The 115343-nt window shown below is 70.6% G+C and carries 111 protein-coding genes, 4 tRNA genes and 2 pseudogenes (1 of these 117 running past the window's edge); 66 read left to right on the forward strand and 51 right to left on the reverse strand.

What is annotated here, in order from left to right; translation table 11 throughout:
- The 3 genes and pseudogenes from Van01_RS08305 to Van01_RS08315 all read right to left on the reverse strand — a co-directional run.
- Positions 1-550: pseudogene (locus Van01_RS08305) on the reverse strand (hypothetical protein); the annotation flags it as partial.
- A 550-nt stretch (positions 551-1100) separates the two neighbouring features.
- Positions 1101-1310, reverse strand: coding sequence for a DUF397 domain-containing protein (locus Van01_RS08310; protein WP_204003224.1), 210 nt, complete (start codon positions 1308-1310; stop codon positions 1101-1103).
- Complete coding sequence (locus tag Van01_RS08315; protein ID WP_204003225.1) at positions 1307-2197, reverse strand: helix-turn-helix domain-containing protein; 891 nt, start codon at positions 2195-2197, stop codon at positions 1307-1309. The genes Van01_RS08310 and Van01_RS08315 overlap by 4 nt, the downstream gene beginning before the upstream one ends.
- Before the next feature lie 1525 nt (positions 2198-3722).
- Here Van01_RS08315 and Van01_RS08320 point away from each other — a divergent pair.
- The 11 genes from Van01_RS08320 to Van01_RS08370 all read left to right on the forward strand — a co-directional run bounded on the left by Van01_RS08320 (position 3723) and on the right by Van01_RS08370 (position 14408).
- Positions 3723-5174: an APC family permease gene (locus Van01_RS08320; protein ID WP_239098948.1), complete on the forward strand. Its 1452-nt coding sequence runs from the start codon at positions 3723-3725 to the stop codon at positions 5172-5174.
- A 326-nt stretch (positions 5175-5500) separates the two neighbouring features.
- Positions 5501-6214 carry a hypothetical protein gene (locus tag Van01_RS08325; protein WP_239098949.1) on the forward strand — a complete coding sequence of 238 codons (714 nt, stop codon included), beginning with the start codon at positions 5501-5503 and terminating at the stop codon, positions 6212-6214.
- Complete coding sequence (locus Van01_RS08330; RefSeq protein WP_204003227.1) at positions 6211-7428, forward strand: histidine decarboxylase; 1218 nt, start codon at positions 6211-6213, stop codon at positions 7426-7428. Before Van01_RS08325 ends, Van01_RS08330 begins: the two co-directional genes overlap by 4 nt.
- Positions 7429-7462: 34 nt before the next feature.
- Positions 7463-8590 (forward strand): histone deacetylase-like amidohydrolase, encoded by a 1128-nt coding sequence (locus tag Van01_RS08335; RefSeq protein WP_204003229.1) that lies wholly within the window; start codon positions 7463-7465, stop codon positions 8588-8590.
- A gap of 25 nt (positions 8591-8615) precedes the next feature.
- Positions 8616-9383, forward strand: coding sequence for a class I SAM-dependent methyltransferase (locus Van01_RS08340; RefSeq protein WP_239098950.1), 768 nt, complete (start codon positions 8616-8618; stop codon positions 9381-9383).
- A gap of 536 nt (positions 9384-9919) precedes the next feature.
- On the forward strand, positions 9920-10273 hold the full coding sequence (locus Van01_RS08345; RefSeq protein WP_204003233.1) for a hypothetical protein: 354 nt from the start codon (positions 9920-9922) through the stop codon (positions 10271-10273).
- Positions 10274-10753: 480 nt separating this feature from the next.
- The gene (locus Van01_RS08350) at positions 10754-11554 is read left to right on the forward strand and encodes an endonuclease/exonuclease/phosphatase family protein (protein ID WP_204003235.1); all 801 of its coding nucleotides are present in this window, start codon (positions 10754-10756) and stop codon (positions 11552-11554) included.
- Positions 11551-11883, forward strand: a complete 333-nt coding sequence (locus Van01_RS08355; protein WP_204003241.1) for a hypothetical protein — start codon at positions 11551-11553, stop codon at positions 11881-11883. The genes Van01_RS08350 and Van01_RS08355 overlap by 4 nt, the downstream gene beginning before the upstream one ends.
- Positions 11867-12598, forward strand: a complete 732-nt coding sequence (locus Van01_RS08360; protein WP_204003255.1) for an ABC transporter ATP-binding protein — start codon at positions 11867-11869, stop codon at positions 12596-12598. The genes Van01_RS08355 and Van01_RS08360 overlap by 17 nt, the downstream gene beginning before the upstream one ends.
- Positions 12595-13593, forward strand: a complete 999-nt coding sequence (locus tag Van01_RS08365; protein ID WP_204003259.1) for a hypothetical protein — start codon at positions 12595-12597, stop codon at positions 13591-13593. Before Van01_RS08360 ends, Van01_RS08365 begins: the two co-directional genes overlap by 4 nt.
- 194 nt (positions 13594-13787) lie before the next feature.
- Positions 13788-14408: a hypothetical protein gene (locus tag Van01_RS08370; RefSeq protein ID WP_204003262.1), complete on the forward strand. Its 621-nt coding sequence runs from the start codon at positions 13788-13790 to the stop codon at positions 14406-14408.
- 262 nt (positions 14409-14670) lie between these two features.
- Here Van01_RS08370 and Van01_RS08375 read toward each other — a convergent pair whose 3' ends face one another.
- A complete protein-coding gene (locus Van01_RS08375; RefSeq protein ID WP_204003265.1) occupies positions 14671-16230 on the reverse strand; it encodes a hypothetical protein in 1560 nt (519 codons plus the stop codon).
- Between the two features lie 348 nt (positions 16231-16578).
- Between Van01_RS08375 and Van01_RS08380 the strand changes: the two genes are divergently transcribed.
- The 4 genes from Van01_RS08380 (at position 16579) to Van01_RS08395 (ending at position 21011) form a co-directional block, all read left to right on the forward strand.
- Complete coding sequence (locus Van01_RS08380; protein WP_239098951.1) at positions 16579-17940, forward strand: DUF4297 domain-containing protein; 1362 nt, start codon at positions 16579-16581, stop codon at positions 17938-17940.
- Positions 17937-18548, forward strand: a complete 612-nt coding sequence (locus tag Van01_RS08385) for a hypothetical protein (RefSeq protein WP_204003268.1) — start codon at positions 17937-17939, stop codon at positions 18546-18548. The genes Van01_RS08380 and Van01_RS08385 overlap by 4 nt, the downstream gene beginning before the upstream one ends.
- Complete coding sequence (locus Van01_RS08390; protein WP_239098952.1) at positions 18545-20509, forward strand: hypothetical protein; 1965 nt, start codon at positions 18545-18547, stop codon at positions 20507-20509. The genes Van01_RS08385 and Van01_RS08390 overlap by 4 nt, the downstream gene beginning before the upstream one ends.
- Positions 20510-20939: 430 nt before the next feature.
- Positions 20940-21011 (forward strand) — tRNA-Lys (locus Van01_RS08395).
- Positions 21012-21207: 196 nt separating this feature from the next.
- On the opposite strand, the gene Van01_RS08400 is transcribed toward Van01_RS08395, so the two are convergent.
- From Van01_RS08400 to Van01_RS08430, 7 genes and pseudogenes are all read right to left on the reverse strand, one after another.
- Complete coding sequence (locus Van01_RS08400; protein ID WP_204003271.1) at positions 21208-21462, reverse strand: Txe/YoeB family addiction module toxin; 255 nt, start codon at positions 21460-21462, stop codon at positions 21208-21210.
- Positions 21459-21743 carry a type II toxin-antitoxin system Phd/YefM family antitoxin gene (locus Van01_RS08405; RefSeq protein ID WP_204003273.1) on the reverse strand — a complete coding sequence of 95 codons (285 nt, stop codon included), beginning with the start codon at positions 21741-21743 and terminating at the stop codon, positions 21459-21461. Before Van01_RS08405 ends, Van01_RS08400 begins: the two co-directional genes overlap by 4 nt.
- Before the next feature lie 130 nt (positions 21744-21873).
- Complete coding sequence (locus Van01_RS08410) at positions 21874-22398, reverse strand: SMI1/KNR4 family protein (RefSeq protein ID WP_204003275.1); 525 nt, start codon at positions 22396-22398, stop codon at positions 21874-21876.
- Positions 22399-22523: 125 nt separating this feature from the next.
- The gene (locus Van01_RS08415) at positions 22524-22904 is read right to left on the reverse strand and encodes a VOC family protein (protein ID WP_204003277.1); all 381 of its coding nucleotides are present in this window, start codon (positions 22902-22904) and stop codon (positions 22524-22526) included.
- A 73-nt stretch (positions 22905-22977) separates the two neighbouring features.
- Positions 22978-23351, reverse strand: a pseudogene (locus Van01_RS08420) (type II toxin-antitoxin system VapC family toxin).
- The gene (locus Van01_RS08425; protein WP_204004428.1) at positions 23348-23602 is read right to left on the reverse strand and encodes a type II toxin-antitoxin system Phd/YefM family antitoxin; all 255 of its coding nucleotides are present in this window, start codon (positions 23600-23602) and stop codon (positions 23348-23350) included. Before Van01_RS08425 ends, Van01_RS08420 begins: the two are co-directional and overlap by 4 nt.
- 54 nt (positions 23603-23656) lie before the next feature.
- A complete protein-coding gene (locus Van01_RS08430; protein WP_204003278.1) occupies positions 23657-24517 on the reverse strand; it encodes an SDR family oxidoreductase in 861 nt (286 codons plus the stop codon).
- 121 nt (positions 24518-24638) lie between these two features.
- Between Van01_RS08430 and Van01_RS08435 the strand changes: the two genes are divergently transcribed.
- Positions 24639-25259: a TetR/AcrR family transcriptional regulator gene (locus tag Van01_RS08435; RefSeq protein ID WP_204003281.1), complete on the forward strand. Its 621-nt coding sequence runs from the start codon at positions 24639-24641 to the stop codon at positions 25257-25259.
- Between the two features lie 19 nt (positions 25260-25278).
- On the opposite strand, the gene Van01_RS08440 is transcribed toward Van01_RS08435, so the two are convergent.
- Positions 25279-27057, reverse strand: coding sequence for an ABC transporter ATP-binding protein (locus tag Van01_RS08440; protein WP_204004431.1), 1779 nt, complete (start codon positions 27055-27057; stop codon positions 25279-25281).
- Positions 27058-27167: 110 nt separating this feature from the next.
- Between Van01_RS08440 and Van01_RS08445 the strand changes: the two genes are divergently transcribed.
- A complete protein-coding gene (locus tag Van01_RS08445) occupies positions 27168-27599 on the forward strand; it encodes a MarR family winged helix-turn-helix transcriptional regulator (protein ID WP_204003287.1) in 432 nt (143 codons plus the stop codon).
- 234 nt (positions 27600-27833) lie between these two features.
- Positions 27834-28415, forward strand: coding sequence for a DUF1349 domain-containing protein (locus tag Van01_RS08450; protein WP_204003290.1), 582 nt, complete (start codon positions 27834-27836; stop codon positions 28413-28415).
- Positions 28416-28494: 79 nt separating this feature from the next.
- On the opposite strand, the gene Van01_RS08455 is transcribed toward Van01_RS08450, so the two are convergent.
- Both Van01_RS08455 and Van01_RS08460 read right to left on the reverse strand, forming a co-directional pair.
- Positions 28495-29547 (reverse strand): DUF2332 domain-containing protein, encoded by a 1053-nt coding sequence (locus Van01_RS08455; protein WP_204003293.1) that lies wholly within the window; start codon positions 29545-29547, stop codon positions 28495-28497.
- 45 nt (positions 29548-29592) lie between these two features.
- Positions 29593-30321 (reverse strand): TetR/AcrR family transcriptional regulator C-terminal domain-containing protein, encoded by a 729-nt coding sequence (locus Van01_RS08460; RefSeq protein WP_204003296.1) that lies wholly within the window; start codon positions 30319-30321, stop codon positions 29593-29595.
- 95 nt (positions 30322-30416) lie between these two features.
- Between Van01_RS08460 and Van01_RS08465 the strand changes: the two genes are divergently transcribed.
- Positions 30417-31133: a DUF4386 domain-containing protein gene (locus tag Van01_RS08465; protein WP_204003299.1), complete on the forward strand. Its 717-nt coding sequence runs from the start codon at positions 30417-30419 to the stop codon at positions 31131-31133.
- A gap of 141 nt (positions 31134-31274) precedes the next feature.
- The gene (locus tag Van01_RS08470) at positions 31275-31760 is read left to right on the forward strand and encodes a DUF8243 domain-containing protein (RefSeq protein ID WP_204003302.1); all 486 of its coding nucleotides are present in this window, start codon (positions 31275-31277) and stop codon (positions 31758-31760) included.
- 10 nt (positions 31761-31770) lie between these two features.
- Here Van01_RS08470 and Van01_RS08475 read toward each other — a convergent pair whose 3' ends face one another.
- Entirely contained in the window at positions 31771-34149 is a 2379-nt protein-coding gene (locus Van01_RS08475; protein WP_204003305.1) for a glycoside hydrolase family 65 protein, read from the reverse strand.
- A 70-nt stretch (positions 34150-34219) separates the two neighbouring features.
- Complete coding sequence (locus Van01_RS08480) at positions 34220-34951, reverse strand: prepilin peptidase (protein WP_204004434.1); 732 nt, start codon at positions 34949-34951, stop codon at positions 34220-34222.
- Positions 34952-35569: 618 nt separating this feature from the next.
- Here Van01_RS08480 and Van01_RS08485 point away from each other — a divergent pair.
- Genes Van01_RS08485 through Van01_RS08540 form a run of 12 tightly spaced genes read left to right on the forward strand, consistent with a single transcriptional unit; the run spans position 35570 to position 44650 of the window.
- The gene (locus tag Van01_RS08485; protein WP_373306225.1) at positions 35570-36175 is read left to right on the forward strand and encodes a hypothetical protein; all 606 of its coding nucleotides are present in this window, start codon (positions 35570-35572) and stop codon (positions 36173-36175) included.
- Entirely contained in the window at positions 36169-37095 is a 927-nt protein-coding gene (locus Van01_RS08490) for a hypothetical protein (protein WP_204003311.1), read from the forward strand. The genes Van01_RS08485 and Van01_RS08490 overlap by 7 nt, the downstream gene beginning before the upstream one ends.
- A 49-nt stretch (positions 37096-37144) precedes the next feature.
- Positions 37145-37807 carry an SAF domain-containing protein gene (locus tag Van01_RS08495; RefSeq protein ID WP_204003314.1) on the forward strand — a complete coding sequence of 221 codons (663 nt, stop codon included), beginning with the start codon at positions 37145-37147 and terminating at the stop codon, positions 37805-37807.
- 2 nt (positions 37808-37809) lie between these two features.
- Positions 37810-38610 carry a CpaE/TadZ family protein gene (locus tag Van01_RS08500; protein ID WP_204003316.1) on the forward strand — a complete coding sequence of 267 codons (801 nt, stop codon included), beginning with the start codon at positions 37810-37812 and terminating at the stop codon, positions 38608-38610.
- Positions 38600-40135 (forward strand): TadA family conjugal transfer-associated ATPase, encoded by a 1536-nt coding sequence (locus Van01_RS08505; RefSeq protein WP_204003318.1) that lies wholly within the window; start codon positions 38600-38602, stop codon positions 40133-40135. Before Van01_RS08500 ends, Van01_RS08505 begins: the two co-directional genes overlap by 11 nt.
- Before the next feature lie 4 nt (positions 40136-40139).
- Positions 40140-41042 carry a type II secretion system F family protein gene (locus Van01_RS08510; RefSeq protein ID WP_204003335.1) on the forward strand — a complete coding sequence of 301 codons (903 nt, stop codon included), beginning with the start codon at positions 40140-40142 and terminating at the stop codon, positions 41040-41042.
- Positions 41039-41902, forward strand: coding sequence for a type II secretion system F family protein (locus Van01_RS08515; protein WP_204003338.1), 864 nt, complete (start codon positions 41039-41041; stop codon positions 41900-41902). Before Van01_RS08510 ends, Van01_RS08515 begins: the two co-directional genes overlap by 4 nt.
- Before the next feature lie 26 nt (positions 41903-41928).
- Positions 41929-42132: a hypothetical protein gene (locus Van01_RS08520; RefSeq protein ID WP_204003341.1), complete on the forward strand. Its 204-nt coding sequence runs from the start codon at positions 41929-41931 to the stop codon at positions 42130-42132.
- A 3-nt stretch (positions 42133-42135) separates the two neighbouring features.
- Entirely contained in the window at positions 42136-42582 is a 447-nt protein-coding gene (locus tag Van01_RS08525; RefSeq protein ID WP_204003343.1) for a TadE/TadG family type IV pilus assembly protein, read from the forward strand.
- On the forward strand, positions 42564-43031 hold the full coding sequence (locus Van01_RS08530; protein ID WP_204003345.1) for a TadE/TadG family type IV pilus assembly protein: 468 nt from the start codon (positions 42564-42566) through the stop codon (positions 43029-43031). The genes Van01_RS08525 and Van01_RS08530 overlap by 19 nt, the downstream gene beginning before the upstream one ends.
- Entirely contained in the window at positions 43028-43453 is a 426-nt protein-coding gene (locus tag Van01_RS08535) for a pilus assembly protein TadG-related protein (protein ID WP_204003349.1), read from the forward strand. The genes Van01_RS08530 and Van01_RS08535 overlap by 4 nt, the downstream gene beginning before the upstream one ends.
- Before the next feature lie 15 nt (positions 43454-43468).
- Positions 43469-44650 (forward strand): LysM peptidoglycan-binding domain-containing protein, encoded by a 1182-nt coding sequence (locus Van01_RS08540; protein ID WP_204003362.1) that lies wholly within the window; start codon positions 43469-43471, stop codon positions 44648-44650.
- An 88-nt stretch (positions 44651-44738) separates the two neighbouring features.
- Here the strand turns inward: Van01_RS08540 and Van01_RS08545 are convergent, their stop codons facing one another.
- Positions 44739-45590 (reverse strand): Rieske (2Fe-2S) protein, encoded by an 852-nt coding sequence (locus Van01_RS08545; protein WP_204003364.1) that lies wholly within the window; start codon positions 45588-45590, stop codon positions 44739-44741.
- Between the two features lie 86 nt (positions 45591-45676).
- Here Van01_RS08545 and Van01_RS08550 point away from each other — a divergent pair, with 86 nt between their 5' ends.
- Positions 45677-46435 carry a crotonase/enoyl-CoA hydratase family protein gene (locus tag Van01_RS08550; protein ID WP_204003367.1) on the forward strand — a complete coding sequence of 253 codons (759 nt, stop codon included), beginning with the start codon at positions 45677-45679 and terminating at the stop codon, positions 46433-46435.
- A 69-nt stretch (positions 46436-46504) separates the two neighbouring features.
- On the opposite strand, the gene Van01_RS08555 is transcribed toward Van01_RS08550, so the two are convergent.
- From Van01_RS08555 to Van01_RS08590, 8 genes are all read right to left on the reverse strand, one after another.
- The gene (locus tag Van01_RS08555) at positions 46505-48214 is read right to left on the reverse strand and encodes a glycoside hydrolase family 13 protein (protein WP_204003369.1); all 1710 of its coding nucleotides are present in this window, start codon (positions 48212-48214) and stop codon (positions 46505-46507) included.
- Entirely contained in the window at positions 48211-49098 is an 888-nt protein-coding gene (locus Van01_RS08560; RefSeq protein WP_204003371.1) for a carbohydrate ABC transporter permease, read from the reverse strand. Before Van01_RS08560 ends, Van01_RS08555 begins: the two co-directional genes overlap by 4 nt.
- Positions 49099-49111: 13 nt before the next feature.
- Positions 49112-50068 carry a carbohydrate ABC transporter permease gene (locus Van01_RS08565; RefSeq protein ID WP_204003373.1) on the reverse strand — a complete coding sequence of 319 codons (957 nt, stop codon included), beginning with the start codon at positions 50066-50068 and terminating at the stop codon, positions 49112-49114.
- 77 nt (positions 50069-50145) lie between these two features.
- Positions 50146-51525 (reverse strand): ABC transporter substrate-binding protein, encoded by a 1380-nt coding sequence (locus Van01_RS08570; protein WP_204003382.1) that lies wholly within the window; start codon positions 51523-51525, stop codon positions 50146-50148.
- A gap of 420 nt (positions 51526-51945) precedes the next feature.
- Positions 51946-52947, reverse strand: a complete 1002-nt coding sequence (locus Van01_RS08575) for a LacI family DNA-binding transcriptional regulator (protein ID WP_204023934.1) — start codon at positions 52945-52947, stop codon at positions 51946-51948.
- A 72-nt stretch (positions 52948-53019) separates the two neighbouring features.
- Complete coding sequence (locus Van01_RS08580) at positions 53020-54498, reverse strand: dihydrolipoyl dehydrogenase family protein (protein ID WP_204004439.1); 1479 nt, start codon at positions 54496-54498, stop codon at positions 53020-53022.
- Positions 54499-54551: 53 nt separating this feature from the next.
- Entirely contained in the window at positions 54552-55874 is a 1323-nt protein-coding gene (locus tag Van01_RS08585; protein WP_204003384.1) for a cryptochrome/photolyase family protein, read from the reverse strand.
- On the reverse strand, positions 55871-56782 hold the full coding sequence (locus Van01_RS08590; protein ID WP_204003393.1) for a phytoene/squalene synthase family protein: 912 nt from the start codon (positions 56780-56782) through the stop codon (positions 55871-55873). Before Van01_RS08590 ends, Van01_RS08585 begins: the two co-directional genes overlap by 4 nt.
- 65 nt (positions 56783-56847) lie before the next feature.
- On the opposite strand from Van01_RS08590, the gene Van01_RS08595 reads away from it, so the two are divergent.
- The 8 genes from Van01_RS08595 to Van01_RS08630 all read left to right on the forward strand — a co-directional run bounded on the left by Van01_RS08595 (position 56848) and on the right by Van01_RS08630 (position 62503).
- Complete coding sequence (locus tag Van01_RS08595) at positions 56848-58002, forward strand: polyprenyl synthetase family protein (protein WP_204003396.1); 1155 nt, start codon at positions 56848-56850, stop codon at positions 58000-58002.
- Positions 58003-58070: 68 nt separating this feature from the next.
- Complete coding sequence (gene crtI, locus Van01_RS08600; RefSeq protein ID WP_204003400.1) at positions 58071-59552, forward strand: phytoene desaturase family protein; 1482 nt, start codon at positions 58071-58073, stop codon at positions 59550-59552.
- A gap of 55 nt (positions 59553-59607) precedes the next feature.
- A complete protein-coding gene (idi, locus tag Van01_RS08605) occupies positions 59608-60198 on the forward strand; it encodes an isopentenyl-diphosphate Delta-isomerase (RefSeq protein WP_204003403.1) in 591 nt (196 codons plus the stop codon).
- A complete protein-coding gene (locus Van01_RS08610; RefSeq protein WP_204003406.1) occupies positions 60188-61129 on the forward strand; it encodes a MerR family transcriptional regulator in 942 nt (313 codons plus the stop codon). The genes idi and Van01_RS08610 overlap by 11 nt, the downstream gene beginning before the upstream one ends.
- An 80-nt stretch (positions 61130-61209) precedes the next feature.
- Positions 61210-61992 carry a polysaccharide deacetylase family protein gene (locus tag Van01_RS08615; RefSeq protein ID WP_204003409.1) on the forward strand — a complete coding sequence of 261 codons (783 nt, stop codon included), beginning with the start codon at positions 61210-61212 and terminating at the stop codon, positions 61990-61992.
- A gap of 154 nt (positions 61993-62146) precedes the next feature.
- A tRNA-Glu gene (locus Van01_RS08620) sits at positions 62147-62219 on the forward strand.
- 33 nt (positions 62220-62252) lie between these two features.
- Positions 62253-62326 (forward strand) — tRNA-Asp (locus Van01_RS08625).
- Between the two features lie 103 nt (positions 62327-62429).
- Positions 62430-62503, forward strand: a tRNA-Phe gene (locus Van01_RS08630).
- A 66-nt stretch (positions 62504-62569) separates the two neighbouring features.
- Here the strand turns inward: Van01_RS08630 and Van01_RS08635 are convergent.
- Entirely contained in the window at positions 62570-62896 is a 327-nt protein-coding gene (locus Van01_RS08635; RefSeq protein WP_204003412.1) for a hypothetical protein, read from the reverse strand.
- 80 nt (positions 62897-62976) lie between these two features.
- Here Van01_RS08635 and Van01_RS08640 point away from each other — a divergent pair, with 80 nt between their 5' ends.
- From Van01_RS08640 to Van01_RS08650, 3 genes are all read left to right on the forward strand, one after another.
- Positions 62977-63342, forward strand: a complete 366-nt coding sequence (locus Van01_RS08640; RefSeq protein WP_204003415.1) for a hypothetical protein — start codon at positions 62977-62979, stop codon at positions 63340-63342.
- Complete coding sequence (locus tag Van01_RS08645; RefSeq protein ID WP_204003418.1) at positions 63339-63785, forward strand: MerR family transcriptional regulator; 447 nt, start codon at positions 63339-63341, stop codon at positions 63783-63785. The genes Van01_RS08640 and Van01_RS08645 overlap by 4 nt, the downstream gene beginning before the upstream one ends.
- A gap of 343 nt (positions 63786-64128) precedes the next feature.
- Positions 64129-64641, forward strand: coding sequence for an SRPBCC family protein (locus tag Van01_RS08650; protein WP_204003423.1), 513 nt, complete (start codon positions 64129-64131; stop codon positions 64639-64641).
- Positions 64642-64671: 30 nt separating this feature from the next.
- On the opposite strand, the gene Van01_RS08655 is transcribed toward Van01_RS08650, so the two are convergent.
- A complete protein-coding gene (locus Van01_RS08655) occupies positions 64672-65061 on the reverse strand; it encodes a hypothetical protein (protein ID WP_204003425.1) in 390 nt (129 codons plus the stop codon).
- 154 nt (positions 65062-65215) lie between these two features.
- Here Van01_RS08655 and Van01_RS08660 point away from each other — a divergent pair, with 154 nt between their 5' ends.
- Positions 65216-66574 carry an ABC transporter substrate-binding protein gene (locus Van01_RS08660; RefSeq protein ID WP_204003428.1) on the forward strand — a complete coding sequence of 453 codons (1359 nt, stop codon included), beginning with the start codon at positions 65216-65218 and terminating at the stop codon, positions 66572-66574.
- 58 nt (positions 66575-66632) lie between these two features.
- On the opposite strand, the gene Van01_RS08665 is transcribed toward Van01_RS08660, so the two are convergent.
- Together Van01_RS08665 and Van01_RS08670 are read right to left on the reverse strand one after the other, a co-directional pair.
- A complete protein-coding gene (locus tag Van01_RS08665) occupies positions 66633-67376 on the reverse strand; it encodes an enoyl-CoA hydratase/isomerase family protein (protein ID WP_204003431.1) in 744 nt (247 codons plus the stop codon).
- The gene (locus Van01_RS08670) at positions 67373-68314 is read right to left on the reverse strand and encodes a 3-hydroxyacyl-CoA dehydrogenase family protein (protein ID WP_204003434.1); all 942 of its coding nucleotides are present in this window, start codon (positions 68312-68314) and stop codon (positions 67373-67375) included. Before Van01_RS08670 ends, Van01_RS08665 begins: the two co-directional genes overlap by 4 nt.
- Before the next feature lie 194 nt (positions 68315-68508).
- Here Van01_RS08670 and Van01_RS08675 point away from each other — a divergent pair, with 194 nt between their 5' ends.
- A complete protein-coding gene (locus Van01_RS08675; RefSeq protein ID WP_099852498.1) occupies positions 68509-68805 on the forward strand; it encodes a hypothetical protein in 297 nt (98 codons plus the stop codon).
- 100 nt (positions 68806-68905) lie between these two features.
- On the opposite strand, the gene Van01_RS08680 is transcribed toward Van01_RS08675, so the two are convergent.
- On the reverse strand, positions 68906-69688 hold the full coding sequence (locus Van01_RS08680; protein WP_204003438.1) for a class I SAM-dependent methyltransferase: 783 nt from the start codon (positions 69686-69688) through the stop codon (positions 68906-68908).
- Between the two features lie 54 nt (positions 69689-69742).
- Here Van01_RS08680 and Van01_RS08685 point away from each other — a divergent pair, with 54 nt between their 5' ends.
- Positions 69743-70123, forward strand: coding sequence for a PPOX class F420-dependent oxidoreductase (locus tag Van01_RS08685; RefSeq protein WP_204003442.1), 381 nt, complete (start codon positions 69743-69745; stop codon positions 70121-70123).
- Between the two features lie 95 nt (positions 70124-70218).
- Here Van01_RS08685 and Van01_RS08690 read toward each other — a convergent pair whose 3' ends face one another.
- Positions 70219-70428, reverse strand: a complete 210-nt coding sequence (locus Van01_RS08690) for a BldC family transcriptional regulator (RefSeq protein ID WP_007073996.1) — start codon at positions 70426-70428, stop codon at positions 70219-70221.
- 252 nt (positions 70429-70680) lie between these two features.
- Entirely contained in the window at positions 70681-71520 is an 840-nt protein-coding gene (locus Van01_RS08695; protein ID WP_204003444.1) for a DUF8083 family protein, read from the reverse strand.
- Between the two features lie 261 nt (positions 71521-71781).
- On the opposite strand from Van01_RS08695, the gene Van01_RS08700 reads away from it, so the two are divergent.
- Positions 71782-72864, forward strand: a complete 1083-nt coding sequence (locus Van01_RS08700; RefSeq protein ID WP_204003445.1) for a Glu/Leu/Phe/Val family dehydrogenase — start codon at positions 71782-71784, stop codon at positions 72862-72864.
- 295 nt (positions 72865-73159) lie between these two features.
- On the forward strand, positions 73160-73372 hold the full coding sequence (locus Van01_RS08705) for a DUF3073 domain-containing protein (protein ID WP_093403828.1): 213 nt from the start codon (positions 73160-73162) through the stop codon (positions 73370-73372).
- Positions 73373-73518: 146 nt separating this feature from the next.
- Here the strand turns inward: Van01_RS08705 and amcA are convergent, their stop codons facing one another.
- The 5 genes from amcA to Van01_RS08730 form a co-directional block, all read right to left on the reverse strand.
- The gene (amcA, locus tag Van01_RS08710; RefSeq protein ID WP_099848103.1) at positions 73519-73755 is read right to left on the reverse strand and encodes a multiple cyclophane-containing RiPP AmcA; all 237 of its coding nucleotides are present in this window, start codon (positions 73753-73755) and stop codon (positions 73519-73521) included.
- Positions 73724-74827 (reverse strand): cyclophane-forming radical SAM peptide maturase AmcB, encoded by a 1104-nt coding sequence (gene amcB / locus Van01_RS08715; protein WP_308442371.1) that lies wholly within the window; start codon positions 74825-74827, stop codon positions 73724-73726. Before amcB ends, amcA begins: the two co-directional genes overlap by 32 nt.
- Before the next feature lie 176 nt (positions 74828-75003).
- Positions 75004-76158, reverse strand: a complete 1155-nt coding sequence (gene purM / locus Van01_RS08720; protein WP_204003456.1) for a phosphoribosylformylglycinamidine cyclo-ligase — start codon at positions 76156-76158, stop codon at positions 75004-75006.
- Positions 76159-76222: 64 nt separating this feature from the next.
- On the reverse strand, positions 76223-77785 hold the full coding sequence (gene purF, locus Van01_RS08725) for an amidophosphoribosyltransferase (protein WP_204003460.1): 1563 nt from the start codon (positions 77783-77785) through the stop codon (positions 76223-76225).
- Positions 77786-77947: 162 nt separating this feature from the next.
- Entirely contained in the window at positions 77948-78310 is a 363-nt protein-coding gene (locus tag Van01_RS08730) for a sterol carrier family protein (protein WP_204003463.1), read from the reverse strand.
- 159 nt (positions 78311-78469) lie between these two features.
- Here Van01_RS08730 and Van01_RS08735 point away from each other — a divergent pair, with 159 nt between their 5' ends.
- Positions 78470-80683, forward strand: coding sequence for a carboxypeptidase-like regulatory domain-containing protein (locus tag Van01_RS08735; RefSeq protein WP_308442370.1), 2214 nt, complete (start codon positions 78470-78472; stop codon positions 80681-80683).
- Positions 80684-80834: 151 nt separating this feature from the next.
- On the opposite strand, the gene Van01_RS08740 is transcribed toward Van01_RS08735, so the two are convergent.
- From Van01_RS08740 to purS, 4 genes are all read right to left on the reverse strand, one after another.
- A complete protein-coding gene (locus Van01_RS08740) occupies positions 80835-81590 on the reverse strand; it encodes a 2-phosphosulfolactate phosphatase (RefSeq protein WP_204004442.1) in 756 nt (251 codons plus the stop codon).
- A 4-nt stretch (positions 81591-81594) separates the two neighbouring features.
- Positions 81595-84435, reverse strand: coding sequence for a phosphoribosylformylglycinamidine synthase subunit PurL (gene purL / locus Van01_RS08745; protein ID WP_204003468.1), 2841 nt, complete (start codon positions 84433-84435; stop codon positions 81595-81597).
- A 67-nt stretch (positions 84436-84502) separates the two neighbouring features.
- Positions 84503-85186, reverse strand: coding sequence for a phosphoribosylformylglycinamidine synthase subunit PurQ (gene purQ / locus Van01_RS08750; RefSeq protein ID WP_204003471.1), 684 nt, complete (start codon positions 85184-85186; stop codon positions 84503-84505).
- On the reverse strand, positions 85183-85446 hold the full coding sequence (gene purS, locus Van01_RS08755) for a phosphoribosylformylglycinamidine synthase subunit PurS (RefSeq protein WP_204003482.1): 264 nt from the start codon (positions 85444-85446) through the stop codon (positions 85183-85185). The genes purQ and purS overlap by 4 nt, the downstream gene beginning before the upstream one ends.
- A gap of 454 nt (positions 85447-85900) precedes the next feature.
- Between purS and Van01_RS08760 the strand changes: the two genes are divergently transcribed.
- Positions 85901-86581, forward strand: a complete 681-nt coding sequence (locus tag Van01_RS08760) for a S1 family peptidase (RefSeq protein ID WP_099848117.1) — start codon at positions 85901-85903, stop codon at positions 86579-86581.
- Positions 86582-86605: 24 nt separating this feature from the next.
- Positions 86606-87169 carry a YbjQ family protein gene (locus tag Van01_RS08765; RefSeq protein WP_204003485.1) on the forward strand — a complete coding sequence of 188 codons (564 nt, stop codon included), beginning with the start codon at positions 86606-86608 and terminating at the stop codon, positions 87167-87169.
- 130 nt (positions 87170-87299) lie between these two features.
- Here the strand turns inward: Van01_RS08765 and purB are convergent, their stop codons facing one another.
- Positions 87300-88724 (reverse strand): adenylosuccinate lyase, encoded by a 1425-nt coding sequence (gene purB / locus Van01_RS08770; RefSeq protein ID WP_204003504.1) that lies wholly within the window; start codon positions 88722-88724, stop codon positions 87300-87302.
- Positions 88725-88814: 90 nt separating this feature from the next.
- Here purB and Van01_RS08775 point away from each other — a divergent pair, with 90 nt between their 5' ends.
- Together Van01_RS08775 and Van01_RS08780 are read left to right on the forward strand one after the other, a co-directional pair.
- Positions 88815-89024, forward strand: a complete 210-nt coding sequence (locus Van01_RS08775; protein WP_204003527.1) for a type II toxin-antitoxin system VapB family antitoxin — start codon at positions 88815-88817, stop codon at positions 89022-89024.
- Positions 89021-89446 (forward strand): PIN domain nuclease, encoded by a 426-nt coding sequence (locus Van01_RS08780; RefSeq protein WP_204003530.1) that lies wholly within the window; start codon positions 89021-89023, stop codon positions 89444-89446. Before Van01_RS08775 ends, Van01_RS08780 begins: the two co-directional genes overlap by 4 nt.
- Before the next feature lie 18 nt (positions 89447-89464).
- On the opposite strand, the gene Van01_RS08785 is transcribed toward Van01_RS08780, so the two are convergent.
- Positions 89465-90757 (reverse strand): acetyl-CoA C-acetyltransferase, encoded by a 1293-nt coding sequence (locus tag Van01_RS08785; RefSeq protein WP_204003533.1) that lies wholly within the window; start codon positions 90755-90757, stop codon positions 89465-89467.
- 111 nt (positions 90758-90868) lie between these two features.
- On the opposite strand from Van01_RS08785, the gene Van01_RS08790 reads away from it, so the two are divergent.
- From Van01_RS08790 to Van01_RS08820, 7 genes are all read left to right on the forward strand, one after another.
- Positions 90869-92242, forward strand: coding sequence for a 3-oxoacyl-ACP reductase (locus tag Van01_RS08790; protein ID WP_204003536.1), 1374 nt, complete (start codon positions 90869-90871; stop codon positions 92240-92242).
- A gap of 281 nt (positions 92243-92523) precedes the next feature.
- Positions 92524-93369, forward strand: a complete 846-nt coding sequence (locus tag Van01_RS08795) for a MaoC/PaaZ C-terminal domain-containing protein (RefSeq protein ID WP_373306229.1) — start codon at positions 92524-92526, stop codon at positions 93367-93369.
- Positions 93370-93447: 78 nt separating this feature from the next.
- The gene (locus Van01_RS08800; protein WP_204003542.1) at positions 93448-94206 is read left to right on the forward strand and encodes an NUDIX hydrolase; all 759 of its coding nucleotides are present in this window, start codon (positions 93448-93450) and stop codon (positions 94204-94206) included.
- Complete coding sequence (locus Van01_RS08805; RefSeq protein ID WP_204003545.1) at positions 94203-95177, forward strand: protein kinase family protein; 975 nt, start codon at positions 94203-94205, stop codon at positions 95175-95177. The genes Van01_RS08800 and Van01_RS08805 overlap by 4 nt, the downstream gene beginning before the upstream one ends.
- A gap of 10 nt (positions 95178-95187) precedes the next feature.
- Entirely contained in the window at positions 95188-96147 is a 960-nt protein-coding gene (locus Van01_RS08810; protein WP_204003547.1) for a hypothetical protein, read from the forward strand.
- Between the two features lie 77 nt (positions 96148-96224).
- A complete protein-coding gene (locus Van01_RS08815) occupies positions 96225-97505 on the forward strand; it encodes an adenylosuccinate synthetase (RefSeq protein ID WP_204003550.1) in 1281 nt (426 codons plus the stop codon).
- A 66-nt stretch (positions 97506-97571) separates the two neighbouring features.
- Positions 97572-98186, forward strand: a complete 615-nt coding sequence (locus Van01_RS08820; protein WP_204003553.1) for a DedA family protein — start codon at positions 97572-97574, stop codon at positions 98184-98186.
- A 15-nt stretch (positions 98187-98201) separates the two neighbouring features.
- On the opposite strand, the gene Van01_RS08825 is transcribed toward Van01_RS08820, so the two are convergent.
- Positions 98202-98843, reverse strand: a complete 642-nt coding sequence (locus tag Van01_RS08825; protein WP_099848142.1) for a response regulator — start codon at positions 98841-98843, stop codon at positions 98202-98204.
- Complete coding sequence (locus Van01_RS08830; protein WP_204003555.1) at positions 98840-99985, reverse strand: sensor histidine kinase; 1146 nt, start codon at positions 99983-99985, stop codon at positions 98840-98842. The genes Van01_RS08825 and Van01_RS08830 overlap by 4 nt, the downstream gene beginning before the upstream one ends.
- Positions 99986-100178: 193 nt before the next feature.
- Here Van01_RS08830 and Van01_RS08835 point away from each other — a divergent pair, with 193 nt between their 5' ends.
- Positions 100179-100883 (forward strand): DedA family protein, encoded by a 705-nt coding sequence (locus tag Van01_RS08835; RefSeq protein WP_204004445.1) that lies wholly within the window; start codon positions 100179-100181, stop codon positions 100881-100883.
- Here Van01_RS08835 and Van01_RS08840 read toward each other — a convergent pair.
- Positions 100858-101496, reverse strand: a complete 639-nt coding sequence (locus Van01_RS08840) for a TetR/AcrR family transcriptional regulator (protein ID WP_204003557.1) — start codon at positions 101494-101496, stop codon at positions 100858-100860. The two genes, Van01_RS08835 and Van01_RS08840, sit on opposite strands and share 26 nt — an antisense overlap.
- Positions 101497-101563: 67 nt before the next feature.
- On the opposite strand from Van01_RS08840, the gene Van01_RS08845 reads away from it, so the two are divergent.
- From Van01_RS08845 to Van01_RS08855, 3 genes are read left to right on the forward strand one after another with little or no spacing between them, the layout of a single operon-like run.
- Positions 101564-102016, forward strand: a complete 453-nt coding sequence (locus Van01_RS08845) for an SCP2 sterol-binding domain-containing protein (protein ID WP_204003559.1) — start codon at positions 101564-101566, stop codon at positions 102014-102016.
- 1 nt (position 102017) lies between these two features.
- A complete protein-coding gene (locus tag Van01_RS08850; protein ID WP_204003564.1) occupies positions 102018-103232 on the forward strand; it encodes an acyl-CoA dehydrogenase family protein in 1215 nt (404 codons plus the stop codon).
- A 20-nt stretch (positions 103233-103252) separates the two neighbouring features.
- Positions 103253-104815 (forward strand): AMP-binding protein, encoded by a 1563-nt coding sequence (locus tag Van01_RS08855; RefSeq protein WP_204003580.1) that lies wholly within the window; start codon positions 103253-103255, stop codon positions 104813-104815.
- 14 nt (positions 104816-104829) lie between these two features.
- Here Van01_RS08855 and Van01_RS08860 read toward each other — a convergent pair whose 3' ends face one another.
- Positions 104830-105654 (reverse strand): hypothetical protein, encoded by an 825-nt coding sequence (locus Van01_RS08860; protein ID WP_204003583.1) that lies wholly within the window; start codon positions 105652-105654, stop codon positions 104830-104832.
- Positions 105647-106174: a SigE family RNA polymerase sigma factor gene (locus Van01_RS08865; RefSeq protein WP_373306226.1), complete on the reverse strand. Its 528-nt coding sequence runs from the start codon at positions 106172-106174 to the stop codon at positions 105647-105649. Before Van01_RS08865 ends, Van01_RS08860 begins: the two co-directional genes overlap by 8 nt.
- Positions 106175-106353: 179 nt before the next feature.
- Here Van01_RS08865 and Van01_RS08870 point away from each other — a divergent pair, with 179 nt between their 5' ends.
- Positions 106354-107499, forward strand: coding sequence for a serine hydrolase domain-containing protein (locus tag Van01_RS08870; RefSeq protein WP_204003586.1), 1146 nt, complete (start codon positions 106354-106356; stop codon positions 107497-107499).
- Positions 107500-107577: 78 nt separating this feature from the next.
- Here the strand turns inward: Van01_RS08870 and Van01_RS08875 are convergent, their stop codons facing one another.
- From Van01_RS08875 to Van01_RS08885, 3 genes are all read right to left on the reverse strand, one after another.
- Positions 107578-112668: a DNA repair ATPase gene (locus tag Van01_RS08875; RefSeq protein ID WP_239098953.1), complete on the reverse strand. Its 5091-nt coding sequence runs from the start codon at positions 112666-112668 to the stop codon at positions 107578-107580.
- Positions 112661-114682 carry a flotillin family protein gene (locus Van01_RS08880; RefSeq protein ID WP_204003589.1) on the reverse strand — a complete coding sequence of 674 codons (2022 nt, stop codon included), beginning with the start codon at positions 114680-114682 and terminating at the stop codon, positions 112661-112663. The genes Van01_RS08875 and Van01_RS08880 overlap by 8 nt, the downstream gene beginning before the upstream one ends.
- Positions 114683-114823: 141 nt before the next feature.
- Positions 114824-115343, reverse strand: partial view of a hypothetical protein gene (locus Van01_RS08885; RefSeq protein ID WP_204003591.1) — the 3' portion only. 113 nt of this gene lie beyond the right edge of the window; only the last 520 of its 633 coding nucleotides appear in the window; its start codon lies beyond the right edge, outside the window; its stop codon occupies positions 114824-114826.

A 115343-nucleotide genomic window follows, 5' to 3' on the forward strand; every position in this document is an offset into this window, starting at 1 on the left:
CCTCACCGACAGTGCTCGCGTCTGAGCCGCGCAGTTCGCGGTGGGCGGCAGTGATTGCGGTGCGTGCCTCGTCGCTGCCGGCGGCAGCCAGTGCTTCGGCCATACGTGTAAAGCACAGGGCACGAGTTCGGGTGGGTACCGAACTGGGTTCCAGCGAGCGGCGTGAGAAAGCAATCGCCGCCCGAATGTCGACGTTGTCGAGGGCGCGTTGGCTCTGCCGCATGAGGGTGTAGGCGGTGAGTGCATTGTCGTCAGCCTCGATCGCGCGGCGGTGCGATCGGTCAAGCCATGACCCGCCATCGGGCGGGGCGGTGTTGTCGGCGATCCAGCTCATGAACTCCGACCAGAGGGCGTCGACGCGTGCGAGGTGTGGTCGAACGTGGTTGCCCTGGAGTTGGTCGAGGACGTCGAGATGCTCCTGCACATGGCTCTTGAGTCGGGGCCACATCCGGGTGGGCCGAGCTATGAGTGCGTCGAGATCGCGTAGCCATGCCTCCGGATCGCGGTCGAGAAGCTCGTCATTGACGCGGATGCGGACCAACCGGTGCATAGCTGGCTGGCATACCGGACCTGTTCGGACGGCGCCTGGAGTACGTCGAGGGCTGTAGAGACCCAGGTCGGTGTCTGTGGTGACACCGAGCACTTGGCGTAGCGCGACTCGGCGTTCGCGGCTGGGCCAGCGGTGTTCTCCGCGTTCGAGTTTGCCGACCCAACGGCGGTCGACGTAGTGCGCGGTGAGGTCGCGGTCTGGGTAGAGCTGAGCCAGGGCGGTGTTGACGGCGTCGGCCAGCTCGGTCCGGGACATGCGCTGTCCGGGTCGCCGCGGTGACGGCAAGCCCGCCCGTCTTTCGGCGAGCTGCGCGTTCGGCGTGATCAGCGTGTCCGGATGATGAGGCACCGATACCCTCCCGTGGACCCAACCGGACTCAATCAAACGTGCGAACTCGCCGGGCGTCCTCAGTCGAGGCCGTAGGCATCGCTCGGCTGGCTGCTGTCAGCGTGGCATCAGGATCACCAGAGTCAAGGCGGGCCTTGAGTGGCGTCGCCGAGACCGGAAGGCCGGCCTCGGCTGCGCGGGATGCAGTGTCGCGAGTGCTCAGCTACTGCATTGGAGACGAGAAGCCGCGATCACGGACGGCCTGCGTGAAGGTATGCCATTGCTCGGGGGCGAATCGAAGTACCGGTCCGGTACTGTTCTTCGAATCGCGTACCAGGATCGGTTCGTCAGTGTCGGCGACTTCGACGCAGTTGCCATCGTCGCTGTGACTGGACTTGCGCCAGGTGAGCTGGGTACTGGGCCGGATAGTCATATCGAGGCTCCTTCGGTGGGTGCCAGACTCTCCGCCACGGCGCGGAGGAGACGGATACTTGAGTCGGGAGGCAGGGCCGCGGCCTTGAGTCGGCTGTGCAGGCCCACATAGGGGTCCAGCTCATCTGGATCGGTGTGAATCATATCGCGGGTCAGGGTGTCGACCGCGACAGCCCGTGACCCCTGCGGGTCGCGATAGCGGTAGATCGAGTACGCCGAACGGGGCGCGCTGTGACCTGTGATCGACGTGTCGGACGGCAGCACCTGGACGACCACGGATGACGGGTGATTCGTACAAACGGCGATGACGTGTCGAAGCTGCTCCGCGACGGCGGCGGGGTCAGCTGCGCGTCGCCGAATCGCGCTCTCGTCGATGACGGCTTCGTAGCGCGGCCCGCCAGCGGCGAGCACTAGGCTCTGACGGCGAGCGCGGGCGGCAACCGCGGCGGCGGGGTCGAACCCGTCGCCGTGGCGGGCCGGTTCGCTGCGGAGCCGCGCAGCGGCGTAGGCGGGAGTCTGGAGTAGGCCGGGGATCAGTGAAATGGCGAATTCGGTGATCGTCTTGGTGCCGCTTTCCAGATCCGCGTAGACGGCTTGCCGGCTCCCCATCCGTTTCGCGTCGGCTATCCACCATCCACGCGCCCAACCGTCGGCGGCGGCGTCCATAATCGCGGCCCTCCGATTCACGCCTACCGTGAGGTAGTCACAGATTCCGCTGACCAGATCGATGTCCGGGCCGAGATGGCCGTTCTCCAGCGCGCTAATCTGTTGCCTCGGAAATCCCAGCGCACGGGCGACCGACTCGCTCGTGATGTCATGCTCCTCCCGCAGTCGGCGGATTTCACGTCCGAGCCACTGTCGACGGACATAGGGACTGGGGCGGGTCAACGGCAGCCTCCAAGATCGGTCCCGAGTCCGGCCAGGCGCTCAGGGTCGGCCGGGCATTCAATGTAACCCGGGTTGAGGTAAAGATGATCTCCATGTTGTTGCTCGACCCGCATGAACACGCAGCTCAATGCCCCGTCGGACCGAAGGTCGGTACGCAAGGTCGGACCGAAGGTAGGTATTCCCAGCCGCGCCCGATTCGGTGATCGTTTATTCGCAAAGAGCTATGCCCACGTCGGGATAGGTCTGTTGCCGAAAATCCCGCAGGTGGCACGACCGATGCGGCGGCTCTTGGCGCTTGCGATGCGTGCGTGAGCCTCCGGTAGCGACCGCCCAACCACGATGTCCAGCAAGGTTGACCACCAGGAGAAGCAGAAGCACCCCGTCGAGTGCTGTTGAGGCTTAGGAGCCGCCGTGATGCCGACAACGATGCAGTCCAAGGATATGGCGATGGTCAGCGCGGTTGGTGCGGATGTGCCCTGGCTTGCTGTGTCGTTGGCCAAGGCGCTGTCGGCCCGATCAGTTGGGGCGTGGCTTGTGCCTGACGCGAGGGCTCGTGTGGGCGTTCTACTTCGGTACGCCGAGTTTGTGTTGGAGCATGCGGTGCGGTACGGCCAGGTCGACATGGCCGTAGATCGGGCGTCGTTGGCAATTTGGTTCTCCCACTCGCGGCGTCCGCCGTTGTCTGGCCAGTGGGTGTATGACCTGCGGCGACTGCTCGGAGCTAGCGCCAGCCGGTTCGCCGTGTTCCACGCTCATGTCAGTGCGGCTCAGCCGAACGTTCCGCATCACTATCTGGCGCACGTTGTGCAGGGCCACGGAGTGCGAGGCGATGTCCTCGCGGGGCGGCTGCGTGTTCTCGATGCCGCTGGGCTGCCGTCGTTTGCGGAGTTGGTCGGTGACCGGCCGCGGGAGAGCCTGCTTGCTCGGTGTGGGTACCAGCCTCGCTCGCCGGTTCTGTTGGCGCCGGGTGGTCCGGTGCTGTGGCGGATGTGGCGGTCCGTGCCTTGCGCTGCTGGAGCCGACGGAGCGGCCGTGGACGATTTGCCGCGCCGGGTCCGCCTTCACCGTCCCAGGGCTCGGCGATTACTGGCGGTGTCGGGTTCTTCCTAGCTACGTGTGCTCGCCCTGGCCCAGGGGCTTGACGCTCTTGATGTCGCCCCGGAGCCATGTGAGGACGCAGTCTTCCCAAGGAGTTATCCCTCGTGAACATGACAGAACGAATCTCGAGCGCGTTGTTGCCCGCAGAACCTTCCGGTATCGCCGTCGCGGAGTCGCGGGAGTTTGTGTGGGGTTACGCGATCCGTCGTGAGCGGCCCAACGGTGACCGCGATCTGTTCGGATTCACGCCCGACCGGGACGGTGCCAAGCGGGCGGTCGCCCGTGAGGAGAGGTATTGGTGTCGCGCTCCGGTGCGGCCGGTGGCGGTGCACGTGGTACCGACCAACGCGACCGGCATGAACCGACATCCGGTCGATGGCTGCCGTGCTGGGGCGTGCCCCATCTCGCTGGAGCGGGGGGTGGCGTGGTGAGTGCGGGGTTGCAGGTGGCGTTGGCGCGTCGGACGTTGACGCCTGCGGGGTTGTTTGTTTTTGGTGCGGCGGCGTCGGCGCCGTTGGTGGTGCTCGTCGGCGGTATTCCGGCGATTTATGCGACCACGGGCGTGGTGGCGTTGCCGCTGACGTATCTGTTAGTGGCGGCCGGGGTGGCGTTGCTGGCGGTCGGGTACACGGCGATGGCACGTCAGGTGGGTCATCCGGCGGCTTATTACGGCATCCTGGCTCGCGGTGTCGGTCCTGGTTGGGGTGTGGCGGCCGGGATGGTCGCGCTGGTTGCCTATGGCGCGATTCAGACGAGTTTGTATGGCCTGCTCGGCGGGATCCTGGCCGCGACGTTCGGTGGCTCCTGGTGGGTGTGGGCCGCTATGGCCGTCGCCCTGGTCGGGACGCTGGGGGTCAGGGCGATCGTGCTGTCCACCCGGGTGCTGGGGACGGTGTTGGCGGCCTCGCTGCTGATTGTTGTGGTGTTCGTGGTGGCCGGGGTGAGTCAGCCAGTGGCCGGTGCCGTGTCTTGGGAGGGCTTCGAGGTCTCCGGGCTGGCGGTCACCGGGATCGGTGGGGCGGTCGGGTTCATCGTGGCCTCGTTGATGGGTGTCGACGCCGCGGGCAGCTTCGCCGAGGAGGTGATCGACAAGACGGCGATCAGCCGGGCCACGATCGGCGCGGCGCTGCTGCTCGGCGGGGTGTACGCGCTGGAGGCGTGGGCGATGGGCGTGGCGAGCGGCCCGAACACCGTCGCCGAGCAGGCCGCCGATCCGGGGCTGCCGTTCGCGGTGCTGGAGCGTGCTGGCGGCTGGTGGGCCGGTGCGGCGAGTGTGCTGCTGATCTTCGCGATCCTCACCTCGATGCTGGCATTCCACAACGTCTTCGCCCGGTACGTGTTCGCGATGGCTCGTGAGCAGGTGTTGTCCGCCGGGCTGGCTCGCACCGGCAGCGGGAGGCGGGTCAGCGCGCCGCGCGGCGGGTCGGTGGCGCAGACGGTTGTAGCCGGGGTGGTGGTGGCTGGCTTCGCGGTGGCCGGCCTTGACCCGGTCGAGCAGATGTTCACCTGGTTGTCGAGCCTGGGGGCGATGGGTTTGCTGGGCCTGCTGCTGGCCGCGTCGGTGGCGGCGCTGGTCGCTCCGGCTCGGGTGCGCGGCCCGGGGGCCGGGATGTGGCAGTGGCGGTTGGCGCCGGTGCTGGGCGTCCTCGCGGGGTGTGTGCTGCTGACGCTGATGGTCGGTAACGCGGGGTCGCTACTCGGTGCCGCACCCGGGTCGCCGTACCCCTACCTGCTGCCGGCGCTACTGCTCGGCGTCGCCGTGCTAGGCGGGATGTGGGCTGGGCATCTACGGCACGCCCGGCCGGATGTCTACGCGGGCATCGGTCGCGGTACTCCATCGACACACCAAGTGCCCGACGACATCCGCATCTCGATCTGACAGGGGCGTCGATGATGACCCACGCGGCGACACCCGCCGGACACTACGGCGCCGGCCCTCAGCATCGCGGCTACGACCCGCAGCATCCCGGTCACGGCCGTGACCCGCTGCATCCCGGTCGGCGGCCGGAGCACGCGCCGCCGGTGCCGCCCGGCGGCTACGGGTCTCCTGTCCAGTACGGGCCGCGGTCCGGCTACGACTCGCCCTCCGCCGGTCACAAGCGGGTGCCGGACACTCACGGTCCTGCCTCAGCGCCGATGCCTGCACCCGTGGCCGTGCCTACACACGGCCCCGACGAGGAGGCACCGGATCCTGATCCTGCCAAATTGTGGGCGCATCTGCGCCGTCAGGTGGGCTGGCGGGCGACGCGGGCGAACCAGAGCCATATGGTCGAGGCCGACCAAGCGTATGGGACATCTAGGGCTCTCGGCCCACACGGCATTCTGTGGTTCTTCGTTTCCAAGGCGGCGGCTGAGCCGTTCGGCCTTCGGCTCCACATGGCCCACAGGCTGTGGTACAGCTCGCCCGACGCGGACAATCTCCCGACGCTGCTCGCCGAACTGGCCAAGGTCGCCGAACGCAATATCGCCAACGCGGACGCGGCCGGGCAGCGGTGGCACCCGCTGGGTCCGGATGCGGCGATGGCCAACGGCGGAGAGGTGACCCTCCCATCGAGCGCAAGCTACCTGGGTGTGGGCGTGACCACGCTCGATACCGCTGACGGCCGCTGGTACAGGCTCGCGGCCGGCTTGCGCATGCCGTCGCCTACCGGTTACAGATCGGTCTATGACCTCAAGGGCCACTGCTATGTCCTGCTGACCGACGGCACCGCTCTGCGGATCGATCGTGACCCCCACCGCCGCCTCGGCGACGACGGCATCCGCAGTAGTAAGCCCCTCGATGCCGACCGTGCCCATTGGCACAACCCCTACGCGGACTTGACCGAGCAGGGCGAGTACGGCACCCGTGAGGTGTGGCGGCGCCTGGCTGGCCTGCATTACATCCTGGCCTCACACCTGGGCGAGGGGCAGGCGCCGTGACCGACACCCAGGCCCTCGACTTGGCCGCCGCCGCTGATCTGAGCGTCAGCCCGTCGATCGACGTTACTGCGGTCCTAGACCATCTCGTCAACGACGCCGACGCCGCCGCGTTCACCGCCATCGGCTACCCGGGGGCCGTGGATGTCGACTACCGCGAGGTCATCGCGCGCCTCGGTGGCCGGCTGTGGAACAACATCGGCGATCCGTTCCTGGACGCGGGCGGGGTAGCCCATACGCGGGTGCTGGAACGGGCCGTGATCGCCTGGGTTGCCGATCTGCTGGGCATGCCCGCCGATGACCGCTGGGGCTACGTCAGCGCAGGCGGCACTGAGGGGAACCTGTCCGCCCTGCACGCCGCCTATCGCCGCTACCCGACGGCCCGGATCTACCACTCCACGGCAGCCCACTACTCCATCCCCAAAATCGTACGGCTCATCCGTGCACGCAGTGTGGCCGTCGACACTGACCCGCACGGCGAGATGGACTACGAGCACCTGGCCGCGCAGCTCCGAATCAAAGGACGACGGCGCTCGCCGGCGATCGTGATCGCCACCGCCGGCACCACCTTCCACGAAGCCGTGGATGACACCAGCCGGATCCGCACTGTCCTCGACGAGCACGGCGTCGCGGGACACGTGCACGTCGACGCCGCCCTGTCCGGTATCCCTCTCGCCCTCGACGGCCGACTACGGCTCGACGACGCCAGCGACCTCGGCAGCGTCGCGATCTCCGGGCACAAGTTCTTCGGCACGCCACGGCCGTGCGGGGTCGTCCTCATGCGCGACAGCCTCCGTACTCACGGCAGCCGCATCGCGTACACCAACACTCACGACACCACCATCGGTGGCTCTCGCTGCGGTCTGGCCGCCGCCCTGCTGTGGCACGCCATCGCCGGCTACGGCGCCGAAGGCCACCGGTGGCGCGTGAGTGAGGCCCGCAGCCTCGCCGCCTACGCCGTCGAGCAGATCAACGCCACTGGCTGGTCCGCCCGGCGTCACCCCCACGCCTTCACCGTCGTCATGCCCACCCCACCCGAGCAGGTACGTCGAAAGTGGCTCCTTGCCACCGAGCCCCCGTACAGCCGCCTCATCTGTATGCCCGGTGTCCGGAAAAACCAGATCGACGCGTTCGTCGCCGACCTTGCTGCCGCCATCACGGTGCCGATCCCGCGTCCCCGCACACCGCAGCCACCTGAGGCAGCCACCGCCTGCTGAACCTCTGCCCCGCATCGAATCATGGAGGCGACAGATGCCCACCGGCTACGTCCACCATCCGCTGTTCTACTGGCATGACACCGGTACCAGCGCCGGCGTGGTGCCGGCGGATCCGTCAGCGGGCATCCAACCGTTCACGCACGTGGAGAGCGCCGACGCCAAACGGCGAAGCCACGAGCTGATCCACACCTCGGGCCTCCTCGCAACGGTGAAAGTCATCGACCCGCGCGAGGCCACCATGGACGAGCTTCTGCGCGTGCACACCAGCGACCACATCCAGCACCTTCAGGAGCAGAGCGAGCTGCCAGGAGGAGGCGACGCTGGAGACGGCTTCTCCCCAGTGGGCCGCGGCAGCTACCGCATCGCCCGCCTCGCCGCCGGCAGCCTGGTCGAACTCGTCACCGCGGTCACGGAAGGCACGGTCAGCAACGGCTACGCGCTGCTGCGCCCACCCGGGCACCACGCCACCGCCGACCAAGGGATGGGTTTCTGTTTGATCAACAACGTGGCCATCGCCGCTCGACACGCCCAGGAGGTCCTTGGCCTGGCCAGGGTCGCGGTGGTGGACCTCGACGTACACCACGGCAACGGCACCCAGTCGATCTTCTACGGCGATCCCAGTGTGCTTACCATCTCGATTCACCAGGCCAACTGCTTCCCACCGGACTCCGGAGGGCTCGGGGACAACGGTCTTGGTGACGGCGTCGGGTACGCGCTCAACATCCCGTTGCCTGCGGGCACCGGCCACGCCGGCTACCTGCACACCATGCGCGAGGTCGTCCTTCCCGCGCTCGACCGGTTCGACCCCGACCTGATCCTGCTCTCGGCCGGCTTCGACGCCAACGTCTTCGAGCCGATGGCGAGGCAGATGCTCATCGCCGACACCTACCGGGAAATGACCCGCCTCCTGGTCGACGCCGCCGAACGGCTCTGCCACGGCCGCCTCGTCAGCGCCCATGAAGGCGGCTACAACCCGTGGTACGTGCCGTTCTGCGTCCTTGCCCACGTCGAGCAGCTGTCCGGGCACCGCACACCCGTCGTCGATCCCTACGTCGGCGTCGTCGCCGCCGATCACCTCCTGCCGCACCAACGTGAGGTCATCGAGGCCGCCGCGCAACTCGTCGCGGGAATCAAACCGGCCCCTACCAATTCCGCCGCCTGACCCAGCGCCAACCCTCGGAGTGACCATGACAACAACGACACGGCCCGCCCCACCTGGGCCGTTGCACCGGGTGCTCGACCGGGGCATCGAGAATCACCTGAGCCGGATCAACATCAACACCAACCACAAAGTGCTGGAGATCGGTGCGGGCGTCGGCACGGTCACCGCCCGCCTGGCCGGCATCGTCGGTCGCTACGGGTCGGTCAGCGCCGTGGACCGCGACGTCGAACACCTCACCCCGACCAGCATCATCGACATCCACCGGCGTGATCTGGACCGCGAACTGCTGCCCGGTACCGCAGGCTGTTACGACGTCGTCGTCGCCCGCTGGCCGAACGGCCCACTACGCGACCCGGCCGACGTACTGGAGCAGATGATCGTCCGGCTACGGCCCGGCGGCTGGCTCGTCCTGGCCGACGTCGCCGCGTCGACCCCTCCCCTGGTGTACCGGGCCCCGAACGAGGAGGCCGCCACCCTGATCTACACCGTCCTGCGGCAGGTCCACGGCATCATCGCCGGCCGCGACGGCGAGACCTGGACCGCCGACGCCGAGGCCCTGCTGCTCGACAACGGCGTGACGCGGCAGTGCGTCCACACCACCGCCGAGACCTGGACCGGGGGCGGCCCCGGATGTCACCTGCTCGCGGACATCGTCACCCATCTGCGACCGACCCTCGGCGGGTTCACCGACGCCGACGCCGACCGATTCGCCACCCTGATGGCTGACCCCCGTGTGCTCCTGCGCTCCTGGGAGACCCGCCTCATCCACGCCGAGCAGGGCGAACTGACATGACGCACCTGACGACCCTCCGCCGCCTGCTGGCCGCGCCTCTGGGCGCCCTGGTCCTCACGGCGTGCCAGCACACCAAGGCAGCCGACCAGAGATCGGACACCACGAGCACACCGGCCACCACGGGACCGGCCGGAACACCCGCAGCGGCCACTGCCACCGGACTTACCGCACAACAGCACCTGCTGCTGCTCGCCCGACACCATCGGCGCGACACCTTCCGACCCCCCCGCGCGGCCTGCCCTACAGCTACCTACACATCCAGACATGGACCCGTTCGACCAACCGCATCTCCGCAAAGACCTGCGGCGATGGCGGCACAACACGGATGGCTCCGGCCGGGAGATCACCCGCCGGGCATTGGACCTGCGGGGCGCGGATCATCATCCCGCGGCTGAGGAACGAGACCTGTTCCGCGATGCCGCACCGACCTCAATTGGACACGCCGCTTGGCGGCTACCGGCCGACCTCGACGAACCGCAGCGGGCTCGTGGCAGAGGTGACGGTCCGGATTGCCTCGGCGGCGCCGGACGAGGGTCGTGGACGCTACTGTCACCGGCGGCGGCGTGACCGCCAGGTCGTGGTGCAGCTGGGGTTTCCCGTGCGTCGGTGGGACACACGACCAGCGCCTCACCCGCGTCCGGCGCCTCATCTACCACACCCTGCTGGCTGACCCGCGACGCCACTGGACCGTGCGTGGGCTCGCAGACGCCCTCCCCGTCACCGCACACGCCCTGCGCGACAACCTCAACCTGCTAGTAGCGGAGGACATCGTGGCCCAAGTCCGGCACCAGCGCGCACTCACCGCCGTTTTCACCGAGGACGGCAAGCGGACATTCACCGCGATCGTGCGCGTGGCGGCGGAGGCAACAGAAGACCGCGCGGTGGCGTGATGTGATGCCGCCGCTGTATCCGGACCGTCACGTGGCAGGCCGCGTCATCGCAAAGCGGCGCCATGGGCAGCGGGTATTCCGCTCGCGGCCGACCTGGAGGACAAGCGGGAGGCCGACCCGGGAACAGCCAGTGGGTACCGGATTCCACAAACAAGCAAGCTTCCAGCCTCCCGGAATCGGGAGGTAGGAGGGCCAGGCCCTGCCATCGGGAGGTCTCGGCTGGGCAAGCCTGGCCAGTCCGGCCTCGGCTCGCCGACGGCACGCCTCCGCTCGGCAGGGCACGCCAAGGAAGTCCGGGACGCGACGCGAACACGCGTCGCGTCCCGGCAACCACCTCCACCCAACGGGAAGGGGACAGCCGTGGCACGGCTACCAGTAGCTCTCTTCAACTTCGAGAACGGCGGCCTCAACGGCTCCGAGTACGACTTCACGCCCATGCAACAGGCTTTCGCCGATGTCGACGAACCACCCGCCCTGATCTTGTTCTGCGAGGCGAAGAACTACCGCGACCGTGCCGGCGAGCCCAAGTACGCGGCGGCGGAAGCGCTATCGGACGCACTGGGCGTGCCGTACGTCGTCGAGCTCGGTTCGATGCGCCGCGGGCCACTACCTCCCGCAATCTTCTACGACCCGACGAAGCTGCTTCTGCGACGGTGGTGGCAGGCCGACGACCCAGGCGTCTTCGACGACCAACGCAACGTCGCGAGGTTCGCGATCCGCGACAGCGGCCCGCTCGCGACCGACCGCACAGAGTTCCTGGCATTCGTCGACCACTGGCAGCCGCTGTCCGGCGACACACGTCTCGAAGAGGCACGACGACTCAACCGGTACGGCGACCGGCAGCCGCTGCCCGTGATCGGCGGCGGTGACCTCAACGCCACCGCATCGGGCACCCACCTACCTCAACGCGACTGGATGGCCGCCCCCTTCAGCGACCGCTCACACAAAGGCATACCCGGCCCCGACGGTACGTGGGGGCCAGACACCCGCGCCCTGGACTACCTCATCGGCACCTGGGACGAACAGATCCAGACCCGGCAGGACGGATGCGGCCTCCACTCCCTCGCCGAAATGGCTTGGTGTGCCGCCCCGAGCAAACCCATCCTGCCGACGGTCAACACCGGCATCGAAACCGGCGGCGGACTCCTCATCGACTGGCTCCTGGTCAACGACGCGATGCGCGCACACGTCGTCCCAGGCAGCTACCGCGTCCACATACCTCCCGACGACCGCCCTCACCCCTCCGACCACCGCCTCGTCACCGCCACGCTCGACCTGTGACGGCGCCGTACCTGCTCATCACCGCGATGGGCCCTGGTGCTGTTCATCCGCCGCAATTCCCTGCCCGGTCAGGTGACGTGATGAGCGCGTTCGTCCGGACCGTCGCGATCTATCGGATCCGCCCGCTGTCCATGGTGCCTGCGGCTCTGGCAGTTCTTGTGATCATCGCCGTGGCGGTGTCACCGGATCCGTACCTTCATGTCACCGTCGCTCGCCGGCATCACCCGAATCCACGGACGTCGCCACACACCGACGCCGTGCGCGCCGCCCCCGGCGTCGCAGCCCTCTACCTCGGCACCAACGGGGGTGACGATGCTGCACATCCGTAACCTGACCGTCGCCTACCCGGGCGGGGCTCCGGTCCTACATGCTGTCACCCTCGACCTGCGCAGCCCTGGCGTGCACGCGCTGGTAGGCGCCAACGGGGCCGGAAAGACCACCCTGCTACACACCCTCGCCGGCCACCTCTCACCCGCCACCGGCACCGTTGTCGTCGACGACCGGGAGGTGACCGGCTGGCATCCCACCGCCGCCGCGCGAGCTGGTGTCGCACTGGTTCCCCAGGGCCGTCAGCTGTGGCCGTCGCTGACCGTCGCCGAGCACTTCGCCGCCACAAGGCCCGCCAGAGACCGCGACGAGAGGTGGACCGTCGAGGAACTCCTCGGCCTGTTCCCGCCGCTGGCCGCCCGCATGGGACACCGCGCGTACCAGCTCTCCGGCGGAGAGCAGCAGATGCTCACCATAGCCCGCGCCCTGCGCACCGCCCCCCGCCTGCTACTGGCCGACGAACCCACCGAAGGACTCGCCCCCATCGTCGCCAACCAGATCATCACGGTGCTTCGGGACCTGCCCGCCCGAGGAGTGAGCGTCCTCGCCGCGCTCCCGCACGCAGGTGTGGCCGCGATGATCGCCGACACCATGCACGTCCTCGCCTCCGGGCAACTCCTCGGCTACACCCGAACCGCCGCCACGGTCAGCGATGTGCAGCGCCAGCACCTCACCCTCACCCACCCCGGCGACGAGCGTCCGGAGCCCCAACAATGACCTCCAACCCTGCCGCACTACCAGAGCCGGACCGCCGCATCGCCATGCGAGGCCCAGCGGCGGTGGCCACCCTGCTGCTGGCCACCGCCACCAGCCTGGCGGTTATGCCTGTTTGGTCGGCACCCGTCACCACCCCGGAAGGCTGCTCGGTCCCCGCGGCACCGCAGCTTGACCTGGCCACCTCCGCCGCACGCCATGACCGGTCACCGGCCACCCCCGTGGCCTACCCGCAGCCCGCTCGCAACGTCCTGCGGGACCTCGCCGCCACCACTACCACCAGCCCGTGCGACACCATTTCGGGCCGCTACGACCTCATCCGCTACCTCCAATGGCGAGAGGACCCGTCCTGGTGGGGAAGGCTGCGAGAGGTCGTGCGGTGGCATGCCGACGACCGATCCGGCGCTCAGCTCACCACCCACCACCCGCCTGGCCCAGCGCCGGTGGGCAAGGGCTGGTGGAATGCGGGCCACATCCCCCACCACATTCCGACCGACACCATGGTCAACCCGCTGTTTCGGTTCCTCACCAGCGACCTCCTACTCCCCGACAGCCGCAGTGACGTCCACGCCGCCGAAGCCTTGCGGGCCGTCGCCGATCTGGCGACCTGGCACACCCTGCGCCGCGACGACCGCGCCGCCGTCCTGACCGTCCTGGCCCGACACGACCGGCTCGTCTACTACCCACGAGTGTCCGACCGCGCCGGCCGCGTCGGCGTCGCGATCACCGCCACCGACAACGACGGTCACCGCAGCCTGCTCATCGTGCATCCCACCACCGGCGACATCCTCGCCTACGAAACCGCCCGCCCTGACCGAGCCGGCGGTTGGCGACCCACCAGCTACCTGCTCATGCTCGGACACAGCCGCGTCAACGTCCGCTGGTGGGAGCCACCCCACCCACCGCCCCCAGCACCGCTACATCCGCAGCGAGCACGGGTCGAACTGCACGTGCCGGCCACACTCTGCCTACCCACGGCTCACGGAGATGCCCGATGACCACAACGGCACACCAGCTCCGCAACACCCCGCAGCAACTCGGCCCCTCCCGCCCTCACCAAACGCCTCACACCCACCCTGCCGGCCGAGGCCGAAACAGTCACACAACCATCAGCGCCCCTCGTCAGCGTGATCTCCCCTCCGACAGCCTCCAGCCGTTACCGTGCGGATGGATCGCCAACACAGGAGGACGCATGCGGCGGATGGTCAAGTTTCAGGAAGCGGTCGAGCGGCTACGCGAGGAAAGCCGCCATCGGGACATAGACATCTCGGATGTCGCCGCGCAGGACATCCTCGCCGACCTCGTCACCAGCACCGCCGCTGCTCTCGGCATCCGCGAAGACACCTTCGTACGTTCTCACCTTCCGAACGTCGACCTTGCCGACCTCGCGGCTCACCTCAAGCAGGCAGACGACGCGCAAAAACGCGAGTTGGCCGAAGCCTCCCCTGCCGTCGTCAGCTTAGAGAACACCGGCCGACTCATCGCATCGCTCGCCCAAGCGGTGCGGTGCGTCAGCCTCAATCACGACCAGCTCGCTCAGGGGCGCCGCGACAAGTGGACGGCTGTCGCCGTCCTCGATGACGCCAGCAACTGCCTTACTCTCCTCGGCGAAGCCGTGACCAACAGCCACACCACCGGACGTGGCACCGCCGTTTTGTGGAATGACGAAAGCGTCGTGTACGCACGGCGCGCTCTCACCCAGACCATCAGCAACATCCGCAACGGCGGCTGGACCTTCGCCCACGGCCCGCAGCTCGACGCCGACGTCGTCTCCCGCATGAACGACGACCTGAGTCTCCTTCCACCAGAGTGAACCCGCCGACTCCACGCGATACGACGACCGACTTGCCGACGATGTCACGCGGCCGGACAGTGTTGAGCAGTGCTCGGGCATGCTCACCCCGATTCGCCCGATCGTCGATTCGACAGTCTCGGCATCCCGGCCCGGGCCGGACAACGAGGGCGAGCCGCCGGTGCCGGAACCCAAGCGTTCAGTGAGGCTTCTCGATACATTGTCGGTAGAGATGGTGCCGGATCGCCGCCCTCGGAGACTGCGCTGATTCATGCTGACGACGTCACTCGGGTGGCAGCGTTCGCGGGGCCGCTCGAGTCCAGCGAATCGCTTCGAATGACGCGTCCAGGATCGGGTTGGAGGGTCTCACGATGCCGGTGCGGGCGCGGGCGGCGGTGAGGGCTGCCGTGGCGTCGGCGGTGAGGTGCGGCGAGTCGGTGTTGAGTTCGGTGAAGACTCGCCCGGAACGTTCCGCGACCGCGGCGGCGACGAGCTGTTCGAGTTCGGTGAGCGACACGACCGCGGTGGGGAACGGCATCTGACTCGTAGCCGGTGCGAACATCGAGTGGTTAGCGAGGTACAGCGGCTCCGGCACGACGATCAGGCCGCGAACCGGCCGGTCGACGGGCAGATGAGCGAACGCGGGATGACCGCCACGCCACCGCTCGTAGGTGTCTCGGAGCTGAGTGCGTGCCCGCGCGAGTCCTCCGTCCAGCATGCGGGTGTAGCTGGTGAAGTCCAGGCGTGAGGGTACGGTGGGGCGCAGGCTCTTGACCTCGATCAGGATGACCTGTTCGGGAAACACGACGAATCCGTCGATCTTCTTCGCGTTGCCGGATTCGATCTCGCCGGTGACCTTCGCGCCGATCTCGGTCAGCTCGGTGAGTTGCTCGAGCGCATACTCCTCGTTGACATGTCCGAGGTCGTCGGCGAAGGCCGGCCCGTACCGATCGCGTCCCGCGTAGTACAAGGCCGCCATGGAGAACCGGCCGACGACGAACAGTGGCTGCGGCGCCAGGCCGTTGCCGTCGGGCAGCACGACGAAAGGCCGGTCGGCCAGCGGGTTGAAGTCGTACTGACGCAGCTCCGACCGCAGGTTGCGGCCGGAGCGGGCCAAGGCGCGCAGTTGTCCGGCCGGGGCGCTCATCCGGGTGTGCCACACCCGGAGGATCTCCTCCTTGGACACCGCCGCCAGGACGGGCGCGAAGTGAGGCAGGTCGAGCCAGGCCGGGTTGAACAGTCCCGCATTGTTCATCGTCGCGGCCAGGAAGAACGGGGCGAGGGAGGTGTAGGTGCCGACGTCGACGCCGAGCAAGTCGGTGATCACCTGGTCGCTGAGGATCTGATAGCGCGGCCGCGGGAAGGACCGTGTCAGCATGGGCCTCATCCGTGCGGTGTCACCGAAGACCGGCTGCTGGTACGGGAACTGCTGGTAGCCGGCGCGCACCAAGAACCCCGTTCCGGAGCCACCGTCAGGCTGACGGGGCGCCGTCAGGGGATCCGCCAACTCGTGGACGAGCCGGTTCAGCTCCGGCAACACCTCGGCCGTGGCCCGCTGCCGGCCGGTCGCGGCCAGGCCGCCGGCGAGCGCCTCCCGGGCGACCAGGCTCACCGCCCACGGCGTGATCGGGTCGGCGGCGTTGACCAGGAAGCGAGGCGAGCGATGCCACTGGCTGGCCGACGCCGAGGCGAGCAACCGCAGCAGGCCCGTGCCCTTGAACCGGCGGACGCAGCGGACGAACTCGTCGTACCGCACACCCGTGGGCCGACCGGCAGCTGCGGACAACGCCGGGGACCGACCCGAAGCCGAGCGCCCGTTCCGCAGCCGCCGCGAAGAAGACATAACACCAGTATGGTGATACGTCACGCGAACCACCACCGTGATTCGCGGCAGCGATGGCGGCGAGCCCTGGGCCGCCCGGCGTAAGCGATGCCCGGCGCGGAGGTGCCGAGATATCGGTGCCGTGTCCTCGGGGACGCCCCGTGCAGGACGTACTCCTCCACGCCTCCGCCTGAGATAACACCGAGAGTATGGGTGACTCCACGTCTGTCCGGGCTTGCCTCTGGGGACTTCCGCCATGTCCATCCGATCGTTGGCCCGTCCCCAAAGCCCAATAGCCGGATCAGCTGCTGGCCTTCTAGACGTCACCGCTCGACCGGGAGGTTGAGGGCAGGGCTGGAGGGTGGTCTGATGGGAATCGATGTGGTTAGCATCGGCCGCACCGCTTGTTGCAGGCTGGACACGCCGCGTCATTTGCGCTCGGTCATCCTGCTTGCCGTGCGACGGACTGGGGGGTTCGGCCGGGTGACCGAGACGCACCAACAGCAGGCAGAGCCCGTACTCGGGTTACTCGCGGCGACCGCCGGGGTCGAGAGCGACCAGACCGGATTGGACACCTTCGCCCGCTATGTGTGGCAGGCCAAGCAGATCGTCCGGCAGTGGTTGACCTGCCTGGCGGAGCACGATGGCCCGCTGTTCGCGGTGTGCGAGCAGGTTGAGGATCTCGCGCTGGTCTACCCCGACAGGATTCGGTTCATCCAGCTCAAGACTCGGGACCGGGGTTCGTGGAGTGTCGCGGCGATGTGCGATCGAGGTCTGGACGCGTTGGTTCGTTCGTACAGGGCGGCCCGGAAGGCGCGGATACACGACGTTTGCACGTTTGAGTTGTGGACCGAGGGTGCGATTGCCGACAAGGCAGACACCGTTGCATTCGTGGAGGATCCAACCGCTGCGGAGAGGGAGGTGCGGGCCAAGCTTGTCGCGAGCGGGCTCGTTCGCTCGTGGGTCGATGACTTCCTTCAACGTCTGGTCGTCCGGCCTGATCAGCCGACGCGGGCGCACATCGACGCGAAGGTGATGTGGGAGCTCGGAGCGTTGTGGCCGATGTTGTCCCGGCCTGAGGTGGAGCACCTCTACGAGCGGCTGTTGATGGCGGCGACGGCGGCACAGACGGGAGGTTCCGGGCAGGCGAAATCGATTCAAGCGCACCTTGCCGCGGCATTGCCGCACGTCGGGCGCGATCTTCCAGCTCCGGATGATCCGGACGGCGCGGCAATCGAGTCGATCCGTGACCAGGTGCTCAGCCGAGGGATGCTCGGTGCCCTGACCCCGCCGCTGCCCGGTGAGTCTGTAGAGCAGCTGCTGGCACGGATGTCGGCTGGCTCCACGGCATCTCTGCTGGAGTTGAAGATGATGAGGGCGGGCGCGGGCCGTCATCTGATCGAACGGGTGCAGGAGATGCGCGCCGATATGGAGGTGCAGAGACAGCTCCTGCTCGCCAGTCGCGACAGCGCCGATGCGGATCTTGAGCGGCTTGCGACCCGCGTGTTGAGCATGGCGGAGGCGACAGCGACCCGCATCAGCCTGTCGGCTGCAAGCAGCCCGGCGGCCGCCGGTCGTCCAGCCGAGGCGATCGCGGCTGATCTGCTGGCCAGGCCCGGCGACCTGGCACACTGCGATCGGCATCCACTGTTCGACCGTGATGAGTATCTGATCCTTGGGTACCTCGGTCACCTGTCGGACGTCTGCCGATTCTCATGGCGGCCGTCATGACCTCCCAGGCAGACATTCCGGCCTCGGCCACCGGTGGAATCGGTGGGCCGTCAACTGTCCGTCCCCAGCCGTCGGCCCGGGCTCGCTTCCGTCCGTCTCGGGAGGCCGAGGCAAGACTTCTCCTCCTGATCGACGCTTTCAGCCGTAAGGGTGGGGACCAGGTCCGCTACCTCGAAGGCCGGGTCAAACTAGCCAAACTTGACTTCCTGTTGCGCTACCCGCGCCACCTGCGGCGGGTTCTGCTCGCCCAGGGCGCTCGCCCAGATCAGGTGGAAGGAATCGATCCCGATGAGGCTCCCTTGGACGCCCGCATGATGCGCTACCGCTACGGCCCGTGGGACCCGTCCTACTACGCGGTGCTGGGCTCGCTCATCGGCCGGGGACTGGTCGAGGTGACGCCCCTGGCTGGTAAGGGCTTCGGTTACCGGACCTCCGAAACAGGTGCCCGGCTCGCCTCGGATCTACGCGGTGACAGCAGTTTCACCCACATCAACCTTCGGCTACGACTACTGCGCCGATACCTCGACAAGTCCGGCAACACGCTGAAGAACTACCTCTACGACCTTCCCGAGATCGCCGACGCCACCTGGCACGAGGACCTGACGTGACGCCACCGACATCGGCCCCGCCGGCACTAGACGAGACCACGGCGCCGCGCCCCCACCGACTCGAACTGGTCAGAGTCGACCTTGTCGGCGGTGGACGCGAAGTGGGGTTCAATCCCGGCCTCAACCTGATCATCGGGGACATCACCACCGGCAAGACCACTCTCGTTCGCCTCATCCGCGCGATGCTCGGCACCATGCCAAACGGCCTGCCACCCGAGGTCGACCACCTCCAGGCAATCCGAGGGCACGTCATGCTCGGCAGCCGGGCCTGGCAGATCTACCGCCCCCGAACTACCACCGGCGACGCGCTGGTCGAAATCAGCGAAGTACACCCCGAACCGAACCGCGAAGTCGTCGCTCTTCGCCTCCCCGTAGCCAGATCTGACCGAACCTACAGCACGTTCCTCCTCGATCAGCTCCAGATTCCGGCGGTCAGCGTGCCGCAGGCGCGGACCGAACCCACCGGCACGCTGACGCCGGTCACCATGACGGACTGGCTCGGCTACTGCATCATCACCGGCGACGAACTCGACACCGAGGTCTTTGGCCACAAGCGGCAATGGCGCGACGTCAAGCGCCGCTGGGTGTTCGAACTCGCCTACGGTTACTACGAGCAGGAACTCGCGCAGCTGAACGCCGAGTTACGGCGCGTGGAGCTTCAGCTGGCTTCCCTCGAAAATGACGCCGCTATCCGTGCACGGTTCCTCGCTGACACGCCGTTCGCCGACACCGGTGTCCTGGACCTCCAACTCGCCGCCCGACTCGGCGAACTCGAACAGATCGTCACCCACCGACGAAACCTCGGTGCCGCCGCCAGCGAGGTGCCTGGAGTCCAGGAACTACGTCAGACCCTCCTGGCCACACGGACACGGCGCGCCGAGGTTACCGACCGGCTGGCTCGGCTGGAAGCCCAGATCACCGACCTGAACGACCTCCGCCGGCAACTGTCCAGCCAATCCGCCAGGCTCACCCGCGCCATCGTCGCCGACGAGTGGCTGGTCGACTTCGACTTCGTCGTGTGCCCCCGCTGCGGCAACGACATCGACGCCGCCCGAACCGACCCCCACCTGTGCTACCTCTGCCTCCAGCAGCCCCGGCCCGCACCATCACAGTCCCAACTACTCACCGAGCAAGACCGCATCGCCAGCCAGATCAGCGAAACCGACGAAGTCATCAAAAGCCGCCACCGCGCCCAGGAAAGCCTCCACCGTGAGGCCCTCCACCTCGATCAGCTCATCACCGAACTGACTGCCAACCTCGATCAGCAAACCCAGGCATTCGTATCCGACCGCGCGACGCGGATCGAGCATTACGCAGCCCGGCAGGCACAGCTCGAATCAGAAATACAGCGTCTCCGCGAGTACGCCGCACTGTTTCGCCGCCACGAGGAACAACTTGTCGGCCGCGAGACACTCGAAGCCGAACAGGAACGTCTCAGAGCACGCATCAACAGTCAGGAACTTTCCCAGATCGACGCCGAGGATAACGTCCTCGCCCTCGAACGGCGAATACTCGAATACCTTCAGGAACTACACATCCCCGACCTCGGGCAAGAACTCAGTGTAAAGATCAACCGAAAGACCTATCTACCCGAAGTGGCAGGACGCACCTTCGAGGAACTGTCCAGCCAAGGCCTCAAAACCCTGGTAAACATCGCGCACGCCCTTGCACACCACACCGTGGCAATCGACCGCGACCTCCCCCTCCCCGGCCTACTCATCCTCGACGGCCTATCCGCCAACAGCGGCCACGAGGGCTTCGACCTAGACCGCGTACGCGACGTCTACCGACTACTGAGGCAGGTCGCCGAACAGTACCGGGGCGCACTACAGGTAATCGCAATAGACAACGAACTCGCCCGCAACATCCTACTCGAATTCGTCGACCACGTCGTCCTCACACTGACACAGGAGGATCGACTCATCAGGATCCCACAAACACCATCGACAACCCTTGAATAGGGCCGAAGAGCAAGCAGCGGACCAGCGGCCACCTCCGCCGACGGCCTGCGATCACCCTCCTCAGAGGGGAATTCGTTTGTTATGTCCGACAATGCCCAGCACGCGCCAGACATGGACAGACCATCAGGAGTCCGGACGGGCATGGCGGTCACCGCGCGACCGGCCCGAGCAACGTAGGCCAGCCTGCGCTCTGAGGGAGCCGGAGCAGGCGGCGGTCGGAGCGGGCCGGGCACCCGGTCGGGCACTACGACCGCGATCGCGAGCCCGATCTGGATTCGCTGGGGTCGTCTCGGACGTTCGACCTTGCGCTGGACAGGGGTTATGTCGAGCAGACGAGCACCCCGGGAGCACCGCAGGTCCACAGTGGTCGATGCTCGTCGTGCCTCCTGGTTGCGTTTTGGCAGGTCGGTGTCCGGTAACCTGAGCGCGCGGGCCGCTAGCTCAATGGCAGAGCTGTGGACTTTTAATCCATAGGTTCAGGGTTCGAGTCCCTGGCGGCCCACTTTGTTGATCTTTCACGCGAACCGGTTGACCGCGACGCATCGTGACCCTTGGCTCGGCTCCTCGACGCGGACTGTCGCTGACCACAGCGGCGCGGTGCTGGACGGGCCGGGAAATTGTCGTACTGCGAGTCGCATGTCGACGGCAGGCAGCCGCCGCAGGGCCGGGTCCCTCGGCGGAGGGAGTGGTCCTCTACCTCATTCGTAGTGGTAGCGGCACTGCGCGATCTGCACTGTGTCGTCCGTGATCCGGTATGCGAGGCGGTGTTCCTGATCGATGCGTCTCGACCAGAATCCCGCCCAGTTGCCGCGGAGCTGCTCTGGTTTGCCGATACCTTGGTGGCCGTTGCGTCGGATGTCCTCGATCAAGGTGTTCACTCGTTTGAGCATCTGGCGGTCTCGTTGCCAGGTCAGATAGTCTTCCCAGCCTCGGCCGGCGAACTGGACCTTCACGCTGCCGGCGCCTCGCCTGCACTGGCGTCGGGGTCGATCAGGTCGTGCGTCTCCCCACCCCCGTTGCGCAGCTCTTCGACGGCTTCATTCAGCCGGCGCGCGTTGGCGGGGCTGGCCATCAGGTAGGCCGTCTCCTTCAACGACTCGTACTCGCGCAGCGAGATGATGACCGCAGCCTCCCGGCCGGAGCGGGTCACCACCACTTCCTCGGCGTCGTCCACGACGTGGTCGAGCATCTTCGCCAGGTTTTGTCGGACTTCTGAGTAGGAAACGGTCCGCATGCTGCCTCCCAATGCTACGTACAATAAATTGTACAAGCTTGCGGTACTGTGCCGTCAGATGATCCAACGGCTGGCCTTGGACCAGCGATCAGGCTCAGGAGCGGCGCGGGCGTAGTGGATAGTCTGCCGGCTATCGGCACATCGAGTCGATCAGCTCGTCAAAGCGGGGGAACTCCTCCCGCGCTGCGGAGATCACCTCATCCGCCGACAGGCGATGTGCCGGCGCCCAGCGTTCGGCGATTTCGCTGAGGCGGGTATCGGGGCGGGGCTCATGCTCGTGGTCGGGGTACTCCGTCGCCTCCCATGGGCCGAAGCCGTCGGCGAGAAGCCAGAGATAGGCCCACAAGTTCTGCGCTACGACCCCCGTCTGGCCCTCCGATCCAAGGAACACCACAGGCTGCTGCTCGATCGGCTCCCCAGAACGCACAAGCCAGAAGGCGGCGAGGCCGCCCGTGCCGTCCTGCCCGAAGACCCGGAACTCGGAACCGTCGACCTCCGCGTTGCCTGTCCAAGCCCGCCACCACTCGGCCGTCTCGTGTCCTTCCAGGAAGTGGGGGTACGGCTCAAAGTCAACGCCAGCACCATTCCGGTAGTCGAAGCCGACCCCATGAGCTTCGGACAGCGGAACCGGCATGCTACGACCATCGTGATCCACGGCAGCACCCTAGCGAGGAGGACCGACGGAACCGCCGACAGCGGCTCGGCGGTGAGCCTTCACCGATCCGGTGCACCGCCGAGCCGCTTGAGGGCGTGCGGCGTCGATCGTTTGGGCGAGGGCCGTCAGAGTGGGTCGAGGCGGCTCTTGAGTAGGCAGAACTCGTTGCCTTCCGGATCGGCGAGGACGTGCCAGGACGCATCCGCGGGTTGACCGATGTCGACGGGTACGGCCCCGGCGGCCAGCAGGCGTTCGAGTTCGGCTTCCTGATCGCGGTCGGTGGGATTGACGTCGATGTGCAGCCGGGCTTGCCCGTTCTTCGGCTCGTCGTCGCGGATGAGGAAGATGGTCGGCTGCGGGCCGCCGAACCCTTCGCGGGGGCCTATCTCGATGTAGACCTTCTCGCGGCGGTCGAGCTCCACGAAGTCCAGGACCTCGCACCAGAACCGCGCCAGCACCTCGGGGTCCCGACACTTGAGCACGAGCTCACCAATACGGCATGCCATTTGACGAAACCTACTCTCGAATTGTCTCCAAGCCCCCGCCTGGAGAGGTCGCCGGGCAGGGGCCGAGGAACTGTCACACCTTGAGGACGTCCACGTCGTACCGCGCGATCGATGCGTCGCGGGTGGCCAGGGTCAACCTCTCGGTGATCGCCTGTGCCACGAGCATGCGGTCGAACGGGTCACGGTGGTGGGGCGGCAGGCGGCCGGCGGCGATGGCGTGGGAGTGGGTCACCGGGAGCTCTCGGAAGCCCATGTCCCTGACCCGCTCCGCCAGATCAGGTGGGCCGCCAAGTTTCCCCGCGTTCTGCTTGATGGTGATTTCCCACAGGCTGACCGGGAGAGAAAGATGTCCGGCTCGTGGCGTAGCTGCTCGAGAAACTCGGCGCTGAGGGTGGCATCGCCGGTGATGGCCCAGAGCACGACATGCGTGTCGAGCAGCAGGGTCATGCGCCGATGCCGAAGTCGGCGGCGATCTCGGCGTTGGTCTGGGGGGAGTCCCAGTCACCCGAGAGGTCCAGCTGCCCGGCGAGGGAACCGATCGCGGTGCGGTTCGCCCGCCGCACCAGCGGCACCACCTTCGCCACAGGCGTGCCCGCCCGGTCGATGATGATTTCTTCGCCGCGTTCGACCCGTTCGATGATGCGCGACAGGTGGGTCTTGGCGTCATGCATGTTGTAGTGCACGGCTTCCGTCGACATCATCCGACCTCCTCGTTAGCTAACAGCTTAGCCAAATCGGTCCGAATGAGCTGGTCAGTGCTCACCGCCGGGGGCCGGGACGGCATGCTCGGCAGCTCGGCTGACCTGTTCCCAGCCTGCCCAGGTGTCCATCCGCCGACGCGAGATGTCGAACGCGAGGTCGTAGACCATGCTGCCGAGCAGGAGCCGCAGCGGCGGGTCGTCGCTGTCGACAAGTTTGAGCAGCGCCTCGGCGGCGAGCCGGGGCTCGCTGTCGATCGAGCCTTCCGCCCACTGCCGCTCGATCTCGGCCCGCAACGGCGCGTAGGCGTCGATCGGGCTGGTGGAGGTCATGCTTGTGTACAGGTCGGTCCAGTAGCCGCCAGGCTGCACGATGCTGACTTTGACGCCGAAGGCCGCCGCCTCCATCGCCAGGGACTCGCTCATTCCTTCGAGGGCGAACTTGCTCGCGCTGTACATGCCTGTGGTCGGGAAGCCGCCGAGTGCGGCGATGCTGGAGATCTGCACGATGTGGCCGGCGTGTCGGGCGCGGAGGTGCGGTAGCACGGCCTGGGTGACCCAGAGCGCCCCGAAGACGTTCACCTCGAACTGACTGCGCGCCTCAGCTTCGGTGAACTCTTCGACCATTCCCATGGACATGGTGCCGGCGTTGTTGACGACGATGTCGAGTCGCCCGAAGTGCTCGACCGCTGTGGTCACGGCGGCGAAGACCGCCGCCCGGTCGGTCACGTCGAGCCGCAGGGTGAGCAGTCGGTCGCCGTACCGCTCATCGAAGTCTTCTCGGATGGCGGTCCGCGAGGCGGCGACCACCTGGTCGCCGCCTTCGAGTGCCGCGACGGCGAACGCGCGGCCCAGGCCACGGCTGGCGCCGGTGATGAACCAGGTGCGTGGTGTGGTGCTGACGGAGCTGGGCATCTACGGGTCCCCTCCAGGTGCGAGACGGAACGGTCCGTCTCGTTTTACCCCGTGAAGGTAGCCCCTTCCCGTCCACCCGTCAAGACGATACGGTCCGTCTCGCTCTTGGTAGACTGCCCGCGTGACGGCACAACGCAGCGCGACGCCCGACCCGGCCCGCAGAAGAGAAGCCTCGCGACGGGCGATCCTCACCGCGGCGTTCGATCTCCTCCAGGAAGTCGGGTACGCCAAACTCAGCATCGAGGGCATCGCCGCCCGTGCCGGCGTCGGCAAACAGACCATCTACCGCTGGTGGCCGTCCAAGGGGACAGTCATCTTCGATGCCTTCCTCATGCTCAGTGAAGGCGCGGCGGGTGAGCCCCCGACGCTGCCCGACACCGGCGACCTGGCAGCCGACCTGAGGGCGGTGCTGCGCGCCACTGTCGTCGAGATGAACGATCCCCGGTACGACCAGCCGATGCGCGCGCTGGCCACCGAGATCGCGCACGACCCCGAGCTGGCCGCCGCCTACGTCGAACGGTTGGACGGGCCGTTGAAGGAGGCCAAGCGGGAACGGCTGCGCAGCGCGCAACGGGTCGGGCAGCTCGCCGAGGACCTCGACCTCGACGTGGCCGTGGAGATGATCTGGGGACCGGTGCTCAACCGTTGGCTGCAACGCACGGGACCGCTCACCGCCGAGTACACCGACCGGGTCGTGACCACTGCCCTGGACGGTCTACGCCCACGGCCGTCCGGCCGCTGAGCCGGGTGCCGAGCGACGCTCAGGCGGCCAGGGCGGCGTAGCGGCCGTTGCGGTCCAGCAGGCTGCGGTGGTCGCCGGCCTCGACGACCCGGCCGTGGTCGAGCACCGCGATCTGGTCGGCGTCGCGGACCGTGGACAGCCGGTGGGCGATGGTGATCGTGGTACGGCCCTCGGCGAGCACGTCGAACGCCCGCTGCACGGCCCGTTCGGTCTCCGTGTCAAGCGCGCTCGTGGCCTCGTCGAGGACCAGGATGCGCGGGTCGCGCAGCAGCGTACGGGCGATGGCCAGCCGCTGTTTCTCGCCGCCGGAGAACCGGTGGCCGCGCGAGCCGACCACCGTGTCGTACCCGTCGGGCAGCCCGGCGATCAGGTCGTGGATCTGCGCGGCGCGGGCGGCGTCCTCGATTTCCGCGTCGGTGGCGTCCGGACGGGCGTACCGGAGGTTCTCCCGGACCGTGGTGTGCAGCAGGTACGTCTCCTGGCTGACCACGCCCACGATCGCGGCCAGGTCGGCCAGGCGCAGGTCACGCAGGTCGACGCCGTCGATTGTGACGCGGCCCGCGGTGGGGTCGTACAGCCGGCTGATCAACCCGGCGAGGGTGCTCTTGCCGGAGCCGGTCTCGCCGACCAGGGCGAGGCTGGTGCCGGCGGGCACGTCGAGGGTGATGCCGGCGAGCGCGGCGGTGTCGTTGCCGGGGTAGGTGAAGGTGACGTCCGCCAGGCGCAGGTGTCCGCGTACCCGGGCGGGATCGAGCCGGACGGGCTCGGTGGGGTCGGCCACGTCGACAGGCAGGTCGAGGTACTCGAAGATCCGGGCGAACAGCGCCAGCGACGCGGCGAGTGAGACACCCACGTTGAGCAGCCCCATCAGCGGCCGGAACAAGCCGCTCTGCAGGGCGGTGAACGCGACAAGGGTGCCGATGCTCAGGGTGCCGGCGGTGCCGGGCAGCCCGGCGGCGAGGTAGATGACCGCCGGTACGGCGGCGAAGATGATGCTCATCGAGGCCATCCGCCAGCGACCGGCCAACTCGCTGCGCAGCTCCAGGTCGACAAGCCGGGTCGACGAGGCGGTGAACCTGTCGACGAGGGCGGGACCGGTGCCGAGCGTCCTGGCGAGCTGCACCCCGCTGATCGACAACCCTTCCTCGACAGTGACGTTGAGGTCGGCGAGTTCGCGCTGGCGTTGGGCGGTGATCTCGCGCCGCATCCGGGCGACGCGGCGGGTCAGCCAGATCGCCGGCGGCAGCACGACGAGCGAGACCAGGGAGAGTTGCCAGGAGAGGGCCAGCATGGCGACAGCTGTCGCGACCACTGTGGTCAGGTTGGACGCGACGGCGGTGGCGGTGGAGGTGACCACCGTCTGCATGCCACCTATGTCGTTCGTGATGCGGGACTGCACCTCTCCCGTGCGGGTACGGGTGAAGAAGCCGAGCGACTGCCGCTGGAGGTGGCGGAAGACGTCGGTCCGGAGCCGGTGCATGACCCGCTGACCGACCTGGGTGGAGATCCAGGTCTGCACGACACCGAGGGCGGCGGTCACGGCGGCCACGGCGACCATGCCGACGACCAGCCAGACCAGCAGCGTCAGGTCGCCCTCCGGCAGGGCCCTGTCGATCACCGCGCGCAGCAGGAACGGGTTGGCCATCGCGATGATCGAGGAGACCACGATGATCGCGGTGACGGCGGCGAGCGCGGGCCGGTGGGGTGTGAAGAGGCGGCCGATGCGGCGCAGCGACACCTGACGGGCCTGCGCCTTCTCCTCGGCGGTCAGGGTGCGGTGGCCGCGGTCGCGGCCCATGGGGATGGGTTCCAAGAGGCACTGCCTTTCGGTCGGGGGATCCGGGGTTCAGACTTACTGAGGTTACCTCATCATGAGGTAGCAACCGCATCAGCTGTTACCGTATTCCCGTGACCGCACCCGCCGCCGACAGCGCGGACGACGAGAGCCTGGCGGAGACGTTCTGGGCGGTGGCCTCCCGACTGCGCCGGCAGACCCGGGAGTCCCTCGCGCCGTGGGACGTCACCCCGAGCCAGTCCCGGGCGCTCGGGGTGCTGGTGCGGTACGGCGAGGTACGCCCCGGCACGCTCGCCGAGCACCTGCGCATCGCACCGCGTTCGGCCACCGAGGTCGTCGACGACCTTGAAGCCCGCGGGCTGGTGAACCGCCGACCCGACCCGGCCGACCGACGGGCCACCCTGGTCGCGCTCACCGAGGAAGGCCGCCGGGTCAGCGCCGCGATCCGGACGGCCCGCCGAGCCGAGGCGGACCGGTTCTTCGGCCACCTCGACGCCGCCGATCGGGTCGAGCTGGCCCGCATCCTGCGTACCCTCCGGTCCTGAACACCGGTACGGCCCGGCCGGACACCCGATCGCGGTTGGGGCTACGCAGCCAGCCGCCGGGTCATCCACGCCGTCATCACCGCCCGTTCCACTGAGCGCACCGCGTGACGCGGCCCGGTGAGCGACCCGGGTACGGCCCAGCACGTCCGGGTGGCAGCGCTCTCATGAGCGGCTGAGCTGGTCAGACTGTCCGCACGGGTTGCGATCGCCGAGTCCGGCCGGCACGCTGCCGTCATGTCGATCGAGCGGTTTGAATGGCAGGACGTCGATGGTGATCGCGTCGAGCCACCAGGCGTCGGGCTGCTGCGCGCGTCCGCTCGGACGGACTGGTTCGTCGACCCGGCCGGCGGCGAACCGACCGGCTCGGCGCCGCTCGTCCTGACCCCGATCGACGGCGATTTCCAGCTCAGTGCCCTGGTCGAGGCGCCGCTGGCGGAGACCTACGACGCGGTCACGCTGTTCGTTCATGGCGGAGCGACGACCTGGGCAAAGTTGGCCCTGGAGCGATCACCGGACGGTACGGACATGATCGTCACCGTGGTGACCCGCAAGGTCTCCGACGACGCCAACGGAGTCGGCGTGTCGAAGCCCGGACGGTCCTGGCTGCGGATCTCCCGCATGGGCGCGGTGTACGCGTTCCACCACTCCGACGACGGCGCGCACTGGGCGCTCACCCGGCTGTTCACGCTCGGGCCGGTGGCCGGGCACCGGGTCGGATTCAGCGTGCAGTCCCCGATGGGCGACGGGCTCAGCGCCCGCGTGACGGACATCAGGATCACCGCCACCACGCTTGCCGACGCGCGGAGCGGCTCCTGATCCGGCCGCCGGACGGCGTCGGACCGCGCTCGGTGCAGCCGCGCCCACCCGGCCCGCAGCGCCGATCGGGCCGAGCACGCTAGGCCCCGTCGTTCATCGCGGGGAGCGGTTCCAACCAGGCCAGGTGGCCGTCGGCGACCGCGATGGTCCGGCTTCCCGTCGCGTCGGTGGCGGTCAGGCCGACGCCCGGCCGGCCCGACGGTGCGACGAGGTGGTCGTCCTCCAAGGCGAGGTGCAGCAGCGGCCCGTCCGCACCGAAGACCGCCACCGCAGCGTCGAACGCCGGACGCTCCTCGGCGGATACGTGGATCCGCGTCGCGGTGTGCACGACGAGTCGCGGCAGCCCCGGTGGAAGCGTCGACGCGACCGCCGGCCCGATCTCGATGGCGTCACCGGCCACCACGCGCGGCGGATCGGTCGCCGCCTCGGCCATCGCCGCCTGCAACTGCGCCGCCTGATGCGAGTTCTCCGGCCACACGAGCGCACGCAGCCACGCCCGGTCGTCCTCGTCGGTGAGGTCCGGCGGAGCCAGGTCGATGCCGACCACGTCGGCGATGTCCGGCAACGTGTCCAGGTCGGGCAGCGGGCCGGGGTCCGGCACGTTCACTTCGATGTGGACCGCTGACCCACGGTCGCCGACGAGCCTGCCGCCCACGGTGTAGGCGTACCGGTCGGCGCGGAGGTTCAATCCGGCGCTACAGCCCACCTCGACCACGCAGACCGGTGCCGGCGTCGTACGACGCAGCAGTGCCAGCCCGAGCGGGAGCACCAGCGAGCGCTGCACGTGGTTGGTCTGGACCAGACGCGTGCCGAGCAGCGACGCGATCCGGCTGGAGTGCGCCGCGCAGAAGCGCGTGAAGGCCGGGCCGGTGTCCCCGTCGACCGGGCGGGCGTCGGCACCGACCACAGACGGGTAGTACTCGGCCAGCGGATCCGGCGTGCCGGTCAGCAGGAGGTGGTGGACCGCCCCGAAGAGCGCGAAGGTCGGCTGTTGGCCGGGACGGGTGCGGGCCGCCAGTTCGAGCAGGGATCCGTCGCCCGCCACGACCTCGAGCAGCCGGCTGTAAAGCGGAGAGCTGCCGAAGCCACGAGCCGTGCGGAACACCTCCGCGACCGCACCGATCTCCTGCATCAGATGACGGTAGCGGTGAGCGGTGGGGGTGAGCGGTGGCCGTGGTCACAAGTCACTGTGGCCGGTCGTACCGGCAGCGGTCCGGGTGGCGGATCGGCTACGCGCCTGTTCCAGGCCGTCGAAGAGCAGATCGAGGGTGAACTCGAACTCGGTCTGACTGTCGCACCAGCCCAGGGTCGGGTCGGTGGCGGCGTGCATCTCGGCGGCGACCATCGCCGCCAGGTGCGGCAACTGCTCGGCCAGCACCGCCAGGTCCGCCGCCGCGGCGTCGGTATCCGCACCGGTGGCGGGCTGGAAGACCTCCTGAGCGAAGCCGAGGGCCAGGCTGCCGAACGCGTGCAGCGCCCGGTGGGCGATCCGGTACGAGAAGCCGCAGTCGATCAGGGTGGCGAGGATGCCCTCGTAGTAGCCGTACACCCCGGCGGGAATTGTCGGACGGGAGCTGAGCAGCGCGGGTGCCCACGGGTGTCGCAGCATGACCGCACGGGCGGCGAGGAAACGCAGCCGGAGCCGGGTCCGCCAGTCTCCGCCGGCCGCGTCCGTCTCGGCCGCTGCGGCGGCTGCGACGATCTCGGCGACCACGGCATCGACGAGACCGTCGAGCAGCCCTTCCTTGCCGGGCAGGTGGTGGTAGAGGGACATCGCCTCGACGCCGAGGTCGGCGGCGAGCCGGCGCATGGTGAGCGCCGCCATCCCCTCCGCGTCCACGAGCGCGATCGCGGCGGCCAGTGCCCGGTCACGGCTCAGCGGCTCCCGGCGTTTCCTCGCTCCCATGCGGCTCCCATCTTCCCTTGACCTTACAACGTATGGTTGCCTTACGACGTAAGGCTGATCTCGCCGCCCGAGCTCTTGCGAACGAAGGAGCCACAATGCACCCGCTGATCCGCACCGCCCGGACGACCGGGCTGTTCTACCTCGGCCTCGGCATCACTGGCGCACTGGGTTTCCTGACCATCCGCCCCATGATCTTCGACGCCGGTGACGCCGACGCGACCCTCGCCAACCTGGTCGCCAACGAGTCGCTGGCGCGTCTCGGGGTGGCCCTCGAACTGCTGATCGTCCTCACCCAGACGCTCGCCGCCGTCTGGTTCCACAGGCTGTTCCGTACCGTCGACAGCACCGCCGCCGGCAGCATCGCCGCCTTCGGCATCGTCAACGCCGTGGCGATCCTCGGCAGCGCCGCCATGCTCGCGACAGCCGTCGGAGTGGCCACCGGCGGGGCCGCCGGGACCGCCGACACCGTGCAACTGCTGTATCTCGTCAGCGAGAACCTGTGGGGGGTCGGCGGGCTCTTCTTCGGCCTCTGGCTGATCCCGATGGGCTGGTGCGTGTTGCGCTCGGGTTGGCTGCCCCGGCCGCTCGGCTGGCTCCTCGTCGCCGGTGGGCTGGGCTACCTGCTCATGACCTTCGTCAGCTACCTCGCCCCCGACGCCGGGATCGTCGCCGACCTGTTGGTGGCACCCGCCACCGTGGGCGAGTTCTGGATCCTCGGCTACCTGATCATCTTCGGTGTTCGGAAGCAGGCGCTCACCGAGACCCGGCCGGCAACGCCTGCCGCACCGCTCACCACCGCGTCACCCGTCTGACCGCTCCGCCGGCCCCGGGTCGTTTCCCGCCGGGTACGCCCCAGCCCGGGGCCGGCCGCCCCGCCGTGTCGTTGATCCGGTTGTGCCCGTCACCCGCCGGTGGCCACTGTGGGTGCGTCGAGAAGTCCGGGAGGGACGCCGATGACAAGCGAACGCGAGACCGTCGAGGTCGAACCCGCCCTGTTCCAAGCCGTCTACGACTCGCCCGCTGCACTGCCCGGCCGGCACCGCTGGACCACCCCCGAGTCCGACGTACGGCGGATCGAGAAGCTGCTCAACATGCCGCCCCGCACCATCGGCGCGCCGCTGTGGGTCAGCGGCGACCAGCCGGACTGCCCGAAGTGCGGTCGCCGGATCACCTGGTACGACATCGTCGCCTCGGCCCTGAAGGGCGTGCACGACCCGATGATGATCGCGACGGTGATCCTCGGCGACCGCCGCTACGTCAACACCGGACTGCCCGCCGCCATCCAGGGCGTACGCTGCGCCGACTGCCGGTCGCCTATCGAAGGGCTCCGCAGTTTCAAGTGCCACAACTGGGCGTACGCCTTCGAGGATCTCGAGGCCGTGCGGCAGCGGATGACCGGCGGCTCGGTTCCCGGTGACCAGGGTGAGTCGGTCCACTGACACCGATGGGTCAGCGGCGGGCGGGTCGGCGGCCGGGTGGCGACTGTGGCTCGGGACCGAAGTCGGGTAGCGCCGGCATGGGCCGGGTCACCGACTGGCCGCTGGCCACCCGCAGCCGCTCACCGTGGTGCCACAGCTCGACCGCGGCGTCGTCGGCGGCGTCCGGCAGCTCGTAGCGGGCCTCGTCGGCGGTGAGCGTGACGTGCAGCCGGTGGCCGTGCCAGAGCAGGCTGAACGCGAGGCGGTCGATCCGGTCGGGCAGCCGTGGGTCGAACGACAACAGCTCCCGGTCGTCACGCAGACCGCCGAAGCCCTGCACCAGCGCCAGCCATGCCCCGCCCAGCGAGGCCAGGTGCAGCCCGTCGCCCGTCTTGTCGCCGAGATCCTCAAGATCCTGGAGCACCGACTCGGCGAACAGGTCGTACGCCAGGTCGAGGTGGCCCAGCTCGGCGGCGAGCACCCCCTGCGGGGCGGCGGACAGCGACGAGTCCCGGACCGTCCGTGCCTCGTAGTAGGCGAAGTTGGCGGCCTTCTCCTCGGCGGTGAACTCCCCCGGGCAGCGCAGCATCGCCAGCACCAGGTCGGCCTGCTTCACCACCTGGTGCCGGTACAGCTCCAGGTAGGGAAAGTGCAGCAGCAGCGGATAGTCGTCGTCGCCGGTGTCGGCGAAGTTCCACTCCGGCCGGTCGGTGAACCCGGCGGCCTGCTGGTGCACCCCGCGCTTCGGGTCGTACGGCACGGTCATCGCCTCGGCCGCGGCCCGCCAACCGGCCACCTCGGCCGGCTCCACGCCCAACCGGTCGGCCGCCTCCGGGTGCCGCTCGACGGCGTCGGCCGCGCCGCGCAGGTTCCGCCGGGCCATCAGGTTGGTGAACAGGTTGTCGTCGACGAGCGCGGCGTACTCGTCCGGGCCGGTCACCCCGACGATGTGGAAGCTGCCGTCGTCGGTGAAGTGCCCGAAGCCGTGCCACAACCGGGCGGTGGCCACCATCAGCTCCAGTCCGGGGCCGGCCAGGAAGTCCTCGTCGCCGGTGGCCGCGACGTAGCGCAGCACCGCGTCGGCGATGTCGGCGTTGACGTGCAGCCCGGCGGTGCCGGCCGGCCAGTACCCGGAACACTCCTCGCCGCCGATGGTCCGCCAGGGAAAGGTGGCGCCGGTGAGCCGCAGCTCCGCCGCGCGGTCGTACGCCTGGGACAGGTGGGCGTGCCGCCAACGCAGCGCCGATCGGGCCACCGCCGGCGCGATGTAGGTGAGCACCGGCAGCACGTAACCTTCGGTGTCCCAGAGCACGTGCCCGTCGTAGCCGTTGCCGGTGAGCCCCTTCGCAGGGATGGTCCGGTCGCCGTCCGAGCGGCCCGCCTGGATCAGGTGGAACATCGCGAACCGGATCGCCTGCTGCAATTCCTCGTCACCGTCGAGCAGCACGTCAGCGGTACGCCAGGCGCTGTCCAGGGCGGCCCGCTGCTCGGCCAGCAGCGCACCGAAGCCGTCCGTACGCGCGGCGTCCGCCTCGGCCGTCACCTGGGCGGCCAGCTCCTCGACCGAGGAGTCGGCGCCGGGTGCCCACTCGTACGCCGCGAACTTGGTCAGCCGTACCCGCTCGCCGGGTCGCAGCGTCCCGGTGAGGGTGAGCCGGATCCGGTCCGCGGTGGCGTCGGTGCCTGTGGTGATCTGCTCCGGCACCACCGGCAGGTGCGCGACCGCGACGGCGACCCGCTGCGCGCTGCGCTCGGTGCGGTGCACCAGCAGCGCGTCGGCACCGTCGACCCGGTGCAGCTCGCCGGACAGCGGTTCCTGGATAAGCGAGGCGGCCCGAGGGTCGTCCTCGCGTTCCGGGATGCGCTCGTTGGCCAGCAGGTCCGCGCAGATCCGGATCTCGACCGGCCCGTCCAGGGGCTCCACAGTCCAGTCGACCGCGGCGATCCGGCGACGGCACAGCGACACCAGTCGGGTGCTGCGTACCCGCACCCCGTCTCCGGCCGGCGAAATCCATTCGGTGTGCCGTTCGATCACCCCGGCCCGCAGGTCCAGCACCTGCTCATGGGCGAGCACCGTGCCGGTACGCAGGTCCAGCGGCTCTCCACCGACCCAGAGCCGGACGAGGGTGGCGTTCGGCGGGCTGATGACCGTGTCGCTGAGCTGCGGGAAGGCGTAGCCGTCCTCGGGGTAGCTCAACTCACGGCGTTCGTGCAGCCCGTTCAGGTAGCTGCCGGGCATGTCGACGGGCCCGCCCTCGTCGAGGGTGCCGCGCCAGCCCAGCCATCCGTTGCTCAACGCGAAGACCGACTCGGTCTCACCGAGCCGGTCCAGGTCGTCCCGGGTCCGCCGGATCCGCCACCGCTCGTCAGGCTGCGGCTCGTCCGGCTGCTGGTCGGGGGTGGGGTGCACGGTGCCTCCAGGACTGTTCGACGGTCCTGACAGTTCCCCGCCGGTCGGTTCACCACACCAGCAGCGTCGTTCACCACACCAGCAGCAACGCGCCGAGCGTGCCGAGCACCAGGTACGGCCCGAACGGCAGGTGGCTCGACAAGCGGGCCCGGCGGCTGACCAGCAGGGCCAGGGCGACCACCCCGGACAGGGTCAGCGCGAGCAGCAGCCCGAGCACCGGCACGCTCCAGCCGTACCAGCCCAGCAGTGCTCCCGCGCTCAACGCCAGCTTGGCGTCGCCGATGCCGAAGCCCCGCGTACCGAGGAGCACTGTGGTGGCGGCGAAGAAGAGCGCCAGCCCGAGCCCGGCACCGATGGCGCGCAGCCAGGGTGCCGCGCCGGCACCTGTCACCGCAGCCAGGCCGAGCAGCAGCCAGGTGCCGGCGGCGGCCGGCAGGGTCAGCCGGTCCGGCAACCGGTGCACGGCGACGTCGATGAAGAGCAACGGCAGTGCGAAGGCCAGCCACCACGCGGCGGTGACCAGCTCGACGGCGGGTGGGCGGGACAGCAGCAGCGCGGCCAGGGCGGCCAGGGCGGCCAGTTCGACGCTGGCCGGCGGGGCACCGACCCGGGCGCCGCAGCCGCCACACCGGGCGGTCGGTCCGAGCGCCGGCCAGGGGCGGTGCGGGCCGACAGACGCGCCGCAGGCGTCGCAGCCGGTCCGGCGGGCGGTTCCCGGGGGTACGGCATGCCGGGCGACCGCGTACCGCAGCAGCGGGGTGATGGGCAGCACGGCGGAGGCGCGCGGCCACGACCGGGTGATGTTCCCCGACGGTGAGGCGTCCGACGCTCCGGTTCGCTCCGGCGGTGCCGGCGCGGGCTGCCGGGTCACGCCGACCACCCCTTCACGGAGGGTAGTGTGTCCGGTCGGTTCGGGTGGCGGTCCGAACGTCCGGCGCAGGTTGTCGTACCGCCGTTCGATAGTCGGCCAGAATGCCCGGGACGGCCAGATGGAATTCCCATCAACCGCAATTGACGACCAATTGGCGCGGTTTCTGCCAGGGACGGATCGGACCGATTACCATTTCCCGCCACATTGCGACCCGCCGGTTCCGGGCCCCCATCAATCCAGGATCGCCCGCTCCGCCGCCCGCTGCCGGCCGCCGCGCACCCCGAGCCGATCATCGTCGGCAACCTACCGGTAACCATGCCGCACCACCACCATTCATAACTCAGAGTGTTCGCATGAATTGCCTCTGTTGCATCGGCCGGCGTCAGCCTATGCTCGCCCCTTGGATGTGACGCAACCCACGTCCACCACCGACGAGCAGCCAGGCCAGTGCATCAATAGGAGATCCGTAACCGTAAATGCGGCTGCGCGCGGAAACAGGGCCGGAGAGATCCGTCCGGTCGCGCCGCCGCACGCCCGGAGACGCTGGCGATGGCGTCCGCCGGTCGGCACCGAGGAGGGCACGAGGTGCAAGTACGGCAGCTGAGCCGCTGGACGGCCGGCCTGGTCGCGGTGGCCACGGTCGGCGCGAGCACCGCCTGCGGCGGCACCCAGGAAGCGTCGACCACCGCAGCGCCCGAACGGAACAGACCTGCCGGCACCGAGCGGGCCGCCGAGGAGGCGGCAGCGGAGAAGGCGGCACTGGCGGCCTACTCCGGCTACCTCAAGGCGTCCCGGGCGGCGAGCCGGCGCAGCGACCCGCAGGAGCCGGAGCTGACCCGGTTCCTCGCCGATCCGCTGCTGACCCGGGTCCGGTTCAGCCTGCGGCAGGCCCGCCAGAACGGCGCGGTGAGCGCCGGCACGCTGCGCTCCGAAGGTCCCGCGGTCATCTCGATGGACCTGGACGCCAGCCCACCCACCGTGGAGATCCAGGACTGCGTCGACGCCAGTGACTACCGGCTGGTCTACCTCGCCGACGACAAGGTCGTACCGGGTACCCGTGGCTCCCGCCACCTGGCCACCGCCACGGCGGCCCGCTATCCCGACGGTCGCTGGCGGATCAGCACCGGCGCGGCCCACCAGGACCAGCCGTGCTGACCGGGCGGGCCGCCGTCCGGCGGGCGCTGCTCGGCGGCGCTTTGGCGGTGCTGCTGGCCACCGGCGGCGTGGTTCCGGCAAGCGCCGCCGATCCCGGAGCCGAGTGTCCGCCGGCCCAGCCGAACTGCAACGTCTGGGACGACGACTCGGGCACCCCCGGTGGCGGCGGTAACGGCGGTGACAACGGCAGCGGCGGTGACAACGGCGGCGGGGGCGGCGGAGGCGTCTGCCAGTGGGAGGGCCGCACCATCCCCTGCTACGACGACGTGCTCGGCTGGTTCAACAGCGGTGACGGCTGCTACTACAAGCTTGCCGAGCCGCAGCCGGAAGCGCCAGAGGGTCAGCAGTGGTACGTACGCACCTGCTACGGCGGGGCGGTGGGCGACCAGCGGACGGTGCTGCTGGACGCGCCGCCGCAGGGCTTCGGCGCGCCGCCGGACCCGGAGGAACTGGCCCGTCGGGCGTTCGCCTCGATCACCCTGCTCGCGCCCCGCGCGGCTGTCGCGCCGCGCAAGTCCGTCGGCCCCGGGCTTGTCGGTCTGCCGGTCTGGATGTGGGCTGAACGGGGTGCCAACCAGTTCGGTCCGTTGCGCGCCTCCGCCACGGATCGCGGCCTCACCGTGACCATCCGGGCCAGGGTCAACCGGGTCGTCTGGGACATGGGCAACGGCGACACGGTCACCTGCACCGGCCCCGGCACCCGGTACCGCGCCCGAGGCCAGTACGCCGGGCAGCCCTCTCCCGACTGCGGCTACCACAGCGGCTACGCCGAGGCCGACACGTACACCGTCCGGGCGACCACGCACTGGTCGGTGCGGTGGACCAGCAACGGCGGTGACAGCGGAAGCATCGGCGGTGTCACCCGCACGACGGGTCCGGTCGATATCGAGATCAATGAGCTTCAGGTGGTGGCGCGGTGAGTGAGCCCGTCCTGTGCGTACCGCAGTCGCGAACGGAAGGTTGGTACCAGTGAGCGTGGCGACCCGGAACGGAACCTCTCCCGTGGACGCGCCGGTCGCCCCTCCCCGGGTGGTCCGCCAACGCCGGGTCCGGCCCGGCCTGCTCGGCCTCGCCGTCCTGCTGATCGCCCTCGGCGGCCTGGGTTCGGCGTTCGCGGTGACCTCGGTCCGGGCGACCGGCAGCTACCTGGCGGTGGCCCGGGCGGTCGAGGTCGGCAGCGTGGTACGCGCCGACGATCTGGTGTCGGTGCAGGTGGCCGGCGGCCAGGGGCTCGAACCGGTGCCCGCCTCGCGGATCGCCGAGGTGATCGGGATGCGGGCCGCCGTCTCCCTGGCCCCGGGCTCCCTGCTGACGATGGCTCAGCTCACCGACGACCCGCTGCTCGGCCCCGGGCAGCAGCAGCTCGCCCTCGGGCTACGCGCGGCCCAGGTGCCCGCCCCGAAGCTGCGCCCCGGTGACCAGGTGCTGCTGGTCAGCACCCCGAGCAGCGACAGCGACGGAGGTTCTTCGTCAGGTGCCACCCGGTTCACCGCTACCGTCACCGACGCCGTCTCCACCGACGGTCGGGACGAGGTCGTGGTCTACCTGGCCCTCGCCGTCCGGGACGTGCCGGCCGTGGTGGCGTTGGCCGCCCAGGATCGGATCGCGGTCGTGCTGACCAAGGCGGCCTGAGCATGGCGATCATCGCGCTGGTCTCGGCCAAGGGTTCGCCGGGGGTCACCACCACCGCGCTGGCCTGTGCGTTGAGCTGGCACCGGCGGCTGATCCTCGCCGAGTGCGACCCGGCCGGCGGCTCCGTCCTCGCCGGATACCTCGGTGGCGCGCTCGACGGGCCGCGTGGCATCGGTGAGCTGGCCGTGGGCGAGTTGCGGGACGGCAGCCTGGAGAGCGCGTTCTGGTCGCAACTTGTCGACCTCGACGCGCCCCGCCGGGAACGACTCCTGCTGCCGGGCGTGGTCGACCCCGCGCAGGCCGGCAGCGTCACGCCGCTCTGGCAGCGCTTCGCCGACTTCTTCACCGCCCTGGAACGCGGCGACCCGCCGTACGACGTGATCGTCGACTGTGGACGGCTGCACGTCACCGGCCCGCCCTGGCCGCTGCTCCGCGCCGCGTCGGTGGTGCTCGTGGTGTCCAGGGCGCAGTTGCCCGACCTGTCCGGCACCCGGGCCATGCTCCAGGCCATCGAACGGGACTTCGCCGAGCACCGGGTGCCGTCGGGCACGCTGCGTCTGCTGCTTGTCGGCGGTGGCCACGGCAGGAGCGAGGTCAGCAAGGCCCTCCAGCTACCGGTCATCGGCAGGTTGCCGCACGACCCGCGTACCGCCGAGGTGTTGAGCCTGGGTGGCACCGTGCGGGCCAGCCGGCCACTGTTGCGCGCGGCCCGCGAGTTGGAGGTGCCGATCGGCGCGCTGCTGGAACGGCGACGCGCCCGGCTCGCGTGGCCCGTCTCCCAGGGGGTGCCGGATGCGATTTGAACCTGTCTCGTCCGACCCGCGCCGGCAGCCACCGGGCGCCACCTCCACCGCGCCGCCGTTGCCGCCGGTCAACGGCTGGCACCACCAGCCGGCCGACGTGCCGGTACCCGTCGCGGTGCCGCCAGCGGCACAGCCGCCCCGGCCTCGGGTCGACTTCCAGGTGGTACGCGAACTGCGCCGGCAGCTCAGCGAGCGGCTCACCCGGTGGCAGCGCGGCCGGGAGTTCAGCGTCGCCGAGGAGGACACCGAGCGGGCCCGGCTCGCCGTCGAGCTGGTCGCCGAGTACGCCGACGCCGTGCGCCGCGCCGGCACGCCGATGGCCGCCGGCGAGGAGCGGCTGCTGCTCGACCAGGTGACCGCCGAGCTGGCCGGCCTCGGCCGACTCCAGACCCTGCTCGTCGACGACACCATCGAGGAGGTGCACATCCTCGGCTGCGACCAGGTGCGCATCACCCGCCACGGTGGCGGGGTCGACTGGGCCGATCCCATCGCCGACAGCGACGACGAGCTGGTGGAGATCCTCCAGGCGGCGGCCCGCCGGGCCGGCGCGACGGAACGCTCCCTGTCCACCTCGAAACCCACACTGGACCTGCAACTGCCCGACGGCAGCCGACTCGCCGCGGTGTTCCTGGTCAGCCACCGCCCGTACGCGGTGATCCGCAAGCACAACACCCTCGACGTGACCCTCGACGACCTGGCCGGTGGCCGGGGCGACCTGGACGAGATGATCGACCCGCTGCTGCGGGACTTCCTCCGGGCATCGATGCGGGCCGGGTTGAACATCATGGTCGCCGGGCTGGCCGGCGCCGGTAAGACGACCGTGATCCGGGCGATGATGAGCGAGATCCCGCCGGACGAGCCGTACGTGCTGCTGGAGGAGAGTCGGGAACTGCTCCCGGCCCGCCGGGGCGAGCGGCACCGGGCGGTGATGAGCTTCGAGGCCCGGGAGGGGCACGGCGAACGCGGACCCGACGGTCGACCCGCCGGCGAGGTCAGCATCGCCGACCTCATCCCGGTCTCGTTGCGGATGGGCGTGCTGCGGATCATCGTCGGCGAGGTCCGCTCCCGGGAGATCGTGCCGATGCTCCAGGCGATGACCACCAGCCGAGGGTCGATGTGCACGATCCACGCCCGTACCCCGGCCGGGGTGAGCGAGCGGATCATCGAGTTGGCGCTGGCCCACGGCCGGGAGATGACAGTCGACCAGGCCCGTCGGATGGCCGGCAACGCACTCGACCTGATCGTCTACGTCACAGTCGACGACGAGACAGGCATCGGCGGGCGCAAGCACCGCTTCGTCTCGCACGTCGAAGAGGTGCTGGGCGTCGGCGAGAGCAGCCGGATCACCACCACGCAGGTGTTCGGTCCCGGCCCCGACGGCCGGGCGGTCCCCCGGCACCTGCCGGAACGGGTCCGGGAGCAGCTGTTGCGGGTGGGCTACGACGCCCGGTTGCTGAGCCGCTGGATCGAGGCGGGGCAGGGTGCCTGGCGCCGGCCCCGGCAGACCCGACTCGGTCGGCGGTGAGCCGGTGCGTACGAACATCGAGCTGATCGCCCTGGTCTCCGGCGCGGCCTGCGTGGCCGGCCTGGTGCTGGCGGTCGTCGCGCTCGTCGGCACCCGCCGCCCGCCCGGCCGGGCACCCGGGGCGGGCCCGGGTCTCGGGCGGCTCTGGCGTGGCTCCGGCAGCACGGCCCGCGAGCAGCGGGCACACAAGTCACTGCTGGTGGGTGCGGTGGTCGCCGGTGCGCTGGCCTTCCTGCTGACCGGTCTGCCCGTGGTCGGCCTGCTGGTCGCGGTGGCGGTGCCGGGCACCCCGTGGCTGTTCTCGGTCGGCCGGGCCGAGCAGCGGGCCATCGCCCGGATCGAGGCGGTCGGCGAGTGGACCCGTCGGCTGAAGGACGTCTCCGCCACCGGGCAGGGGCTCCAGCAGGCGATCATCGGCACGGTCACCACCGCCCCGGAGGAGATCCAGGAGGAGGTACGCCTGCTCGCCGCCCGGCTCCAGGCCGGTTGGCTGGCCCGCTCCGCCCTGCTGGCCTTCGCCGACGATATCGGCGACCCGGTCTGCGACCAGGTGGTCGCGGCCCTGATCCTGCACCTCACCGACCGGGGCGAGCGCCTCGGCGACGTGCTCGGCTCGATCGCCTCGGCCGCGGCGGCCGAGGTGGCGACCCGCCGGGAGATCGAGGCCAAGCGCACCCAGCCCCGCTTCGCGGTGCGCTTCCTCACCGGCATGACGCTTGCCACCATCGCGTACGGACTGCTCAACCGCGAATACGTGCAGCCGTACGACACCCCGTTCGGGCAGGTGGTGATGGGGGTTCTCGGTGCCGCCTTCGTGGCGCTGCTGGCCTGGGTGCGGTCGATGAGCCAGCCGCCCCGACCGGCCCGGTTCCTGCCGGCCCCCGACCCGGGCGAGGTGGTGGCGTGAACCTGCATCTCACCCTCGCGGTGGTGGCCGGTGCCACGCTCGGCCTCGGCGTGTTCCTGGTGGTCCGCGAGCTGGTGCCGGCGACCCCGGCGCTCGGTCCGGCGCTGCGCCGACTGCACCAGCCGCCGGGGGCCACCCGCACCGGTCCCACCGACCGGCGGCTGGACTGGCTCACCGGGTTGGCCCGCTGGCTGCGCCCACCGCATCGGCAACTGGCCCTGCTCGACCGCACCCCCGAGCAGTACGCCCTCTCCCTGCTGCTGTCCGCCCTGATCGGACTCTCCGCTCCCGCGCTGCTCAGCGTCACCCTCTTCACCGTCGGCGTCGCGCTGCCGCTGGCCGTACCGGTGCTGGGCAGCCTCGGCCTGGCGCTGCTCTGCGCACTTGTGGCGCACCGGTCGGTGCTGGCCAAGGCCGACGCCGCGCGGGACGAGTTCCGCCAGGCCGTCTGCACCTACCTCGACCTCGTCGCGTTGCAGTTGTCCGCGGCGCACGGCCCGGTGCAGTCGCTGGAACGGGCCGCCGCGATCTGCGAGGGCTGGGTCTTCGACCGGATCTCCGAGGCACTGCGGATGGCCCAGATGCAGATGCACTCGCCCTGGGACGAGCTGCGCGATCTCGCCGACCAGATCGGCATTCCCGAGTTGGGCGATGTCGGCGCCATCATGCGTTCCTCCGGCAGTGAGGGCGCACAGGTGCACGAGACCCTGCGCAGCCGGGCCGACTCGCTGCGCGACCAGATCCGCACCGACAACCTGGCCCGGGCCGAGGGGGTGACCAGCCGGCTCGACATCCCCGGTGCGCTGCTGGTCTTCGTCCTGCTCGGCTTCGCCATCTACCCGTTCCTGGCCCGCCTCTAGACCGATCCCGAGTAAAGGAGCCCCGAATGTCCGTCCTCACCTACGTACACGTCGCGCTACGGGCGCGGCTGGCCGAACTGCGCGGCGACCGTGGCGACAGCCCGGTGCCGACCGCCGTGATCATCTTCGGCCTGGTGGCCGTGGCGATGGCGGTGACCGCCGCCGCCCTCGGTGCGGCGAACGACTGGATGGACAACATCCCCACCCACCAGGACCCCACGGACACCTGATCGATGTTCCGTCGCCTCTCCACCGGCTGGTGCCGGGTGGTCGCCGCCACCCGGCACCGCGTGCTGCCCGGCGACGGTGAGCGGGGTGGCAATCCGGTCGAGCTGGCGGTGGCACTGCCGGCGATCCTGGTGATGCTGTTCGCCTCGATCCAGGTCGCCGTCGTCTTCGTCGCCCGGTCGACAGCGCTCAACGCCGCGCAGAGCGGAGTCAACGCGGAGCGGCTCTTCGACGCACCGGCGGGTGCCGGTGAGGAGCGCGCCGCCAGGTTCCTCCGGGCCGCCGGGGACTGGCTTGTCGACTGGGACGAGCCGGGGCCGAGCTGCGTCGTCTCGGACACCGATGTGACCTGCACCGTGACCGGCAAGGCTCTCTCGGTGGTGCCGGGGGTCAGCTTCTCCGTTCAGCAGACGGCACACGGGACGGCTGAACGATGGACCGAGCCCTCATGAGCCGGGGTTCCGTCTCGATCGAGGTGGCGGTGCTGGCACCGGCCTTCGTGGCGATGATGGTGCTGGGCGGGGTCGCCGGGCGTACCGCTGTGGCAAACGCGGCGCTGGAAGCCGCCGCGCACGACGCGGCCCGGGCCGCCTCGATCTCCCGGGACGCCCCGACTGCCCGTCGGGAGGCCCTGGCGGCGGCCCGCAGCCAGCTCGACTGGCGGGGGGTGTCCTGCTCAGGGGCCCCGCAGGTGACCTTGAGCGGCTCGGTCGACGGGCGGTCCACAAGTTTCAGGCGGGCGTTCACAAGCGACGTCGGGCAGAACGCGACGGTCACCGTCGAGATCGCCTGCACCGTCTCGTACTCCGACATCAAGCTGCCGGCACTGACCATGCCGGACGGGCAACGGATCACCGCCTCGTTCACCTCACCGCTGGACCGCTACCGGAGCCGGGGATGACGGCCGGAAGCGGCGACGCAGGTCGGGTGAGCATCTTCCTCGCCGTGGCCCTGATCGGGGTGCTCGCCATCATCGGCATGGCGTTCGACGGCGCGGGTCAGCTTCAGACGCTGCAACGCGCCGAGAACCTGGCCGCCGAGGCGGCCCGCGCGGGCGGCCAGGCCATCGACCGGGCCACCGCCATCGAGGGCGGACCGAAGCGGATCAACCGACGCGAGGCCCGCCGTGCCGTCCGGGACTACCTCGCCACCGCCGGGGCCAGCGGCCACACCGTCAACTTCCCGGTCGTCGACGGCGAAACCCTGATCCGGGTACGCGTCCAGGTCACCTACGACCGGGCGGCGCTCGGTCTGTTCGGCTTCTCAGACACCGTCACCGTCTCCGGTGAGGCGACCGCGCGGGCGCTGACCGGGGCTCCCTAGGGAAGGAAGGTAGCCATGGCCGCATCGGGTGGCACCGCCGTACGGCGGGCCGGTCGGGTGCTCAGCGGTTTCGGTGCGCTTGTCGTGCTCATCGGTCTGCTTGTCGGCGGACCGATCGCGCTGCTGGCCTTCGCCGGCAACCCGCTCCCTGACCACGTACCCACGCTCGCGGAGATCGGCACCACGCTTACCAGCCGCGACGACGGGCAACTCTTCCTGCGGGCGCTTGCCATCGCCGGCTGGTTCGGCTGGGCCACCTTCGCCCTGTCGGTGCTCGTGGAACTGGGGGCGCAGGCGTTGGACCGGCCCGCTCCCCGGTTGCCGGGCATGGGGCGGCAGCAGCGGGCCGCCGCCGCGCTCGTCGGGTCGGTCGCGCTGATCCTCGCCGCCAGCCCCGCCGCCACCGCCGCCACCACCGCGTACGGCACGACTGCGTACGGCGGAGGACCTGCGGCCACCGTCGCGTTCGCGCCGACTCCCGCGATGGCAGCTCCGGCGACCACCGGGCCAGCGGAAGCCGTGCGGGCGGATCGGCTCGGTGCCCCCGCCGACGCACAGGTCTACCGGGTCGCCAAGGGCGACTACCTGGGCGGGGTCGCCGATCGATATCTCGACGACTTCGACGACTACCACCGGTTGGCCGCGCTCAACAAGCTGCGTGACCCGGACCAGATCCACCCCGGCCAGCTCATCAAGCTTCCTGCCGAGGCGCACGACCAGGGCGCCCGGTCACACGCCACCGGCCGGCTGGTGGCACCGAAGCCCCGGCCCGCCCCCGGACCGGAGCGCACCGAGCAGAGCCGCCCGACCCCGGCCAAGCCTGGCGACTCGGTGGAACGGTCAGGTGAGGCGGTGGAACTGCCAGGTGACCCGACCAGGCGACCGGGATCGGCCACCACCGCGCCGGCCGGTCCCGCCTCGGCCAGTCCCGAAGGGCGGCAGCCGGAGCCGGCCGAGACGGCTCAGGAGCAGGCACCGGTGGTGACGGTGGGTGCGGCCCGGGCCGGCGAGCCCGACCGGGTGAACCGTCCACTCGCCGTCTCCGCCGTGCTGGCCGTGGCCAGCATCGTCGGCGCGCAGATCGGCGCGGTGCTCGGCCTGCGCCGCCGACCGGCCACCGCCCGCACCGGCACCCGCCACCACCCGCCCCTCACCATCCCCCGCGAGCTGCCCATCGGCCGGCACCGCAAGGACTGACACCCGGCGATGTGTGGCAGCCGAAGTGGCCGACACGCCGACCACTGACCACCGCCACTGCCACGAATCCGGGAGGTGGAGATCCGGGTCAGGGCAGTCGGGTCTCCAGACGGCCGTTGACGATCCGGGTCGGTAGGACCTGCTGGTCGTTGGGGGACGGGCCGTGCACCACCTCGCCGCCGTTGAGTCGGAAGGTGCTGCCATGCCACGGGCACACCACGCACGCATGCCCGTCGATCTCGCGTACCTCGCCCTCGCCGAGCGGGCCACTCTGGTGCGGGCAACGCTCCAACATGACGGTCACGTCGTCACCGTGCCGGTAGAGGATCACCGACACGTCGTCGACCTTTCGGGTGACGAGTTCCCGCTGCGGCAGGCTTGTCATCTCCGCCACCGGATGCCAGCCCTCACTGATCAGATGCAGATCGGAGACACTCACGTTCACCTGGGCACCCTGCTTGTACGCCAGGTGCCCGCCGAGATAAGCCCCGGCGCCGGCAGCGCCGAGGCCGAGCCAGCCGAGGGTACGCCCGAGTCCGTGCCGGCCGGACAGCCGCGCGGCCAGCGAAGCGCCGTAGAGCGCCAAGCCGACGGTGTTCGACGCGGCGTGCACCAGGCCGACCCGACGCTGGTCGCGGGAGAGCCCCGCCCAGTCGTTCAGCCCGGCGACCGCCGCCGGCAGCGCGCTCAGGGTGCCGACCGCGGTCAGGGTGGTCGCCGCCCTGCGCTGCCCCGGCATCAGGTCCAGCACCGCCGTGCTGATCCACGCGCCGACAGGCAGCTGCACCATCGCCGGGTGCAGCGGGTGGCCCAGCCAGACTCCGTGCAACAGGTCGCGGACCCGCTGCGGGCGCAGCACACCCTGCACCGTCTGCTGCAACCGGTCACCGAACCGGTCGAGGCCGGCGGCTTGCTCGATCTTCGTCAACAACGCTCGCACGAGCAACGACTTCCCGTGGTACGCCGTCGCAAACCGGTCGCCGGGGACGAATGGCCAGCCGGGCGACGGCGGGGCATGCTGACCGGATGACGGTACGGGTGGAACGGAACGGCCCGGTGACGACTGTGATCCTGGATCGGCCGGAGGTCCGCAACGCGGTCGACGGGCCTACCGCCCGGGCGCTCGCCGACGCCTTCCGGGCCTTCGACGCGGATCCGACGGCGGCGGTGGCGTTGCTCTGGGGCGCCGGCGGCACGTTCTGCTCGGGCGCCGACCTGAAGGCCATCGGTACGCCGAGCGGCAACCGGGTCGAGCCGGACGGGGACGGTCCGATGGGTCCGACCCGGATGGTCCTCGGCAAGCCGGTGATCGCCGCGATCTCCGGGTACGCGGTGGCCGGCGGGCTGGAGCTGGCGCTCTGGTGCGATCTGCGGGTCGCCGAGTCCGACGCGGTGCTTGGCGTCTTCTGCCGACGGTGGGGGGTGCCGCTCATCGACGGCGGGACGGTCCGGTTGCCCCGGCTGATCGGCGAGAGCCGGGCGATGGACCTGATCCTCACCGGGCGTGCGGTACCGGCCGAGGAGGCGTACGCCATGGGGTTGGTCAACCGGATGGTCGAGCCGGGCGAGTCCCGGGCGGCGGCCGAGCGGCTGGCCGCCGAGATCGCCGAGCATCCGCAGACCTGCCTGCGCAACGACCGCGCCTCGGTCCTGGCCACCGCCGCCCAACCCGAGCCGCAGGCCCTGGCCACCGAACTGACCTACGGCCTCCCCTCCCTGGCCGCCGACACCCCCGCCGGCGTCGCCCGCTTCACCACCCGCCCCACCCGCCCCAACACCCCCTGACACCCCGCCCCCCGGCCCCTCGGCCCCTCGGCCCCCCCGATCTTGCACTTCTGGTCGCTCAGATACGGCTTATGTCCGTGATGCGGGGACCGAAAGCGCAAGATCGCGGGGGTTGTGGGGATGGGGTGGGGTGCGCAGCCAGATGGCGGTGTCGGGGGGTAGCCGGTCGTCGTCGAGTGGGCCGCTGGCCAGCAGCTTCCGGGTGTGCGGTGGCAGCGGCACCGACGCGCCGGAGAGGTTGACCAGACAGGTGAAGCCGGGCTCCCGGCGGAACGCCAGTACGCCGTCGGGTGCCGGCAACCAGGTGAGCGCACCGTCGCCGAGCGCCACCTCGGTACGCCGTAACGCGATAGCCGCCCGGTACAGCTCCAGCATCGAGTGCGGGTCACCGGCCTGTGCCCGGGCCGTGCGGTCCTTCCAGTCGGCGGGTTGGGGCAGCCACGGCACGCGGCTCGCGTCGTCGGGACTGAAACCGAAGGGCGGCGCGTCGCCCGACCACGGCAGCGGTACCCGGCAGCCGTCGCGGCCCGGGTCGACCCCGCCGGAACGGAAGAACATCGGGTCCTGCCGTAGCCCGTGCGGGATGTCCTCGACCTCCCAGAGGCCGAGTTCCTCGCCCTGGTAGACGTACGCGGCGCCGGGCAGCGACAGCGACAGCAGTGCGGCGGCCCGGGCACGGCGGGTACCCAGCTCCAGGTCGGTCGGGATGCCCTCACGCTTGGCCGCGAAGCTGAACGTGGTGTCCGCCCGCCCGTACCGGGTGACGTGCCGGGTGACGTCGTGGTTCGAGAGGACCCAGGTGGCGGGTGCCCCGACCGGCGCGTGGGCGTTCAGCGTGCCGTCGATGCTCTCGCGGAGCGCTGCGGCGTCCCAGGCACAGCCAAGGAAGTCGAAGTTGAACGCGGCGTGCAGTTCGTCCGGGCGCAGGTACCTGGCGAACCGCTGCCGGTCCGGCAACCACACCTCCCCGATCAGGGCCCGGTCGCCGGGGTACGCGTCGGCGATCCGCCGCCAGTCCCGGTAGATCTCGTGTACCCCGTCGACGTCGTGGAACGGGTGCGGCCGGTCCGCCACGATCTCGGGCAGCGTGGCGTCCTTGACCAGCAGTCCGGCGGAGTCGATCCGGATGCCGTCCACGCCCCTGTCGAACCAGAACCGCAGGATGTCCTCGAACTCGGCACGTACCCGGGGGTGATCCCAGTTGAGGTCCGGCTGTTCGGGGGCGAAGAGGTGCAGGTACCAGTCGCCTGGTGTGCCGTCCGGGTTCGTGGTCCGGGTCCAGGTCGGTCCGCCGAACTCGCCCACCCAGTCGGTCGGTCGCTGGTCACCGCTCGGGCCGCACCCGGGCCGGAACCAGAACAGGTCCCGCTCGGCTGCTCCCGGGCCACCGGCCAGGGCCGCCTGGAACCACGGGTGCGCGTCGGAGCAGTGGTTCGGCACCACGTCGACGATCGTCCTGATGCCGAGGGCATGCGCCTCCGCGATCAGCGCCTCCGCCTCGGCCAGGCTGCCGAAGACGGGGTCGATGTCGCGGTGGTCGGCGACGTCGTAGCCGGCGTCGGCCATCGGGGACGGATACCAGGGGCTGAACCAGATGGCGTCGATACCGAGCGCCGACAGGTAGCTGAGCCGGGATCGGATGCCGGCGATGTCGCCGATGCCGTCACCGTCGCCGTCGGCGAAACTGCGCGGATACACCTGGTAGATCACCGCTCCCCGCCACCACGGACCACCGTCTGCTGCGGACACGCGCACCTGCTTTCTGGGTTCGGGGGTCATCCCTTGAGACCGCCCGTGGTGAGACCGGACATGATGTTCCGTTGGAAGACCAGGAAGATGACGACTGTCGGTATCGCGGCGATCACCGACGCGGCGATCACCACGTTCATCGGCGTACCGCCGGCGAAGGCGTAGATCCCCACGCTGACCGTGCGGGTCTCGGGCGACGGCATGACCAGCTTCGGCCAGAGGAAGTCCTTCCAGACCGCGGTCACCGCGAAGATCGAGACGACGCCGAGAATCGGCCGCGACATCGGCAGGACGACCGACCAGAGCGTGCGCAGCGGCGTCGCCCCGTCCATCAGGGCCGCCGCCATCAGATCCTCCGGAATCGAGTCGAAGAACCTCTTCAGCAGGAAGATGTTGAACGCGTTGGCGACCAGGGGAAGCCAGATCGCGAACGGCGAGTCGAGCAGGTTGATGTGCAGGATCGGCAGGTCGATCACGGTCACGTACTGCGGGACGATGAGGACCATCGCCGGGATCATCAGGGTCGCCAGCATCATGCCGAGGATCACGTTGCCGAGGACCGGCCGGAGCTTCGACAGGGAGTACGCCGCCGCGGTGTCGAAGACCAGTTGGAACAGCACCGCGCCGGTCGCGTAGTAGAAGGTGTTGAACAGCAGCTTGGCCAGGTCCAGGTTGTGCCAGGCATCGGCGTAGTTCTGCCACTGCGGGTCCTGTGGGATCAGCGACGGTGGGGTCTGCGCGATCTCTTGGCCGGACTTGAGCGCGCCGGTGACCATCCAGTAGAGCGGCCCGAGGAAGACGAGCGTGAACCCGATGATCACAACGGCGAGCAGCGTCCAGTAGACGGCCCTACCGCGCCCGCGCCGGAGCTGGGCCTGGGAGATGAGGGTCCGGGTTCCGGTGTCCTGTGCCACGGGTGGCCTCCTCCTAGTCCTGTTTCGCGGTGAGCCGCAGGTAGGCGGCGGAGAAGCCGGCAAGCACCACGAGCATGATCACGCCGAGTGCTGCAGCGCCGTTGAGGTCGTTCTGGAAGAACCCGTGCTGGTAGATGAGGTACGCGACCGAGGTCGCCGAGTCCTCCGCGCCCGCGCCGTTGGCCAGGATCAGCGGCTCGATGAAGAGCTGCATGGTGGCGACGATCTGGAGCATCGCCAGCAGCGCGAGAATCAGTCGGGTCTGCGGGATGGTGACGTGCCGGATCCGTCGCCAGATCCCCGCGCCGTCCAGCTCGGCCGCCTCGTACAGCTCGCCGGGGATGTTCTGCAACGCGGCCAGGTAGATCAGCACCGCGCTGCCCATGTTCATCCAGGTCGAGGCGAGCACCATCGCCGGCATCGTCATCTCCGGCGACTGCATCCACTGCGCCGTCGGTAGGCCCAGTGCCTTGAGGATCGCGTTGAACAGCCCCGCGTCGCTGGGGTCGTACGCGTAGAACTTGAACAGGAACAGCGCAGAGGCGGGGGGCAGCATCACCGGCAGATAGACCAGGATCCGGAGGTACCCCCGGGCGTGCCGGAACTCGTTGAGCAGGATCGCCACGAAGAACGGCACCGCGTACCCGAGGACGAGCGCGAGGCCTGTGAAGTAGAAGGTGTTCTGCCAGGCGGTCCAGAAGCTGGGGTCGTCGAGGATCCGGAGGTAGTTGTCCCAGCCGACCCAGGTGGTCTCACCACGCCGGGTCCGTTGGAAGCTCATGACGACGCCGCGGACCATCGGGTACCAGGAGAAGACCGCGAAGCAGAGCACCGCACCGATCAGGAACGTGTGTCCGGTGAGGTTGTCGCGTACCTTGCGGCCGAGGCTGGTCCGCCGCGCGCCGGCCGGGGGCGACGGTGTGGGGCGGTCCGCTGCTCTGACAGCCCCGGGGGCGGTGGTGATCGTCAAGACGACTCCTGTGGGTGGATGACCGGACGACGAGCGCGGTCGGGGCGGGGGCCGGATCGCCGCCCCCGCCCCAGCACTCAACGCTCGGCGGCGAGGAGCTTGTTGACCTTCTCCTCGGCGGTCTTGAGCAGCGTGTCGATGTTCGCGTCCGGGTTCGTCAGCACTCCGGACATCACCGCGTCCAGCACCGCGTAGATCGCCTGCGCGTTGCGCGGCTCACCCTTGATCGGGACCGGGTTCGCCTCGAAGTTCGCGAAGTTCGTGGTGTCGACGTTGGCGTTCGCCTTGCGCAGCTCCAGTTCCTGCCGCTGGGCCTCGCTGCCGTTCGTGAACAGCAGCGGTTGCGGCAGACCGACCGGATAGTTCTGCGGCTTGGACCGGGCGTAGTCGAGCTGCCCCTTCCCGGGCGTGAGCTTCTGGTACGCGATCCACTTGAGACCGGCGCGGACCTGCTCCGGGGTGAGGTCCTTCTTGAAGAAGTAGCCCTCACCGCCGCCGAGCGTGCCCTTGGCCGGACCGTCCTGGCCGGGCAGCGGACCCATCGCCCAGTCCTCGAACCTGCCCTGGAACTGGCTGACGATCGCCTGGGTCGCGTCCGGCGCGCCGATGAACATGCCGACCTTGCCGGCGCCCGCGTTCGTCAACAGGTCGCCCCACTGGAGCAGCTGGCGATCGCCCATGCTGTCGTCGCCGTAGCGCATGTCCCTGAGGTTCTGGAGGACCTGCCGGCCCAGGGCGTTGTTGAAGTCGGCCTTGCTGCCGTCGGCGGTCAGCACCTGGCCGCCCTGCGCGTAGGGCAGGGCGGTGAAGTGCCAGCCGCCGGTGTTGCCGGCGCTGTACTCCGCGTAGCCGGCGATGCCGTCGCCGAGCGCGGCGATCTTCTTGGCCGCGTCCCGGACCTCCGTCCACGTCTTCGGCGGGTTGTTCACGTCGAGACCCGCCCGCTGGAACAGCACCTTGTTGTAGACCAGGCCCATCGAGTAGTTCTTCACCGGCACGGCGTAGAGCTTCCCGTCGTCGGAGAAGACCTCCTTGAGCGCCGGATCCACGCTGTCCCAGGTGGGGATCGTGTCCTTGCTGGCGTACTCGGTGATGTCCATCGCCTGGCCGGAGTCGAGCACCTGCTGGAGATCGGTCATGTACCCGTAGAAGACGTCGGTCACGGTGCCGCCGGCCAGCCGGGCGGTGAAGTCCGGTGGGTTGTTGCACTGCTCGCCGACGCTCACGCTCTTGACGACGATGTCGGGGTTGAGCCGCTGGAACTCGGCGACGTCGGCGTTCCAGTTCTGCAGCAGCTCTTTCTGGGCGCCGACCGGCTGGCAGTCGACGGTGATGGTGACCTTGCCGCTCGCGTCGCCGCTGGCGTCGTCGCTCTTGGTGGAGCAGGCCGCGAGGCCGAGCCCCAGACCGGCGACGAGCGTCAACGCCGCTGCCTTCCGGTACTGCGGTACGGACATCTGTCCATCCCTTCGGGAACGGGTGTCTAGGTGAAGTCGGTGATCGGCGGTCGGTGTCCTCCGCCGCGATGCCCTGCTACTTGTCGGTGGCCGCGTTCTGCCCTGACCCTCCGTTACCTCAAGGAGGCCAGGTGTGAGTGGAGTCACTGTAACGACGGCGACTCAATCCAGCAAGCTTTAGATTTTTTCTTGCAAGTAAGCGACTGGGCATCGTCAGATAACGACCGGAGGAGGGTTCCGCCACCGATGGGCCTGAGTGGACGTCGCGCGGGCGCACGGCCACGACGAAACGGCCGCCGACCGCGGGCAGCGGTCGACGGCCGGAAACGCCAGGTCAGTGCGACGAGAGGGGGCGGCCCATCAGGGCGGCGGCTGCGGTACGGAGCTGTCGGATCCGCAGCCGGTCGTTGCCGCCGGACGTCAGCGGCGCGGCGTGGGCGCGGTGGAGCCGCGCACCACCAGTTCGGGCTCGAAGAGCAGCTCGTCGGTGAGCACACCGCCGCCCTCGATCTGGGTGACAAGCAGGTCCACGGCCGCCTGCCCCATCGTCTCGATCGGCTGCCGGACCGTGGTCAGCGGCGGATCGGTGCAGGTCATGAACGCGGAGTCGTCATAGCCGACCACCGAGACGTCGTCGGGCACCGAACGGCCGAGCCGGCGCACCGCGCGGATGGCACCCAGGGCCAGCACGTCACTGGCGCAGATGATCCCGGTGACCCCCCGCTCGACAAGCTTGGTCGCCGCGACCCGGGCGCCCTCCATCGAGAAGCTGGAACGCTCCACCCACTCGGTCCCGTCGACCCAGCCGGCAACCCGGTGCATAGCGTTCACCTTCCGCCGCGACGGCACGTGGTCCTCGGGCCCGAGCACCAGGCCGATCCGCTCATGCCCCAGCGAGCGCAGGTGACCGTACGCCTGCTCCACCGCTACCGCGTCGTCGGTGGAGACCCGGGGGAAGCCGAGTTCGTCGACTCCCGCGTTGACCAGCACCACCGGCAGCCCACGGTCGGTCAGCCGGCGGTAGTGCTCGTGCGACGCGTCGGCAAGCGCGTACGACCCACCGGCGAAGATGACGCCGGAGACCTGGTGGTCCAGCAGCATCTCGACGTACGCGGACTCGGAGACGCCACCTATGGTGCGGGCGCACAGCGCCGGGGTGAAGCCGCGTTGGGCCAGCGAGCCGGTGACCACCTCGGCGAGCGCCGGGAAGATCGGATTCTGCAGCTCGGGCAGCACCAGCCCGACCAGCCGGGCGCGTTCGCCGCGCAGCTTGCTCGGTCGCTCGTAGCCGAGCACGTCCAGGGCGGTGAGCACCGCCGTCCGGGTCGCCTCGGCCACACCGTCGCGGCCGTTGAGCACCCGACTCACTGTGGCCTCGCTGACACCCGCCTTGCGGGCGACCTCGGTCAGTCGTTTTGTCACGGCCGCAATCCTACGCCGCAACGCTGCAAAAACAGAACAGCATCCTGTCGTCGCGTGACGCCTTCTTGTCAGTCACCGGCCCAGATTGTGCAGCGCGTCCGAGATTGCCCGGTGAAAGGTGGGGTAGGCGTAGATCATGTGCCGGAGCTGGGTCAGCGGGACGGCCGCGTGCACGGCCACGACCAGAGCTGACAGCACCTCGCCGCCGGCCGGGCCGGCCGAGGTGGCCCCGATCAGCACCCCCTGGTCGGCGTCGGCGACGAGCTTGATGAAGCCGACCTCGTCGGTGCGGTGGATCCAGCCTCGGGTCGACGACGCCAGCCGGGTGAAGCCGACCTGCACGTTGATCCCGCGTTCCCGGGCCTGCTGCTCGGTGAGGCCGACCGCGCCGATCTCCGGATCGGTGAAGGTGACCCGGGGCAGCGCCCGGTAGTCCGCGCGCAGTACCGATCCTGCCGAACCGGCCGATCCGGTCGCGGACAACGAGCTTGCCGCGCCGACCGCGCCACCGACCACGCTGGCCGTACCACTCGGGTCCGCACCGCCCTGCGCGCGTCGTACGTGGTCGAGCACGTCGGCGACCACGATGGCGGCCTGGTACATCGCGACGTGAGTGAACGCACCCTCGCCTGTCACGTCGCCGACCGCCCAGATCCCGTCGGTGACGTGCAGCCTGTCGTTCACCTGCAGGTACCGCCCGCTCGCGTCGACGTCGACCGTGTCCAGCCCCAGCTCGTCGAGGTGGGCGCGGCGGCCGGTCACCACCAGCAGCCGCTCGGCGGTGAACTCCTGACCTTCGGTGCCGCGCAGGGTGAAGCCTGCGGGACCGTGCTCGACCCGGGCGGCCCTGACCCCGGTGTGGATCTCCACCCCGTCGGCCCGCAACGCGGCGGCGGCAGCCTCGGACGACTCCGGCTCCTCGACGGCAAGGACCCGGTCGAGCGCCTCGACCACTGTGACCCGGACGCCGAAGCGGGCGAACACCTGGGCCAGTTCCAGCCCGATCGCTCCACCACCCAGCACCAGCAGCGAGGCGGGCAGTTCCTCGACCTCGATGGCCGCCCGGTTGGTCCAGTACGGGGTCTCCGCCAGCCCGTCCACCGGCGGCACCGACGGGCGGGTGCCGGTGCCCAGCACGATGCCGTGGCGGGCCTGGAAGACCTGGTCGCCGACCCGTACCCGGCCCGGACCGTCGATCCGGCCGCTGCCGCGTAGGAAACGCCCACCCTTGTCGGTGAACCGCTGCACCGCCACCCGGTCGTCCCAGTCGTCGGTGGCTTCCGCGCGGATCCGCTTCGCCACCGGCGCCCAGTCCGGGGTGACCTGCGCGGTGCCGCCGAGACCGTCGACCCGGCGGGCCTCGGCGACCGCGTTCGCCGCCCGGATCATCATCTTGCTCGGGATACAGCCCCAGTACGGGCACTCCCCGCCGACCAGGTCGCGTTCGACACCGACCACTGTGAGCCCAGCCTCCGCGAGCCGGCCGGCCACCTCCTCACCGCCGACGCCGAGCCCGATCACCACCACGTCCACATGTTCCGGCTCCGCCATGTCGCCAGCATCGCGCACCGGTCCGTCCTCGGCCACCCGGCACGCGGATCAGCTCAGCGCAACCAGACCGGGGTGTCGCCCGGTGGTTCCAGCGGTGGCGGATAGTCGAGCGTGCGGCGCAGCGCCTCCGGCAGCCGCCACGGCTGGTGCACCGCACCGCCTCCCACCGACGCCAGTTCAGGCACCCAGCGCCGCACGTACGCCCCGTCGGGGTCGTACCGCTCGGCCTGCCGCACCGGGTTGAAACCCCGGTACGGCCTGGTGTCGTTGCCGGTGCCGGCGACCCACTGCCAGTTGCCCGAGTTGTCGGCGATGTCGCCGTCGAGCAGCCACCGGAAGTAGACCGCCTGCCCGTCCCGCCAGTCCAGCCCGAGGGTCTTCGTCAGATAGCCGGCGGTGATCAGTCGGGCCCGGTTGTGCAACCAACCCTGCGCCCGGAGCTGACGCATGCCGGCGTCGACGATCGGCAGACCGGTACGACCCTCGGCCCAGGCGGTGAGGGCCTGCTCGTCGTAGCGCCAGTGCTCGGTCGCGCGGCGCCGGTACGCCTTGCGGGGCAGCTCGGGGAAGGCGGCGGTCACCTGGTGGTAGAAGTCCCGCCAGCAGAGCTGACGGACGAACGGGGACTCCCGGTCGTCGATGGTGTTGGCCACGGTCAGCGGCGAGAGGCAGCCGAAGCGCAGGTACGGACTGAGCCGGGAGGTGGCGTCGCCGGCCATGTCGTCGTGACGGTCGCCGTAGCGCACGACGTCGGGCAGCCACCGGGCCAACCGCTGCCGTGCCTCGTCCTCCCCGCCGGTCACCACATCCGGCGAGTCGCCCGCCGGCAGCGCGGGGAAGCGCCCGACCGGCACCCCGGCCGGCAGCACCACTGTGGTCGGCGCCGACAGTTCCTCCCGCCACCGCCTGGCGCTCCACGCCCGGTGGTACGGACTGAACACCCGATAGTGGTCACCACCACCCGGGGTCAGCTCCCCCGGCTCGACCACCGTCAGGCCGGGGAAGAACCGCAGGTGCAGCCGATGCCTGTCACACTCGGCCCGCAGGCGTTGCGCCCGGTGGGCCGCGTACCGGGAGACGTCGGCGGAGAGCGCGACGGCCTCGGCACCCACCTCACCGGCCAGCCGGATCGTCTCGGCCACCGGGTCGCCGTGCCGCAGCACCAGGTCACCGCCGAGCCCGCGCAGCGCCGCGCGGAGCGCGGCGAGGCTCTGGTGCAGGAAGCGGGTGCGGTTCGGCGACAGCTCCGCGAGCGTCGGGTCCAGCACGTAGAGCGGCACCACGCGGTCGAAGGCGGCGCAGCTGGTCGCCAGCGCCGGGTGGTCGTGCACCCGCAGGTCGCGGGTGAACAGCACGACAGCGGTACGCCCGCTCACCGCACCGGCGGTCCGGGCACGGCGACCGGGCTGCCGGCCGGGGTCAGCAGGGCACGGGTGGCCACGCCCAGCCGGCGTCGCTGCGGCACCGTGGCGCGGCGGGCGAAGACGTCGTAGTCCTGCGCGGCCACCTCGTCCAGGATCCCGCCGTAGAGCAGGTACGCGGTGCGGATGCAGGCCTGCGAGGCACCGTCGAGCAGGACCACGCCCGGCGCCGCGGCGAGGTAGTGCGCCTGGGCGCGGGTCACCTCGTACCGGATCAGCTCACGCACCGGCCCGCTGGCCCGCCCGGCGGCGTGACAGGCGAACAGGTCCTCCCGCGTCACGCCGAAGGCGGCCAGGTCCTCGTCGGGCAGGTACGTCCGCCCCCGGGCCAGGTCCTCGCCGACGTCCCGGATGAAGTTGGTCAGCTGGAACGCGAAGCCGAGCTGCCGGGCCGGCTCGCGGGCCGCCGCCGGAGCGGAGCTGCCCAGGATGGGCAGCATCATCGTGCCGATGACCGCCGCCGATCCCTCCATGTAGTCCAGCAGGTGATCGTAGGTGCGGTAGGAGGTGACGGTCAGGTCCATCGCCATGCTCTTGAGGAACGAGGCGAAGTCCTCCCGGTCGAGGTCGAACACGGCGATGGTGTGCAGCACCGCGGGCAGCAGCGGGTCGCGCACCGGCGCACCGTGCAGCCCGGCGACGAACCGTCCACCCCAGTCGTCCAACCGGGCCGCGCGCTCGGCCGGAGGCAGGGCGTCGGTCTGATCGACGATCTCGTCGGCGTAGCGGGTGAACCCATATAAAGCGTGCACATGCCGCCGTTTCCATGCGGGCAGCAGCCGGGTGGCGAGATAGTAGGTGCGGCCATGACGTTTGTGCAGCTCACGGCATCTGTCGTAGGCAGCGGCGAGATCCAGGTCCACCGGCCCCTCCTCTGATTCGACGCACCAATCGACGCAACTTGAGACCTTAGGGTACGCTCGGCGGCATGGCCAGCGACGGACCAACGGGTAACCTCCTTCGCGTGGTGCCTGAGCAGCCGGTCGGTGGAGACGACCCGATCGCTGCCGTACTGGCCGCCTACACGCGTGACATCGTCACGGCCGTCGACAACACGCTTGCCGAGTTCCTGACCGCCGAGGTCGACGCCCTATCCGCTATCGACCCCGCGATGGGCGGCTTCGCCGCCATCGCCCGCGACTGTGTCCTCTCCGGCGGCAAGCGGGTCCGGCCCACATTCGCCTACTGGGGCTGGCGTGGCGCGGTCGGTGGCGACATGCCCGTCACCCCGGTGCTGCCCGCACTTGCCACCCTGGAGTTGCTGCACACCTTCGCGCTCGTGCACGACGACGTGATGGACGCCTCCGCCACCCGACGCGGCCGACCCACCGCGCACGTGGCGGTGGCCACCCAGCACGCCGCAGCGGGCCGCAACGGCGACTCCGGGCGCTTCGGCGAGGCGGTCGCCGTGCTCATCGGCGACCTCTGCATGGTCTGGGCCGACCAACTGCTGGCCCTCGCCGAGCTGCCGGCGGACCGGCTGCTCCAGGTGCGACACGGCTACGACCGGATGCGGGTGGAGACGGTCGCCGGGCAGTACCTCGACGTCCTCGGCGAGACCGACCCGGACAGCTGGTCGGTGGACCGGGCGCTCCGGGTGGCCCGGTACAAGACCGCCAGCTACACCGTGCAACGACCACTGCTCTTCGGTGCCAGTCTGGCCGGCATCGGCGGGGACAGCACGCTGGACGCCGCGTACTCCCGCTACGGTCTCGCCGTCGGCGAGGCCTTTCAGCTCTGCGACGACCTGCTCGGCGTCTTCGGCGACCCGACCACCACCGGCAAGCCGGCCGGCGACGACCTGCGAACGGGCAAACCGACAGCGCTGCTCGTACTGGCCCGGGAGTTGGCCACCCCGACGCAGTTGCGAGCACTCGACGGCGTCGGCCGGCCGGCCGACGCGCCGGAGATCGCCCGGCTCGCCGAGGTGGTGGTCGACACCGGCGCCGTACGACGGATCGAGCGGATGATCGACGAACGGGTCGAGGAGGCGCTGGCCGCGCTCGACGCGGTAGCCATCGACGAGACCGCCCGCACCGCGCTTGTCGGCCTCGCGACCGCCGCCACCCACCGGAGGGCATGATGGGCTCCCTGCACAGCGAGCGTCGGGAAACTCCCGAGGTTTCCCGGTCTCCAGAGAGGTGGTCATCGGTGCGGACCGTTGACGGGCGTACTGATCAGGTGGTCGTCGTCGGGGCCGGCCTCGGCGGCCTGGCCTGCGCGCTGCACCTGGCGGGCAGTGGACGCCAGGTGACAGTGCTGGAACGCGAGGCGGTGCCGGGCGGGCGGGCCGGTCGACTCAGCGTCGACGGCTACGAGTTCGACACCGGCCCCACGGTGCTCACCATGCCCGACCTGATCGCCGAGGCGCTCGCAGCGGTCGGCGAGGAGCTGACCGACTGGCTCGATCTGATGCCGCTCGACCCGGCCTACCGCGCCTACTACCCGGACGGCTCCACGCTCGACGTGCTCACCGACACCACTGCGATGGCGGCGGAGATCTCCCGGGTCTGCGGGCCCCGGGAGGCCGACGGCTACCTGCGGTTCGTCGACTTCGCCCGAAACCTGTGGCGACTGGAGCGGGCCGACTTCATCGAGCGCAATCTCGACGCCCCCACCGACCTGCTCACCGGCAACCTGCTCAAACTCGTCGCCACGGGTGCCTTCCGTCGACTCCAGACCAAGATCGATCAGTTCTTCCGGGACCCGCGCACCCGACGGATCTTCTCCTTCCAGGCGATGTACGCCGGCCTCGCCCCACACGACGCGCTGGCCATCTACGCCGTCATCGCGTACCTCGACTCGGTGGCCGGGGTCTTCTTCCCGCGCGGCGGCATCCACGCGGTCTCCCGGGGGCTGGCCGGCGCCGCCGAGAAGCACGGCGTACGGATCCGGTACGGCACCACCGTCACCCGGGTGGAGACCGCGAACGGTCGAGCCACAGGTGTGGTGACAGCTGACGGGGAGTTCGTCCCCGCCGACGCCGTGGTGCTCAACCCCGACCTTCCGGTGGCCTACCGCGACCTGCTGCCGCCGACCCGGCAGCGCCGGCTCACCTACTCGCCCTCGTGTGTCGTGCTGCACGTCGGCTCGACCCAGGGCTACGGGCGCATCGCCCATCACAACATCCACTTCGGGCGGGCCTGGCAGGGCACCTTCGACGAGGTCATCAGGCGGGGAAACCTGATGTCCGATCCGTCCCTGCTGGTCACCAACCCGAGCCGGACGGACCCGTCGGTGGCCCCCAGTGGCCGGCACACCTACTACGTGCTGGCTCCGGTGCCGAACCTCGACCGGGCACCGTTCGACTGGCGCGGCGACCTCACCGCCCGCTACACCGACCAGCTCATCACCACCCTGGAGGAGCGCGGCTACGTCGGCTTCGGCGCGGGCGTGGAGGTGCTGCGGGCGATCACTCCGGCGGAATGGGCCGAGCAGGGCATGGCTGCCGGTACGCCGTTCGCCTCCGCGCACACGCTGTTCCAGACGGGCCCGTTCCGGCCGTCGAACCTGCACCGCTCGCTGTCCAACGTGGTGTTCGTCGGCTCGGGCACCCAACCCGGCGTCGGCGTACCGATGGTGCTCATCTCCGGCAAGCTAGCCGCCGCCCGGATCACCGGGGAGCAGCGGTGATCCCGAGCAGCCAGGCGGTGCCGGGCCGCGCGCTCGGGAACGGTGGGTGGCGCTGATGCCGCAGTCCCGGGAGAGCCACCTCGTCGAGCTGGTCGACGACGCCGGCCAGCCCGTCGGGGAGGCCACTGTGGCCGCCGCCCACCAGCCGCCCGGTCAGTTGCACCGGGCGTTCTCCGTGATGCTCGTGGCGCCCGACGGCCGGGTGCTGCTCCAGCGACGGGCCGCGACGAAAACCCGCTTCCCGTTGCGCTGGGCGAACTCCTGCTGCGGCCACCCCAAGCCCGGTGAGGCCCTGGCCGAGGCCGCCAACCGGCGGCTGTCGGAGGAACTGGGCGCCGGACCGGTACCGCTGAGCGAGGTCGGCGTCTACGTCTACCGGGCCGAGGATCCGGCCACCGGGCGGGTCGAGGTCGAGTACGACCACGTCCTGCGCGGCGCGTTTCCCACCGACGGGCCACTACGCCCGGAGCCGGCCGAGGTGGCGGAGCTGCGCTGGGTCGAGCCGACCCAGCTGGCCGCCGCGCTGCACCACGACCCCGACGCCTACGCACCGTGGCTGGGTGGCGTACTGGATCGGCTGCTGCAACCCGCGAAACCGCCCGGCCGGCCGACCGACGACGCGCCGGAGCGGCCGGGTGGCCGATGAGGCGCTGAGCGCGGGCGTCGTCGCCCAGCGCCTGGGGGTCGCGGTGACCACGCTGCGCACCTGGCACCAGCGGTACGGCCTCGGGCCCAGCCAGCACACTCCGGGCCACCACCGGCGCTACACCCCGGCCGACCTGGCCCGGCTCGAGGTGATGCGGCGGCTCACCGCCGACGGGGTCAGCCCCGCCGAGGCGGCCAGATGGGCCCGCCAGGCACCCGACGCCCTGGCGTCCGTCGGCGTCTCCGCCGGCAAGCGCAGAAGACGGGACGGCGGTGGTACGACCATCCCGGTCGGCCGGGCCGGTCCGGCGGCCCGGGGGCTGGCCCGGGCGGCGATGCGACTGGACGCCGAGGCCATCAGTGAGACGATCTCCCGCGCCATCGCCGCCGACGGTGTGGTCACGACCTGGGACCGGCTGTTGCGCCCGCTGCTCGTCGGTATCGGCGAGCGGCACGTCGCCACCGGCGCGCTTATCGAGGTCGAACACCTGGTGTCCCGCTGCGTCTCGGCGGCGTTGGGCGCGGTGGCGTCCGCCGGCCCCGCTGCCGGGCCACCGCGCGTCCTGCTCTCCTGCGCCGACGAGGAGCAGCACAGCCTGCCGCTGGAGGCGCTGGCCGCGGCGCTGGCCGAGGCCGGCGTCGGCTACCGGATGCTCGGTGCCCGGGTGCCGGTGACGGCGCTGCTCGCTGCGATCGACCGGACCGGACCGGCTGCCGTGGTGCTCTGGTCGCAGACTCGGGCCACCGCCGACCCGGCCCAGCTCACCGCCCTGCTCTCCGCGCCGAGCCGGCCGCTGCTGGTGCTCGCGGCCGGGCCGGGCTGGCCGGCCCGGAATCTGCCGGCCGGGGTGGTCCGTCCGACGGACCTGACCGAGGCGGTCTCGCTCACCGTCGCCGTGCATGACTCCCTGAATCGTCCGGCCGCTTCCTGACCCGCAGTGGGTCCACCCAAATCGGGTGAACTAGCGTCGGGGGGGTCCGCGAACCCCGAACCCCCTCTCGGAAGCGAACGATGCGTCACCGTGTCCTGCTGGTTGTCCTGGTTGTCCTGCTCGTCGCCGGCTGCGGCGACCGTGGTGACAACAGCCCGGAGGCCACCGCCCCGTCCAGCCCGCCTCCCTCGGCCGCCCTTCCGCCGGAGGCGAGCCCGTCGCCGACCCGCACCGTGCCGCCGAAGCCGGCACTACGACCGCTGCCGACGAAGCTGCCGGCCGGTCTGGTCCGTACCACAGGCACCAGGAAGGTGGCCCTCACCTTCGACGACGGACCCGACCCGGCCTGGACGCCGAAGGTGCTCGACCGGTTGAAGGCGGCCAAGGTGAAAGCCACCTTCTGCGTGGTGGGTACCCAGGTCCGCAAGCACCCGGGCCTGCTGCGGCGGATCGTCCGGGAGGGGCACCAGCTCTGCAACCACAGCTGGAACCACGATCTCGACCTGGCCCGGCGGCCGGTCCCCGAGATCCGCGCCGACCTGGTTCGCACCAACCGGGAGATCCGGCGGGCGGTACCCGACGCGAAGGTGCCGTTCTACCGCCAGCCCGGGGGCCGGTGGACCGCCGAGGTGGTGAAGGTCGCCAAGCAGCTCGACATGCGCTCCTTGCACTGGACCGTCGACCCGCAGGACTGGGCGAAGCCGACCGCGGCCACCATCGAGAAGCGGGTGAAACGGTCAGCCCGTCCCGGTGCCGTGGTCCTGCTGCACGACGGGGGCGGCAACCGCTCGGCCACCCTCGCGGCCTGCGCCAAGGTGATCAGCGGTCTGAAGCGCGACCACGGCGTCGCGCGGCTCACCTAGACCACCTCCGAGCTGGTGTTTTCCGGGGCGTTGTGGCTGCCGCCATACCGGTTTGGTCGACCGGTACGCCATCACGTATGCTTTCGAAGCCTCCGGCGGGGCCGGATGGGAGCAAGTCCGTTCAACGTTGCGAGTGTGCAATGATGGCGGGGCCGCCCTCATCGTCTAGCGGCCCAGGACGCCGCCCTTTCAAGGCGGTAGCACGGGTTCGAATCCCGTTGGGGGCACGCTCCGGCTCAGGCCGGAGGCAACACCAGCAAGGTCCTGTGGAGCAGTTGGAGTGCTCGCCGCCCTGTCAAGGCGGAGGTCGCGGGTTCAAGTCCCGTCAGGACCGCAAGCGCTGACGCCGCGCCCCTCGCGCGGCGTTCTGCGTATCGGGGCATGCGACCCGTCCCAGCGGCGATCCCGCAGGTTGGGTAGCATGAGCCGAGCACCACGGCCAGGTAGCTCAGTTGGTACGAGCGTCCGACTGAAAATCGGAAGGTCGGCGGTTCGACCCCGCCCCTGGCCACATAGCCTTTCGCCGGGCTACTGCAACGCCGATCAGCGGAAACGCCGGTCGGCGTTTTGCTTTGCGTCAACGCCGGAGCAGGAAGAACCATCCCACAGCTGTCACGAGAAGCAGCAGCGCCAGTGCGAACAGAACCCGTCCACCCACGACGGGCACGGCGACGAGTGACGGCACCTGCTGGACGAACAGGCTCGCACCGAGCAGCGCGAGGAAGCCACCACGCCGGAGCGGCTCGGACCGCTGGCTCTCGGTCAGGCGCGCAACCCGCACCCAGACGGTGGGGAACCGCCGCGTCACCGCGACCCGTACGCCGAGTACGACCACGACAAGGCTGAGGACCACGCTGACGAGTCGCAGGGCGACCCATACCGGGTCCGGGTCATCCACGGTCACGCGACCAATCATTCACCTGAGGTCAATGCCCGGCCCCAAAGCTTGCATCCGGTACCTGGGTACAGGCTTACCGTCGGGATATGAGAGACCAGGACATCATCACCGGAGAGGCCGGTGCGGGGTGGGTGCCGGATGTCTGCACCCTGCCGACGGCGGACAGACCGCTTCGGCTCGCCGAGTTCGACAGGTTCTTCGCCGACGCCGTACGCGCTGCGCAGCGGGTGTCAGCCCAGCATCTGCGGCTGTGGCTCGACAACGCGACACAGGTGGAGGAGACGGCCCGCGAGCTGACCGCTCGCGAGTCGTCGTGCTGCTCGTTCTTCGCCTTCGACCTGTCCCGACCCGATCCGGACTCGCTGACCTTGGATGTACGGGTGCCAGCGGGGCACGTCGACGTGCTCGACGCGCTCGCCGAAACGGCTGCCGCCGTCCGGCGACAGCGATGACGTCGTCCGGGCTACGCAGTGGGGAGCTGGCTGACGCGGCCGGCGTCAACCAGCAGACCCTGCGTTACTACGAACGGCGTGGGCTGCTCGCCTCCCCGCAGCGGTCGCCGGGTGGGCACCGGATCTATCCGGCCGAAACGGTCACCCTGCTACGGATCATCAAGACGGCGCAGCGTCTCGGTTTCACCCTCAACGAGGTCGCCGACCTGCTCGACGCCGGCCGCCACCGCCACGGCCGCCGACCCGACAGCGGGTTGCAAGCCCGCGCCAGGGACAAACTCGCCGAGATCGAGCAGAAGCTGACGGACCTCACGGTCATCCGCGACACCCTGCGCGCAGCCATCTCCGCCGGCTGTGACGACCTGGTCTCCTGCGCTGACAGCCCCTGCTGCCCACTGCCCTTCGCTGAACTCGCCCAAAGGAACGACAATGCCGGACACTGAGCCCCTGCCGACCTGGCCCGGCCTGCATGTGCGCCCCGCCGCCGACCTCAGGGTCCGTCGGGCCGCGAGGAGAGGTCGAACGGGATCTCCTGCCGACGGGGTGCGTCGCCTGCTGCCGTCCGGTCTGACCGGCCTCGCGGCAGCCGCCTGTGCCGACGGATGCTCCGGCGGTAGCTGCTCCTGCGGCACCCCGAGCGGGGCGCGGACGTGAGCATCCCGGTCGTCACCCCGCAACGGCGGGCGGCGCTGTATCGATCGAAGTCCGCCAGTACGTCGATCATCAGGCGGGACAGACATCGGGGAAAGCTGCACACCCGGGCATGAGCCGGTATGGTCCGGGCCTATGGGACAGGGGATGGCCGATCCTACCGACATCCAGCAGGATCTTGAGCGGTTCGCACTCCGCAGCACCCTTCGTGTGCCCACCTCCGCGGATCGGGCGTACGAGGTCTTCACCGGTCGGCTCGCCGACTGGTGGGTGATGGAGTACACCTGGTCGGGCCCGGGCGTCCTGGCGGAGCTGGGCATGGAGCGCCGCCCCGGCGGGATGCTCTACGAGGTCGGGCCATACGGCTTCCGCAATGACTGGGGGCGGGTGCTGACCTGGGATCCGCCCCGCCGTCTGGTGTTCACCTGGCAGATCGGCGCGGACCGCGCTCCGGTGCCCGACCCGGCGCAGGCCAGCGAGGTCGAGGTGCTCTTCACGCCTGCCGACTCCGGCACCCTCGTCGAGGTGACGCACCGGCACTTCGATCGGCACGGCGAGGCCGCCGAGGGCTACCGACGTGCCCTGACCGCCGGCTGGCACGAGTTGCTTTCCCGCTATGCGACGGCACTTATCCACTCGCCGGCATGAGCGCCGGGCCGGGCGCGTTGACTCGAACGGTCAGGCGGCCCGATGCCGCAGCGTCGCCACTGTCGAGCCGGCCAGGGTGAGCAGACACTCCGGCAGCAGCCCGTCGGCCGCCGCCGCGCCGAACAGCGCCCGAGCGGTGTCGAGGTCGCCGTTTGCGTACGCGCTGACGAAGCGGGCCACCCACCGGGCGTCGTACCCGGCCTGGTCGATGCCGGGGAAATCCAGGGCGCAGACCCCGGGCGGCACCGGATCTCCGACCATCGTCGCGGCCAGGCACCAGGCCACGTCGTACGCGCCGGCCAGGCCGGCCCGGTCGACCACCTCGTCGAAGGTCCCCACCACGGCATCGGAGTCACCATCGAGGGCCGAGCTGAGAATGGCAGCGGCATCCTCGAACATCTGCTGTGGCGAGTCGGTCACGGACCGCACAGTACGGGTGCCAGTCAAGGAGCCCACCGTGGTTACTCTCCGTACATGGCGAGGGCGACCTGCGGATAGGCCGGCCTCCACGGTCCCGCCGCCCGTCACGGCACGCTAGTCTGCGCAGCGGACCTTCGCCCGAGGAAGGACGACCATGCACATGTCACGCGGCTCGCGGACGGCCATCCTGGCTGTCTGCGCCACGGTCCTGCTCGCCACCAGCGCCTGCGGGGATGACCAGCCCGAGGAGGCGACCGCCCAACAGGTGCGCCTCTACGGCACGGACGGCAACATGCTCAACTCGTACCCTGAGGAGTTGAAGGATCGCGCCGGCCTGGTCGACGGGATGAAGGGCACCACCCCCCTCACGCCACTGCCGGACAACTTCAAGAACCGGCTACGGTCCGTGGACCCGAGGTTGACCGACTACCTCTACTCCGCCGAGGCGTACGACGCGGTGGCGATCAGCGCCCTCGCGGCGCAGCTCGCCGGGTCGACCGACCCCGCGGCCATCGCCAAGCAGATCGTCGGCGTCACCAACGAAGGCACCGGCTGCACCTCGGTGGCCCAGTGTCTGCGGCTGGCCCGCCAGGGCACCGACATCGAGTACCGCAGCGTGTCGATCACCCGGGCCGGGTTCACGGACGCGGGCGAGCCGGCCACCGCCAGTTACGCCACCCTGCACTTCGACGGTCAGCAGCTCAACGACGCCAAGACCGAGTTCGTCGGCGCCGGTGACGAGTCGACGGCCAGCAGTAAGGCACCGCCGAAGGGCAAGCGGCAGAACGGCACCTTCCCCGACCCGGAGAGCGGAGCCCCGCTGGTTCTGGGCGGTCTGCTGCCCAAGACCGGCGACCTGGCCATCGCCAACCCGCCGATCGCGGCCGGTGCGGCGCTGGCACTCAAGGAGATCAACGCGGCCGGCGGGGTGCTCGGCGAGGACGTGGTGTGGATCGACGGCGACGACGGCACCAGTCCGGCAGTGGCCAAGGCGACTGTGGCGAGCCACATCGACGCCGGCGTGCACGTGATCATCGGTGCCGGCGGCTCGGGCATCTCCGCGGCCGTACTGCCCGACGTGGTGGACGCCGGCCTGATCCTGTTCTCGCCGTCGAACACGGCGGCCGACCTGACCGACGCCGACGACAAGGGCCTTTACTTCCGCACCGCCCCGCCGGACAGCCTCCAGGGGCGGGCGCTGGCCGACGTGATCCTCCGGGACGGCCCGCAGAAGATCGCCATCGTGGCGCGTGAGGACTCCTACGGCAAGGGGCTCCGCGAGGTCGTCCGGGCCGAGCTGGAACGGGCCGGATTCGGCGGCGACCGGGTGAAGCTGCTCGGCTACGAGCCCGGCGAGGACGCCGAGGCCGCCCCGATCAACTTTGGTGAGGGCGCCAAGCAGATCAAGGAGTTCGGGGCCGACGCGGTGCTGATCATCGGATTCAGTGAGTCAGCCGCGGTGATCCGGGCGCTCGCCGACGCCGAGGTACCGCTGGCCGCACTGGCCTCCTGATCCGGCAGACGCCGACGGCCGCACCGCGCACGGTGCGGCCGTCGCTGTTTCCGGCGTCCTAGCGCCCGCGCCGCCGTTCGAGGAACTCGGTCATCCGGCGCTGCTTCTCCTCGTCGGTGAAGAGCACCGCCTGGCTCACCAGGTCAAGCTGCGGATGCGCGGCGGCCGGGGCGTCGACGGCGAGCTTGGTCAACCGCAGCGCCAACGCCGAACCCTTGGCCATCTCGTCGATCAGAGCGTGCGCCGCCGGCAACAGCTCGTCCGGGGTGGCCACCACCCGGTTCACCAGGCCGATCCGCAGCGCCTCGGCCGCGTCCACCCGCCGGCCGGTGAACAGCAGCTCCTTGGCCAGCGCCTCGCCCACGAGAGCCGGCAGCCGGTGGGTGGCACCGGCACCGGCCAGGATGCCGAGCCGCACCTCCGGCTGGCCGAAAACCGCCCGCTCCGAGCAGACCCGAAGATCGCAGGCGTACGCCAGTTCGGCGCCGCCGCCGAGGGCCGGACCGTCGATCGCCGCCACGGTCGGCATCGGCAGCGCCCGGATCCGGGCGAAGGCCGCCGAGTTGATCGCGGCCAGGGCGTCCAGCCGGCCGCGTTCCCGCAACTGGGCGATGTCCGCCCCGCCGGCGAAGATCCCGTCGGTGCCGCCGGTCAGCAGCAGCATCCGGGGGTGCGCCTCCAACTCGGCGCACACCTCGTGCAGGGCCGCGATCAGGTCGGTGTCGATGGCGTTGCGTTTCTCCGGCCGGTCCAGCGTGACCACCATCCGGTCCGGCTGTTCCTCGACCCGCAGTCCACTCACCGGGTCACCTCCGGTGGTGCGCCCGCATCGTCAGGGGTCGGCCCCGCAGCGCTGCCGGCGGCCGTGAGCGGCTCGCTGCCGCCCGAGCGCGTACCGTCGCTCCACAGGTAGAAGCCCTGCCCGGACTTCTTGCCCAGCCGGCCGGCAGCGACAAGTTCCACGAGCAGCGGCGGCGGGGCGAACCGGTCACCGTACGCGGCCTGCAAGGTACGTGCGATGTCCAGGCGTACGTCCAGGCCGACCAGGTCGGTCAGCTCCAGCGGGCCGACGGGGTGCCGGTAGCCGAGCACCATCGCCTTGTCGATGTCGGCGGGGCTGGCGACCCCGTCGGCGACCATCCGGATCGCCTCCAGCCCGAGCGTCACGCCCAGTCGGGACGTGGCGAAACCCGGCATGTCGCGTACCACGACGGGGTCCTTGCCCAGCCGACCGGCGAGCGTGACTGCCGCGTCCGTGGTCTCCGGCGCGGTGGCCGGCCCGACCACGATCTCCAACAGCGCCATCGCCCAGACCGGATTGAAGAAGTGCAGTCCGCAGAACCGCTCCGGCCGGGCCAGCTCCGCTGCGAGGTCGGCGATCGGGATGCTTGAGGTGTTGCTGCCCAGCAGCGCCGGGCCCAGCGCCTCGGCCTCGGCGAGCACGGCCCGCTTGAGGTCGGGCCGTTCGGGTACCGCCTCCACGATCACGTCAGGTGCCGGGGCGACCTCGGCGAGCCCCGCCCGCAGGGTGATCCGTGCCCGGTCGGCGGCGGCCTGTTCGGCGCTGAGCCGGCCACGCCGTACGGCCCGCTCCCAGAGTTCGGTGAGCCGCCCTACCGCCGCCTCGCCGCGCTCCCGGTCCACCTCGACAAGTTCCACGGCGTGACCGCTGCCGGCCGCCACGTACGCGATGCCCAGACCCATCGTGCCGGCACCGACCACCACGAACCGTTCAGTCATCGCGACACCACCGCACAGTGAGAATCGGCCTCTCGCAGACGTCTCCGGCGCGCGGGGTCGCCGCCACGCCGGGTGTCAGCCCGTACGCTCCGCTCAGTCATGCTGCGACCCTATGCAGCGCCGGCCCCGGTCCCATGCGTGGGGGCGGACAGGATCGGGTACAGACCGCCGACAACCGAGGGAAGGACGAGCAGATGAGCCAGGCACCGGAGACCGTGGACGGCGCGGGCGCCGAGGGAACCGTCGAGACGCGCGGTGACGAGCGCGTCGAGCTGCTGCGTGCCGACACCAACAACGACGGCCGTACCGACGTGTGGGTGGTCGACACCGACGGAGACGGTAAGGCCGACCTGTTCCAGTTCGACACCGACGGGGACGGCAAGGTGGACGTCACGATGGTCGACATCGACGAGGACGGCCAGCCCGACGAGGTGGTCGACGGCGACGGTGGCCTCCCCCCGGAGCAGCTTCCGCCGACCATCCAGGTCTGAGCGACCGCACCACCGGGCCCCCTGCTGACGCCTCCGGGCGCCGCAGGGGGCCCGGTCGTCAACTGCCCCTCGACCACGCCGGCTCAGCCCGGTCAGCCGGTCAGCCGGTCAGCCGCAGGGTGGCCAGATAGTACGGTGCGTCGCGGTCGTCCACGTCGGCCAGCTGCCAGGGGGAGCCGTGCACCAGCTCGGCGAGTTCCCCGGGTGAGCAGACCAGGTAATCGAACCACTGTGTGCCCAGCTCGCGGTAGCGCAGCCGCAGCCGCAGCTGCCCGCCCAGGCGGCCCCGTCGCCGATTGTTCTCGTGGTACGAGGTGTGCACCGGATCCCGGGTGCCGTACGGGTCGGTGCCGTGGGCGATCACCTGCGCACCGGGGCGGGCCATGGCCGCCAGCGCGGCGAGGAAGACCGGAGCCCGTTCCCGGCCCTCGATCAGGCCCAGGTTGTTGCCGAGCAGCAGGAAGGTGTCGTACCGCCGCCCGCTCGCACCGGCGTACTCGTCGACTGTGGCGTGCACCAGGTCGCGTACGCCCCGGCGACGGCACACCTGCAACGCGCCGGCCGAGGTGTCCAGCCCGGTGACGGGTACGCCCCGTTCCTGGAGCAGCAACGCGATCCGGCCGCCGCCGACGCCGACATCCAGGGTCGCGCCGCGTACCCGGTCGACGGCCCGATGGTCGTGCGGCTGCCAGTCCTGCGGCGGGTCGAGATAGTGCGCGGCCGGCGCGCCGTTGACCAGCCCGTCGTCCCGCTCGATGATCTCGATGACCGGGCGGGGCAGGCGTCCACCGGCAAGCGGCCGGGGACCGATCCCGGTCGAGACGGCAAGCGCGTCGCGCAGCATCTCACCGAAGACGTCACCGATCCGTGGTTCCCCCGTCACGCGCTTAACGCTATCCGGCCGGTCAGTCGGCCGCAGCGCCCGTATCCTGGCGGCGTGACCATGTTGGACCGCCTATCCGCGGAGAAGTACATCCTCCTGACGACGTTTCGCAAGGACGGCCGTGCGGTGCCGACCCCGGTGTGGGCGGTCCGCGACGGCGAGGCCCTGGCGGTGTGGTCGGCGGCCGACGCCGGCAAGGTGAAGCGGATCCGCCGCAGCGGCACCGTCACGGTGGCCCCCTGTGACGTGCGGGGCCGGCCGCACGGCGAGGCGGTGCCGGCCCGGGCGAGCCTCTACGACGCCGGCGCGACAAACCGCATCCGTGGCCTGATCAAGCAGAAGTACCGGGTGATCGGCCGGCTGACCCTGCTGGGCAGCCGGCTGCGCCGGGGCGAGGGCGGCACCGTGGGCATCCGGGTCGAGTTGACCGAGTGACACTCTGATCCGCTTCCGGAGCCTCGCCGGGGCATGGCGAAGGGCGGCGGAACGAGCCCGCCGCCCTTCGTGAAACGCTGCTATCCGACCGGTGGTCAGTCCCCCTGGCGCTGCTGCGGAATCTGCCCCTGCAGCAGTGCCCTGACCTCAGACTCGCGGTATCGGCGGTGCCCGCCAAGGGTCCGGATGGCGCTCAGCTTGCCAGCCTTAGCCCAACGGGTCACCGTCTTCGGGTCGACACGGAACATCGACGCCACCTCGGCCGGTGTGAGTAGCGGCTCTGGTTCGTGCGTTCGCGATGCCATCGGTCACTCCTCCACATGTATAGACATCGGCCGGGGTCCCGCCGGCCGACGCGTCTCCCATGGTCCGGCTAGTCCCCGATGTCCGACATGGGCCGAACGGCCGAACGTCCCTAGACGGACGGATGAACCATGCCCGATTTATACGACTTTTACACGCCAGAAAGTAACTTATTCGGACTCATGATCACGGTTCGTGATGCATCAACTACGAAGCAGCCTCGTGTTGGCGACTGAAATTAGGACATTAGCGTCCTAGTTGCAACGCTCCAGAAGTTGCACCGCGCGCCACCGGGCCACCAGCTTGTCGTACGCCGCCGAGGCCTCCTCCGCCTCGCCCCGGGACAGCCCGGCCAACCCGGCCGCGACAAGTTCCGGCGAGTCGTCCTCGGCCAGTGTCTCGTCCGAGAGCAGCTCGACCAGCCCGCCATAGTCCAGTTCCACGACCGAACGCGGGTGGAACTCCTCAAGCCAGCGGGCGGCCTCCTCGACCGCCTCCGTGATCGGCGCGTCGCCCACCGACTTGCGGAGCACCGCGAGTGCCCGGGACGAACGACGACGCGCCTTGGAGATCTCCGTCCGGAAGCGCAGCGAGCGACGGTCGGGGACGGTCACGTGGTTGCGTTCCTGCGGTTCGAAGAGCACGAACCAGCGCAGTGGCACGCCCCAGGTCGCGATCTGCTCGTGCACCCGGGGCACCCCGTGCTCCAGCACCCGGGCGCCGCTGCGCCAGTCCTCCACCACCGCCTTGGCCTGCCCGGCCAGCACCGGCGGCACGAAGGCGTCGGCCAGCACCGGAGGTACGCCGTCCCGCGCGCTCAACGCCGCCTCGGCCACCCGGATGCGCAGGTTCCACGGGCACACCAGCAGGGTCTCGTCGGTCTCCAGCACGTACGCCTCGTCCGGCAGGTCGGGCAGCCGCGTCCAACCGGCGCCGAGCGCCTCGATCACTGTGGTCCGCTGCCGGCCCGGCCCCTCGACCGGCGCGACGGCCCGCCCCTGCTCGACGTAGCGACGCCAGTAGGACTGGCGATCCCGGTCGAAGGCGGTCAGCGGCTCGTACACGCGCAGGTATGAAGCGAAGAGCGACGGCACGGCGCGATCCTCCCACGAACGGCAAGCCGAGCGTTGCTCGGCGTCACCGCGCGACACGACGCGGCGCAGGACCAACCCGGGCAAAGCCTCGCCACGCCGCCTACTGCGGGCCGGGGCGGACCGCCCGCTGGGCGGGACGACGACTACTCGGGAGAGCGGCGCGGCGCGCGCCGATACTAGGCTCGCAGCACCGGCAGCATCCCCGCCGACGTTGACCAGGTCCGCGCCTCACAAGGGCGCCCGCCGACACAGGAGCCAGTCATGGGCGTATTCGCCACCACGGACGACCCGGAGTCCACGGGTCACGAGCAGGTCGTGTTCTGCCAGGACAAGCAGACCGGCCTGAAGGCGATCATCGGCATCTACTCCACAGCGCTGGGTCCCGCACTCGGTGGCACCCGCTTCTACCCGTACGACAGCGAGGCCGCCGCCCTCGCCGACGTGCTCGACCTCTCCCGCGGCATGGCGTACAAGAACGCCCTCGCCGGCCTCGATCTGGGCGGCGGCAAGGCGGTCATCTGGGGCGACCCCGAGCAGATCAAGAGCGAGGCGCTGCTGCGCGCCTACGGCCGCTTCGTGCAGTCGCTGGGCGGCCGGTACTACACCGCCTGCGATGTCGGCACCTACGTGCCGGACATGGACGTGATCGCCCGGGAGACCCGCTACGTCACCGGCCGCAGCGTCGAGCACGGCGGGGCGGGCGACTCCTCGATCCTCACCGCCTGGGGCGTCTTCCAGGGCATGCGGGCGGCGGCCGAGCACGTCTGGGGCGTACCGACCCTGCACGGCCGACGGGTGGGCGTCGCCGGGCTGGGCAAGGTCGGCAAGTACCTCGTCGGTCACCTGGTGGAGGACGGGGCCGAGGTGGTCGCCACCGACGTCAGCTCACGGGCGCTGGACTGGGCCCGCACCACGCACCCCGAGGTCCACCTCGTCGACGACGTCTCCGCGCTCGTCGCCGCCGACATCGACGTGTACGCCCCGTGCGCCCTCGGCGGCGCCCTGGACGATGACACGGTGGCGGCGCTGCGGGCCAAGGTGGTCGCCGGGGCGGCCAACAACCAGCTCGCCCACTCCGGCGTGGAGAAGCTGCTCGCCGACCGGGGCATCCTCTACGCCCCCGATTACGTGGTGAACGCCGGCGGTGTGATCCAGGTCGCGGACGAGATCGAGGGCTTCGACTTCGAGCGGGCCAAGCTGCGCGCCACCCGGATCTACGACACCACGAAGGAAATCCTCCGGCTCGCCGACACCGACGGCGTACCGCCGGCCGTGGCGGCCGACCGGCTGGCCGAGCGACGGATGGCTGAGATCGGCCGGCTGCGCGCGATCCACCTGCGCTGACGACGCGCCGTCGGGGGGCGGGCCGCTGGTCCCACCCCCGACGGCCCTGGGCGGCTAAGCTGAAGATACGACGCGTTCGTGGAGATTTGCCCCATGTCAGGACCGTTCCCGGCATCACCCCCTTACCGGGTACACTGGGTGACGACCTGACAACCGCAACGCGCGGCCATGGTCATAGGTAACCCGAGGTGCCGAACGGTGGCATCCCCATGTACCGTAAGAGCCACGAGAGATGCCTGACGTCATCGGGGCCCGCCTTCGGGCTGCCCCGCATTCTGTGCGAGGGGGTCGAGCCATGGGGCGCGGCCGTGCTAAGGCCAAGCAGACAAAGGTGGCCCGGGAGCTGAAGTACCACTCCCCGAACACCGACCTCGCCGCCTTGCAGCGAGAACTCGGCGGCAGCGGCAAGTCGGACCGCAACTTCGACGACGACTACAAAGAGTACGTCGACGATGACGAGGACCACTCCGACGACGACCCGGACAACTGGGTCCGTCCGACCCGCTGACCCCCGGTCACATCTGAGCACGCGGTGACTGCCCGCGTGCTCACGCATGTGCCCGCTACGCAGCGGCATGCAGCACCCGACGAGTCGAGGGCCCACCACGGCCGGACGATGCTCCGGCGGCGTGGCGGGCCCTCGACACCGACTGGTCAGCGGGGACGGTTGTTCCAGTTGTAGAAGGTCGGGATGTTCTCGAAGTGGTTCCAGGCGCAGACCGCACTGGCCCCGTCGCCACCCGCCACCTCCGCCCGTAGTTGACGCGCGACCTCGGCCTCGTGGAGCAGGGCGTTGAGCCCGGCGGCGGCCTCCCGCACCCGGTCGGCGACCCGGTCGGGCTCGTCTCCCGTCACGGTCTCAGGCTCCCGGTGACTGGTGATCTCGGGCATGCTCCAACACTCCCTCCAGTAGGCGGATCTTGCTGTTGCGGCAGTGCTCGGTCTCCGTACCGTCAAAACGCCCCAGCTCGAAGTAGCGGTTGGCCGCGTGGCCGCCGCCACAGAAACCGAAATACGGGCAGGAGGAGCGACACGCCTCCACACCGTCGATGAACTCGCCGACCCAGGGTGTGCGCCCCGCGCCGGCCAGGATGGTGTGCAACGGGGTGGTGAGCACGCTTCCGCTTGTGAAGTCGCCGTAGCGGGGGTCGGTGAAGCCGGCCAGCTCGGGCGAGAGCACCACGACCGAGCCGTCGTACGCCACAGTCGGTATCGGGTCGAGCCGGCGGGGCAGCAGGTCGTCAGCGGTACCGTCGAGCACCGCGGCGGCGTACCGCAACGACCACTCCACCTCCCGCAGGTGAATCCGGGGATTTCGCCGCCAGGCCGCGACCAGCTCGGCCCAGAACCCGGTCACCGCCGGGGCCTCGTGGGCGTTGTCCCGGGTGTTGACTCCCTCGGTCTCCTCGATGTTGACGCCGAGCACCTCACACCCGAGTTCGAGGAAGTAGTCGTACAGCTCGGTGGCCCGACCGGGAGACGGATCGTTTACCACCGCGAGCGCCGAGAACGGCAGGCCGTGCCGACGCAGCGCGGCCACCCCGCGGACGATCCGGTCGTACGCCGGCCGGTGTGCCCGGGTGACCCGCTCGCCGTTGCGTTCCCGCGGCCCGTCCACGCTCACGCTGACGCGCATCTGATGCTCGGCGAAGAACTCGCACCAGGCGTCGTCGATCAGGGTGGCGTTGGTCTGGACGTGGTGCTCCACCTCGGGCCCGAAGGGCGCCATCAGCGCCGCCAGCCGCTCCCGGCCGGCGGCCAGCGGCTCCCCGCCGTGCCAGACCACGGAGAACCTGTCGGTGGCCGCCCACTGGTTCACCGAGGCGGCCACCGCCTCGGCCACCGCCACCGGCATCTGCCGGTCCGCCGCCCGAAATGGCAGATAGCAGTACGCGCAGTCGAGATTGCAGAGGGTGGTTGGCTGCATCACGACGTACGACGGGACGGTGGCCAGGCCCCGCATCCCGCCCAATGACCGTCCCCGCGCAGCCATCGCCCTCCTCCGTAGCGGTCTTGGGCTGCCGGGCGCGACCCGGCATGGGCGCGCCCCACAGCTTTCGAGGGTGCCCTTCAGGCTAGGCGGCGACGGCCACTCGGGTGAAGCCCTGATCAGGTGGTCGGACAATCACCGAGAAGTGATCATCCCCGGGTGTGCTGGCCGACCATCCGCACCTCACCGGTGCCCTCGATGATCTCGCCGACCTGCCAGGCGTCGACGCCACGGCCGGTGAGCGTGGCCAGCGCGCGGTCGGCGTCCTCCGCAGACACGATGGCGAACATGCCCACGCCCATGTTGAACGTCGCTTCCATCTCCGGGTCCTCGATCCGGCCCTTGGACTGGATCAGGTCGAAGACCGGCTGCGGCTTCCACGTCGACCGGTTGACCACGGCGTCCACGTGCTCCGGCAGGATCCGCACCAGGTTGCCGGGGATGCCGCCCCCGGTGACGTGGGCCAGCGCCCGCACGTCGGCCTCCGCGATCAGCTTGAGGCAGTCCTGCGCGTAGATCTTGGTGGGGGTGAGCAGCTCCTCGCCGAGGGTGCGCTGGCGGCCGAAGTCGTCGATCACCACGTCCAGGCGCATCCGGCCGGCACCGAGCAGCACGTGCCGGACCAGGGAGTATCCGTTCGAGTGCAGGCCGGACGACCGCATCGCGATCACCACGTCGCCCACCTCGACCCGCTCGGAGCTGAGGATCTCGCTCTCCTCCACCACACCGACACCGGTGGCGGAGATGTCGTACTCGTCGGGGCGCAGCACGCCCGGGTGCTCGGCGGTCTCCCCGCCGAGCAGCGCGCAACCCGCGTACCGGCAGCCGTCGGCGATGCCGGCGCCGATCTCGGCGACCTTGTCCGGTACCACCTCGCCGGTGGCGATGTAGTCCAGCAGGAACAGCGGCTCCGCGCCGCAGGCGACCAGGTCGTCGACGACCATCGCGACCAGGTCGATGCCGACCGTGTCGTGGATGTTCATCTGCTGGGCGATCACCAGCTTGGTGCCGACGCCGTCGGTGGAGGAGGCCAGGATCGGGTGCTTGTACTTCGTGGTGTCCAGCCGGAACAGGCCGGCGAAGCCGCCGAGGTCACCCATCACCTCCGGCCGGCGGGTCTGCTTCACCTTCGACTTGAGCAGTTCCACGGCACGGTCACCCGCCTCGATGGACACCCCGGCGTCCGCGTACGAGACCGAGCGTTTGCGCGCCGGGCGGCCGGAACCGGCCGTCCAGGGCTGACGGTCCCCGCCAGCGCCGCTCGGGCTGCTTCCTGCGCCGCTGCGCTCGGACACGTGCGTCACGGTTCTCCCCTTTGTGGTTCTCGGCTGCCGCGTCGACGGTGACCGGCGCCGCAGCCGGGTGGTGCTACGGGCGGTGTGTGGTCGCCGACGGTTCGAGGTCGCCGAAACTGCCGTCGATTGGCGGTACGAGTTGCTCGGCGGGCTCGATGTCGTCGGCCGTACGGTTGGCGACCCGACGGCCGATCCCTTCGAGCACGTGCTTGCCGATCAGATTGCCGACCGGCAGTTCGATCGGGTACTCCCCGTCGAAACAGGCCCGGCAGAGCCGGGTCTTCGGCTGCTCGGTAGCGGCGATCAGGCCGGACAACGAGACGTAGCCCAGCGTGTCCGCGCCGATAGACCGCCGGATGCCGTCGTTGTCGAGGCCGTTGGCGAGCAGTTCGGCGCGGGTGGCGAAGTCGATGCCGTAGAAGCACGGCCAGGAGACCGGCGGCGAGGAGATGCGTACGTGCACCTCCACCGCACCGGCCTCGCGCAGCATCCGGACGATCGCGCGCTGGGTGTTGCCGCGGACGATGGAGTCGTCGACCACGACCAGGCGCTTGCCCCGTACGTTCTGCCGCAGCGGATTGAGTTTGAGCCGGATGCCGAGCTGACGCAGCGTCTGCGACGGCTGGATGAAGGTACGTCCCACGTACGGGTTCTTCATCAGGCCGGCGCCGTAGGTGATGCCTGACTCCTCGGCGTAGCCGATCGCCGCCGGCGTGCCGGACTCGGGCACCGGGATCACCAGGTCGGCCTCGACCGGGTGCTCCTTGGCCAGTTGACGCCCGATCTGCACCCGGGCGGCGTGCACGTTCCGGCCGGCGATCGTGGCGTCCGGCCGAGCGATGTAGACGTACTCGAAGAGACAACCCTTGGGCTCGGGTGCGGCGAACCTGGTGGACCGCAGCCCCTCCGCGTCGATCGCGATCAGCTCGCCCGGCTCCACCTCGCGGACCACGCTGGCACCGACGATGTCCAGCGCGGCGGTTTCACTCGCCACCACCCAGCCGCGCTCCAGTCGGCCCAGCACCAGCGGTCGCACCCCGTGCGGGTCGCGCGCGGCGTAGAGGGTCGACTCGTCCATGAAGACGAAGCTGAACGCGCCTCGCAGGTGGGGCAGCACCTCCAGCGCGGCGGCCTCGACGGAGAGATCCGGCCGGCTGGCCAGCAGCATGGTGACAAGCGAGGTGTCGTTGGTCGAACCGTCGGCGCCCTGGCCGCGCTCGGCCGCCTCACGCTGCAACTCGGCAGTGTTCACCAGGTTTCCGTTGTGGGCCAGCGCGATCGTCGTGCCCGACGTGGTCGCCCGGATGGTCGGCTGGGCGTTCTCCCAGGTCGACGCGCCGGTCGTGGAGTAACGCGCGTGCCCGATCGCGACGTGCCCGCGCAGGCTGGCCAGGGTCGGCTCGTCGAAGACCTGGGCCACCAGACCGAGATCCTTGTAGACCACCACGCCAGAGCCGTCGCTCACCGCGATGCCGGCCGCCTCCTGGCCCCGGTGCTGCAACGCGTACAGCCCGAAGTAGGTCAGGTTGGCGACCTCCTCGCCGGGGGCCCAGACGCCGAAGACACCGCAGGCGTCCTGGGGGCCGGGTCGTTGGGGATCAAGGTCGTGGCTCAGCCGGCCGTCGCCTCGGGGCACCTGCCGCTCCCTCTTGCTGGTCTGGACTGGCCTGGCGGAACCACGGGGGTCGCTCCGCACTCCTCGGCCGGGACCACACTGTCGTCGCCTGACAGTGTACGCGAATCCATGTCGCCACATACAGTCACACTGTCACTGCCTTGTGTCATCCTGCCCCAGCCGTCACTCCAGTTCGAGCGGCAGATACGCGGACAGGTCCGCACGCGCTCCGCTCGCCGTTACGCGACCCTCCGTGACCGCCCGCGCCCAGTCGAGTCGCCCCGTGGCCAAGCCAAGCCAGGTTTCCGGATCCATCTCCACCGTGTTCGGCGGAGTACCGCGGGTGTGTCGCGGCCCCGGAACACACTGAACTGCACCGTAAGGTGGGACTCGCACCTCCACCGATCGGCCGGGGGCGCGGTCCGCGAGGAGGGCCAACAAGGCCCTGACCGCCTCGCGGAGCACCGACCGTTCGGGTGTACGCCCCTCATCGAGCGCCGACAACGCCGCCACTACCGAGGCGGACTTAATGTACGGAGAGGACACGACGGGACGATACGGCGTGATCGCGCCGGCCGTCACGCTGGCCCTGGGTCGCGCCGATCCGGCCAGACAAGGCATAGTTGCCGACGGCGTATTCGTACCGTGATGTTCCCCGGCCCGGCACCCGTCGGTCAGGGGAGGTCAGTCCGGAAGGCGGTGGACGTGTCAACACACCGACGAGCCTGGCACAAGCGGGCCGGTGTGGTTGTGGCGCTGATGATCGGTGCCCTGCTCGCCGTCCCAGCAACACCCGCCTTCGCCGCCACCGTCAACGTCGTGCCTGGCTCGGTGACCGTCAACGCGGGCAGCGACGCCACGGTGACCGTGCAGGTGACTCCGGGTGAGAATGACACCAGCGCCGAGATCAGCCTGACCGGCCTCCCGTCTGGAGTGAGCTGCGCCAGGGGCTGCGGAAGCATCCAGTTCAACGGCCCCGCACCGAGGACGCAGCTGCTGACGCTGCGGGCGAACGACAACGCCCGGAACGGCTCCACCGGCGTGACCGTTCAGGTACAGCCGGACAGCTCCGACCCCGCGACCGCAAACCTCCAACTCACCGTCCGTGGCGAGCAGGCTCCGCCGCCGCCGCCGTCGTCGCAGGCGCCGCAGACGGTGCGGTCGATCTCCGGCAAGGTCGTCGACCAGGGTGGCGAGGCGGTGGCCGGCGCGTACGTCCTGCTCAAGGACAGTGCCGGCAAGCAGCGGGACACCACCACCAACGGCGACGGCAACTTCCGGTTCACCGGCAGCAGCGACAACCCGATCGCGCCCGGACGGATCGACATCGGCGCCAGCGCCGACGGTAAGAACGCCGTGGCGAGCTTCACCGCAAACGCCGGGCAGAGCATCACCGGACGACGGATCACCCTCCCGATCGCGGCCGCCTCGGAGAGCCCGAGCGCCAGCCCGTCGGCAAGCGAGTCGGCGGTGCCGACCGAGGATCCGTTCGAAGAGGAACTCGGCGAGGAGGAGACCCCCGCCGAGAGCGCCGCCGCCCAGGCCCCGGCCTCCAACGAGGACTCCGGCGGCTTCGGCAACTGGCTGCTCATTCTGCTGGGCGGTCTGTTCGTGGCCGTCGGTGTCGGCACGATCGTGCTGCTCTGGATGAAGCGCAAGGAGAACGAGGACGGCGAGCCCGACGGTGACGCTCCCGCCGGTGCTCCGGCCGGCGCGGTCCCGGCGGCCCGCGGCTCCTTCGCCGGTGCGGACGACCAGACCAGGGTGGTGAACCGGGTGGGCGCCGCGCCGGACCCGACAATGGTCGGTGGCCCCGGACTGGCAAACGCGCCGACGATGATGCACCAGCCGGTCGTGGACGACGTCCCGCCGGACCCGTACGGCGCTGCACCGCAGCCCTACGGCGCGGCGAGCGGTCCGGGCGGCTGGTCGGGCGGCGGCTACGGTGACGAGCCTGGCGGTTACGGTGCGCCCGGCTACGGCAACGCCCCCTCGTCGGGCGGCGGCTACGGCAACCCCACCCCGTCCTCGGGCGGCGGCTACGGCAACAGCCCGTCCTCCGGCAGTGGCTACGGCAGCCGCGACTACGGTGCCGGCAACGCCGGCCCGGACTACCCTCCGGCGGGTGGCGCTGCCGGCTACGGCGAGCGGTACGACGAGCCGACCGGCCGCTACAAGGGCGAGGAGACGGCCTACCCGGCCCCCGCCGACCCGTACGCCACGGGCATGTACCAGCCGGAGGCCGGTCAGGGCTACGGCCAGCCCGAGCCTGGTGCCTACGGGCGTGGCGAGACCGGCGGTTACGGGCGTGGCGAGGCCGGCGGCGACTACGGCCGCAACGAGCCCGCCGGTGGCTACGGCCAGAGCGACCCGACCCGGGGCTACGGCCAGGGTGAGCCGGGTGGCTACGGCCAGAGCGACGCGACTCGCGGTTACGGCGAGGGTGAGCCGGGCGGCGGCTACGGCCAGGGCGACCCGGGCCGTGGCTACGCTGCGGGACAGCCCGGTGGCGGCTACGGCGCGGCACCCAACGGCGGGTACGACCAGCCGGCCGGGGGTTACGGCCAGGAAGCCGGGCACCAGCGCGGCGGCTACGACAACACCAGCTACGACAGCGGCTACGACCAGGGCGGCTACGGCGGCGGCCAGGCCGGCGGTGGATACGGCCAGAGCGGTTACGGAAGCGGCCAGGCCGGTGGCGGGTACGGCCAGGAGCCGCCAGCCGGCGGCGGATACGGCCAGGAGCCGCCGGCCGGTGGCGGATACGGTCAGGAGCCGCCCCGCCAGCGCGGCGGCTACGAACAGGGCGGCTACGGCCAGGGCGGCGGATACGGTGACCCGGCACAGGCTGGCCGGGCCCGACCCGACGCCACGCCCCAGGATCGCAGCGGCCGTCGCCTGGACTGGCTTGACGACTAGGCCACCGGCAGGCTCGGCACCGGCACGAGGCGACAGTGCCGACCCCAGACCACGTTGGACGTAGAAGGTCAGGTCACTCGGACGTGATGATGTCCGAGTGACCTGACCTTCGTGTGCGGCAGCTCGGGTCGCTCCCACCCACCGACAGCGGTCAGGCTGCGGAGAAGACGCCCTGACGCAGCAGCGGGACCACGTTGGAGGTGCCGAGGCGGACGGCGATCTCGACGTCCTCGGCGAAGCCACCCTCGATCAGCTCACGACCGGAGACACAGCCCCGGATCGCCGCCGGCACGTCCGGAGTGCTGGCCAGCGCGGCCAGCGCCATGGCCGCCTCCACGGAGAGCCCGCCCGGCGCGCCCGACAGGGCGTCGAGCACGCTCGCCGCGCCGAGCTGGTCCTCCACCGACGGGCGCAACGACCCGTCCGGCCACCGTTCACCTGCGGCCACCACACCTATCGCGGCGGCGTTCGAGCCGTACCCCTGGCTGGTCAGCCAGCGCCCGACGGCGCGGGCGTTGCGCAGGTTGGCCGCGACCACCGGTAGCCCGGTGGCGCTGGCGGCGGCGCTGATGGCCGAACCGTTCGGCGACGGCAGCACCAGATCGGGCACCACGGGCGCCCGGCTCAGCGCGGCCGGCGACAGCGACCACGGATGTTCGCGGGTGACCTGCCGGCGGCCGGTCGCGGCCACCGCGCCGACCCGGCGCGCGTAGTCGGCGGCCTGTTCGCCCCAGGGGAACGGATGCACGCGCATCCCCCGCCCCACCGCCACCTCGACGGTGGTGGTGAACGACAGGACGTCCACCACCACAAGTGCCGCGCAGACCCGACCGAGTTCGGCCGCGCCCGCCAGACCCCAGTCGAACCGGACCCCCGACCCGGGTTGGGCGAACACGGCCGCGGCCAGCGCCTCAGCGCTCGTCGGGCGCAGGGGGCTGCTCGGTGTCACCGTGCTGCGGAGCGTCCGCCCCGGATTCTTCCTGGCTGGCTGCCGGGTCGACCGCCTCGGCCGGCGGCTGGGCCGCCGTGACGCGACCGGTACGCACCGGTGGGGTGGCCCGCTCAGCCGGTCGGTCGGCCGGCTCGTCGGTCGGATCGGCAGCGGCCGGCGCGGACGCGGCTTCGACCGGCTCCGGACCGGACCGATCCGGGCTGGACGGTGTCGGCCCGTCCTGCGGGCGATCGGTGGCCTCGGCCGGTGCGGCCTGCTCCAGGCCGGAGCTGGTCGCCTCCGCTGGCGATCCGGCGCTTGACGGCGCGTCGACGTCGGCCGGCCCGTCGATGACGACCTCGGCAACCGCCGGTGCGGTCACCTCGAACGGCTGCACGCCGCCGAACAGGGCCGGCAGCGTGCCGGTGTACGCCTCGCGCAGCTCGTCCAGACCGATCCGGAACTGGCCGTGCACCTCAAGCGCACCGGCCGTCGGGTCGGTGACGCCGATCAGCTCCCACGGCACGCCGTGCTCGCCGCAGAGCGCGGTGAACGCCTTCTCGTGCCCGCGCGGCACCGAGACGAGCACCCGGCCGGCGGACTCGCTGAACAGGAAGACGAACGGCATCGAGTTGCCCTCGAAGCGCTCCGGCACCGCGATCCGGGCTCCCACACCGTGCCGCAGGCAGGACTCCACGAGGCTCTGCGCGAGACCGCCGTCGGAGAGGTCGTGCGCGGAGCTGAGGTGACCGACCCGGGCCGCGTCGGCCAACAGGCCGGCGAGCTGCTTCTCGCGGGCCAGGTCGACGTGCGGGGGTACGCCACCGAGGTGCTGGTGGGTGACCCAGGCCCACTCCGAGCCGGAGAGTTCCACGTGCGTCTCGCCGAGCAGGAAGAGCTGATCGTGATCGGCACCGGCCCGCGGAACGAAGCCGGAGGCCACCCGGTCGGCCACGTTCTCCAGCACGCCGAGCACGCCGACGACAGGCGTCGGGTGGATGGCCGCCGCCCCGGTCTGGTTGTAGAAGCTGACGTTGCCGCCGGTCACCGGGATGCCCAGCTCGGCGCAGCCGTCGGCCAGGCCGCGTACGGCCTCGGCGAACTGCCACATCACGCCCGGGTCCTCCGGCGAGCCGAAGTTCAGGCAGTCGGTGACCGCGATGGGTGTCGCACCGGTCACCGACACGTTCCGGTACGCCTCGGCCAGCGCCAGCTTGGCACCCTGGTACGGGTCGAGGCGGGCGTACCGGCCGTTGCCGTCCACGGACAGCGCCACGCCCAGCCCGGTGCGCTCGTCGATGCGGATCACGCCCGAGTCCTCCGGCTGGGCGAGCACCGTGTTGCCCAGCACGTATCGGTCGTACTGCTCGGTCACCCAGGTCTTGTCGCAGAGGTTGGGCGAGGCGATCATGCGAAGCACGGTGTCGCGCAGCGTGTCCGGGTCGCTCGGCCGGGGCAGCGTCTCCGCCCGGTCGGCCTGGAGCAGGATCAGGTCCGCCGGCTCCCGCATCGGGCGGGCGTAGACCGGCCCGTCGTCCACGAGCGACCCCGGCGGTACGTCCACCACCAGGTGGTCCCGCCAGGTGATGAGCAGTCGGCCCGGTGAGCCGTCCGGCTCGGGCGCGGTGACCTCGCCGATCGCGGTGGCCCAGACGCCCCACTTCTCGGCGGTCTTGAGCACCGCCTCCAGCTTCTCCGGAGCGACGACGAGCAGCATCCGCTCCTGGGACTCGCTGGCCAGGATCTCGTGCGGCTCCATCGAGGGCTCGCGCAGCGGCACCCGCTCCAGCCACACCCGCATGCCGGTGCCGGCGGAAGCCGCCGTCTCGGTCAGGGCGCAGGTCAGGCCGGCGCCGCCGAGGTCCTGGATGCCGACGACCAGCTCGGCGTCGTACAGCTCCAGGCACGCCTCGATCAGCAGCTTCTCCATGAACGGGTCGCCCACCTGCACGGACGGGCGGCGCTGCTCGCTGCCCTCGGTGAAGGTGGCGCTGGCCAGCACCGACACTCCGCCGATGCCGTCCCGGCCGGTCTTGGCTCCCATCAGCACCACCACGTTGCCGGGACCGGTGGCGTCCTTCTTCTGCAGCCGGTCGACCGGCAGCACGCCCAGGCAGAGCGCGTTCACCAGCGGGTTGCCCTGGTAGCAGGGGTCGAAGACGACCTCGCCACCGATGTTGGGCAGGCCGAGGCAGTTGCCGTAGCCGCCGACACCGGCGACCACGCCGGGCAGCACCCGGGCGGTGTCGGGGTGGTCAGCGGCGCCGAAACGCAGCGGGTCCATCACCGCCACCGGGCGGGCACCCATGGCCAGGATGTCGCGGACGATGCCGCCGACACCCGTGGCCGCGCCCTGGTACGGCTCGACGAAGCTCGGGTGGTTGTGCGACTCGACCTTGAAGGTGACGGCGAGTTCGTCGGAGATCCGCACGACGCCGGCGTTCTCCCCGATGCCGGCCAGCAGCCGGTCGCTCGGCGGGGCCTTCTCGCCGAACTGCCGCAGGTGCACCTTGCTGGACTTGTAGGAGCAGTGCTCGCTCCACATGATCGAGTACATCGCCAGCTCGGACTGGGTCGGCCGGCGGCCCAGGATGTGCCGGATGCGGTCGTACTCGTCGTCCCGGAGCCCCAGCTCGGCGTACGGCTGGAGCTCCTCGGGGGTGCTGGCGGCGCGCGGCACGGTGTCCGTCCCGTCAGCCCAGTCGGTGGCCTCCGAGACGGCGGCGTGCCGGGCCGGGGCTGCCGGCGGAGCGGCGGCCGGTTGCGGCTGCGCCGGGACCGCCTCCGGGTTCTCCCGTACCGGGTCCGGATGCGTGGTCATGACGTCTCCTTGTTGCGCTCGCCGCCCGACGGGCGGGTGAGCCGACCGATGATCCCGCCGCGGACGGTCACGCCGGCGCCCCCACCAGGTGCTTCAGCACCGAGGTGAAGAAGCCGAGGCCGTCGAGGGAGGGGCCGGTGAGCGCCTCCACCGCGTGCTCGGGATGCGGCATGATGCCGACCACGTTGCCGGCCTGGTTGGTGATCGCGGCGATGTCGCGTTGCGATCCGTTGGGGTTGCCGCCGACGTAGCGGGCGACGACCCGGCCCTCGGCCTCCAACTGGTCAAGCGTCGCCGGGTCGGCGACGTAGCAGCCCTCACCGTTCTTGACCGGGATCAGCACCTCCTGGCCCGGCTGGAACGTGTTGGTCCAGGCGGTGCCGGTCGACTCGATGCGCAGGATCTGGTCACGGTTGCGGAAGTGCAGGTGCTGGTTGCGGGTCAGGGCCCCGGGCAGCAGGTGCGCCTCGCAGAGGATCTGGAAGCCGTTGCAGATGCCCAGCACGGGCAGGCCCGCGCCAGCGGCGTCGATGATCTTCTCCATCACCGGCGCGAACCGGGCGATGGCACCGCAGCGCAGGTAGTCGCCGTAGGAGAAGCCGCCGGGCAGGACCACCGCGTCCACCCCGTGCAACTCCGCCTCACCGTGCCAGAGACGGACCGGTTCGGCGCCGGCGATCCGTACGGCCCGGGCCGCGTCCCCGTCGTCGAGCGAGCCGGGGAACGTCACCACACCGACCCGGGCGGTCACGACCGGGCTTCCGCGGATTCGTCGGCCTCGACCAGACGGACCGTGAAGTCCTCGATGACCGGGTTGGCGAGCAGCTTGTCGGCGATCTCCCGGGCCCGGTCCAGGTCCGGTTCACCGGTAAAGTCGATCTCGATCCGCCTGCCGATCCGTACCGAGGCGACGTCGTTGACGCCGAGCCGGGGCAGCGCGTTTGCGACGGCCTGGCCCTGAGGATCGAGGATCTCGGGCTTGAGCATGACGTCGACGACGACGCGAGGCACTGGGCACTCCTGACTGTGTACGCAGTTGGGTGCCGACCCACAACGGGCGAGCGCAGCCAGCCTACCTGGCAGATGCCGCACCAGCCGCACCGGCCGGACGCCGTCAGGGTGCCCCTGAACCCTACCCACACCTACCGATCGGGACCGATACGGGTTCGTTGCGATAGCGATACGGCTTCGTTGCCAGTTCCCCGGCCGGTCGGCCGTCGGCTGGATCGACCCCCGGCGGCAGGGTCGCCGACAGCCGCCACCAGTCGCGTGACACCCGGTGGCGGGAAACCCCACTGTTACATCGCTTTGTTTCAATGAACCTCTTGTGAAACACCTCACCGGGCCCTACGGTACATCGTCAGACGTCGATTTATCGACGGCTCCGGTGGCGGATCACCCCCGTCCGCCACCCAGGCCGGCCCGGTGAACCCGGGCCCTGTGAAACCCCGAAGGAGCCCCACCGATGCGCATCCGATCCCTGATCGCGGTCTTCGCCACAGCCATGGCCGGCGTGCTCGGCGCCAGCTCCGGCGCCGTCGCCTCACCCGTCGCCCCGTACATCATCGGTGGCGGCACCGTCTCCTCGGCGCCGTGGGCCGCCGCGGTCTTCAGCAACGGCTCGTTCACCTGCTCCGGCACGATCATCGCCCCGCAGTGGGTGCTCACCGCGCGGCACTGCCTCGGCGGCTCGATGTCGGTACGGGTCGGCAGCGTCTACCGCTCCTCCGGCGGCGTCACCCGCACGGTAAGCGCCACCTACGGCCAGTACGACGTGGCCCTGATGCGCCTGTCCAGCTCGGTGAGCACCAGCTACGTCACGCTGGCCTCCAGCAACCCGCCGGTCAACTCGACAAACTCGATCTACGGCTGGGGCATGACCTGCTACAGCGGCTGCTCGGCGTCGAGTCAGCTCAAGACCGCGAGCGTCCGGGTCACCAGCACGAACGTGAGCGACGCGTACGGCGGGCAGGCGATCCGCAGCACCCGGATCAACGGCAACGCCTGGCGCGGCGACTCGGGCGGCCCGCAGTTCTACAACGGTCAGCAGGTCGGCGTGGCCTCCACCGCCGACGGCCAGAGCATCCAGAACTACGGCAGCGTCGCGTACAACCGTGCGTGGATCCGCTCCGTTTCCGGCGTCTGACGGTTAGCGCCCGTGGCGGCGCGGATGGTGGGCCCTGCGCCCACCGTCCGCGCCGCGCGGTTTTTCAGCATCCGAGCAGGTGAACAAGGCTCACGATGCGCCGCACCCGCACCTGCCAGCATCGGAAACGTGCTGGTTGTGACGACGGATCTACTTCCCGGCTACGAGATCCGCCAGATCCTCGGCGAGGTGGTCTCCTCCATGGCCAGGACCCGCAACCCGTACCGCGAGGGCGTGAAGAACCTCCGTGGTGGCGCGTACGACCCGATGGCGCCGGACAACCTCACCCGCTGGCGCACCGACTCGGTCGCCCGCCTCGGCGAGGAGGCCCGGCGGCTCGGCGCGAACGCGGTGGTCGGGATGCGGTTCGACAGCCGCGACTGTGGCGAGATGTGGATGGAGATCTGCGCCTACGGCACCGCCGTGATCGTGGTGCCCAAGGTCCCCGACGTCATGCCCCCCGACCAGCCCCTGGTCGCCGCCGAAACGGCCCAGGAACCAGCCTTCGCCGAGACCCCCGGCGCCATCGCCGAACCAGCGAGCGCCCCCACCCTCGGCACCGCCGCCGAAACCCCCACCCGCGACTAACCCCCACTCCCACTCCCACTCCTACCCGCTTCATCTCGTTGATCATGAAGTTGTTGCCTTCCCGCCCGGGGCGCGGCGTGACAACAACTTCATGATCAGCGAGGGATGCCCGGGGGTGGGTGGGGTGGGTTTAGAGGATGGGGGGTGGGGAGTAGGTGGCGGCTTGGGGGTGGGACTGGACGATTTTGGTGATTCTTGCGGTTACCGACTGGATCTGGGCGGGGGCGGCGCCTACGAAGGCGGCGCGGTCGGCTACCAGGGCGTCGATCTCGGGGCGGGTGAGGGTGAGGCGGGTGTCGGCGGCCAGGCGGTCGAAGAGGTCGTTGTCGGGGGTGGCCTTCTCGCGCATGGCCAGGGCGACCGCGACGGCGTGCTCCTTGATCGCCTCGTGCGCGGTCTCCCGGCCGACCCCCCGACGCACGGCCGCCACCAGGATCTTGGTGGTGGCCAGGAACGGCAGGAACCGCTCCAGCTCCCGGTTGATCACCGCCGGGTACGCGCCGAACTCGTCAAGCACGGTGAGGAACGTCTGGAACAGCCCGTCGGCGGCGAAGAAGGCGTCCGGCAGGGCGACCCGGCGCACCACCGAGCAGGAGACGTCCCCCTCGTTCCACTGGTCGCCGGCCAGCTCGCCGACCATCGACAGGTAGCCCCGGATGATCACCGCGAAGCCGTTCACCCGCTCCGACGAGCGGGTGTTCATCTTGTGCGGCATCGCGCTGGAGCCGACCTGGCCCGGCTTGAAGCCCTCGGTGACCAGTTCCTGACCGACCATCAGCCGGATCGTGGTGGCCAGCGACGACGGTGCCGCAGCCACCTGCGCCAGCGCGGAGAGCACGTCGAAGTCGAGCGACCGGGGGTACACCTGCCCCACGCTGTCCAGCACCCGGTTGAAACCGAGGTGCTCGGCGACCCGCCGCTCCAGCTCGGCCACCTTCTCGGCGTCACCGTCGAAGAGGTCGAGCTGGTCGGCGGCGGTACCCACCGGGCCCTTGATGCCCCGCAGCGGGTACCGAGCGATCAGGTCCTCCAGCCGCTCGTACGCGATCAACAGCTCCTCGGCGGCCGACGCAAAGCGCTTGCCCAGCGTGGTGGCCTGCGCCGCCACGTTGTGCGACCGGCCGGCCATCACCACGTCGGCGTACTCGTGGGCGTGCCAGGCGAGCCGGGCCAGCGTTGCCACCACCCGGTCCCGGATCAGCTCCAGCGAGCGGCGCACCTGGAGCTGCTCGACGTTCTCGGTGAGGTCCCGGGAGGTCATCCCCTTGTGCACGTGCTCGTGCCCGGCGAGCGCGCTGAACTCCTCGATGCGGGCCTTCACGTCGTGCCGGGTCACCCGCTCCCGCTCCGCGATCGAAGCCAGGTCGACGTCGTCCAGCACCCGCTCGTACGCCTCGACCACCCCGGCCGGCACCGGGACACCCAGATCCCGTTGCGCCCGCAGCACCGCCAGCCAGAGCCGCCGTTCCAGCCGGACCTTCTCCTCCGGCGACCAGAGGTTGACCAGCTCGGGCGAGGCGTACCGATTGGCAAGCACGTTCGGAATCATCGTCACCCCACCATTCTCGCGGTATCGCGGCGCAGCTACCCGCGCGGGTCCGGCCGGATATACTACTTTCGCAAGTCGTATATAGGGGGGTGCTCGATGACCAAGATCCTGGTGGACGTCGACGACGAGGCACTGGCCGACGCGGCCGCTGCGTTCGGCACCAAAACCAAGAAGGACACTGTCAACGTCGCCCTGCGTGAGGCGGCGGCACGAATGCGCCGCGCCCGGGCGCTCGCCGAACTGAGCGACCGGGCCGAGGCGGGCGATTTCGACGAACTCTTGGAGAAGACGACCTACCGCCCATGAGCTACGCGGAGTATCTCGTCGACACCAGTGCGCTCGTCCGGCTGCTGCGGGATCCGGCAGTACGTGCCCGCTGGGAGCAGCCGCTCGTCGCCGGCCTGCTCGCCGTCTGTCCACTTGTCGAGTTGGAGTTCCTCTACTCGGCCCGCTCGGCCAGCGACCGCGCCCGGCTGGTGGAGTTACTCCGTACCGTGTTCAGCTGGGTGCCAGTGTCGGAACGCGGCTACGAACGAGCGGCCGAGATCCAGAGCGAGTTGACCGACCGGGGCACCCATCGCTCAGCTGGAGCAGTCGACCTGCTGATCGCCGCGACCGCCGAATATCACGGCCTGTCCCTGCTGCACTACGACCGCGACTACGACCAGATCGCGAACGTGACAGGCCAGCCGATGCGGTGGTTGGCCCCTGCAGGCACCCTCAAGTAGTAGCCGACGTCGATCGGATCAGCGGTCGAGGATGGCGGTTACGCCTTGGCCGCCGGCGGCGCAGATGGAGATCAGGCCGCGTCCGGTGCCCTTGGCGGCGAGCAGTTTGGCCAGGGTGGCGACGATCCGGCCGCCGGTGGCGGCGAACGGGTGACCGGCGGCCAGCGAGGAGCCGTTCACGTTGAGCTTGTCGGGGTCGATCGCGCCGAGGGGGGCGTCCAGACCGAGGCGGTCCTTGCAGAACTCCGGCGATTCCCAGGCTGCCAGGGTCGCCAGCACCTGGGAGGCGAACGCCTCGTGGATCTCGTAGTAGTCGAAGTCCTGAAGGGTGAGCCCGGCCCGGGCCAGCAGCCGGGGCACCGCGTACGCGGGCGCCATCAGCAGCCCCTCGTCGCCGTGCACGAAGTCCACGGCGCCCGTCTCCGACCAGGAGAACCAGGCAAGCACCGGCAGGTTGTGCTCGCGCGCCCACTCTTCGCTGGCCAGCAGCACGGTGGAGGCGCCGTCGGTCAACGGCGACGAGTTGCCAGCGGTCATGGTGGCCCGTTCGGCGTCCGGTCCCTTGGCACCGAAGACCGGCCGCAGCGAACCCAGCTTTTCCAGTGTGGTGTCGGGCCGCAGGTTCTGATCGCGGGTCAGCCCCAGGTAGGGAGTCATCAGGTCGTCGAAGAAACCCGTGTCGTACGCGGCGGCGAGCCGCTGGTGCGAGCGCAGGGCCAGTTCGTCCTGCGCCTGCCTGTCAATGTTCCAGTGCAGCGCGGTCCGCGCGGCGTGCTCGCCCATGGACAGACCGGTCCGCGGCTCGGCGTTGCGGGGGATCTCCGGCTTGAACGGCTGGGCCGGGCGCAGTTTCGCGGCGATCCGGAGTCGCTCGCCGAGGGTGCGGGCGGAGTTGAGCTTGAGCAGCGTGCGGCGCATGTCCTCGTTGACCGCGAGCGGGGCGTCCGAGGTGGTGTCGACGCCACCGGCGATGCCGACGTCGAGCTGCCCGAGGGCGATCTTGTTGGCGACCAGGATCACCGCCTCCAGGCCGGTGCCGCAGGCCTGCTGGATGTCGTACGCCGGGGTGTGCGGGTCGAGCTTCGAGCCGAGCACCACCTCGCGGGTGAGGTTGAAGTCCTTCGAGTGCTTGAGCACCGCCCCGGCGACGACCTCACCGATCCGCTGCCCGGCCAGGCCGAATCGGGCGATCAGCCCGTCCAGCGCGGCGCCGAGCATGTCGGCGTTGGAGGCGCTGGCGTAGCGCGAGTTGGAGCGGGCGAAGGGGATCCGGTTGCCGCCGATGATTGCGACCCGTCGAACGTTCTGCACGATCCGTCTCCTCGAAAGTGTTGCCCGCACCTTGACGCGGCCGGCGACTGGGCCGGCCGTGCCGCCACCGCCCTACTGCCGGTCTCTCTTACTCGCCAGTAGGCTACGCCTATGACCGACAGGTATGCGAGCTTCGTCCAGTCGGGCGCCGGGCGGGCGCTGGTCAAGCGTCTCGGGCTGCCTGATCCGCCGCGACTGCGCCGGCACACCCCCGGCGAGCCGATCCTGCCCGGGCTGGTCCTGCTCGGCGCCGCTGCCGGCGGTCGGCTCACCGAGCCGGTCAGCAAGGCCCTGGCCGCCGCCGGGCTCGCCCTGCGGGATCCGGCCACCGCCGTGCCCGATCCGGCAACCGGTCGTACGCCGGAGAGCGCCGCCCTCGTCTTCGACGCTACCGGCATCACCGACTCGTCCCAGCTGCGCCAGCTCTACGACTTCTTCCACCCGCAGGCCCGGGCGGTGCGGCCCAGCGGCCGGGTGATCGTGCTGGGCACGCCGCCGGCCGAGTGCGGTACGCCCCGCGAGGCGACCGCCCAGCGGGCTCTGGAAGGGCTGACCCGCAGCATCGGCAAGGAGTTCGGCCGGGGCACCACCGCGCAACTGGTCTACGTGACGCGGGAGGCCGACGCCGGCACCTGGACCAGCCTGGAGGCGACCCTGCGGTTCCTGCTGTCGGGCCGTTCCGCGTACGTCTCCGGGCAGGTGATCCGGGTGGGTGCCGGCCAGGCGACCGCACCGGCCGACTGGGACCGCCCGCTCGACGGGCAGGTGGTGCTGGTCACGGGTGCGGCCCGGGGCATCGGCGCGGCCCTGGCCCGGGTGCTGGCCCGCGACGGCGCGACGGTTGTGGCACTCGACATCCCGGCCGCCGGGGACGAGCTGGCCGCTGTCGCGAACGAGATCGGTGGCAGCGCCGTGCAGCTCGACCTGACCGCCGCCGACGCGCCGGCCCGGCTCGCCGAGCATCTGGCCAGCCGGCACGGCCGGGTGGACGTGGTGGTGCACAACGCCGGCATCACCCGGGACAAGACCCTCGGCCGGATGGACGCCGACCGGTGGGACCAGGTAATCGACGTCAACCTGTCCAGCCAGGAGCGGATCAACGACCTGCTGCTGGAGCGCGGGTTGATCCCGTCCGGCGGCCGGATCGTCGGTGTCTCCTCGATCGCCGGGATCGCCGGCAACCGGGGCCAGACCAACTACGCCACGAGCAAGGCCGGGGTCATCGGACTTGTCGATTCGCTCGCCCCGGCGTTGCGGGAACGGCAGATCAGCGTGAACGCGGTGGCACCCGGGTTCATCGAGACCCGGCTGACCGCCCGCATTCCAATGGTGCTGCGGGAAGCCGGTCGCCGGATGAACAGCCTCTCGCAGGGCGGGCTGCCGGTGGACGTCGCGGAGACCATCGGCTGGCTGGCCTGGCCGGCGTCCGGCGCGGTGAGCGGCAACGTGGTCCGGGTCTGCGGCCAGAGCCTGCTGGGGGCGTGATGGCCAGGCGCAGACGCGGCGACGAACCGGCTGACGACCTGTCGGTCGGCGAGCTGATTGACGGGCCGACCGAGATCCTGACCCCGCAGATCCGGGCCGCCGCGCTCGCCGGCCCGTCAGGCAGCGGTGGAGACCTGGAGGCTACCCACGATCTGTCCGGCCTCGCCCCGGCTGGCGGTGGCTCCGACCCGTCGGCGGTGGAACCGACGGGGACGAGCCAGGCCGGCACGCGCGCGGCCGGCACTGCGACCGGGCCCGGGGACCCGGCGGCGCGGGCCCGGGTGGAACTCTCCCGGCTGCCGGCGGCCGGTCCGCTGTACCGGCGGGCGCTGCTGAACGCGCTGCCGGGGCTCGGCGGCCGGCGTGGTGCCGGGGTACCGGCGGTGGAACTGGCGGTGACCGGAGTGCCTGTTGACCCGGAGCGGCTGGCCGACTACGACCGGGTCTGCGGGTTCCGCCTGGCCGACCGGCTGCCGGCGACCTTTCCGCACGTCATGGGCTTTCCGCTGGCGCTGCGCCTGATCACCGCGCCGGAGTTCCCGATCCCGCTGACCGGGGTGGTGCACGTCGGCAACCGGATCACTGTGCGTCGGCCGGTCACCGTCACCGACCGGCTGGACTTCGCCACCTGGGCGGAGAACCTGCGCCCGCACGACCGGGGGCGGCAGGTGGACGTCGTACTCGTCGGGTCGGTGGACGGCGAGGAGGTGTGGCGCGGCGTCTCGACGTACCTCGGCCGGCAGCGCACCCCGGGTGGCGGTGAGCGGCGCGACCACGGTGAGCGACAGGCACCGCCGGCCGCCACCGCCCGCTGGCCTGTCACCCCCCGGGTCGGTACGGACTACGCGCGGGTCTCCGGCGACCACAACCCGATCCACACCTCGCGGTTGGGGGCGCGGCTGCTCGGCTTCCCCCAGCCCATCGCACATGGCATGTGGAGCAAGGCACGGTGTCTCGCGGCGTTGGAGAGCCGGCTGCCCGAGGCGTACACGGTGGACGTGGCGTTCAAGCTGCCCGTGCCGTTGCCCGGCACTGTGGCGTTCAGCGCCACGGCGCTCGCCCCGGGCTGGGATTTCAGCCTGCACGACAGGCGTGGCCGCCCGCATCTGGTGGGCACCATCCGCTGAGCGGGGCCGGGTACTTGCCCGGCCCCCCTTTTTCCGCTAGGTTCTTCTCAGGTAGAGATATTCTCTAAGTGAGAGTGATTGAGCGTGAACGAGCAGGACTTCCTCGCCACCTACGACCCGAGCGCCTACCCGGCGGTTGCGGTCACCGTCGACATCGTCGCCCTGACCATTCGTGACGGTGCACTGCACCTGCTGCTGATCCGCCGCGGCGAACAGCCGTACGCCGGCCGCTGGGCACTTCCCGGCGGGTTCGTCCGGCCCGACGAGGACCTGGCCGTCGCCGCCCGGCGGGAGCTGGCCGAGGAGACCGGCCTCGACGGCGAGCCGCTCCGCCGGGTCCATGTCGAGCAGCTCGCCTCCTACGGCGCACCCGACCGGGACCCCCGGATGCGGATCGTCTCGATCGCCCATCTCGCCTTCGCCCCCGACCTGCCGGACGCGACGGCCGGCACCGACGCCGACGAGGCGGCCTGGGTGCCGGTCACCGAGCTGACCAACCGTCAGCTCGCCTTCGACCACGACCGGATCGTCTCCGACGGGCTGGAGCGGGCCCGCTCAAAGCTGGAGTACACCCCGCTGGCCACTCGATTCCTCGCACCCGAGTTCACCATCGGGGAGCTGCGGGCCGTCTACGAGACGGTCTGGGGCCACCAGCTGCACGCCGGCAACTTCCACCGCAAGGTGCTCTCGGTGCCAGGGTTCGTGGAGAGCACCGGCGCCAGCACCGAACGCGGCGGCGCCCGGGGTGGCCCGCGCGCCCGGCTCTACCGGGCCGGGGACGCGCGACTGCTGCACCCGGCGCTGCTGCGCCCGGCGCGCGAGGAGACGGTGCGATGACGACCGACGAGGCGATCCGCCTGGTCACCGCCGCCCGCGACGACGACGAGCTGTTCGGCGACGACGCACCGGAGCGGCGCTACCGGGAACTCGTCGTTGCCCTGCACCCGGACCGGCTCGGTTGGGTCGGCCCGGGAATCCGGGCCGCCGCAAGCGACGCCTTCCTCCGGGTCACCACCCGTTGGCGCGCCCGCCGGGCGACCGTGTTGCGCGGCTACCGGTGCGGCCGGCCCGCGTACTCCGGTGACCTCGCCGACCTGTACGACGTCGGCGCGGACCGGCTGCTCAAGCTGCCCCGCGACGCGGCCGACAACGATCTGATGGCCCGCGAGCAACGCGCCCTGCGCAGGCTCGCCGAGCGGGGCGACCCGCGCTGGCTACCGTACGTTCCCCGGCTGATCGACAGCTTCACCCACCGCGACGCCGGCACCGGGGCGGAACGCCGGATCACCGTGCTCGGCACCGCGCCCGGGCTGCACAGCCTGGTCGAGGTACGGCGGGCCTATCCGGACGGACTGGACGCCCGTGACGTGGCCTGGATGTGGCGACGGCTCCTGGTCGCCCTCGGCCTCGCCCACCGGGCCGGCCTGGTGCACGGCGCGGTGCTGCCGTCGCACGTGCTCATCGACCCCGACGCCCACGGCCTGGTGCTCGTCGACTGGTGCTTCTCCACCGAGCCCGGCGGCACCGTCCCGGCGATGGTGCCCGACCACGACACCTGGTACCCGCCCGAGGTCCTCGACCGTGGCCCCTGCGGGCCGGGCACCGACATCTTCATGGTTACCCGCTGCATGACCTGGCTGATGAACCGCGAGGCCCCACGCCGGCTGCTGGACTTCGCGCAGGGCTGCCGGCAGCGGTTCCTGCGGGCCCGCCCCGACGACGCCTGGCTGCTGCTGCGCGAACTGGACGAGGTGCTGCACCGGCTCTACGGGCCGCGCACCTTCCGGCCCTTCACCCTCAACCCCTAAGGAGGCTGCCATGGGCAGCGGAGCATGGTCCACAGATGTGTACGACGCCGCCGACCGGTACCGCCGGGCCACCGGCACCAGCGCCTTCTCGTACAGCGACAGCGGGGCGCGGGTGGTGCACCCCGCACTGGACCCGCGTGGCGCGGTACGGGAGAGCCGGGACAGCGCGGAACACCCGCAGTCGACCCCCGTCGCGGTCCTGTTCGACGTGACCGGCTCGATGGGGCACGTGCCCCGCGTCCTCCAGGCCAAGCTGCCGCAGCTGCTGGGTCTGCTGCTGCGCCAGGGATACGCCCGCGACCCACAGATCATGTTCGGCGCGATCGGCGACGCCACCTGTGACCGGGTGCCGTTGCAGGTGGGGCAGTTCGAATCCGACAACCGGATGGACGACGACCTCGGCCGGATCGTGCTGGAGGGTGGCGGCGGCGGCCAGATGCGGGAGTCGTACGAGCTGGCGCTGTACTTCATGGCCCGGCGCACGGTCACCGACAGCTGGGAGAAGCGTGGCCGGCGCGGCTACCTGTTCGTGATCGGCGACGAACTGGCGTACCCGCAGGTGAAGTCGGGCGAGGTGGCCCGACTCATCGACGACGACCTGCGCGAGGACGTGCCGGTGCGGCAGATCGTCGACGAGGTCACCCGCCGGTGGGACACCTACTACCTGCTCCCCGCCGGCAGCCACTACTCGGGCAACCGGCGGGTGCTGGACTTCTGGCGTGGCCTGCTCGGCCAGAACGCCCTGGAGCTGGACGACCTCGGTGCGGTCTGCGAGACCATCGCGCTCACCGTCGGTCTCGGCGAGCAGGCCATCGACCTCGACCAGGGTCTGCGGGACCTGGACCGGGCCGGCTCGGCGGCCACCGGCACCGTGTCGAAGGCGCTCGCCCGGTTCCACGGGAGATCGCGGGCCGAGGTGTCGGAGCTGCCGGCCAACCGCACCACGGGACGCGGAGTGATCCGGCTGTGACCCGGCCGGCGGCGGGTGTGGTGCCGGGCGGCACGGTGACCGGCGGTCCGGCGGCGAGGGGGCCGCGCGGACAGCACATGATCGTGGTCGACCTCGGGTACGGCGACGCGGGCAAGGGCACCGTCGTGGACTGGCTCTGCGCGACCCGACAGGTACGGACTGTGGTGCGGTTCAACGGGGGTGCGCAGGCGGCACACAACGTCGTGCTGCGCGACGGCCGGCACCACACGTTCGCCCAGTTCGGGGCCGGCACCTTCCGCCCCGGAGTGTGCACCCACCTGTCCCGGCACGTGGTGGTGGACCCGCTCGCGCTGGCCGCCGAGGCGGACCACCTCGCCGCCGTCGGGGTGCCCGACGCGTTCGACAGGCTGACCGTGGACGGGGAGGCGCTGCTGGCCACCCCGTACCACCGGGCCGCGAACCGGGCCCGGGAGCTGGCCCGTGGAGCCGACCGGCACGGTTCCTGCGGGCTGGGGGTGGGTGAGGCCGTCGCGTACGGTCTCACCCACCCCGACCAGGCGCCCCGGGTGGCGGACTGCCGCAGCCCGGAGCTGCTGCGCCGCCGGCTGACCGCGCTGCGGGACCGGCTCAGCGCCGAACTCGGCCCGCTGGACGCCCCGCCGGTCGCCGACTGTCTGCCCGCCTACCTGGCGTTCGCCGAACGGGTGACGATCGTCGACCCGGGCTGGCTCTCCGGGGAGCTCCGGGCCGGGACGTGCGTCTTCGAGGGCGCCCAGGGGGTGCTGCTGGACGAGTGGCACGGCTTTCACCCGTACACGACCTGGAGCACCACGACCACCGCGAACGCCGAGGCGCTGCTGGCCGAGGCAGGGTTGGCCGGTTCGGCAACCCGGATCGGTGTGCTGCGTACGGTCACCACCCGACACGGGCCGGGACCGCTGGTGACCGAGGATCCGACGCTCGGGCTGACCGAACCGCACAACGGGACGAATCCGTGGCAGGGTCGCTTCCGGTTCGGCCACTTCGACGCCGTCGCCCACGCGTACGCGCTGGCGGTCAACGGTGGGGTCGACGGCCTGGCGCTTACCCACCTGGATCTCGTGGGTCAGGGGCTCGACCTGCGGATCTGCCGCCGCTACACAGACCTGGACGGGCTGGTGCCGGGCCCTCCCGGCGACCTCGACCGGCAGGCCGCGCTCACCGCACGCCTGCTGCGGACCAGACCCGTCTACGACTCCCCTCCGCCGGCCGACTGGCCCACGGCGGTGGAGCAGGCGCTCGGCGTGCCGGTGGTGCTCACCTCCCACGGACCGACGGCGGAGGACAAGCGGGTGCGGAAGGTTCTGCTCGACACCGAAGGCGGTACGGCCACCCGGTTGACCGTGACAACGGGTTGAAGGCCCCATTAGCGGTGATCCGTCCGTCCCGCCCCGATGCGACCGCCCGGCGGCGAGCATGAAGCCATGGAGGCCGCGCTCGACCTGCTCCGGCACACGCTCACCTCGCCGTGGGTCTATCTGCTGCTGTTCGGACTCACCGCGATCGACGCGTTCTTCCCGCTGGTACCGGCCGAGGCGGCGGTCATCACCGTCACCGTCCTCGCCACCGGCGGTGAACCGAATCTGGTGGTGGTGATCGTGGCGACAATGCTCGGTGCCGTACTCGGCGACCATGTCTCCTACGCCATCGGGCGCGGCGGCGGCTCGCGTCGCCTGGACCGTTCGCCGGAGGACAGCCGACGCCGCGCCGGCGGGCAGTGGGCGCGGCGGGCGGTGTGCCGGCACGGCGGCGTCATCCTGACCTCCGCCCGGTACCTGCCCGGCGGGCGGACGGCTGTCACCCTGACCATGGGGGCGGTGCGTTACCCGCTGCGCCCGTTTCTGCTCTACGACCTGATCGGCGCCGGGACCTGGGCGCTCTACTGCGTACTGCTCGGGACCTTCGGTGGGCTGGCCTTCGAGCGTGAACCGATCTACGGAATCCTGGCCGGGATCGGCCTGTCGATCGCGGTGACCCTGCTGGTGCAGCTGGTACGCGGACTGCGGCGTCGCGCCCATCGCCGGGCCGCCCGACGCTGAACGTTTCCGCACCGATCAGGGCAGCTCGGCATCGTGGACCAGGATCGCCAACTGCACCCGGTTCCCGGCGCCGACCTTCGTCATCGCCCGGCTCACGTGCCCTTTGACAGTGGCCTCGCTCATCAGTAGTTGACGAGCAATCTGGGCGTTCGCGCATCCCCGCCCCACCGCACGCGCGATCTCCAACTCCCGTGCGGTCAGGCACTGGAGTTGACGCCGGGCCGTGTGACGTCGGGCCGGGCCGCGCTCCGCGAAGGAAGCGATCAGGCGTCGGGTCACGGCGGGCGCGAGCATGGCGTCACCGCTGGCCACGGCGCGTACGGCGGCGGTCAGGTCGGCCGGTGCGGTGTCCTTGAGCAGGAAGCCGACCGCACCGGCACGCAGGGCGTGGTGTACGTACGCGTCCCGGTCGAACGTCGTCAGCATGATCACTCTCGCCCCGGCGGCGACGATGTCCGGCGCGGCGGCGAGGCCGTTCATGCCCGGCATACGGACATCCAACAGGACCACGTCCGGTCGGAGCCGCCGCACCTCGGCGCCGGCCGCAGCGCCGTCCGCGGCCTCGCCCACCACCGTGATGTCGCCGGCCGCTTCGAGGATCAACCGCAGGCCGGACCGGATCAACTGCTCGTCGTCGACGACCAGAACTCGAATCACTCCGGCTCCTCCGTCGGAAGCAGCGCTCGGACCAGGAAGCCCCCGCCGTACGGTCCGGCGGTGAGCCGCCCGCCGAGCAGTTCCACACGCTCCCGCAGACCGATCAGGCCCAACCCGGCACCGGGCAGCGCCGACCCGCCGATCGCCGGCCCGTTGCGCACCCCGACCTCGACCCCGCTGGAGAGGTACCGCAGGCTGACAGTGGTGTCCGCATCGGGCGCGTGCTTCCGTACGTTCGTCAGCGCCTCCCGTACCACCCGGTGCACCGTCCGCCCGACCGTGGCCGGCAGGGGTCGGGGGATCCCCTCGTCATGCCGGTCGACCCGCAGGCCGGCGGTACGCGACTCCTGGATCAGGACATCCACCTCCGACAATCCGGGCGGCGGTACGGGTCCGGCCGCTCCACGCAGCACGCCTAGTACCTCGCGCAGGTCGGCGAGGGCCTGCCGACCAGTCGATCGGATCAGCGACGCGGTCTCCACCGCCGCCGAGTCGGCGGATGTCACCTCCAACGCGCCCGCGTGCACCACCATCAGCGACACCCGGTGGGCGACCACGTCATGCATCTCCCGGGCGATCCGGGCCCGTTCCTCAGCGCGGGCCTGCTCCACGCGGGCCAGCTGTTCACGTTCCAACTGCTCAGCCCGGTCGCGCAACGCGCCGACGGTGTCCCGCCGGGCCCGCGTCCAGAGCCCGATCACCAGTGGCAGCAGCACCAGCCAGGCGAAGAGCGTCAGCACATTGCCCGGCGTGGCGATGGTGATCTGCCGGTGCCCGCCAGCCGCCCACCCCACCAGCACACCGATGGCCGTCACCAGCACCGCACCGGCCAGGTAGGCGACGATCCGCCGACGGCCCCGCAGCCACAGCCCGGCCAGGAGGGACGCCGCCGCCGGTATCGGCCAGGCGGCAAGCAGCGGCCAACCGACGGCAGCCACGGCGAACAGCGGCCAGCGGCGTACCCGCGCCAGCGCCACAGCAGTTCCGGAGGCGACGACGACGGCGAGGACCACCGCCCGGGGGAGAGGTGACGCCACTCCGGCCGCGCCGTTCGCGGACATCCAGACCCCGACCGACACCAGTACGGCCAGCACCGGCAGCGCGATCCGCCGGAGCGGTGTCCGGACTTCGACGATCGCCATCGTTGCAGGCTAGTGGCGTCCGGGCCGGTCGGACCGCCGCCGACGGCCAGAGGGGGGACACTTCCGGGCGGCCGACCCGCCCTTCTCGGGGTTGGCCCGGAGCCCGAGTCAGGGCTGACCACAACTTAGGTAGCGGGACGGTCATGACTATCGGTCGATGGCCGGAACCTACGCGGGGACCAGCATCGGAAGCATGCAACTGGTGCTCGACCTGCTCCACGAGACGATGTCCTCGCCCTGGGTCTACCTGGCGCTCTTCGCGGTCGCGGTGGTTGACGGGTTCTTCCCGGTGGTGCCGAGCGAAACCGCTGTCATCACCGCCGGGGTCTTCGCGGCGACCGGACAGCCGGCGCTGCCGCTGGTGATCGTGGCGGCGGCGGCCGGCGCCCTGGTCGGTGACCACATGTCGTACGCCATCGGCCGACGCGGTGGCGGACGCCTGCTCACCCGTCTACCGGCACAGGGGCGGCGCCGTGCGGTGTACGCCTGGGCCAGCCGGGGCATCGCCCTACGCGGCGGTCTGATCCTGGCCGTGGCGCGATACGTACCGGGTGGTCGGACGGCTGTCACCATGACCATGGGGGCGACCCGGTTTCCCCGGTCACGGTTCCTGATGTTCGATGCACTGGCCGCCGGCACCTGGGGGATCTATTCGGCGCTTGTCGGTTATCTGGGCGGGCTCGCGTTCGAACAGGACCCGCTGCGCGGGCTGCTACTTGGGCTCGGCCTCGCGCTGAGCGTCACGGTGATCGTGGAGACGGCTCGCTGGGCGCACCGACGAGCACGCCCGCTGCCGGCGATGGTGGAGCCCGGTGCCGAGGTTCCATCGGCGATGCGTGACTGCGATCGCGTTCCCGGCGCTGGGCCGCCCCCTACTCCTGAGGCGGGTGCCAGGTGACGCCGTGCAGGAGTTGCCCGGCGCCGAGCCAGGCCACGTTCATCATCCGGGTGGCGGTCTTCTCCGGGTCGGCTTCCGGATGGTCGGCCAGCCAGTCGGCAAGCGACTCGCTCGCACCGACCAACGCGTACGCGACAACCTCCAGCTCGGTGTCGGCCACCTCACGGCCTCCGGCGCGCAGCGCGTGGTCGAACATCCCGGCGACCACCTCCACCAGCCGGGCCCGCATCACGGCCAGCTCACCCGCGAACGGCTGCTGGGCGCGGGCCTGCCGGTAGAGCACCGCCCAGCCGTCCCGGTGCGCGCCGACGAAGCCGAAGAAGGCCCGCAACCCGCGCCAGAGTCGCTCGTCGGCCGGCAGGTCCGGAGCGGCGGCACCGGCGATGGCCTCCATCATCCGGGTGCCCTCGCGGTGCAGACACGCGACGAAGAGTTCCTCCTTGGTGCCCAGGTACGCGTACACCATGGGCTTGGAGATGCCGGCCACCTCGGCGATCTCGTCCATGCTCGCGCCGTGGTACCCGCGCCGGGAGAAGACCCGCACCGCGGAGTCGAGCATCTGCTGCTCCCGTACGGCACGAGGGAGGCGTTTGAAGGCAGGGCCGGTGGACACCTTGCGAGCATACCTACCCATGCGTAAGGTTACGCACGAGTAGCCAACAGCCGAGAGGTGCCTTTCCATGACTGACTTCGACCCGGCCAACTTCGCGAACGTCGGCCCGAAAGAGTTCGCCCAGCTCGTCAAGAACACCCCGGAGAGCAAGCTGGCCGAGGTGATGTCCGGCGACCTGCGCGGCAAGATCCTCGGCGAGGTCTTCGGGCGGATGCCGCAGCTGTTCCGCGCCGACCGGGCCGGCTCCACAAACGCGGTCATCCACTGGAACATCACGGGCGCCCCCGACGGCGGCACCGACACCTACGAGGTGGTCATCGCTGACGGCACCTGCACTGTCAACGAGACCCCGCAGCACGACCCCCGGCTGAGCCTGACCCTCGGCCCGGTCGAGTTCCTGAAGATCGTCTCCGGCAGCGCCAACCCGGTCATGATGTTCATGACCGGCAAGCTCAAGGCAAAGGGTGACCTGGGCCTGGCCGCCAACATCGCGAACCTCTTCGACATCCCCAAGGCCTGACATGGTCGAGTTCTCGCTCGACCTGAACGAGGAACAGCGGGATCTACGGGACTGGGTGCACGGCTTCGCCAGCGAGGTCGTGCGCCCAGCCGCGGCCGAGTGGGACGCCCGCGAGGAAACCCCGTGGCCGGTCATCCAGGAGGCGGCGAAGGTCGGGCTCTACGGCTTCGAGTTCCTCGCCACCTGCTGGGCCGACCCCACCGGGCTGTCGCTGCCGATCGCCAGCGAAGAACTGTTCTGGGGCGATGCCGGCATCGGGTTGAGCATCTTCGGCACCTCCCTCGCGGTCGCCGCCATCTATGGCGCGGGCACCCCGGATCAGCTCGTCGAATGGGTACCGCAGTGCTTCGGTGACGCCGACTCCCCGGCCGTCGCCGCCTTCTGCACCTCCGAGCCGGAGGCCGGTTCGGACGTCGCCGCCATGCGCACCCGGGCCAGCTACGACGAAGCCACAGACGAGTGGGTGCTGCGCGGGCAGAAGGCGTACGCCACGAACGGCGGGATCGCCGGCGTGCACGTGGTGACCGCCTCGGTCGAGCCGGATCTGGGCTCGCGGGGACAGGCCGCGTTCGTCGTACCGCCGGGCACGGCCGGGCTCAGCGCCACCCGCAAGCTGCGCAAGCTCGGCCTGCGCGCCTCGCACACCGCCGACGTCTTCCTCGACGACGTCCGGGTGCCCGGCCGCTGCCTGCTCGGCGGCAAGGAGGCGCTCGACGAACGCCTCGCCCGCGCCCGCTCCGGGCAACGCGCCTCCGGCCAGGCCGCGATGCGTACGTTCGAGCTGTCCCGACCCACAGTCGGCGCCCAGGCGCTCGGCGTGGCCCGGGCCGCCTACGAGTACGCGCTGGACTACGCGAAGGAGCGGGTCCAGTTCGGTCGTCCGATCATCACCAACCAGGCTGTCGCGTTCGCCCTCGCCGACATGAGGATGGAGATCGACGCCGCCCGGCTGCTGGTCTGGCGAGCCTCCTGGATGGGCCGCAACAACCGACCGTTCAGCGCCGGTGAGGGCTCGATGTCCAAGCTCAAGGCCGGCGAGGTGGCCGTGTCGGTGACCGAGAAGGCGGTCCAGTTGCTCGGTGGCGCGGGGTTCCTGCGGGACCACCCGGTCGAGCGCTGGTACCGCGACGCCAAGATCTACACCATCTTCGAGGGCACCTCGGAGATCCAGCGGCTGGTCATCTCCCGGGCGATCTCCGGGATGCAGATCCGCTGACCGCCAGGAGGTACGCGGGCATGGACCTGCCGTTCATCGTCACCACGCTGACTCGGCGGGGCCTGCTCGCCCCGGGCCGCCCGATCCGCGTCGCATCCCAGCTCAGCGCGCTGCGGAAATGGGGCTGGAGCCTCGCCGGTGAGCTGCGCCAGGCGGCGGCCCGGGACCCGGGCCGGGTCGCGGTCATCGACGACCAGGGCACCGAGCTGACGTACGCCGAACTGCTCGACAGGTCCATGCGGCTGGCCCGCGCACTGCGTGCCGGACTCGGCGTCCAGGCCGGCGACCGGGTCGCCGTGCTCTGCCGCAACCATCCGGGGCTGATCGAGACCATCGTCGCCGCCACGCTGCTGGGCGCCGACGCCGTACTTGTCAACACCGGCCTCTCCCCGGCGCAGCTGGCCACCGTGGCGGAGGAGCAGCGGCTACGCGTCCTGGTGCACGACGACGAGTTCACCGAACGGACCCTCGGGCTGCCGGCGGAGCTGCACCGCCTCGACGAGCAGGACCGGGCGGAACTGATCGCCACAGCCCTCCCCGGCGAGCTCCGCCCGCCCGAGCGGGACGGCCGGATCATCGTGCTCACCTCCGGCACCACAGGTGTGCCCAAGGGCGCCCGGCGACCCACCCCGAACGGCTTCGGCCCGCTGGTGTCCATAATTGACCGGATCCCGCTGCACGTGCGGGACCGGGTGCTGATCGCCGCCCCGATTTTCCACACCTGGGGGTACGCGGCACTACAGGTCTGTTTCGCCCTGCGGGCCACGATCGTGCTGCACCGTCGCTTCGATCCGGTCGCCACCCTGGACGCCCTGGTGCGGCACCGCTGTCAGGCCCTGTTCGCGGTGCCGGTGATGCTGCAACGGTTGATGGAAATGCCGCCGCCGGAGCCTCGGCCGCCGCTGAAGGTGGTCGCGGTGAGCGGCTCGGCGCTGCCCGGCGGCCTCCCGTCGGCGTTCATGGACACCTACGGCGACGTGCTGTACAACCTGTACGGCTCGACCGAGGCATCCTGGGCCTCCATCGCCACCCCCGCCGACCTGCGACAAGCGCCCACCACGGCGGGCAGACCGCCGTACGGTACCCGACTGGAGATCGTCGATGACGACGGTAAGCAGGTGCCCGGCGGCCGGGTCGGGCGGATCCTGGTCGGCAACGAGATGCTCTTCGAGGGCTACACCTCGGGCCCGGACCGGGACCGGCACGACGGCCTGCTGGACACCGGCGACCTGGGTCGGGTCAACGCCGACGGACTGCTCTTCGTGGACGGCCGCGCCGACGACATGATCGTCTCCGGCGGGGAGAACGTCTTCCCCGCCGAGGTGGAACAACTGCTCACCCAACTCCCCCAGGTACGCGAGGCCGCCGTCATCGGCGTACCCGACCCCGACTACGGCCAGCGGCTCGCCGCCTTCCTCGCCCTGTACCCCGGCGAGACCCTCGACACCGAGGCGGTCCGGGAGTACGTCCGGCACTATCTGGCCCGCTTCTCGGTGCCCCGCGACGTCGTCTTCGTCAAGTACCTGCCCCGTAACGCCACAGGCAAGGTGCTCACCCGCGAACTACGCCGCTACTACGGCTGACATCCGGCGCCGGCTCAGGGGTGGAGGGTGAGGCCGGGTTCCTGGGCGAGCGCAGCCAACTGCTCCAGGCTGAGCAGCGGCGGCTCCACCCGCTTGGTCGGCCGGCCGGCCTTCCGTTCCCGCAGTTCCAGATTGGTGCCGAGCACGCTGACGGTCGTCCCGTCCGCGCGCCGCAGCTGCGCCGATCGCTGCTCGTGACCGAACTCGCCGACCCGACTGAGCCCGGAGACGAGGACACTGCCGTCGGCCAGCCGGGTGCTGGTGCAGTCCCGGTGGACGGAGCGGTCCACGCATGGGACCGGTAGATCGGTTCGGGTCGGCTGGACGGTCACCACGAGGTAGTTCGTCAGCCCGCGCCCGCTCAGCACCGCGTATGCCCGGTAATCCTGATTCGTCGGGTCGTAGGCGAACTGGATGAGGTCGCAGTCGCGGGGCACCCAGCCCCCCTGCGCCGTCACGTCCGCCGGCAGCCGGGTCTTCAGCATCGGCCGCAGGACCCCGGTCAGCCTCGCCACTGCGTCCTCCGGCGCTTCGGTGGGGCGTGGGCGCACCGTGTCGTACGACTCCGGGCTTGGTAGGCCCGGATCCTCCGGCACGGCACAGAGCGCCGGAGGCAGGGAAGCGGCTGACATCGCGGGCTGTGGACGACTCAGGCCGGGGCCAGGACCAGCAAGCAACGTCGGCGCGAGCGCCACCGCTGCGACAAGCACCGCGCTGCCGGCCATCAGCCGGACGCGACGGCGACGCAGCCGCTCACCGGCGATGAGCGCCTCCACGTCGATCCGGCTCGGCGCCGGCGCACCGGCCGCGGCGTGCAGTTTTCGGGACAGCTCATCCATGAACAGGCACCTCCTCGTCGCCGACCGCGGTGCCGACGAGCCGCCCCCGCAGCGTCTCGATGGCCCGGGCGGCCTGGCTCTTCACTGTTCCCGGGGTACAGCCGAGTTCCCGGGCGGTCTCCTCCACCGACAGGTCGCAGAAGTAGCGGAGCACCAGGACTGCGCGGCGGCGCGGCGGCAACTCGGCGAGCAGGGCGAGGATGGCCAGCCGGTCAGCCGTGCCCTCGACGGCCGGGTTGACCGCCCGATCCGGTACTTCGGACCAGGCGTCCTCCCGCCGCCACGGCCGGCGGCGTTCGTCCAGCCAGACCCGCAGCAGGGTACGCCGCACGTACGCGTCGGGATTGTCCATCGCGGACACCCTTCGCCAGTGCCGCAGCAGCTTGACCAACGCCGTCGACACCAGGTCGTCGGCGGTGTGCCAGTCACCGCACAGCAGGTACGCGGTACGCCGCAGCGGATCCAGCCGCGCCGCGACGTACTCGCGGTAACCCTCGTAGTCCACCGGCAACCCGGCCACCTCCTCGCCTCACCACTCAAACGGAGGCCGTCAGGTGTGAGGTTGCCCGCCTACCGAACCGGCCGGTCACCGGTGACGCTCTGACGGGGATCGAGACCTGCCCCTACGGGCGTCTCCTCAGGGGATGGTCGGGTGGATTCCGGATACCTCCCACCCAGGTGGCTCGGCAGGCTCCCCCCATGAAACTCACCAGACGCATTCTCGTCGCCGGGTTCACCGTCGGCGCACTGCTGGCCGGTACCCTGGCCGCGCCCGCCAGCGCTGCTCACCGCGACTGCCCGACCGGCATGCTCGACCCCACGAACGTGATCACAGCGGTCGGCGAGATTCCTGACCCCCAGCTCACCACCACCAGCGCCCAACTGCGGATCACCACCCCGACCGGCTGCTTCAAGGACACCTTCGGCGTACGCGACCTGCGCTCCTCGGCACCGGTACCGCCGGACGCCCGGATCCGGATCGGCAGCGTCACAAAGGTCTTCACCGCCGTCGTGGTCTACCAGCTGGTGGCGGAGGGCCAGTTGTCCCTCGACGAGCCGGTACGCCCGTACCTACCGGACCTGATCCCGGCCGACTGGCCGACGGTGACCGTACGGCAGTTGCTCGCCCACACAAGTGGTCTACCCAGCCCGGTCCTGCCCGATGGACTGGACTGGCAACTCCAGCACCGCTTCGACCGCTGGACTCCCGAGCAGATCGTGCGCACGGCGCTGACGAACCCGCCCGACTACACCCCAGGCGACGCCCAGCGCTACACGAACATGGGCTACATCGTCGCCGGCATCCTGATCGAGCGGGTGACCGGCTCGTCGTACTCGGAGCAGATGCGGCAGCGGATCTTCCGGCCGCTCGGATTACGCGACACGTACGCCCCGGGCGTCGCGACCGGGATACGTGGCCCGCACGTGCGGGGCTACCAGCAGGTGAACCGCGGCGGCCTGATCGAACTTGTGGACGCGACGCGCTGGAGTCAGACCTTCACACCTGCCTCGGGTGACCTGATCTCGACCGTCGCCGACCTCGACCGCTTCACTGCCGCCCTGTTCGGCGGCCGGCTGCTCGCCCCCGCGCAGCAACGTGAGCTGTTCACCCACCCCTGGGCGGGGGCGGAGTACAGCAACGGTGGCCTCTCCTCGATCCGCCTGCCCGACGGCCGGGTGTTCTGGGGCAAGTCCGGCGCACGCTACGGCTACCAGGCGGCCGTCGGCGCCCTCGACGACGGCGGCCTGCGATTCGTCTTCGCCGCCGGCCCGACAGACGCCAAGGCCGAGGGACAGTCGGCGCTTGTCCAACGGGTGCTGGCCGCGGTCCTGGCGCTCGCCTGAGCCAGAGGCGTACAGCGGTAAGGAAGGGTCCCTGCTGACGCCGCCGGCACAGCAGGGACCCTTCCCTCGCCTTGGTGCTCAGCGTTCGGTGGCGCGGCCGATGGCGGCGGCGACTCCGCCGACCCGGTCGGCGAGCAGGCCGAGCGCGCCGACCGCCCGGTCGACCGGATCGTCACCGGCCCCGCCGAGCGCCCGGGAGCGCTGGAATGCCTCCTTCACCTCGGCCCAGCGGGCGGCCTGTTCCGGGGTGAGCCGGCCGCGCAGCTCGGCGAGCTTGAGCAGGTTGGCCTCCGCGCCGGCCGCGAGGGTCTGCGCCTCACCCAGGTAGTGGTCGTCGATCACCGCCTCCAGCTCCTCGTCGGTGAGCACCGGGACGATCCGCTCGGCCAGTTTGTTCATGTTCCGGTACGACCCCTGGAGCTGGAACGGTGGTTCGGTGCGGGCGTCGTCGGACTGCGCAGCCGAGGCGATGTACGCCTGGTTGTTGGCCAGCACCACCTGCTGCACTCGCAGCAGCTTGCGCAGCACCGAGACGACCTGCTCCAGCTCCACCGGCTGGTACGGGTGGGACAGCTGGTCGGCACGGACCGTGTCGTCGCCACGGGCCATCCGCACCAGCAGCTCCAGGTCGGCGCGGTCCCGACCGGAGAGCGGTGCCAGCAACGGGTTCGCGGTAAGCGCGTTCTCGACGTAGCTGAGCGCGAAGACCTCCTCGCGGCCGGAGAGCACGTCGCCGAGGTTCCACACGTCGGCCCGGTTGGCGAGCATGTCCGGCACCCGGAATCGCTTCCCCGACTCGGTGTACGGGTTGCCCGCCATGCAGACCGCGAACCGCTTGCCGCGCAGGTCGTAGGTGCGGGTGCGGCCCTCCCAGACGCCCTCCATCCGGCGCTGCCCGTCGCAGAGCGAGATGAACTTCTGCAACAGCTCCGGGTTGGTGTGCTGGATGTCGTCCAGGTAGAGCAGCACGTTGCTGCCCAGCTCCAGGGCGAAGGAGATCTTCTCGACCTCCTGCCGGGCGGTGGCGTCGGGCGCCTCCGCCGGGTCCAGCGAGGTGACCTTGGTGCCCAGGGCCGGCCCGTTGACTTTGACGAAGACCAGGCCGAGCCGACTGGCCACGTACTCCATCAGGGTGGTCTTGCCGTAGCCGGGCGGCGAGATCAGCAACAGCAGGCCGGACTGGTCGACCCGCTTGCCGTCGCCTGTCGCGCCGAGCTGCCGGGCCAGGTTGTCGCCGATCAGCGGCAGGTACACCTCGTCGAGCAGCCGGTTACGGACGAAGGCGTTCATCACCTTCGGTCGGTATTCGTCCAGCCGCAGCCGCTCCCGCTCGACCTCCACCAGCTCGTTGCGTCGCCGCTGGTAGTCCCGGTACGCCGGCACCAGCTCGGCGCGGAACGTACGGGTCCGGGCCAGCGTCTCGTCCAGCCGCACGTCGAGGGTGGAGCCCTCAATGCGCGGGTGTGCGCCGAGCAGACCGCCCACCGTCTCCGTCATCGTCGCCGCGCTGTTCTCCCGGGCCAGGTCGGGGCCGCACAGCTCGACGGCGACCGCCTCCGGCAGGTCGTACCCGGACAGGCCAGCCTCGTCGGTGGCCAGGAAGGCGGTCAGCCACGCCTCGATGAGCTGGTGGCGGCCGGCCAGGTCGGCACCGAGCGCCCGCAGGTCGTCGTCGAACTCGCGGGACGAGCGGGACTGCGGGCCGCCGAGCGCCCGACGGAACCGGTCCAGCAGGGTACGCGCGCCGCTGCCGGTGACGAACCGGACCGGCGGTGCGGCGAGTTCGGCGAACAGGTACTCGCCGGCGAGCGCGGTGCCGGCGGGCGGTACCGGCAGTCCGGCGTCGCGCAGGAACATTTCGATCGCCTCGGCCAGTTGGCCGCAGAGCAGATCGGCGGCGTCCTCGCCGTCGGGACGGCCGAACCGCGCCCGGGCCCGGGCCAGCGAGGCGGCGCGCGCGGACCAGGTCAACCGGGTGGGCTCGTCGGTGGCGAACCGCCAGAAGAGTTGGGCGGCGGCGCGGTCGGCCGGCGGGTAGCGCAACAGTCCCGCTCCGGCGTGCAGGCGCAGCAGCACCCGCAGGATCTCGGCGGCGTCGTGGTCATGCACGCCGCGCTCGTATCCCTCGTCGTATCGGCTCTCGGCGACCCTTCGGACCAGGTTCCGCAGCCCGTCGGCGTCGACCGCCGCCGCGTGCAGCGCGTCCAGGTCGAGCCCGTCGCGGCCGGCCTCGGCGGCGGCCAGGATCGCGGTGGCCAGGTACTCGGACCGGTACACCTGCGCCGACTCGGAGACCAGCAGTTGGTCCCAGAACCGCCGGGTCTGCTGGAACTCCTCATCGCGTACCGGGGCGCGGTAGTCGGTGCCGGTCACCGCCACCACCATCCGGCCCTCAGCCGGCACCACCGCCACGTCGATCGGTTGGGTGTTCACCGCGAAGCGGTGCCGCCCAAACCGGATCGTCTCGCCGCCGTCGGCGTACAGGTCGAGGCGGTCGCGCAGGCCACGCCCGGCCTCCTGGCGGGCGGCCCGGACCCGGCCGTCCAGCTCCTCGGCCCGCACCGCGTCGCCGAGGGTACGCAGCTCCTCGACCACCGTACGCAGCTTGTCCACCATCGGATCGGCGGCGAAATAGGTATTGATCTCGTCCAGCGAGCCGAGGGTGCCGGCCCGCCGGTGCACGCTCACCAGGATCCGTTCGGCGGAGGCTACGAGCCGGTCGGCCCGGCGGGCCCGCTCGTCCAGCAGTGCCTGCTTGCGCGAGGAGAACGCCTCGTAGATGTCGGTCCGCCGGGTGGCCAGCTCGGCGAGGAAGTCGTCGAACTCGCCGAACCGGGACTCCAGCTCCTCCACCCGCAGCAGCAACCGGCCCAGTTGCTCATCGCAGCGCTCGGCGGTGTCCGCAGCCGCCAGCGCGCCTGTCACCGCCTGCCCGAGCAGGGCGAACTCGGCGGCGAAGCCGGCCCGGCCCTCCGCGGCGGCCAGTTCCCGGCGGCGCTTGTCCAGCACCGCGCGAGCCCGGTTGACCGCGCCCAGGACCTCACCGACGCGCCGCAGGATGCCGGTGCGGACTGTCGCGTCGGCGATGTCCAGCCCACCGACCACGTCGGTGATGGTCTGAAGTCCATCGGTACGGGCGGCCAACTCGTCGCGGACGGTGCCCGCCTCGGCCACGGTGCCGATCTCGGCGGCCTTCGTGGCGAGCCGTTCCACCTCCTGCTGGTATCCGCCGAACGCCTCGTCGCGGCGCAGGAACTCGACAGCCCGACGGCCGGCCGCCGCCAGTTCCTCGTCCAGCCGCCCGGCCAGCTCGTCGATCCGGTCGTGGTCGACGTACCGCAGCTCACGCAGCGAATCCAGGTGCCCGCGCGCCCGGCGCAGGCCACCGAGCTGGGCGACCCAGTCGTCGGCGGTCAGCGGCGCCTCGCCCCGGGCCCGCCGGGCCAGCGAGGCGATCTGCTCGGCGCTGGAGTCCAGCTCGGCGCGGGCCCGCTCGGTGAGCGTCCGGACCTTCTCGTGTTCCTCCAGCACCCCTGCGGCGGTGCGACGCAGGCCGTTCAGCGGCGTGGCCAGGTCACCGAGTTCGTCCTCGCCGAGCCAGTGGTAGTGGTCGACGATCCGGGCGCAGGCGGCGATGAGCGCCTCGTAGACCCCGGCGGTGGCGGTCCCGTCGACCATTCTGGCCGCCGAGAGGCAGTCCGAGATGCCGCGTACCAGGTCGGCGTTGCCGACCCGCTCCAGCGGTCCGGTGCCGGCCGGCTGCGCCGCCGCGTACGCGTCCGAGACGTACGGTGTCTGCCAGACCTGCATCGGGTGCACCCGGGTCGGTTCCTCGGACACCGCCCGGAACACCACGAACGTGCCGTCGTCGAACAGCGAGAAGCCGTGGCACGGGATCGGTGCGGAGACCTCCTTGCGGATCGCGTTGTACGGCAGCAGCAGGGTCCGGCCATCGGCTCGGGCATGGAAGACGTAGAGCACGTCCTCACCGTTGGGCGAGCGCACCACCCGCTCGAACTCCAGGTCGGCGACGTCGGTGTCGAACGTCCGGGTGACGCCGGTGGCCAGGTGGTACCCGCCCGGGAAGATGATGCCGTGGTCCTCGGGGAGCCGCTGGCAGGCGACGCCGATGCCGTCGAGCCGGACCACCTCCCGGGTGAGCGTGTTGAACACCAGGTGCCGCCACTGCGTCTCCTTGTACGGCCGCAGCCGCAGCAGGATCAGCGGCCCCACCCGGGCCCAGTGCACGTCGGCGTCGGCGAGGCTCTGCAACGGCTCGTCCACCGGTTCGCTGTAGATGCCCTCGCCGACCTCGGTGTTGTTCTCCACCTTCACGGTGAGCGTGCCGCCGACCGTCTCCACGAAGACCTGACCGTCGATGGAGATGTGCGGATGCCGACCGAGGACGTGGTCCTCGCGGGTCGTCTCGGTCCACTCGAAGTCGTGCGAGGGCGGGAAGACGTGGTCCCGCTCACCTCGACTGTCCAGGTAGGTGGGTGTGCCGTCGACGTCGATCCGCCACCGCAGCACCCGGATGTCCTCGGTCCGCGGCCCGGTCTGGAACACCGCCAGCAGCCGGCCGTCGACCCGACGCAGTTGCAGCAGCCGGGCCTGCCGGTAGTAGCGGTACAGCTCACTGAAGTCCCTGACGAACTGCGGGTCGCGGAGCAGGCCGGGCAGCTCGTCGTGGCCCGCTTCGTCGAACCGGAACCCGCCCGCCGCCGCCCCATCGTCCCGACTCTCGCCGGGTTTCCCGGGCTTGCCGGGCTCCCGGGTGAACCGGTGCAGGGAGAAGACGTCGTCGACGGAGGTCTCCGGCTTCAACCCGATGAAGACGTTGTACCCGAACAGCATCAGCCCGCCCACCGAGACGATGTCCCGGGGTACGCAGTTGTGTTCGGTACGGATCCGCTCGGTGCTCAGCAGCCGCAGCTCGGTGCTGCCGAAGACCTCCAGCCGCCGGGCGTTGAGCGCCTCCGCCCGCCGGGCCAGTTCGCCAGCCTGGGTGGCGAGTCGCCGACGCAGCACCTCGTAGCTGCCGTCGTCCAGCCCGGGCCGGGTACCGGCGTCCGCCGCTGGCGGCCCGGTGGGGTCCGGTGCGGCCGGGGCCGGTCCGACGTCGCCGGGCGTACGCCCGACAGCGGCCGGACCGGCGGTCGGCTCACTCACCGGCGCGCTGCCGTGGGCCGGCCAGGGCGGCGACCGGGGTCTCCGCCACTCCGAGGCGCTGGGCGGCCTTCAGCAACTCCTGGAGCTTGCCCTTGTCCGCACCGCCGGAGCGCATCTGCTGCATCAGGAACGCCGACAGGGTGAGGTTCTGCACGTCCGCGCTGTCGATCGAGCCGACCATGCGGGCCAGGTCGTCGGTGAAGCTGGCGGTGCCGTCCAGCCACGGCTGGGTCAGGTTCTTCGCCACGTCGGAGTGGGCCACGAAACCGTCCACACTCTTGCCGTACGAGATCGAGCTGAGCAGCCTGTCGAAGAAGATGCTGTCGCCGCCGACGATGTCGATGTTCGCCTTCTCCAGACCGGTGGCTACCAGCTTGGCCTGCGCCTCGGCGACCTGACGCTGGGTGTCCAGCCCGGCCAGCCGGACCTCCTTCTCCAGTTCCAGGCGCAGTCGGTACTCCTCGTGCTCCCGGGTCGCGTCGTCAAGCGCGGCCATCGCGGCGGCCTTCTCGGTGAGACCTTCGGCCTCGCCCTTCAGCTTCTCGCGCACCGCCTCGGCGGCAGCCACTGCCTTCTCCCGCTCGACCGCGGCCTCGGCCCGTCCGACCTTCTCAATCGCCTCGGCGCTGCGCTCCTGGACCTGCACGTCGGCCAGACCGGCCGCTGCCGCCTCGGCCTGGACACCTTCGGCCAGCCGGATCTTCGCGCGGGTGTCCAGCTCGGCGGCCTGCTGCCGGGCCTCGGCCAGCACCAGTTCCTCGCGGGCCTTGTGCTTCGCCGCCGCCTCGGCGGCCTCCGCCGCCTTGATGTCCTTGACCAGGCTTTCCTGTGCCTCGGCCTCGGCCTGGATGACGAGCGCCTGGCGGGTCCGCTCGGCCTCCTCGACCACCCGCAGTCGCTTGATGTTCTCCTCCTGCTCGGCCACGGTCTTCTCCACCGCGATCCGCTCCCGGATCACCTCGGCGATGGCCCGCTTCTCGGCCTCGACCTCCTTGTCCTTGGCGATCGTGCTCAGCTCGGTCTCCCGGTCCCGGCCGATCACCTCCAGCAGGCGGTCCTTCTCGATCCGCTCGGTCTCGATGGCGATGACCCGCTCGCGGTTCTTCTCGGCGACCGCGATCTCCCGGGCCCGGTTCTCGTGCTGGACGCCCAACTGCTCGTCGGTACGGATGTTCGCGGTCTCCGCCCGCAGCCGCTCCTCCGCGCGTACCCGGGTGACCTCGGCCTCCTCGCGCGCCCGTACCGTCTCGATCTCGCGGCGCTGCTTGGCCTCGGCGTCCGCCTGCCGGCGCTCCAGTTCCAGGATCGCCTCCCGGGCGTCGACGTTCTGCCGGGTGATCTCCTTCTCCTCGCTGCGGCGGAACTCGTTGGTCCGCACGTGCTCCAGGGCGGTCAGCTCGGTGATCTTCCGGATGCCCTGGGCGTCGAGGATGTTCTTCGGGTCGAGCTGCGCCATCGGCGTCTGCTCCAGGAAGTCGATCGCCGCGTCCTCCAGGCTGTAGCCGTTGAGGTCGGTGCCGATCACCCGGATGATCTGATCGCGGAACTCGTCGCGTTTGGTGTAGAGGTCGACGAAGTCGAGCTGCTTGCCGACCGTCTTGAGCGCCTCGGAGAACTTCGCGTTGAACAGCTCCTGGAGCGTCTCCCGGTCGCTGGCCCGGGCGGTGCCGATCGCCTGCGCCACCTTGATGACGTCCTCGACTGTCTTGTTCACCCGGACGAAGAAGGTGATCCGGATGTCGGCGCGGATGTTGTCGCGACAGATCAGACCCTCGTTACCGGTCCGTTCGATGTCGATGGTCTTGACCGAGATGTCCATGATCTCGGCCTTGTGCAGCACGGGCAGCACGACCGCGCCGGTGAAGGTCACATCGACCCGCCGGACCTTGGAGACGATCAGGGCCTTGCCCTGCTCGACCTTGCGGAACAGTCGGCTGACCATGAACACCACGCCGAGCGCGACGAGCAGGACGACGGCGAGGAGTACACCTATACCAGTGGTGATGACATCCATGGCTGGGGCGCGCGGGCGATGACGACCGGCCGACGGGCCGGGCGGACGCCGCGCATCCTCCTTTCGGGGCGGCTCAGGGGCGGCATGGGGCGGACCGGCGGAAGGGGGTCGACCGGCTGCCCTCGACGGGTCGGGGGTGGGTTATTCGGGGATGTGTCTCATCGGGTCGAAGGCGGGTCCGGCGGGCATCACCCAGAAGAACTCGCCGTCGGTGTCGTAGTCGTAGATCAGCGCGGAGCTGCCGGCCGCCATCCGCTCGTCGCCCGGCTGCCGGATCTGCACCACCGCCGACGAACCATCGGCCGCGGTCACCTCGGCCTGGCCGAAGTCGGCGGTGACCGTACCGGTGCGTACGACGCAGAGGCGACCGACGAAGGAATGCCGGGTGGCGTCCGTCTCGGTCGGGAAAAGTCGACCCAGCGGGACCGCGATCAGGCGGGTCACCACCCAGGCGCAGACCGCGGCGGCCAGCAGGACGCCCACCGAGACGGCGATCCGGGTGCCGGAGCCGAGGCCGAGGCCGTCGAGCAGGGCGGTGCCGGCGAGGCTGACGAACCAGGCCACCGCCACGAGCAGGGAGAAGATGACGGCGCTCGGCACGCCACCCAGGCCGAGGCCGGCCAGTACGGTGCCCGGTACGCCGTCGACGTCGAGGTCGTCG

Origin of the sequence: Micromonospora andamanensis, from assembly GCF_016863495.1 — a bacterium.
Classification (GTDB): Bacteria; Actinomycetota; Actinomycetes; order Mycobacteriales; family Micromonosporaceae; genus Micromonospora; species Micromonospora andamanensis.

Bases quoted from the DNA above. Each gene is read 5' to 3' on its own strand.
- Van01_RS08310 (WP_204003224.1), bottom strand. From the start codon at position 1,310: ATGACTATCCGGCCCAGTACCCAGCTCACCTGGCGCAAGTCCAGTCAC.
- Van01_RS08335 (WP_204003229.1), top strand. From the start codon at position 7,463: ATGCCCACCGGCTACGTCCACCATCCGCTGTTCTACTGGCATGACACC.
- Van01_RS08340 (WP_239098950.1), top strand. From the start codon at position 8,616: ATGACAACAACGACACGGCCCGCCCCACCTGGGCCGTTGCACCGGGTG.
- Van01_RS08360 (WP_204003255.1), top strand. From the start codon at position 11,867: ATGCTGCACATCCGTAACCTGACCGTCGCCTACCCGGGCGGGGCTCCG.
- Van01_RS08365 (WP_204003259.1), top strand. From the start codon at position 12,595: ATGACCTCCAACCCTGCCGCACTACCAGAGCCGGACCGCCGCATCGCC.
- Van01_RS08370 (WP_204003262.1), top strand. From the start codon at position 13,788: ATGCGGCGGATGGTCAAGTTTCAGGAAGCGGTCGAGCGGCTACGCGAG.
- Van01_RS08375 (WP_204003265.1), bottom strand. From the start codon at position 16,230: ATGTCTTCTTCGCGGCGGCTGCGGAACGGGCGCTCGGCTTCGGGTCGG.
- Van01_RS08380 (WP_239098951.1), top strand. From the start codon at position 16,579: ATGGGAATCGATGTGGTTAGCATCGGCCGCACCGCTTGTTGCAGGCTG.
- Van01_RS08385 (WP_204003268.1), top strand. From the start codon at position 17,937: ATGACCTCCCAGGCAGACATTCCGGCCTCGGCCACCGGTGGAATCGGT.
- Van01_RS08405 (WP_204003273.1), bottom strand. From the start codon at position 21,743: ATGCGGACCGTTTCCTACTCAGAAGTCCGACAAAACCTGGCGAAGATG.
- Van01_RS08415 (WP_204003277.1), bottom strand. From the start codon at position 22,904: ATGGCATGCCGTATTGGTGAGCTCGTGCTCAAGTGTCGGGACCCCGAG.
- Van01_RS08425 (WP_204004428.1), bottom strand. From the start codon at position 23,602: ATGTCGACGGAAGCCGTGCACTACAACATGCATGACGCCAAGACCCAC.
- Van01_RS08430 (WP_204003278.1), bottom strand. From the start codon at position 24,517: ATGCCCAGCTCCGTCAGCACCACACCACGCACCTGGTTCATCACCGGC.
- Van01_RS08440 (WP_204004431.1), bottom strand. From the start codon at position 27,057: ATGGGCCGCGACCGCGGCCACCGCACCCTGACCGCCGAGGAGAAGGCG.
- Van01_RS08450 (WP_204003290.1), top strand. From the start codon at position 27,834: ATGTCGATCGAGCGGTTTGAATGGCAGGACGTCGATGGTGATCGCGTC.
- Van01_RS08455 (WP_204003293.1), bottom strand. From the start codon at position 29,547: ATGCAGGAGATCGGTGCGGTCGCGGAGGTGTTCCGCACGGCTCGTGGC.
- Van01_RS08460 (WP_204003296.1), bottom strand. From the start codon at position 30,321: ATGGGAGCGAGGAAACGCCGGGAGCCGCTGAGCCGTGACCGGGCACTG.
- Van01_RS08465 (WP_204003299.1), top strand. From the start codon at position 30,417: ATGCACCCGCTGATCCGCACCGCCCGGACGACCGGGCTGTTCTACCTC.
- Van01_RS08470 (WP_204003302.1), top strand. From the start codon at position 31,275: ATGACAAGCGAACGCGAGACCGTCGAGGTCGAACCCGCCCTGTTCCAA.
- Van01_RS08485 (WP_373306225.1), top strand. From the start codon at position 35,570: ATGGCGTCCGCCGGTCGGCACCGAGGAGGGCACGAGGTGCAAGTACGG.
- Van01_RS08500 (WP_204003316.1), top strand. From the start codon at position 37,810: ATGGCGATCATCGCGCTGGTCTCGGCCAAGGGTTCGCCGGGGGTCACC.
- Van01_RS08505 (WP_204003318.1), top strand. From the start codon at position 38,600: ATGCGATTTGAACCTGTCTCGTCCGACCCGCGCCGGCAGCCACCGGGC.
- Van01_RS08520 (WP_204003341.1), top strand. From the start codon at position 41,929: ATGTCCGTCCTCACCTACGTACACGTCGCGCTACGGGCGCGGCTGGCC.
- Van01_RS08525 (WP_204003343.1), top strand. From the start codon at position 42,136: ATGTTCCGTCGCCTCTCCACCGGCTGGTGCCGGGTGGTCGCCGCCACC.
- Van01_RS08530 (WP_204003345.1), top strand. From the start codon at position 42,564: ATGGACCGAGCCCTCATGAGCCGGGGTTCCGTCTCGATCGAGGTGGCG.
- Van01_RS08535 (WP_204003349.1), top strand. From the start codon at position 43,028: ATGACGGCCGGAAGCGGCGACGCAGGTCGGGTGAGCATCTTCCTCGCC.
- Van01_RS08540 (WP_204003362.1), top strand. From the start codon at position 43,469: ATGGCCGCATCGGGTGGCACCGCCGTACGGCGGGCCGGTCGGGTGCTC.
- Van01_RS08550 (WP_204003367.1), top strand. From the start codon at position 45,677: ATGACGGTACGGGTGGAACGGAACGGCCCGGTGACGACTGTGATCCTG.
- Van01_RS08555 (WP_204003369.1), bottom strand. From the start codon at position 48,214: ATGACCCCCGAACCCAGAAAGCAGGTGCGCGTGTCCGCAGCAGACGGT.
- Van01_RS08570 (WP_204003382.1), bottom strand. From the start codon at position 51,525: ATGTCCGTACCGCAGTACCGGAAGGCAGCGGCGTTGACGCTCGTCGCC.
- Van01_RS08580 (WP_204004439.1), bottom strand. From the start codon at position 54,498: ATGGCGGAGCCGGAACATGTGGACGTGGTGGTGATCGGGCTCGGCGTC.
- Van01_RS08595 (WP_204003396.1), top strand. From the start codon at position 56,848: ATGGCCAGCGACGGACCAACGGGTAACCTCCTTCGCGTGGTGCCTGAG.
- idi (WP_204003403.1), top strand. From the start codon at position 59,608: ATGCCGCAGTCCCGGGAGAGCCACCTCGTCGAGCTGGTCGACGACGCC.
- Van01_RS08615 (WP_204003409.1), top strand. From the start codon at position 61,210: ATGCGTCACCGTGTCCTGCTGGTTGTCCTGGTTGTCCTGCTCGTCGCC.
- Van01_RS08640 (WP_204003415.1), top strand. From the start codon at position 62,977: ATGAGAGACCAGGACATCATCACCGGAGAGGCCGGTGCGGGGTGGGTG.
- Van01_RS08645 (WP_204003418.1), top strand. From the start codon at position 63,339: ATGACGTCGTCCGGGCTACGCAGTGGGGAGCTGGCTGACGCGGCCGGC.
- Van01_RS08650 (WP_204003423.1), top strand. From the start codon at position 64,129: ATGGGACAGGGGATGGCCGATCCTACCGACATCCAGCAGGATCTTGAG.
- Van01_RS08660 (WP_204003428.1), top strand. From the start codon at position 65,216: ATGCACATGTCACGCGGCTCGCGGACGGCCATCCTGGCTGTCTGCGCC.
- Van01_RS08670 (WP_204003434.1), bottom strand. From the start codon at position 68,314: ATGACTGAACGGTTCGTGGTGGTCGGTGCCGGCACGATGGGTCTGGGC.
- Van01_RS08675 (WP_099852498.1), top strand. From the start codon at position 68,509: ATGAGCCAGGCACCGGAGACCGTGGACGGCGCGGGCGCCGAGGGAACC.
- Van01_RS08690 (WP_007073996.1), bottom strand. From the start codon at position 70,428: ATGGCATCGCGAACGCACGAACCAGAGCCGCTACTCACACCGGCCGAG.
- Van01_RS08700 (WP_204003445.1), top strand. From the start codon at position 71,782: ATGGGCGTATTCGCCACCACGGACGACCCGGAGTCCACGGGTCACGAG.
- Van01_RS08705 (WP_093403828.1), top strand. From the start codon at position 73,160: ATGGGGCGCGGCCGTGCTAAGGCCAAGCAGACAAAGGTGGCCCGGGAG.
- amcA (WP_099848103.1), bottom strand. From the start codon at position 73,755: ATGCCCGAGATCACCAGTCACCGGGAGCCTGAGACCGTGACGGGAGAC.
- amcB (WP_308442371.1), bottom strand. From the start codon at position 74,827: ATGCGGGGCCTGGCCACCGTCCCGTCGTACGTCGTGATGCAGCCAACC.
- purL (WP_204003468.1), bottom strand. From the start codon at position 84,435: ATGACCACGCATCCGGACCCGGTACGGGAGAACCCGGAGGCGGTCCCG.
- Van01_RS08760 (WP_099848117.1), top strand. From the start codon at position 85,901: ATGCGCATCCGATCCCTGATCGCGGTCTTCGCCACAGCCATGGCCGGC.
- Van01_RS08765 (WP_204003485.1), top strand. From the start codon at position 86,606: ATGGTGGGCCCTGCGCCCACCGTCCGCGCCGCGCGGTTTTTCAGCATC.
- Van01_RS08775 (WP_204003527.1), top strand. From the start codon at position 88,815: ATGACCAAGATCCTGGTGGACGTCGACGACGAGGCACTGGCCGACGCG.
- Van01_RS08780 (WP_204003530.1), top strand. From the start codon at position 89,021: ATGAGCTACGCGGAGTATCTCGTCGACACCAGTGCGCTCGTCCGGCTG.
- Van01_RS08790 (WP_204003536.1), top strand. From the start codon at position 90,869: ATGACCGACAGGTATGCGAGCTTCGTCCAGTCGGGCGCCGGGCGGGCG.
- Van01_RS08805 (WP_204003545.1), top strand. From the start codon at position 94,203: ATGACGACCGACGAGGCGATCCGCCTGGTCACCGCCGCCCGCGACGAC.
- Van01_RS08810 (WP_204003547.1), top strand. From the start codon at position 95,188: ATGGGCAGCGGAGCATGGTCCACAGATGTGTACGACGCCGCCGACCGG.
- Van01_RS08815 (WP_204003550.1), top strand. From the start codon at position 96,225: ATGATCGTGGTCGACCTCGGGTACGGCGACGCGGGCAAGGGCACCGTC.
- Van01_RS08820 (WP_204003553.1), top strand. From the start codon at position 97,572: ATGGAGGCCGCGCTCGACCTGCTCCGGCACACGCTCACCTCGCCGTGG.
- Van01_RS08830 (WP_204003555.1), bottom strand. From the start codon at position 99,985: ATGGCGATCGTCGAAGTCCGGACACCGCTCCGGCGGATCGCGCTGCCG.
- Van01_RS08835 (WP_204004445.1), top strand. From the start codon at position 100,179: ATGCAACTGGTGCTCGACCTGCTCCACGAGACGATGTCCTCGCCCTGG.
- Van01_RS08845 (WP_204003559.1), top strand. From the start codon at position 101,564: ATGACTGACTTCGACCCGGCCAACTTCGCGAACGTCGGCCCGAAAGAG.
- Van01_RS08850 (WP_204003564.1), top strand. From the start codon at position 102,018: ATGGTCGAGTTCTCGCTCGACCTGAACGAGGAACAGCGGGATCTACGG.
- Van01_RS08855 (WP_204003580.1), top strand. From the start codon at position 103,253: ATGGACCTGCCGTTCATCGTCACCACGCTGACTCGGCGGGGCCTGCTC.
- Van01_RS08860 (WP_204003583.1), bottom strand. From the start codon at position 105,654: ATGGATGAGCTGTCCCGAAAACTGCACGCCGCGGCCGGTGCGCCGGCG.
- Van01_RS08870 (WP_204003586.1), top strand. From the start codon at position 106,354: ATGAAACTCACCAGACGCATTCTCGTCGCCGGGTTCACCGTCGGCGCA.
- Van01_RS08880 (WP_204003589.1), bottom strand. From the start codon at position 114,682: ATGGATGTCATCACCACTGGTATAGGTGTACTCCTCGCCGTCGTCCTG.